The organism is Aeromonas sp. Marseille-Q7275 (assembly GCF_965119515.1).
In genome coordinates this window covers 57672-173014 of record NZ_CBCPLW010000006.1, presented here as the reverse complement: position 1 = coordinate 173014, position 115343 = coordinate 57672, and the positions used below count along the sequence as shown (strand labels likewise).

94 protein-coding genes and 4 pseudogenes (1 of these 98 only partly in view) are annotated in these 115343 nt (G+C 63.7%); 57 read left to right on the top strand and 41 right to left on the bottom strand.

Annotated elements, in window-relative coordinates:
* The first annotated feature begins 331 nt into the window (after positions 1-331).
* The 3 genes from ACWPWQ_RS08080 to ACWPWQ_RS08070 all read left to right on the top strand — a co-directional run bounded on the left by ACWPWQ_RS08080 (position 332) and on the right by ACWPWQ_RS08070 (position 2616).
* On the top strand, positions 332-1618 hold the full coding sequence (locus ACWPWQ_RS08080) for a citrate synthase (RefSeq protein WP_025326733.1): 1287 nt from the start codon (positions 332-334) through the stop codon (positions 1616-1618).
* 95 nt (positions 1619-1713) lie between these two features.
* Positions 1714-2028, top strand: a complete 315-nt coding sequence (locus ACWPWQ_RS08075; protein WP_139435402.1) for a DUF4377 domain-containing protein — start codon at positions 1714-1716, stop codon at positions 2026-2028.
* Positions 2029-2121: 93 nt separating this feature from the next.
* Entirely contained in the window at positions 2122-2616 is a 495-nt protein-coding gene (locus ACWPWQ_RS08070; RefSeq protein ID WP_342058548.1) for a GNAT family N-acetyltransferase, read from the top strand.
* Between the two features lie 62 nt (positions 2617-2678).
* Here the strand turns inward: ACWPWQ_RS08070 and fabB are convergent, their stop codons facing one another.
* Positions 2679-3890, bottom strand: a complete 1212-nt coding sequence (gene fabB, locus ACWPWQ_RS08065) for a beta-ketoacyl-ACP synthase I (RefSeq protein ID WP_202045310.1) — start codon at positions 3888-3890, stop codon at positions 2679-2681.
* 90 nt (positions 3891-3980) lie between these two features.
* Between fabB and mnmC the strand changes: the two genes are divergently transcribed.
* A complete protein-coding gene (gene mnmC, locus ACWPWQ_RS08060; protein WP_454009512.1) occupies positions 3981-6005 on the top strand; it encodes a bifunctional tRNA (5-methylaminomethyl-2-thiouridine)(34)-methyltransferase MnmD/FAD-dependent 5-carboxymethylaminomethyl-2-thiouridine(34) oxidoreductase MnmC in 2025 nt (674 codons plus the stop codon).
* Positions 6006-6077: 72 nt separating this feature from the next.
* On the opposite strand, the gene ACWPWQ_RS08055 is transcribed toward mnmC, so the two are convergent.
* Positions 6078-6683, bottom strand: coding sequence for a DUF922 domain-containing protein (locus tag ACWPWQ_RS08055; protein WP_404838316.1), 606 nt, complete (start codon positions 6681-6683; stop codon positions 6078-6080).
* Positions 6684-7002: 319 nt separating this feature from the next.
* Here ACWPWQ_RS08055 and dcuC point away from each other — a divergent pair, with 319 nt between their 5' ends.
* The 5 genes from dcuC (at position 7003) to ACWPWQ_RS08030 (ending at position 13525) form a co-directional block, all read left to right on the top strand.
* The gene (gene dcuC / locus ACWPWQ_RS08050) at positions 7003-8355 is read left to right on the top strand and encodes an anaerobic C4-dicarboxylate transporter DcuC (protein WP_202045304.1); all 1353 of its coding nucleotides are present in this window, start codon (positions 7003-7005) and stop codon (positions 8353-8355) included.
* A 101-nt stretch (positions 8356-8456) separates the two neighbouring features.
* A complete protein-coding gene (locus ACWPWQ_RS08045; RefSeq protein ID WP_454009511.1) occupies positions 8457-10118 on the top strand; it encodes a bifunctional metallophosphatase/5'-nucleotidase in 1662 nt (553 codons plus the stop codon).
* Between the two features lie 282 nt (positions 10119-10400).
* Positions 10401-12044 carry a hypothetical protein gene (locus ACWPWQ_RS08040; RefSeq protein ID WP_454009510.1) on the top strand — a complete coding sequence of 548 codons (1644 nt, stop codon included), beginning with the start codon at positions 10401-10403 and terminating at the stop codon, positions 12042-12044.
* Positions 12045-12175: 131 nt separating this feature from the next.
* Entirely contained in the window at positions 12176-12679 is a 504-nt protein-coding gene (locus tag ACWPWQ_RS08035) for a M48 family metallopeptidase (protein WP_265436035.1), read from the top strand.
* Between the two features lie 81 nt (positions 12680-12760).
* Complete coding sequence (locus tag ACWPWQ_RS08030) at positions 12761-13525, top strand: DUF2927 domain-containing protein (RefSeq protein WP_454009529.1); 765 nt, start codon at positions 12761-12763, stop codon at positions 13523-13525.
* Between the two features lie 129 nt (positions 13526-13654).
* Here ACWPWQ_RS08030 and ACWPWQ_RS08025 read toward each other — a convergent pair whose 3' ends face one another.
* A complete protein-coding gene (locus tag ACWPWQ_RS08025; RefSeq protein WP_171273977.1) occupies positions 13655-13909 on the bottom strand; it encodes a DinI family protein in 255 nt (84 codons plus the stop codon).
* A 256-nt stretch (positions 13910-14165) separates the two neighbouring features.
* Here ACWPWQ_RS08025 and ACWPWQ_RS08020 point away from each other — a divergent pair, with 256 nt between their 5' ends.
* The 7 genes from ACWPWQ_RS08020 to ACWPWQ_RS07990 all read left to right on the top strand — a co-directional run bounded on the left by ACWPWQ_RS08020 (position 14166) and on the right by ACWPWQ_RS07990 (position 22467).
* Positions 14166-14435: a type B 50S ribosomal protein L31 gene (locus ACWPWQ_RS08020; RefSeq protein WP_429159256.1), complete on the top strand. Its 270-nt coding sequence runs from the start codon at positions 14166-14168 to the stop codon at positions 14433-14435.
* Positions 14432-14557, top strand: a complete 126-nt coding sequence (gene ykgO, locus ACWPWQ_RS08015) for a type B 50S ribosomal protein L36 (RefSeq protein ID WP_025326720.1) — start codon at positions 14432-14434, stop codon at positions 14555-14557. The genes ACWPWQ_RS08020 and ykgO overlap by 4 nt, the downstream gene beginning before the upstream one ends.
* A 442-nt stretch (positions 14558-14999) precedes the next feature.
* The gene (locus ACWPWQ_RS08010) at positions 15000-15707 is read left to right on the top strand and encodes an oligogalacturonate-specific porin KdgM family protein (protein WP_106887010.1); all 708 of its coding nucleotides are present in this window, start codon (positions 15000-15002) and stop codon (positions 15705-15707) included.
* 545 nt (positions 15708-16252) lie between these two features.
* Positions 16253-18715 carry a hypothetical protein gene (locus ACWPWQ_RS08005; protein WP_454009509.1) on the top strand — a complete coding sequence of 821 codons (2463 nt, stop codon included), beginning with the start codon at positions 16253-16255 and terminating at the stop codon, positions 18713-18715.
* Positions 18712-19785 (top strand): beta-galactosidase BglB, encoded by a 1074-nt coding sequence (gene bglB / locus ACWPWQ_RS08000; protein ID WP_454009508.1) that lies wholly within the window; start codon positions 18712-18714, stop codon positions 19783-19785. Before ACWPWQ_RS08005 ends, bglB begins: the two co-directional genes overlap by 4 nt.
* A gap of 35 nt (positions 19786-19820) precedes the next feature.
* Positions 19821-21464 carry an alpha-glucoside-specific PTS transporter subunit IIBC gene (locus ACWPWQ_RS07995; protein ID WP_139435385.1) on the top strand — a complete coding sequence of 548 codons (1644 nt, stop codon included), beginning with the start codon at positions 19821-19823 and terminating at the stop codon, positions 21462-21464.
* A gap of 169 nt (positions 21465-21633) precedes the next feature.
* Positions 21634-22467 carry a sugar phosphate isomerase/epimerase family protein gene (locus ACWPWQ_RS07990; protein ID WP_454009507.1) on the top strand — a complete coding sequence of 278 codons (834 nt, stop codon included), beginning with the start codon at positions 21634-21636 and terminating at the stop codon, positions 22465-22467.
* Between the two features lie 160 nt (positions 22468-22627).
* Here the strand turns inward: ACWPWQ_RS07990 and ACWPWQ_RS07985 are convergent, their stop codons facing one another.
* Positions 22628-22960, bottom strand: coding sequence for a SemiSWEET family sugar transporter (locus ACWPWQ_RS07985; RefSeq protein WP_139435381.1), 333 nt, complete (start codon positions 22958-22960; stop codon positions 22628-22630).
* Positions 22961-23239: 279 nt separating this feature from the next.
* Here ACWPWQ_RS07985 and kduI point away from each other — a divergent pair, with 279 nt between their 5' ends.
* From kduI to ACWPWQ_RS07970, 3 genes are all read left to right on the top strand, one after another.
* Positions 23240-24076 carry a 5-dehydro-4-deoxy-D-glucuronate isomerase gene (kduI, locus tag ACWPWQ_RS07980; protein ID WP_408837866.1) on the top strand — a complete coding sequence of 279 codons (837 nt, stop codon included), beginning with the start codon at positions 23240-23242 and terminating at the stop codon, positions 24074-24076.
* Positions 24077-24158: 82 nt separating this feature from the next.
* Positions 24159-24920, top strand: a complete 762-nt coding sequence (gene kduD / locus ACWPWQ_RS07975) for a 2-dehydro-3-deoxy-D-gluconate 5-dehydrogenase KduD (RefSeq protein WP_454009506.1) — start codon at positions 24159-24161, stop codon at positions 24918-24920.
* A gap of 67 nt (positions 24921-24987) precedes the next feature.
* Entirely contained in the window at positions 24988-25512 is a 525-nt protein-coding gene (locus tag ACWPWQ_RS07970) for a YgjV family protein (protein ID WP_454009505.1), read from the top strand.
* Positions 25513-25638: 126 nt separating this feature from the next.
* On the opposite strand, the gene kdgR is transcribed toward ACWPWQ_RS07970, so the two are convergent.
* Positions 25639-26433 carry a DNA-binding transcriptional regulator KdgR gene (kdgR, locus tag ACWPWQ_RS07965; protein ID WP_454009504.1) on the bottom strand — a complete coding sequence of 265 codons (795 nt, stop codon included), beginning with the start codon at positions 26431-26433 and terminating at the stop codon, positions 25639-25641.
* A gap of 313 nt (positions 26434-26746) precedes the next feature.
* On the opposite strand from kdgR, the gene kdgK reads away from it, so the two are divergent.
* Together kdgK and ACWPWQ_RS07955 are read left to right on the top strand one after the other, a co-directional pair.
* A complete protein-coding gene (gene kdgK / locus ACWPWQ_RS07960) occupies positions 26747-27709 on the top strand; it encodes a 2-dehydro-3-deoxygluconokinase (protein ID WP_454009503.1) in 963 nt (320 codons plus the stop codon).
* Positions 27693-28313, top strand: coding sequence for a bifunctional 4-hydroxy-2-oxoglutarate aldolase/2-dehydro-3-deoxy-phosphogluconate aldolase (locus tag ACWPWQ_RS07955; RefSeq protein ID WP_139435369.1), 621 nt, complete (start codon positions 27693-27695; stop codon positions 28311-28313). The genes kdgK and ACWPWQ_RS07955 overlap by 17 nt, the downstream gene beginning before the upstream one ends.
* Before the next feature lie 60 nt (positions 28314-28373).
* Here ACWPWQ_RS07955 and araC read toward each other — a convergent pair whose 3' ends face one another.
* From araC to ACWPWQ_RS07935, 4 genes are all read right to left on the bottom strand, one after another.
* On the bottom strand, positions 28374-29285 hold the full coding sequence (gene araC, locus ACWPWQ_RS07950; protein WP_454009502.1) for an arabinose operon transcriptional regulator AraC: 912 nt from the start codon (positions 29283-29285) through the stop codon (positions 28374-28376).
* A gap of 131 nt (positions 29286-29416) precedes the next feature.
* Positions 29417-30418 (bottom strand): L-arabinose ABC transporter permease AraH, encoded by a 1002-nt coding sequence (gene araH / locus ACWPWQ_RS07945; protein ID WP_454009501.1) that lies wholly within the window; start codon positions 30416-30418, stop codon positions 29417-29419.
* Between the two features lie 50 nt (positions 30419-30468).
* A complete protein-coding gene (gene araG / locus ACWPWQ_RS07940) occupies positions 30469-31965 on the bottom strand; it encodes an L-arabinose ABC transporter ATP-binding protein AraG (RefSeq protein ID WP_454009500.1) in 1497 nt (498 codons plus the stop codon).
* Positions 31966-32031: 66 nt separating this feature from the next.
* Positions 32032-33015 carry an arabinose ABC transporter substrate-binding protein gene (locus ACWPWQ_RS07935; protein WP_454009499.1) on the bottom strand — a complete coding sequence of 328 codons (984 nt, stop codon included), beginning with the start codon at positions 33013-33015 and terminating at the stop codon, positions 32032-32034.
* A 360-nt stretch (positions 33016-33375) separates the two neighbouring features.
* Between ACWPWQ_RS07935 and ACWPWQ_RS07930 the strand changes: the two genes are divergently transcribed.
* The 3 genes from ACWPWQ_RS07930 to araA are packed head-to-tail and all read left to right on the top strand — an operon-like array spanning position 33376 to position 37276.
* Positions 33376-35067 carry a ribulokinase gene (locus ACWPWQ_RS07930; RefSeq protein WP_454009498.1) on the top strand — a complete coding sequence of 564 codons (1692 nt, stop codon included), beginning with the start codon at positions 33376-33378 and terminating at the stop codon, positions 35065-35067.
* On the top strand, positions 35064-35762 hold the full coding sequence (locus tag ACWPWQ_RS07925; protein WP_454009497.1) for an L-ribulose-5-phosphate 4-epimerase: 699 nt from the start codon (positions 35064-35066) through the stop codon (positions 35760-35762). Before ACWPWQ_RS07930 ends, ACWPWQ_RS07925 begins: the two co-directional genes overlap by 4 nt.
* A 14-nt stretch (positions 35763-35776) precedes the next feature.
* Positions 35777-37276, top strand: a complete 1500-nt coding sequence (araA, locus tag ACWPWQ_RS07920; protein ID WP_454009496.1) for an L-arabinose isomerase — start codon at positions 35777-35779, stop codon at positions 37274-37276.
* A 67-nt stretch (positions 37277-37343) separates the two neighbouring features.
* Here araA and ACWPWQ_RS07915 read toward each other — a convergent pair whose 3' ends face one another.
* Positions 37344-38234: a LysR family transcriptional regulator gene (locus tag ACWPWQ_RS07915; RefSeq protein ID WP_454009495.1), complete on the bottom strand. Its 891-nt coding sequence runs from the start codon at positions 38232-38234 to the stop codon at positions 37344-37346.
* A 114-nt stretch (positions 38235-38348) separates the two neighbouring features.
* Between ACWPWQ_RS07915 and ACWPWQ_RS07910 the strand changes: the two genes are divergently transcribed.
* The 6 genes from ACWPWQ_RS07910 to ACWPWQ_RS07885 all read left to right on the top strand — a co-directional run bounded on the left by ACWPWQ_RS07910 (position 38349) and on the right by ACWPWQ_RS07885 (position 44336).
* Positions 38349-39500 carry a methionine aminotransferase gene (locus ACWPWQ_RS07910; protein ID WP_454009494.1) on the top strand — a complete coding sequence of 384 codons (1152 nt, stop codon included), beginning with the start codon at positions 38349-38351 and terminating at the stop codon, positions 39498-39500.
* Between the two features lie 8 nt (positions 39501-39508).
* The gene (locus tag ACWPWQ_RS07905) at positions 39509-40324 is read left to right on the top strand and encodes a carbon-nitrogen hydrolase family protein (RefSeq protein ID WP_454009493.1); all 816 of its coding nucleotides are present in this window, start codon (positions 39509-39511) and stop codon (positions 40322-40324) included.
* A 53-nt stretch (positions 40325-40377) separates the two neighbouring features.
* Positions 40378-41148, top strand: coding sequence for an ABC transporter substrate-binding protein (locus tag ACWPWQ_RS07900; RefSeq protein ID WP_139435351.1), 771 nt, complete (start codon positions 40378-40380; stop codon positions 41146-41148).
* A 203-nt stretch (positions 41149-41351) separates the two neighbouring features.
* On the top strand, positions 41352-42068 hold the full coding sequence (locus ACWPWQ_RS07895; RefSeq protein WP_454009492.1) for a metallophosphoesterase: 717 nt from the start codon (positions 41352-41354) through the stop codon (positions 42066-42068).
* A 187-nt stretch (positions 42069-42255) separates the two neighbouring features.
* Positions 42256-43683 (top strand): exodeoxyribonuclease I, encoded by a 1428-nt coding sequence (sbcB, locus tag ACWPWQ_RS07890; RefSeq protein ID WP_454009491.1) that lies wholly within the window; start codon positions 42256-42258, stop codon positions 43681-43683.
* Between the two features lie 146 nt (positions 43684-43829).
* Entirely contained in the window at positions 43830-44336 is a 507-nt protein-coding gene (locus ACWPWQ_RS07885) for a hypothetical protein (protein WP_202045264.1), read from the top strand.
* Between the two features lie 58 nt (positions 44337-44394).
* Here the strand turns inward: ACWPWQ_RS07885 and ACWPWQ_RS07880 are convergent, their stop codons facing one another.
* On the bottom strand, positions 44395-46110 hold the full coding sequence (locus ACWPWQ_RS07880; RefSeq protein WP_454009490.1) for a glycoside hydrolase family 36 protein: 1716 nt from the start codon (positions 46108-46110) through the stop codon (positions 44395-44397).
* A gap of 130 nt (positions 46111-46240) precedes the next feature.
* On the opposite strand from ACWPWQ_RS07880, the gene ACWPWQ_RS07875 reads away from it, so the two are divergent.
* The 3 genes from ACWPWQ_RS07875 to cdd all read left to right on the top strand — a co-directional run bounded on the left by ACWPWQ_RS07875 (position 46241) and on the right by cdd (position 48398).
* A complete protein-coding gene (locus ACWPWQ_RS07875; protein WP_139435327.1) occupies positions 46241-46600 on the top strand; it encodes a CidA/LrgA family protein in 360 nt (119 codons plus the stop codon).
* Positions 46597-47283, top strand: a complete 687-nt coding sequence (locus ACWPWQ_RS07870) for an LrgB family protein (RefSeq protein ID WP_429107887.1) — start codon at positions 46597-46599, stop codon at positions 47281-47283. The genes ACWPWQ_RS07875 and ACWPWQ_RS07870 overlap by 4 nt, the downstream gene beginning before the upstream one ends.
* A gap of 233 nt (positions 47284-47516) precedes the next feature.
* A complete protein-coding gene (gene cdd, locus ACWPWQ_RS07865; protein ID WP_454009489.1) occupies positions 47517-48398 on the top strand; it encodes a cytidine deaminase in 882 nt (293 codons plus the stop codon).
* A gap of 128 nt (positions 48399-48526) precedes the next feature.
* Here cdd and ACWPWQ_RS07860 read toward each other — a convergent pair whose 3' ends face one another.
* From ACWPWQ_RS07860 to ACWPWQ_RS07850, 3 genes are all read right to left on the bottom strand, one after another.
* The gene (locus ACWPWQ_RS07860) at positions 48527-50191 is read right to left on the bottom strand and encodes an AMP-binding protein (RefSeq protein WP_454009488.1); all 1665 of its coding nucleotides are present in this window, start codon (positions 50189-50191) and stop codon (positions 48527-48529) included.
* A 99-nt stretch (positions 50192-50290) separates the two neighbouring features.
* Entirely contained in the window at positions 50291-50569 is a 279-nt protein-coding gene (locus tag ACWPWQ_RS07855) for a YfcL family protein (RefSeq protein WP_005332956.1), read from the bottom strand.
* A gap of 108 nt (positions 50570-50677) precedes the next feature.
* Positions 50678-51793 carry an ATP-NAD kinase family protein gene (locus ACWPWQ_RS07850; RefSeq protein WP_454009487.1) on the bottom strand — a complete coding sequence of 372 codons (1116 nt, stop codon included), beginning with the start codon at positions 51791-51793 and terminating at the stop codon, positions 50678-50680.
* 118 nt (positions 51794-51911) lie between these two features.
* On the opposite strand from ACWPWQ_RS07850, the gene ACWPWQ_RS07845 reads away from it, so the two are divergent.
* On the top strand, positions 51912-52634 hold the full coding sequence (locus tag ACWPWQ_RS07845) for a TerC family protein (RefSeq protein WP_404838290.1): 723 nt from the start codon (positions 51912-51914) through the stop codon (positions 52632-52634).
* 81 nt (positions 52635-52715) lie between these two features.
* On the opposite strand, the gene aroG is transcribed toward ACWPWQ_RS07845, so the two are convergent.
* The 5 genes from aroG to ACWPWQ_RS07820 all read right to left on the bottom strand — a co-directional run bounded on the left by aroG (position 52716) and on the right by ACWPWQ_RS07820 (position 58531).
* Positions 52716-53771, bottom strand: coding sequence for a 3-deoxy-7-phosphoheptulonate synthase AroG (gene aroG / locus ACWPWQ_RS07840; protein WP_265437431.1), 1056 nt, complete (start codon positions 53769-53771; stop codon positions 52716-52718).
* Positions 53772-53978: 207 nt separating this feature from the next.
* The gene (gene aroA / locus ACWPWQ_RS07835; protein ID WP_162519157.1) at positions 53979-55259 is read right to left on the bottom strand and encodes a 3-phosphoshikimate 1-carboxyvinyltransferase; all 1281 of its coding nucleotides are present in this window, start codon (positions 55257-55259) and stop codon (positions 53979-53981) included.
* Positions 55260-55431: 172 nt separating this feature from the next.
* Complete coding sequence (gene serC / locus ACWPWQ_RS07830; protein WP_454009486.1) at positions 55432-56520, bottom strand: 3-phosphoserine/phosphohydroxythreonine transaminase; 1089 nt, start codon at positions 56518-56520, stop codon at positions 55432-55434.
* 225 nt (positions 56521-56745) lie between these two features.
* Entirely contained in the window at positions 56746-57675 is a 930-nt protein-coding gene (locus ACWPWQ_RS07825) for an electron transfer flavoprotein subunit alpha/FixB family protein (protein WP_454009485.1), read from the bottom strand.
* Positions 57676-57778: 103 nt separating this feature from the next.
* Positions 57779-58531: an electron transfer flavoprotein subunit beta/FixA family protein gene (locus ACWPWQ_RS07820; protein ID WP_454009484.1), complete on the bottom strand. Its 753-nt coding sequence runs from the start codon at positions 58529-58531 to the stop codon at positions 57779-57781.
* A 126-nt stretch (positions 58532-58657) separates the two neighbouring features.
* On the opposite strand from ACWPWQ_RS07820, the gene ACWPWQ_RS07815 reads away from it, so the two are divergent.
* The 6 genes and pseudogenes from ACWPWQ_RS07815 to ACWPWQ_RS07790 all read left to right on the top strand — a co-directional run bounded on the left by ACWPWQ_RS07815 (position 58658) and on the right by ACWPWQ_RS07790 (position 62456).
* Positions 58658-60313 carry an electron transfer flavoprotein-ubiquinone oxidoreductase gene (locus tag ACWPWQ_RS07815; protein WP_454009483.1) on the top strand — a complete coding sequence of 552 codons (1656 nt, stop codon included), beginning with the start codon at positions 58658-58660 and terminating at the stop codon, positions 60311-60313.
* 18 nt (positions 60314-60331) lie between these two features.
* Positions 60332-60409 carry a hypothetical protein gene (locus ACWPWQ_RS07810; RefSeq protein WP_454009528.1) on the top strand — a complete coding sequence of 26 codons (78 nt, stop codon included), beginning with the start codon at positions 60332-60334 and terminating at the stop codon, positions 60407-60409.
* Between the two features lie 24 nt (positions 60410-60433).
* Positions 60434-60514, top strand: a pseudogene (locus ACWPWQ_RS07805) (4Fe-4S dicluster domain-containing protein); the annotation flags it as partial.
* 28 nt (positions 60515-60542) lie between these two features.
* Positions 60543-60611 (top strand): hypothetical protein, encoded by a 69-nt coding sequence (locus ACWPWQ_RS07800; RefSeq protein ID WP_454009527.1) that lies wholly within the window; start codon positions 60543-60545, stop codon positions 60609-60611.
* A gap of 310 nt (positions 60612-60921) precedes the next feature.
* Positions 60922-61869: a magnesium/cobalt transporter CorA gene (gene corA, locus ACWPWQ_RS07795; RefSeq protein WP_005332981.1), complete on the top strand. Its 948-nt coding sequence runs from the start codon at positions 60922-60924 to the stop codon at positions 61867-61869.
* A 128-nt stretch (positions 61870-61997) separates the two neighbouring features.
* Positions 61998-62456, top strand: a pseudogene (locus tag ACWPWQ_RS07790) (DUF2919 domain-containing protein).
* Between the two features lie 18 nt (positions 62457-62474).
* Here ACWPWQ_RS07790 and ACWPWQ_RS07785 read toward each other — a convergent pair.
* A pseudogene (locus ACWPWQ_RS07785) lies at positions 62475-63219 on the bottom strand (hypothetical protein).
* A gap of 262 nt (positions 63220-63481) precedes the next feature.
* Here ACWPWQ_RS07785 and ACWPWQ_RS07780 point away from each other — a divergent pair.
* The 5 genes from ACWPWQ_RS07780 (at position 63482) to ACWPWQ_RS07760 (ending at position 69773) form a co-directional block, all read left to right on the top strand.
* Entirely contained in the window at positions 63482-64717 is a 1236-nt protein-coding gene (locus tag ACWPWQ_RS07780; protein ID WP_454009482.1) for an MFS transporter, read from the top strand.
* 58 nt (positions 64718-64775) lie between these two features.
* Complete coding sequence (locus ACWPWQ_RS07775; RefSeq protein WP_139435299.1) at positions 64776-66749, top strand: siderophore amonabactin TonB-dependent receptor; 1974 nt, start codon at positions 64776-64778, stop codon at positions 66747-66749.
* 75 nt (positions 66750-66824) lie between these two features.
* Complete coding sequence (locus tag ACWPWQ_RS07770; protein WP_043132296.1) at positions 66825-67841, top strand: amonabactin ABC transporter permease subunit 2; 1017 nt, start codon at positions 66825-66827, stop codon at positions 67839-67841.
* Positions 67842-67852: 11 nt separating this feature from the next.
* Positions 67853-68935, top strand: coding sequence for an amonabactin ABC transporter permease subunit 1 (locus ACWPWQ_RS07765; RefSeq protein ID WP_454009481.1), 1083 nt, complete (start codon positions 67853-67855; stop codon positions 68933-68935).
* 43 nt (positions 68936-68978) lie between these two features.
* Positions 68979-69773 carry an amonabactin ABC transporter ATP-binding protein gene (locus ACWPWQ_RS07760; RefSeq protein WP_454009480.1) on the top strand — a complete coding sequence of 265 codons (795 nt, stop codon included), beginning with the start codon at positions 68979-68981 and terminating at the stop codon, positions 69771-69773.
* Positions 69774-69848: 75 nt separating this feature from the next.
* On the opposite strand, the pseudogene ACWPWQ_RS07755 reads toward ACWPWQ_RS07760, so the two are convergent.
* A pseudogene (locus tag ACWPWQ_RS07755) lies at positions 69849-70572 on the bottom strand (4'-phosphopantetheinyl transferase family protein).
* A gap of 206 nt (positions 70573-70778) precedes the next feature.
* Here ACWPWQ_RS07755 and ACWPWQ_RS07750 point away from each other — a divergent pair.
* Positions 70779-71717: an ABC transporter substrate-binding protein gene (locus tag ACWPWQ_RS07750; RefSeq protein ID WP_454009479.1), complete on the top strand. Its 939-nt coding sequence runs from the start codon at positions 70779-70781 to the stop codon at positions 71715-71717.
* Between the two features lie 75 nt (positions 71718-71792).
* On the opposite strand, the gene ACWPWQ_RS07745 is transcribed toward ACWPWQ_RS07750, so the two are convergent.
* The 7 genes from ACWPWQ_RS07745 to ACWPWQ_RS07715 form a co-directional block, all read right to left on the bottom strand.
* Positions 71793-73340 (bottom strand): amino acid adenylation domain-containing protein, encoded by a 1548-nt coding sequence (locus ACWPWQ_RS07745; protein WP_454009478.1) that lies wholly within the window; start codon positions 73338-73340, stop codon positions 71793-71795.
* The gene (amoG, locus tag ACWPWQ_RS07740; RefSeq protein ID WP_454009477.1) at positions 73337-79597 is read right to left on the bottom strand and encodes an amonabactin biosynthesis non-ribosomal peptide synthetase AmoG; all 6261 of its coding nucleotides are present in this window, start codon (positions 79595-79597) and stop codon (positions 73337-73339) included. Before amoG ends, ACWPWQ_RS07745 begins: the two co-directional genes overlap by 4 nt.
* Before the next feature lie 14 nt (positions 79598-79611).
* Positions 79612-80361, bottom strand: a complete 750-nt coding sequence (amoA, locus tag ACWPWQ_RS07735) for an amonabactin biosynthesis protein AmoA (RefSeq protein WP_268030618.1) — start codon at positions 80359-80361, stop codon at positions 79612-79614.
* Positions 80362-80381: 20 nt separating this feature from the next.
* Complete coding sequence (gene amoF, locus ACWPWQ_RS07730; RefSeq protein WP_454009476.1) at positions 80382-83471, bottom strand: amonabactin biosynthesis non-ribosomal peptide synthetase AmoF; 3090 nt, start codon at positions 83469-83471, stop codon at positions 80382-80384.
* On the bottom strand, positions 83468-84394 hold the full coding sequence (gene amoB, locus ACWPWQ_RS07725; RefSeq protein ID WP_454009475.1) for an amonabactin biosynthesis bifunctional protein AmoB: 927 nt from the start codon (positions 84392-84394) through the stop codon (positions 83468-83470). Before amoB ends, amoF begins: the two co-directional genes overlap by 4 nt.
* A gap of 22 nt (positions 84395-84416) precedes the next feature.
* Positions 84417-86078, bottom strand: coding sequence for an amonabactin biosynthesis (2,3-dihydroxybenzoyl)adenylate synthase AmoE (amoE, locus tag ACWPWQ_RS07720; protein ID WP_454009474.1), 1662 nt, complete (start codon positions 86076-86078; stop codon positions 84417-84419).
* Between the two features lie 76 nt (positions 86079-86154).
* Complete coding sequence (locus ACWPWQ_RS07715; RefSeq protein WP_454009473.1) at positions 86155-87330, bottom strand: isochorismate synthase; 1176 nt, start codon at positions 87328-87330, stop codon at positions 86155-86157.
* Positions 87331-87652: 322 nt separating this feature from the next.
* Between ACWPWQ_RS07715 and ACWPWQ_RS07710 the strand changes: the two genes are divergently transcribed.
* Both ACWPWQ_RS07710 and ACWPWQ_RS07705 read left to right on the top strand, forming a co-directional pair.
* Positions 87653-88204, top strand: coding sequence for a lipoprotein (locus ACWPWQ_RS07710; RefSeq protein WP_247626665.1), 552 nt, complete (start codon positions 87653-87655; stop codon positions 88202-88204).
* A 147-nt stretch (positions 88205-88351) separates the two neighbouring features.
* Positions 88352-90349: a hypothetical protein gene (locus tag ACWPWQ_RS07705; RefSeq protein WP_454009472.1), complete on the top strand. Its 1998-nt coding sequence runs from the start codon at positions 88352-88354 to the stop codon at positions 90347-90349.
* 63 nt (positions 90350-90412) lie between these two features.
* Here ACWPWQ_RS07705 and glgC read toward each other — a convergent pair whose 3' ends face one another.
* The gene (gene glgC, locus ACWPWQ_RS07700) at positions 90413-91687 is read right to left on the bottom strand and encodes a glucose-1-phosphate adenylyltransferase (protein WP_025326674.1); all 1275 of its coding nucleotides are present in this window, start codon (positions 91685-91687) and stop codon (positions 90413-90415) included.
* Positions 91688-91874: 187 nt separating this feature from the next.
* Here glgC and ACWPWQ_RS07695 point away from each other — a divergent pair, with 187 nt between their 5' ends.
* Complete coding sequence (locus ACWPWQ_RS07695) at positions 91875-93515, top strand: EAL domain-containing protein (protein WP_429107907.1); 1641 nt, start codon at positions 91875-91877, stop codon at positions 93513-93515.
* Here ACWPWQ_RS07695 and ACWPWQ_RS07690 read toward each other — a convergent pair.
* The 9 genes from ACWPWQ_RS07690 to recR form a co-directional block, all read right to left on the bottom strand.
* Positions 93478-93972, bottom strand: a complete 495-nt coding sequence (locus ACWPWQ_RS07690; protein ID WP_139439436.1) for a hypothetical protein — start codon at positions 93970-93972, stop codon at positions 93478-93480. The two genes, ACWPWQ_RS07695 and ACWPWQ_RS07690, sit on opposite strands and share 38 nt — an antisense overlap.
* Before the next feature lie 171 nt (positions 93973-94143).
* Positions 94144-94506 carry a DUF2750 domain-containing protein gene (locus tag ACWPWQ_RS07685; protein ID WP_010674427.1) on the bottom strand — a complete coding sequence of 121 codons (363 nt, stop codon included), beginning with the start codon at positions 94504-94506 and terminating at the stop codon, positions 94144-94146.
* 114 nt (positions 94507-94620) lie between these two features.
* On the bottom strand, positions 94621-96249 hold the full coding sequence (locus tag ACWPWQ_RS07680) for a methyl-accepting chemotaxis protein (protein WP_454009471.1): 1629 nt from the start codon (positions 96247-96249) through the stop codon (positions 94621-94623).
* A gap of 163 nt (positions 96250-96412) precedes the next feature.
* A complete protein-coding gene (locus tag ACWPWQ_RS07675; protein WP_139439438.1) occupies positions 96413-97717 on the bottom strand; it encodes an inosine/guanosine kinase in 1305 nt (434 codons plus the stop codon).
* A gap of 185 nt (positions 97718-97902) precedes the next feature.
* Positions 97903-98295, bottom strand: a complete 393-nt coding sequence (locus tag ACWPWQ_RS07670) for an MAPEG family protein (protein WP_139439439.1) — start codon at positions 98293-98295, stop codon at positions 97903-97905.
* Positions 98296-98359: 64 nt separating this feature from the next.
* The gene (gene hemH / locus ACWPWQ_RS07665) at positions 98360-99334 is read right to left on the bottom strand and encodes a ferrochelatase (RefSeq protein ID WP_025326668.1); all 975 of its coding nucleotides are present in this window, start codon (positions 99332-99334) and stop codon (positions 98360-98362) included.
* Positions 99335-99489: 155 nt separating this feature from the next.
* The gene (gene adk / locus ACWPWQ_RS07660) at positions 99490-100134 is read right to left on the bottom strand and encodes an adenylate kinase (RefSeq protein WP_454009470.1); all 645 of its coding nucleotides are present in this window, start codon (positions 100132-100134) and stop codon (positions 99490-99492) included.
* A gap of 253 nt (positions 100135-100387) precedes the next feature.
* Positions 100388-102301 carry a molecular chaperone HtpG gene (htpG, locus tag ACWPWQ_RS07655; protein WP_247626671.1) on the bottom strand — a complete coding sequence of 638 codons (1914 nt, stop codon included), beginning with the start codon at positions 102299-102301 and terminating at the stop codon, positions 100388-100390.
* Between the two features lie 306 nt (positions 102302-102607).
* On the bottom strand, positions 102608-103207 hold the full coding sequence (recR, locus tag ACWPWQ_RS07650) for a recombination mediator RecR (protein WP_025326665.1): 600 nt from the start codon (positions 103205-103207) through the stop codon (positions 102608-102610).
* A 678-nt stretch (positions 103208-103885) separates the two neighbouring features.
* On the opposite strand from recR, the gene ACWPWQ_RS07645 reads away from it, so the two are divergent.
* The 7 genes from ACWPWQ_RS07645 (at position 103886) to hypA (ending at position 113144) form a co-directional block, all read left to right on the top strand.
* Entirely contained in the window at positions 103886-104977 is a 1092-nt protein-coding gene (locus ACWPWQ_RS07645) for a DUF4236 domain-containing protein (protein ID WP_454009469.1), read from the top strand.
* Between the two features lie 587 nt (positions 104978-105564).
* Positions 105565-107433 (top strand): low affinity potassium transporter Kup, encoded by a 1869-nt coding sequence (kup, locus tag ACWPWQ_RS07640; RefSeq protein ID WP_454009468.1) that lies wholly within the window; start codon positions 105565-105567, stop codon positions 107431-107433.
* A gap of 420 nt (positions 107434-107853) precedes the next feature.
* Positions 107854-110259 (top strand): carbamoyltransferase HypF, encoded by a 2406-nt coding sequence (gene hypF, locus ACWPWQ_RS07635; protein ID WP_454009467.1) that lies wholly within the window; start codon positions 107854-107856, stop codon positions 110257-110259.
* A gap of 5 nt (positions 110260-110264) precedes the next feature.
* A complete protein-coding gene (locus ACWPWQ_RS07630) occupies positions 110265-110516 on the top strand; it encodes a HypC/HybG/HupF family hydrogenase formation chaperone (protein WP_040065728.1) in 252 nt (83 codons plus the stop codon).
* A complete protein-coding gene (gene hypD / locus ACWPWQ_RS07625; RefSeq protein WP_454009466.1) occupies positions 110510-111628 on the top strand; it encodes a hydrogenase formation protein HypD in 1119 nt (372 codons plus the stop codon). Before ACWPWQ_RS07630 ends, hypD begins: the two co-directional genes overlap by 7 nt.
* Before the next feature lie 85 nt (positions 111629-111713).
* Positions 111714-112718: a hydrogenase expression/formation protein HypE gene (gene hypE, locus ACWPWQ_RS07620; RefSeq protein WP_454009465.1), complete on the top strand. Its 1005-nt coding sequence runs from the start codon at positions 111714-111716 to the stop codon at positions 112716-112718.
* 84 nt (positions 112719-112802) lie between these two features.
* Entirely contained in the window at positions 112803-113144 is a 342-nt protein-coding gene (gene hypA / locus ACWPWQ_RS07615; RefSeq protein ID WP_454009464.1) for a hydrogenase maturation nickel metallochaperone HypA, read from the top strand.
* On the opposite strand, the gene ACWPWQ_RS07610 is transcribed toward hypA, so the two are convergent.
* Positions 113122-113520, bottom strand: coding sequence for a hypothetical protein (locus ACWPWQ_RS07610; protein WP_454009463.1), 399 nt, complete (start codon positions 113518-113520; stop codon positions 113122-113124). The two genes, hypA and ACWPWQ_RS07610, sit on opposite strands and share 23 nt — an antisense overlap.
* On the opposite strand from ACWPWQ_RS07610, the gene hypB reads away from it, so the two are divergent.
* Positions 113407-114243: a hydrogenase nickel incorporation protein HypB gene (hypB, locus tag ACWPWQ_RS07605; protein ID WP_454009462.1), complete on the top strand. Its 837-nt coding sequence runs from the start codon at positions 113407-113409 to the stop codon at positions 114241-114243. The genes ACWPWQ_RS07610 and hypB overlap by 114 nt on opposite strands.
* 323 nt (positions 114244-114566) lie before the next feature.
* Here the strand turns inward: hypB and ACWPWQ_RS07600 are convergent, their stop codons facing one another.
* Both ACWPWQ_RS07600 and ACWPWQ_RS07595 read right to left on the bottom strand, forming a co-directional pair.
* The gene (locus ACWPWQ_RS07600; protein WP_454009461.1) at positions 114567-115208 is read right to left on the bottom strand and encodes an ATP-binding cassette domain-containing protein; all 642 of its coding nucleotides are present in this window, start codon (positions 115206-115208) and stop codon (positions 114567-114569) included.
* Positions 115208-115343, bottom strand: partial view of an ATP-binding cassette domain-containing protein gene (locus ACWPWQ_RS07595; RefSeq protein WP_454009460.1) — the end only. Its footprint extends 653 nt past the window's final position; 136 of the gene's 789 nt are visible here — the last part of the coding sequence; its start codon lies off the right edge, out of view; the stop codon is at positions 115208-115210. The genes ACWPWQ_RS07600 and ACWPWQ_RS07595 overlap by 1 nt, the downstream gene beginning before the upstream one ends.

Here is a 115343-nt window from a genome sequence, read left to right as displayed (position 1 = left end):
AAAGCCAAAAACAACATTTTAGATATCACATCTGGCTTTGCGAAAGCGTTTCAAACACCGACGGCCATCACCCACGAGGCGCAGTATATCGGCGGCCTTAACCAATGACAATCAATTAGCTACATAGAAAACCCAAAACCGTAAACCAGATCTCACAACCGCTTTAACAAGTCATTAATGATCATTCAGGAAAATTGACAAGAGAGTGGTTCTCTGGTTCAAATAAGGCGCTCCAGCCGCCGTGGTACGGGTAAGAACCTTTGCCAGCGTCATGAAAGTCGTAATAAAGTAGGACTGGAACCAAATTATAAAAGAGCAAAGGAGACGTGCTATGGCTGATAAGATAGCCACCCTACATCTGCCCGGAAAAGAGCCGGTAGAACTACCGATCCTGTCCGGTACTGTTGGACCCGATGTAATCGATGTCAGAAAGCTGGGCTCGCAAGGGTACTTCACCTTCGACCCCGGCTTTATGGCCACCGGTGCTTGCAAATCATCCATTACCTATATCGACGGAGATCAGGGTGTCTTGCTGCACCGTGGTTATCCCATCGCCCAGTTGGCCACCCAGGCCAGTTACCTGGAAGTCTGCTACATACTGCTGTACGGCGAGGCGCCCACCAAGACGCAATACGCGGAATTTGAACGCCTGGTCACCCGCCACACCATGGTGCACGAGCAGATCGCCTTCTTCTTCCGCGGCTTCCGCCGTGACTCCCACCCCATGGCGATCATGTGCGGTGTGGTCAGCGCCCTGTCCGCCTTCTATCACGATGCCCTCGACATCAATAACGAAGAGCATCGCGAGATCTGCGCCTTCCGTCTGCTCTCCAAGATGCCGACCCTGGCCGCCATGTGTTACAAGTACTCCATCGGCCAGCCCTTCATGCAGCCGCGCAATGCCCTCTCCTATGCCGGCAACTTCCTGCACATGATGTTTGGCGTGCCGACCGAAGAGTACAAGGTCAACCCCATCGTCGAGCGCGCCATGGATCGCATCTTCACCCTGCATGCGGACCACGAGCAGAACGCCTCCACCTCCACCGTGCGTCTGGCCGGCTCCTCCGGTGCCAACCCGTTTGCCTGTATCGCTGCGGGGATCGCCTCCCTGTGGGGTCCGGCCCACGGCGGTGCCAACGAAGCCTGCCTCAAGATGCTCGAAGAGATTGGCTCCGTGGATCGCATCCCCGAGTACATTGCCAAGGCCAAGGACAAGAACGACCCCTTCCGTCTGATGGGCTTCGGTCACCGGGTCTACAAGAACCACGACCCCCGTGCCACCGTGATGCGCGAAACCTGTCACGAGGTACTGACCGAGCTGCAGATCAAGGATCCGCTGCTGGACGTGGCCATGGAGCTGGAGCGCATCGCGCTCTCCGACCCCTACTTCATCGAGAAGAAGCTCTACCCGAACGTGGACTTCTACTCCGGCATCATCATGAAGGCCATCGGCATCCCCATGTCCATGTTCACCGTGATCTTCGCCATCTCCCGCACCATCGGCTGGATTGCCCACTGGAACGAAATGCACTCGGATCCGGACCAGAAGATCGGCCGTCCGCGTCAGCTCTATACCGGCCTGGCCCAACGGGATTTCACTCCCCTCGATCAGCGCTGATCCGGCGAGTTGTCATGGTTTGTTACAAAGGCGGTCATTGACCGCCTTTTCATTTGAGGGTTTAATCGCGCCCTTTTACGCCAAGGACACCCATCATGAAAGCGCCCCTGCTCCTCTGCTCCGCCCTGTTGCTCAGCGCCTGCCAGAGCACCCCGACCACCCAGACCCTCTATGTCCAGGACAAGCTGGCCGACTGCGTCGGTGTCGCCCCCATGAAGTGCATGCAGGTGCGCAGCCAGCCGGGCGAGAGCTGGACCCTCTTCTACCAGCAGATCGAGGGCTTCACCTTCGAGCCTGGTTTCCGCTATCAACTGGAAGTGCGTACCGAACAGCTCACCGACGTGCCGGCAGACGCCTCCTCGGTGCGCTATCAGCTGATCAAGGTGGTGAGCAAAGAGGCCGTTCGCTGAACCACGAGGGCTGCGGTTCAATTTGCACGCCCCCTGGGTTATGCTGAGCCCCTTCTTTCAAGGGTTGACCAGGGGCACGTGCCCTCCAGTACGATGATCAAGATCAGAACCATACGGGCCCTCGACTGGCCCGCCATCATGGCCATTCAGAGCGAGTGCTACCACCAGCTGGAGCCCGAGCCCCTCGAGGTGATGAGCAACAAGGCAGAGCTCGCCCCCGCCTGCTGCTGGGTCGCCGAGCGTCAGGGCCGGGTGCTCGGTTACCTGCTCTGTCATCCCTGGCGCGCCCACTGCCCTCCTCCGCTCTCGCAGCCCTTGCAGTCCCTCACCGACCACGAGGAGTTCTACCTGCACGATCTCGCGGTCAGTGGCGAGGCGCGCGGTCTGGGGGTGGGCCAGCGGCTGCTCGCCACCGCCCTCGCCTTTGCCAGCGATGAGGGTTACCAGCATGCCGGGCTGGTGGCGGTGCAGGATGCCCCGGCCTTCTGGCGCAAGCAGGGCTTCGTGCCAGCCAGGACCCCCAAGTCGCTGGAGGAGTACGGCGAGGGCGCCGTCTATATGCGGCTGCCTTTGACCGAACCGGCCTGAGGCCCAGTTCAAGCCCAATAAAAAAGGCGCCTTGCGGCGCCTTTTTTCACTTCATCGGCCCATCAAGCCTTGAACTTGCTGAACACCAGAGAAGCGTTGGTACCGCCAAAGCCGAAGCTGTTGGACATGACGGTATTGAGATCGGCGGCTTCGTACTCGCGCACTATGGGCAGACCCACGGCCTTCTCGTCCAGGTTCTCGATGTTGATGCTGGGGGCAATGAAGCCGTGTTCCATCATCAGCAGGGAGTAGACGGCCTCGTGCACGCCGGCGGCGCCCAGGGCATGACCGGTCATGGCCTTGGTGGCGGAGAGCTTGGGCGCATTGCTGCCAAACAGGGTCTGGATGGCTTCCAGCTCCTTGGTATCACCGACCGGGGTGGAAGTGCCGTGGGTGTTGATGTAATCCACAGAGCCGACACCCTGCATCGCCATCTTCATGCAACGCACCGCGCCTTCACCGCTCGGGGCGACCATGTCGTAGCCGTCGGAGGTGGCACCGTAACCGGTGATTTCGGCGTAGATGTGGGCACCGCGGGCCAGGGCATGTTCCAGCTCCTCGACCACCAGAATGCCGCCGCCACCGGAGATGACGAAACCGTCGCGGTCCGCATCATAGGTACGGGACGCCTTTTCCGGGGTGTCGTTGTACTTGGTGGAGAGGGCACCCATGGCATCGAACTGGATGGTGGAAGACCAGTCCAGCTCCTCGCCGCCGCCGGCGAAGACGATGTCCTGCTTGCCAAGCTGGATCAGCTCCAGTGCGTGACCGATGCAGTGGGCAGAGGTGGCACAGGCGGAGCTGATGGTGTAGTTGACACCCTTGATCTTGAACGGGGTGGCCAGGCAGGCAGAGGTGGTGGAGGACATGGTGCGCGGCACCATGTAGGGACCCACACGCTTGACCCCTTTCTCACGGGCGATGTCCGCAGACTCGGAGGTGTTCTTGCCGGAGGCGCCGCCGGAGCCGACCACTATGCCGGTACGCTCGTTGGAGACCTGATCCTCTGGCAGACCCGCGTCAGCGATGGCCTGCTCCATGGACAGATAGGCATAGGCCGCGGCGTCACCCATGAAACGCATGACTTTACGGTCGATCAGTTCAGACGGATCGAGTTTGATGTTACCCCAGACACGGCTGCGCAGGTTGTACTGTTCAAACTGCTCGGAATAGGTGATGCCGGATTTGCCTGCTTTCAGGGAGGCCAGCACCTCTTCCTTGTTGTTGCCGATACTGGAGATGACGCCGATACCGGTGATCACTGCTCTTCTCATTAATTCATCTCGTCTGGAAAAACTGGCACCGAGTCTACCCGCTTTCGGCTGCCAAACTGGTCTGCTTTCACGTAGAATGCCCGCGAATTTATGACGCGAGCAGAGGAAAACGTGAGTCAAACATCCTTACATCATGCCCGATTGGACTGGAATGAAGCGGGAACTCCAGTCTCCAGTGAGTTCGGGGATGTGTACTTTTCCAATGATAACGGTCTAAGTGAAACCCGCTACGTCTTTTTATTGCAAAATCACCTACCGGCACGATTTTCGCACCACGATAGTGACAGTTTCGTGATTGGCGAAACAGGTTTCGGCACAGGTCTTAACTTTCTGGCGACAATGGCCGCCTTCCTGGAACAGGCCCCCCAATCCGGCAACGGCTCACACCTGCACTTCATCAGCTTCGAGAAATACCCCCTGGCCCAGGCCGATCTCTGCAAGGCCCTGGCGGCCTGGCCCGAGCTTGCGCACCTTAGCCAGCCTCTCATCGACCAGTGGCCGCTGCCGGTCTGCGGCTGCCACCGCCTCATTTTTGCCGGCGGCCGCATCCGCCTCGATCTCTGGCTTGGCGACATCAAGGAGATGCTGCCCCAGGTGCCTCACGGCCCCCAGGGTCTGGTGGATGCCTGGTATCTGGATGGCTTCTCGCCTGCCAAGAATCCCGAGATGTGGACACAAGCGCTGTTCGATGGCCTTGCTCGCCTCGCCCGCCCCAGCGCGACCCTCTCGACCTTTACCTGCGCCGGTTTCGTGCGCCGCGGTCTGATTGACGCCGGTTTTGCCATGAAGAAGGTGAAGGGGCACGGCAGCAAGCGGGAGATGCTGGCAGGGAGGCGGGAGGACAAAGTGCCCGAGCAGAGCATCTCCCCCTGGTATGCCCGCCCCGCCGGCCGGGACGGCGAGGTGCTGATCATCGGCGGCGGCATCGCCTCGGCCATGACGGCGCTCTCCCTGGTGGAGCGGGGTCGCAAGGTGACCCTGCTGTGCGAAGAGGGCGAGCCCGCCACCGGTGCCTCCGGCAACCGGCAGGGGGCGCTCTATCCGCTGCTTAACGGGGAGCACGACGCCCTGTCGCGCTTCTATTCCCTCGCCTTCGGCTATGCCCGCCAGCGGCTGCTGGCCCTGGCCGCACGCCATCCCGTGGCCTTCTCCCTGTGCGGCGTCACCCAGCTCGGCTATGACGACAAGTCCGCCGCCAAGCTCGCCAAGATGGGTCAGGCTCCCTTCCCCCCCGAGCTGATGCACCCACTCTCTGCCTCGGAAGTTGAGCAGGTGGTCGGCCTGCCCTGCGGCCACGGTGGCGTCAGCTACCCCCTGGGGGGCTGGCTCTGCCCGGCGGATCTCACCCGCGCCGCCCTGAAAGAAGCGCAAGCCAGCGGTCTGCTGCGCCTTGAGTACCACACACCGGTGAGCACCCTCAGCGAGCTGGCAGACGGCTGGCAGGTGGAGAGCCTGGATGGCCGCCAGTGGCAGACCCCCAACCTGGTGGTGGCCGCCGGTCACCGGCTGCCCGCCCTGCTCCCCTTCGCGGAGCTGCCGCTCTACCCGGTGCGCGGTCAGGTGAGCCATGTGCCGACCACGGCGCGGTTAAGCCAGCTCAGGACTGTGCTCTGCTACGACGGCTACCTCACCCCGGCCCACGACGGAGCGCACTGCATCGGGGCCAGCTATGGCCGCAATCAGAGCACCCTCGCATTCAGTGCCGAGGAGCAGGCTCAGAACCGGGCGCGGCTGCAAGCCTGCCTGCCGGATCAGAGCTGGCCTGCCGAGGTGGACGTGAGCGGCAACGAGGCGCGGGTGGGCGTTCGCTGCGCCAGCCGGGATCACCTGCCGGTGGCAGGGCCAATCGCCAGATTGGCAAGCCTCGCGGATCAAGACCCTAAGGCCCCCGCTGATCAGCAGCGCGCGCTGCCCCTGCACGCCGGTCTCTATGCGCTGGGCGCCCTCGGCTCCCGGGGTCTGTGCTCGGCGCCGCTCTGCGGTGAGCTGGTGGCGAGCGAGATCTGCGGGGATCCGTTGCCGCTGGCCGCCGATCTGCTGGAGGCGCTGCATCCGGCCCGCTACTGGGTACGCAGGCTGCTCAAGGGCAAGCCCCTGCGCGATCCGGCGTCCTGATCCCAACCCAGATTGGACCTCAAACAAAACGGGCTTCCCCAGGGGAAGCCCGTTTTTTATTGGCGATGACGATCAGCTGCCCTCTGGCCAGCTGACCCCGAGCTTGCGCCCCCGATCGGTCTGCTGCGCCAGGGTGGCGAATCGATCCCGGGTCGCCTCCAGCACCGCCTGCCCCTGTTGCCAGCCCTGGTACTGCAAGGCGGCGCAATCCCGGGCGACGGGCAACTGGGCGAACCGGATGCCGAGCTGGCTGACGCTTTCGAGCAAGATGTCCTTGTGACGGCTCTCGTAGTCGAACATGGCCGCCACCAGCTTGTCCCACTTCTGCCGCTCCGCCGCGGACGCCCTGCCCTTGTCCATCCAGTTCGGCACCCTGACCTGGATGCGGGCCGTCACCTGGGCCTGATCCAGCTCGCAGCGCGCCGGGGTCGCCCTGGTCTGCAACTGCCAGGAGAGCTGATAGCTGGCCCTGCCGATATGGCCGTCCGCCTGGGCAGGCGACAAGGCGGTGATCTGGCGCATCACGGCGGCCACATCGGCTCCTGATACCCGATAGAACTGGAAATCGACCTTGATATCGGGCGCCACCCGAATACCTGCATAATGGGAGGGTGCTGCTCCGATTGAGGCGGCATATATGAGGGCCGCCACCGCCCCTGTCTTGCTGAAGAGTCCCATCGTCGTGCTGCCTTGCTCCTTGTGAGTCCGGCGTAATTTCAATTAATAATCAATGAATTAATAGTCAGTGTGGGAGATTAACCGCGATCAGGGGCGCTGTCACCTGCTCTCGGAGCCGGGGGCGGCAAAGGGGCGGCTTCCACCCGTTCAGAATGGGGATTTGCAAGGGAGATCACAGCCAGCCACCATCCCCATGGCGAATTACTCCTTATGAGGTAATAATCCCGGCGTTTTTGTTGGCACATGTCGAGCTAGCCAGTCCAACCCTCTGCTCAGCCCGTTAGATGCCCGACGTCACTCCATACTCAGGAACCTATTTATGATGGAACTCCTTATTGGCACCCTGGTCACCCTGGCCGTGGGTCGCTACATCTTCAAGGGCTATTCGGCGACCGGGGTGCTGCTCAGCGGCGGCCTCTTGCTGCTGGCGATCACCGCCCTGATGGGCAAGGCGGTGCTGCCAGCCAGCGTCACCTCCACCGGCCACGTGGCCACAGACGTGTTCGAGTACGTGCGCTTCCTGCTGGTAGACAGGGGGGGCGGCCTCGGCATGCTGATCATGGTGCTGTGCGGCTTTGCCGGCTACATGAGCCACATCGGCGCCAACACCATCTTGGTGAAGCTGGCCAGCAAGCCCCTTGGCATCATCAAGTCCCCCTACATATTGCTGGTGGCCGCCTACCTGGTGGCCTGTGCCATGTCGCTGGCGGTGAGCTCAGCCACCGGCCTCGGCGTGCTGCTGATGGCGACCCTGTTCCCGCTGATGGTCAACATGGGGATCTCCCGTGGCGCCGCGGCCGCGGTGTGCGCCTCTCCGGCCGCCATCATACTGGCCCCCACCTCCGGGGACGTGGTGATGGCCGCCCAGGCCGCCAACATGGAGCTCATCGAGTTTGCCTTCAAGCTGACCCTGCCCATCTCCCTGACGGCCATAGCCGCCATGGCGGTGACCCACTTCTTCTGGCAGCGCTATCTGGACAGAAAGTCCGGCGAGCACAACGAGGCGGTCGCCCCGAGCGATCTCATCACAGACGCCCCCGGCTTCTACGCCATACTGCCGTTCACTCCCATCATCGGCGTGCTGCTGTTTGACGGCAAGCTGGGCCCCAAGCTCGACATCGTCACCATCATCGTCATCTGTCTGGTGCTGGCCGCCCTGCTGGAGCTGGTGCGCAAGCGCAACGGCCGCGAGCTGCTGGACGGTCTGCAGGTGTGCTGGCGCAGCATGGCCGACGCCTTCGCCGGCGTGGTCATGCTCTTGGTGGGGGCCGGGGTCTTCGCCCAGGGGCTGATGGGGCTCGGCTTCATCGCAAACCTCTTGGATCTGGCCCAGAGCTTTGGCACAGGCGGCGTCATCATCATGCTGGTGCTGGTGGTCATCACCACCCTGGCCGCCTTCACCACAGGCTCGGGCAACGCCCCCTTCTACGCCTTCGTGGAGCTGATCCCGCACCTGGCCACCAGCCTGGGCGTCAATCCCGCCTACCTGGTCATCCCCATGCTGCAGGCTTCCAACCTGGGTCGCACCATCTCGCCGGTCTCCGGGGTGGTGGTCGCCTGTGCGGGCATGGGCAATCTATCCCCGTTCGAGGTGGTCAAACGCACCTCCATGCCGGTCGCCGTCGGCCTCTTGGTGGTGATCCTCGCCACCCAGATCCTGGTGCCTGCCTGAGTACCGTCTGACGCTTTTCCAGCCCGGCGTCTGCCGGGCTGGCATCCCCCCCACCCCTTGCAGTAGACTCGGTGCTCTTTTTCCCTAAGGAGGACCGAGCCTTGAGTATTACGGTTCAACTTGCCCACTTCAGTGACTGCCACTCCCATTTCGATGGCGCGCCCATGCGCTTCTCCCCAGAGGGTGAGTCCGAGTGGCGCACCCAATGTGGCGGCTACGGCCGCATCCTGACCCGGCTGACCGCCCTGCGCCAGCAGGCCGCCGCCGCGGGCCAGACCTGCCTGCTGCTGCACGGGGGTGACACCTTCCAGGGGTCGCTCTATTTCAACCGCTTCAAGGGGCGGGCCAACGCCGACCTGCTCGGCCTGCTGCGACCGGATGCCATGGTGATCGGCAACCATGAGTTCGATCTCGGCAACGGCCCGCTGGTGGAGTTTCTGCGCCAGCTCGACTATCCGGTGCTGGCCGCCAACCTCGACAGCAGCCAGGAGCCGGCCGATGCCCCGCTGCGGCTGCACGGCTTGCCACAGCTGTATGATGCCAGCCGCCCCTGGCACAGGCGCGTCATCGACGGCGTCCCCTTCGCCCTGCTCGGCATCACCTTGCCGCAGATGGCCGCCATCGCGAGCCCGGATCCCCATACCCGCTTCCACGGCATCGAAGAGACCCTCAGCGCCGCCCTCGGCGAGATCAAGGCCGAAGGAATAGAGCACATCATATTGCTCAGCCACCTTGGGCTGGAGCAGGACAAGCGGCTGGCGGCCCGCTTCCCCGAACTCAGCCTGATTGTCGGCGGCCACACCCACAGCCAGCTGGGGGATCTGGCCCCGCTCGGACTGATGAGCGAGGGGAGCTACCCCTTGATGATCGAGGGGGTCGCCATACTGCATGCGGCCCACAGCGCGCTCTGCCTCGGGGTGTGCGAGCTGGAATTTGATGCGCGCGGGCGCGTTTGCCAAAGCCGCGGCCAGCTGGAGTGGCTGCCCTGGCAGCCATGGCCCTTTGCCTCGCCCCCGCCGGCAGGCCTCCATTTCTGCGAGCCAGCCCCCGAGATCGAGCAGCATCTGGCCAGGCGCTACCGGCCCGAGCTCGAGACCATGACCCGGCGCATCGTGACCCACCTCGCCGGGCCACTGCACCATCAGCGCCTGCCCGATGCCGCCCTGCCCGCCGGCAGTCAGGTCGCCCCCCTGGTGGCGAGCGCCATGCTGGCCGGCGCCCGCGAGCAGGTGGGTCAGGTGGATTTCGCCCTGCACAACGCAGGGGGGGTGCGCTGCTCCCTCGAACCCGGCCCCTTAAGCGAGGCGGACATCGCCGGGCGTCTGCTGCCCTTTGCCATCCCGCTCACCCTCTACCGGGTGCACGGCCATGAGCTGGCAGAAGCGCTGGAGGGGGCCATCGATAACGCCACCAACAACGGCGTGGTCGGCAATGGTAGCGGCAGTTTCCCTTACACCGCCGGGATGCGCTTCAGTTATCAGGCAGACAGGCCCAAGGGGAGCCGGATCACCCGCCTCGAATGGGAGGCGAGTCCGGGTCAGTGGCAGAGCGTCGAGATGGATGCCATCTATCGGGGGGTCTCCAGCGCCTACACCGCCTCCGGCAAGGAGGGCTACACTGCCCTGGCCCGCACCCTGACCCAGCACAATCAGGAGCTCGGCATCACCCTGGCCGACGCCTTTATCCGCTGGGCCCGCCATCTGCCCGAGCTGGCCCCCCTGCCGGCACTGGTGGAATACCAGAGCGCCAGTCCCATGGCCTGAGGCCCCTCGCCGGGCCCTCCCCTGTCAAGGCGCCGCTTTTCTTCGTGAGAGCGGCGCTTGTTACATTTTTCAAGCACAGTCCCCAGCCCCATTGCAGCAGACTGCCGGCCTCGGCAACACCAGCCAACAGCGGGCCCCGCTAATCATTTAGCCCACTGCGGGCACTGAAAACGCTACTTTTATACATTATTTCAAACACATCACCCCAGCCCATTGCATCGGACTGCCGGCCTCGGCAAGATAGGCCCGCTTTTACGTCTTTCCCGCAGGAACAGGTCATCCATGAATCACGCCATCCGTTTTACCCCTCAGCGCTACAACCCCGGGCTCAAGCCGCTGGTTGTCCTGCTCACCGCCCTGATGGCGCTGCTGTTTTGCTTGCGCAACCCGCTGTTCCACGGCATGGCACCCGGCTTTGATGCCTCCCTGTTTGCTGTGATGGGCAAGATGTGGAGCGAGGGGGGCGTGCTCTATCGGGACATGATCGACATCAAGGGCCCCATGATCTTCGCCCTCGATGCCCTCGGCTACTCCCTGGGCGGTTTCTTCGGGATCTGGCTGCTGGAGTGGGTGCTCTGCTGGCTCGGTCTGCTCGCCAGCTGGCAGGCGTTCTCCCAGCTGGGGCTCTCCCTGCGGGCCCGTCTCGGCAGCATGCTGGCGATCCTTGCGCTCTACAGCACCCGCTACTACTACGGCAACATGACCGAGGACTGGACCTTCCACCTGGCCCTCATCGCCCAGTGGGCCTTCATCACCCTGCTGCTGGACAAGCAGTTTCGCTGGGGCCCGGCCCTGGTGGCGGCCCTCACCTTCGCCATCGTGGCCTGGATGCGCACCAACAACGGCGCCTTCTGGGGAGCCTGGTATCTGGTGCTGTTCTGCCACTGGTGTCTGCGTGAGCAGTGGCGCTGCGCCTTCGGCCTGCTCTGCTCCAGCCTGCTGGGGCTGGCCCTGGTCGGCGGCCCGCTGTTTGCCTACTTCCAGCACCACGGGTTGCTGGACGAATTCAAATACTACGCCTTCGGCATCTTCTTCGAGGGGAGCTATGGCAACGGCTTCTCGCCGGAAGTGGGGGCCGTCGGCTTGCTGCGCACCGGCCTCATCATGCTGCTGCCTGCCTTCATGGTGCTGATGCTGGGACGCCGCCAGGAGTGGTATCTGCCCGCCCTCTGCGCCACCCTGTTCGGCGTGCTCTTCACCCTGATCGCCAACTCCGTCTCAGGCCACGTGTTCGATCACTACGACGTGCTCTACCTGCAGCTTGGCCTGCTGCCACTCGCCTGCCTGCTGGATCGCAGCGAGCAGCAGTCCGATGCCCTGGGCCTGCTCTGCATCTCGCTAGTGGTACTGACCGCGAGCTGGCTGCTGGCCCAGCAGCTCGGTTACGGCTGGAGCACCAAGGAGTGGTCGCTGCCGCGGGTGCGCGAAGTGCTCGGCAACAGCCTGCTGTGGGCCCTGCCGGTGCTCATCCTGGTGCCGCTCTGGCGCGCCTGGGATGTGCGCAGCGCCACCCCTTGGCTTGCGTCGCTCGCCATGCTGGCACTGCTGGTCAACAACGCCTGGGAGGGCAACCTCAAGGGCAAGCCGTTCAATCCGCCGGCCCAGGTGCGAGTCGACAGGATCAAGGCCGAGACAGGGCCGACCGACAAGATCTGGGTCGACGGCATACAGCCGCAATACTATCTGTGGACAGATCGCCAGCCCGCCTCCGCCTATCTGTTCTTCGCCAACGTCAATCCGCCCTATGACGTGCGCGAACGGGTGCTGGCCGACATCCGGCGGCAGGATCCCAAGTTCATCATCGCCAAGCCGGAGCGGGTGGCAGAGCAGCTGAAAACGCCGAGCTCTCCCTCCAGCCTCGCCTTCTATCAATATCTGACGGACCGCTACCAAGAGGTGGATCCGGGTCTCTATCGCCGGCGTTGAGACAGATTGACGAAGGTCGGGGCCGTCGCTGGCAACAGCGACGGCCCCTTTCATTGGCGTGCAGACCTGTGTTCAAGGGGGCCCATCATGATTACAATGGCGCTCTTTTTTAGTGTGAAGGGGGAGACATCATGGCGGAACTGACCTATCTGGGGGGCTATCCTGATCCCCTCAAGAACCAGGTACAGCAGTTGATCGCAGCGGGAAAACTCGGCGAGATGCTGGCCAAACGCTACCCCGAGACCCACCTCGTCCAGAGTGACAAGGCGCTGCTTGCCTATACCATGGAGCTGAAAAACCGCTACCTGAAAAGCTCGGCACCGCTCTCCAAGGTGATCTTCGACGGCAAGATCAATGTGATCAAGGATGCCCTCGGCCTGCACACCTATGTCAGCCGGGTACAGGGCAACAAGCTCAAGGCCAAGAACGAGATCCGCATCGCCGCCCTGTTCAAGGAGGCCCATCCCGCCTTCCTGAAGATGATAGTGGTCCACGAGCTGGCCCACTTGCGGGAGAAGGATCACAACAAGGCCTTCTATCAGCTCTGTCAGCACATGGAACCGGACTATCATCAACTGGAGTTCGATCTCAGGCTCTGGCTCACCTGGCGTGACATCGAACGCACCTCGGGCTGAGGCCATCTGTTGCAAGGAGGCAAGATGATCCCAGGGCACACTCGTTCAGGGCGCAGCCCTCGGCATGCCGCGCCAGGCCGGATGCTGGCCCTCTGGCTCGCCATGCTGCTGCCCTGCTCCCTGCTGGCAACCGAGCGCTGGCAGAGCAACGACTATCTGATCCAGAGCTTCATGGAAGTCGCCATGAAGCGGGAATATGGCCATGATGCCCAGGTACGCTTCTCCCGCTGGCAAGGCCCCATCCGCCTCAAGCTCATCAACGAGTTTGGCGACAAGGCGCTGCAGGCCGAGGTGGTCAAGGTGCAGAGCCAGCATCTGGCCAGGATCACCGGCCACCCCATACTGCTCGTCAGCGACAACCCCAATCTCACCCTCATCATGACCAGGCACCAGCAGATGGCCAGCTGGGTCCGCCGCACCATGCGCCAGGATGACTCTGTCGGCATTGCCCTCAAGGAGGGGATCTGCCTGGCCAATTTCGCGACCAACGGCCGCTATGAGATCACCCGTGCCACCATCATCATCCCGGTGGACTACAGCCGGGCCAAGGGCCGTTTTCTGGATTGCGTAGTGGAGGAGCTCACCCAGGTGATGGGGCTGCCCAACGACTCGGACAAGGTGTTTCCCTCCATCTTCAATGACAACAGCATCGACAGCTTCCCCACAGGTCTCGACTATGTGCTGCTCAAGCTCGCCTATCATCCCGCCCTCCAGGCAGGGATGACGGCCGACGAGGTGCACACTGCCCTGCCCATTGCCCTCAAGGCGCTTCGCGCCAATGGCGACATCGCAGAGGCCAACCAGCGGGTACAGAGCGGCAGCCTCAAACGCTGGGCCGGGCTCTGAATCTCCTGATCTGGCTAAGTGCCCGGTCGCCTGCCCACAAACACGAAACGCAGCCTTGAGCTGCGTTTCGTTCAAATCGGGGTGAACGCCAGCCCGATCAGGACAGGCAAATCGACAACCACCCCCTGATCAGGCCTCGGCGCCTTCTGCCTCCGGCATCCAGCTCTCGGCGTTCTCCCACACTTCCTGCACCATGGCTTCGGCCAGTTCCCTGTCCTCCTTGCTGGCGCGGCTGACCGTCAAGGCCATGGCACTGCCCGGGGCGACCCGCACATGCAGATCAGGGAATCGCTCGCCCAGTTGCTTGAGCAACTCCTGGCGCAGCGCCTCCATGGTCGCAGTGGGGATCTGATGTTTTCTGTCGATGATGATTTCCAGGCGCATAGGATACGTCTCCATGATGGTTAACTGTATTTTTATACAGTAAAGACCAAAAGTAAAGACTCAACTTCTCGTTCCCCTTCCATCGCTCAACAATCCATCGCTCTCCCCTGTCATGACCTCATCCGCATTCCCCCTGCTTCCCCTTTCTCAGCGCGTTCCATCCTGCCTGACCATCTCGGGAGAAAAAAATGGTTGATATTGATTCTCATCCGTCGCATCATGATTTCATGTTATAACATAACAAAAAGAGACAATCATGCGCCCCGGCATTCACCCTCAATACCGCAAGGTCCTGTTTCAAGATCTGGCCAGCAACACCTGCTTCCTGATCGGATCCACCTTGCAGACCGATCGCACCAAGCAGTGGGAAGATGGCAACACCTATCCCTATGTGACGCTGGATGTCTCCAGTGCCTCCCACCCCTTCTATACCGGCAAGCAGAAGCAGGTCGGCAAGGAAGGACAAGTCGCCCGCTTCGGCCAGCGATTCGGCCAATTCTTCAACAAAGGAAAAGAGAAGTCATGAAGGTACTCGCCTCCCTGAAATCAGCCAAGTCACGTCACCCGGACTGCCAGGTCGTGCGTCGGCGCGGCAAGCTGTTCGTGATCTGCAAGAGCAATCCCAGATTCAAGGCTCGCCAGGGCTAAACACCCAGACACAATGTCCATCCTCACTGGCCCTCTTTCCGAGGGCCAGATCGTTTCTGGCTCATCGCAAACACCGCCTGCTCGTCTTCGAGCCCCGAACGCTCCCCAGCAAGTTCCAGTCAACCCCCTCCAGCACCCACAAAAGAAACATCGTTTCATTTTATATAGATATAGATCCCATTTTCGTATCTCATCATGGCGCCACCGTTGTAAATGAAACACCAAATGAACTATATTTGAACCGTCGTTTTGAAAATACAAGGTACCCGGTAAGATGAAGCCTGGCCAGCACGTCCTCACAGATGCGCGTGCTGACCTCCACGCGGCCGTGCTCCGCCACCAAATTCGACACCAACGAGTCCAATCCAGATTGAAAGCCACATGCGCTATCTGGCAATGGGACCACTGTCAGTAGCTTTTTTCATAGGATTGATCGAACGTTATGACGCTGAAATTCACGTGTGCAGCCATCGCCGTCTGCTCGGCGCTCACCAGCATGAATGCAAATGCATGGAGCCTCAATTATCGACACGAGTTCCTGGAAAAACAGGATCAACAAAGCGATCGTCTGGTGGTTTCCCACCGCTTCGATAATGGTTGGGGGTTTGGTGTCGAATCCAAATTTACCAACGGAGGTGAGGGTGAAGGTGCTTTCGATGAACTTCACACCACGGGCACTGAATATGACCTGAGCTATCTTGCCAAGCCCAATGACAAATGGTGGTGGGAAGCAGGCTTTAATACCGAGATCACCAATGACGTGCAAGATCTGCGTGTTCATTTCAAACCGACTTACTGGTTCAATCCCAATTTTTATACTGCCGCACGTTTCCGGGTGGGTCAGCGTAACTACGATGATTCGCTCAACAAGGAAAACGGCCATTATTTCCAGTTGAACTATTACCTTGGTTATAACGCAGAGAATTGGTCTGTTGCCTATGACTTCGAATATAAGAAGCTCGATTATCCTGACTTCAATGGCGAAGAGTATTCATATCTGAACAACGTCACCATCCGCGTCCCCATCAACAAGAACTGGCGACCCTTCACCGAGATCGGCTACGTATCATACAACGATCCGGCCGATGACAACCCCTACCCCAATGACTGGCAGTGGCGCTGGCGCGTCGGGATTGAGTACATCTTCTAGACCTGAGTAGGCTATCCCAGGGCAGGGGCCCCAGGCTCACCTCTGCGACATCGAGAGCCATTGGGGTCAGTGAATAACGACAGCACCCTTGAAAGTCAATGCCAACCAGGTCCTATGACAGGATAAATAAAGAGCCGTGAGAGATGAAGTAAAAAGGGAATCCAATGACCCCTGCCATTCATTACGAATGACCATTCATCGCTGAATATGGGCCTTGTGTCACGCAATACAGACTTATCTGAAATTGACATTTCGCTATCACTGAATGAGCAAACATTATGGTTATGCTCCAGTTCAGGAAACATTAACCAGTTGACTGTCGATATATTGTCGCTCAGGTCACAGTTTGCATCATTGCGTTGAATGAGAGATGAAATCAGATGTCCAACGGCCCAATGACTTTCATCAATTGCCGTTAAAACACGCTGCCATCTGTTTTTATATTCATTAAGGTGGCAAGCCCCTTTAATAACATAAAAAGGGGCTCGTATGATTACTCAATATTAATAATCCCTATGGGTCTCAATAGCTTCAAGGAGAGTAGTATGAAGCTTGGAAATTGGGTGCTTGAGCCAAACGCGGCACTCACCCGTTTTAGCGTATCCGCGCCCCGCGAGGAGCGATTCGCCGAGTTTTTTGCCGGTGAAGCCATGGACATGACCATGGATTACCGCTTCCAGAATGGTGCCGGGCCGCAAGAAGATGCCTTCTGCCGGCGTATTTTCCGCCAGCAGATGGCCGAGCGCACCGTCGAACCGGATGACGCCCTGCCGCGCACACAGGTGAGTTTCACCGGCGAGAGCGATACCGTCTCTTTTTCCTCCTTCCTGCGTGTGCCATTCCATGTGCAGCGCTGGCTGGAGGTAGAGTTGCATGCCGACGAGGCGGGCAACTATCCCTTCCAGCTGTCGACTTGTGGGGGAGCTCGCCTGTGGTGCGACGGGGTGGCCATCGCCCGGTTCACCCCCTTCACCCGCAACAAGCTGCAGAGCTGCGAGCTGATGCTGCCCTTGCAGGCGGGCAAGAACACCCTGCTGATTCATCTGGAAGAGCTGTTCGAGCGGGATACTCTGTTTGCGCTGCGGCTCATCTACCGTGGTCACGCGCCTCTTGGGGTCTCGCTGCCCCATGTCGATGCCGACGTGCTCGATGAGCTGTGCCAGTTTGCTGGCGCCATGCGCCCCGAACTCAGCGCCTGGCACAACCAGGCCCGCATCCGGCTCGGCGTGGCCGCACCGACTCACCCCGTGCGCCTGCAAGGCGAGATCCACGGCATGGGCAATGACAACTTCAAGGCGCGTCAGTTGGATTTCGGCACCCTCACGCCGGGCAGCCAGCTGCTGACCCTGGCGCTCCCTGCCGATATCGGTCCGGCGCACTACCAGATTGTGCTGAGCATGCACTGCGCCGGCGTCACCATCAGCCGCAGCATTGGTGTCAACGTCATGCAACCCCTCGGCCAGGCCGAGCAATCAACCAGCCTGAGCGATCGCAAGCAGCAGGCGCTGCGCCACACCGCCCGTCATGGCATGGATCGCACCGCCCGCCTGCTGGCCATGCTGCACTGCGGCGAGCTCACGGCCGAGGCCGATCAACTGCTGCTCGATACCCTGGCGCGGATCAGCGCCCGCGAGGATTGCTCCGATTTTTCCCTGGTCCCTCTGCTCTGGATCTGGCAGCGCCATCAGGGCGAGCACTTCCCCCCCGCCATGTGGCGCCGGGTGCGCAGCGCCATCCTCGGTTACCGCTACTGGATGGATGAGCCGGGCAACGACGTGATGTGGTTCTGGAGCGAGAACCATACCCTCTGCTTCCACACCGCCCAATACCTGGCCGGCCAGCTGTTCCCCCACGAGCGCTTCCTGGCCTCGGGACGCAGCGGCCAGCAGCAACGCGCCATCGCGGCAGAGCGTCTGGCGCAGTGGTTCGATGCCATCGATCGCCACGGCTTCGTCGAATGGAACTCGGCGCCCTACTACCCGGTCGACTACATCGGCCTGTTCGCCCTCTATCAGCTGGCGGGAGATGCCTGGGTGCGCGAGCGCGCCAAGGCGCTCATCGATCGGCTGATGCTGCTCAGCTCCCTGCATTATCAGGCCGGGATCGCCGCCGGCACCATGGGGCGGGTCTACGAGAAAGAGCTGCTGGCCGGCGTGCTCACCGAGCTGTCGGCCTACGGCAACGTCGCCTGGGGCGGCGGCTGGTATAACCGCAAGTGCGCCTCCCTGCCGCTGTTCTGTGCCAGCGACTATCAGCCCCCCCTCGAGGCCGACCTCTACGCGACCCTGCAACAGGGCACGCTGGCGGCCAGCTATCAGGCGGGAGGCGGCAAGATAGTCGTCTGGAAGGAGCCGGGGGTCAGCCTCTCCAGCTGCGTCGACCACCACAGCGGTCAGCGCGGCCATCAGCAGCATCTGGTGGATGTGCAGTTCGCCTCCGGTCATGACGCCAAGTTCTGGGTCAACCACCCCGGCGAAGCCGAACCCGGCGGCGAGCAGCGCCCCTCCTACTGGTCCGGCAACGGCGTGCTGCCGCGGGTGATGCAGGTGGAAAACCGCACCCTGCAGCTCTATCGGCTGGCCGAGGATGCCCCCTTCCCCTGGACCCACCTTTATCTGCCGGCAGAGGCCTTCGATCGGGTGATCACCACGGCCCACGGCTGCCTGATCCGGGCCGGGAATGCCTTCGCCGCCATCGGCTGCTCGGCCCCCCTGTGCGCGGTAACGACCGGGATGACCGCCGGCAACGAATATCGCGCCAAGGCGCACCGGGTGGCCTGGTATATCGAGGTCGGCCATGGCGACGACGCCGCCTTCGCGGCCTTCTGCCAACGCATGGCCAAGCTCGAAGTCCGCCTCGAGGGCGAGGCAGCCATCGCCTGCACTCCGGAGTCTGAGCTCATGCGCCTGAACTGGCAGGGCAACTGCCTGATCGAAGGGGTCTCCCACTCCTTCCCCGCCGAGGCGGGATGCGATCCCGTCATCACCTATCGTGGAGAGGCACAATGAACCAGCAAGCACTCATCCCCACCCTGGAGCGGGTGGTCCGCGGCTTCTGCCAGCTCAAAGGCATGGGCGAGCTGACCGCCAGCCAGGGCCAGGCCATCCAGTTCGAACAGTGGGAGTGGGAGGTCGGGGTCGGGCTCTACGGGTTCTGGCGCTATGCCCGGCACAAGGAGGATGCCGAACTGCAAGCCTCGTTGCTGGCCTGGTATGAGGGGCAGATAGCCAGAGGGCTGCCCGCCATGCAGATCAACACCACGGCTCCCATGATCACCCTGGCGCTGCTGGCAGGCCACAGCGGCCGCGCCGATCTGCGCGAGACGGTCAACGCCTGGGCCGACGATCTGATGGCCAACCTGCCCAGGACCGAGGAGGGCGGCTTCCAGCACGTGGTGAAGGAGCAGCCCAATACCGGCCAGCTCTGGGACGACACCCTCTTCATGACCTGCCTCTTCCTCGGCACCGCCGGGATAGTGCTGGCGCGCCAGGATCTGATCGACGAGGCCGTCTACCAGTTCCTGCTGCACACCCGCTACCTGAGCGAGCCCAGGAGCGGCCTCTGGTACCACGGCTGGACCTTCCTCGACCGGCACCATTACGCCGAGGCCTTCTGGGCCAGAGGCAACGCCTGGATCACGGTAGCCATCCCCGAATTCATCGATCTGATGGGGGATCACCTGGATGCCGGGGTGCGGCGCTACTTCACCCAGGTGGTGGCGCGCCAGGTGCGCTCCCTGTGCGAGCTGCAGGCCGACAACGGCATGTGGCACACGGTGCTCGACGATCCCTATTCCCCCCAGGAGTCCTCGGCCACGGCGGGGATCGCCTACGGCATGTTGCGCTGTGTCCGTCTGGGCCTGCTGGATGAGGCCACGATTGAACCTGCCCTGCGGGCGGCCCGTGCCGTCTGGCAGCGCATCGACGGGGACGGCATCGTCCTCGAGGCCTCCAAAGGCACCATGGTCGGTCATGACCATCAGTACTACTGCGACATTGCCATGGCGCCCGTGCCCTATGCCCAGGCGCTGACGATGTTGCTGCTGCTCGAGCTGGAGCAGGGCCAGTGGCTGGCCTGAACACTTTATTGCTGTAACCATTCGGAGAAAACTTAATGTCCAAACGGAACTTTATGGGGGCCTTCCAGACCTTTGGCGGTGCCATGGCTGTCCCCATTGCCTTTCTACCCTTTACCGGTCTGCTGCTCGCCATCACCGGGCTGCTCACCATGCCCGATATCATGGGGGACCTGGCGCACCCAGACTCCAACTTCTTCAAGGTGATGACCATCATCAAGTCGGGGGGCTGGACCATCTTCCGCAACTTCCCCCTGCTGTTCTGCATGGCGTTGCCGGTGGGTCTCGCCAGGACGGGTCAGGCCCGGGCGGCGCTGGTCGCCTTCTTTGCCTACATGGCCTACAACTACTTCACCAACAGCATGCTCACCTTCTGGGGGCCTGAGTTCGGGGTCAACTTCAATCAGGAAGTGGGCGGCTCCAGCGGCCTGGCGCTGGTGGGGGGCATCAAGACGCTGGATACCAGCATCGTCTTCTCCCTCATCATCGGCGGCGTGGTGACCTGGATCCACAACCGCTTCTTCGAGAAGAAGCTGCCGGATTACCTCACCATCTTCCAGGGCATGAGCCTGGTGTTCATCATCTCCTTCTTCGTCATGTTGCCCATGGCCTGGTTGACCTGCGAGTTCTGGCCCAAGGTTCAGGTGGGGATCAACGCCATGCAGGGCTTCTATGTGGAAGCCGATGCCTTCGGCATGTGGCTGCTCGCCTTCGTGGAGCGGATCCTGGTGCCCACCGGTCTGCACCGCTTCGTCTACTTCCCCTTCTTCTTCGGCCCGGCCGTGGTCGACGGCGGCCTCTATACCCACTGGATCGAGAACGTCTCCACCTATGCGGCGTCCACCGTGCCCCTGGTTGATCAGTTCCCGGCCGCCGGCTACTCCCTGTACGGCAACATCAGCGTGTTCTGCTCCCTGGGGGCCGGCCTCGCCATCTATGCCACCGCCAAGCAGAAGATGAAGCGCAAGATAGCCGCCCTGGTGATCCCGGCCATCATCACCGCCATGGCGGTCGGCATCACCGAACCCATCGAATTCACCTACCTGTTCGTGGCCCCTGTGCTGTATCTGGTCAATGCCATCATAGGCGCGACCCTGTGCGTGGCGCTCTATCTGTCCGGCGTGGTCGGTTTCATGGGGGGCGGTCTGAACGACATCATCCTGTTCAACTGGGTCTTCTACGCCAAGAACCATGCTCACCTCATCTGGATCCACCTCGCCTTGGGCCTCGGCTTCGCCGCCATCAACTTCTTCGTGTTCCGCTACATGATCCTGAAGTTCAACTTCCTCACCCCGGGTCGTGGCGATGAAGAGGAGGAAGACGACGTGCGTCTCTACTCCAAGCAGGACTATCGCGACAAGCAGTCTGGCAAGGCCGTGGCCGGTCAGGAGCCGGATCGCCTCAGAGCCGCCGCCATACTGCGTTGTGTCGGGGGATGTGACAACGTCGAGACCATAGGCAACTGCCAGACCCGACTGCGCCTGGTGGTGAAGGATCAGACCCAGGTACAGGATGACAAGGCCCTCAAACAGGCCGGTGCCCTGGGGGTCATGCGTTCGGGCAAGAACCTGCAGGTGGTGGTCGGTCTGTCGGCCCCCATGGTGCGCGAGTACTTCGAGCAGGAGTACAACAAGGGCCCGCAACCCGCCCCCGATGCCGTCGTCCCGGCCCCTGCCGCCTGATGAAGCACTGACAGTGCCGATGGCAAGCGCCCGCATCTGGCCTCCCGCAGGGGGCCAGTCGCGCCGCCGCTTGCCTCTTGAACTTGCGGGCCCCCTGGGCTCGCAAGCCGTTTCTGATGCCGGCCGCCAAACCGCTGTCAGAGACAGCCATGACCCACTGGAGCATGTCATGAACAGATTGAAGATTGGGGCCCGCGCCCATGATCTCGCGGATCAGTCGCCGGCGGCGCTGATCGCCCAGGCACATGAGCTCGGCCTCGACGGGCTGCAGCTCGCCGTGCACAAGAGCTGGCCCGAGGCCTATCAGGCCCGTGATATCCACGCCCTGACCACCCACATCCAGCAGTTGCAAGAGGCCGACCTCCCCCTCTTCCTGCTGGCGAGCTACTTCAACCCCGCCCACTCCGACGCCGACGTCCTGGCACGGGATCTGGCGCGGGTGCGCCTCAACATCGAGCTCGCCCGGCGCTGCCAGATCGGCGCCGTGGGCAGCGAGACCGGCTCCCTGAACGACGATGAGTGGACCCGGCACCCGGACAACCAGGGCGCCGCCGCCTTTCACAGGGTGGAGCAGACCCTGGCCCAGTTAAGGCCCGATCTGGCGCAGGCCGACTGCGACTTTCTGGTGGAAGCGGTGTGCGATCACATCATTCACGATGCCCGTAGCCTGACGCGGCTGAATGCCCGCCTGGGGGAGCACTTCCTGGTGACCCTGGATCTGGCCAATCTGCTGGATGCCGACAATGTCGCGGACTGGCGCGAGATCCTGGCGGATTTTCTCGACCAGCATGGCGAGCGCATCCGCTTGTTTCATTTCAAGAACTTCATCCTGGCGGGAGCGGACAAGGTATCGGTGGGGCTGGAGCAGGGGCTGATCGACTATGCCGAGGTGCTGCTCATGCTGGCGCAGCGCCAGCTGACCCATGTTCCCATCATCGTCGAGGAGCTGTCTGGCGACCCCTTGCGGGAGAGCGTGGCCTACCTGCGCCGCCTGAGTCGGTAAATCAGATGGGTGGAGGGGATGGGCCCAAGACGACAAACGGCGCCCGGGGCGCCGCCTGGTTCATCAACCAAAGGGAGGGTGCTGAGTGCTGATAAGGAGGGCACAGCTTGGCGCCAGATGGCCATCCCCATGGGTGGATGGCCTCCCTGGCACCCCGGGATCAGGCCCGCTCATTGCTCCACTTCAGCACCATGACGGCGCTGGCCAGCAGCAATGTGATGCCATTGGCCATGATGAGGGGGGTATCGCCGGACTTCAGGCCATAGGTCAGCCAGAGCAGCAGGCCGCTGATGAAGACCAGGTACATCTTGGTGGAGATCGCCTTGGTTTCCCGCGTCTTGAGGATGTCGAACACCTGCAGGGAAAAGGATCCCGTGGTCAGGAAGGCCGCACAGAGCCCGAGGGAGGCGGTATCGAAGGCAAACAGAACCGTGCTCAGGGCAGCCACCCCGGCCAGCATGATGATTCGATTGGATGAAGCACACTTGTTCATTGATAGACCTGTTATTGAATGAGATTGGCAACGAATGTCCTGTCGCCGCCACCCGGAGGGTGACAGCCACTCTTGGCCGCGCGCGTTTTCTGGTGCGGCAAAGGGATTTGTGGCCCGGTTTCACGGGCCCGGCACGGCCATGAGCCACACCGGGCAGGAAGTTTAATCTCAACAAATAAAAATACAAAACAGTGTTTTGATTTTTATTTTTCACTTGTTATCATTATTGACACTACAGACAACGCGACTGCCAACCTGCGGCGCTCATCGAGGTTAACCATGCAAATTCGTCAAAGCATTCACAGCGATCATGCCAGGCAGCTGGACACTCAGGGCCTGCGCCGTGAGTTTCTGGTGGAAGAGATCTTCAGCGCCGATCGGCTGACCATGACCTACAGCCACATCGACCGCATCGTGTTCGGCGGCATCATGCCAATTCAGGGCCCCCTCGCCTTCTCGGACGAGCTGGGCAAGACCTTCGGTGTCAGCTATTTCCTCGAGCGCCGCGAGCTGGGGCTTATCAATATCGGTGGACCGGGCGTGGTGGTGGTGGATGGCACTGCCTATGAAGTAGGCAAGGCCGAGGCGCTCTATGTGGGCCAGGGAGCCCGCGAGCTGAGCTTCGCCAGCGTCGACGCCGCGCAGCCTGCCAAATTTTACTACAACAGCGCCCCGGCCCATGTGAGCTTCCCGACCCGCAAGGTCACCCGGGCAGAAGCCTCACCGGCCACCCTGGGAGACGCGGCCACCAGCAACCGCCGCACCATCTACAAGTACCTGGTGCCGGACGTGCTGCCGACCTGCCAGCTGGTGATGGGCATGACCCAGCTGGAAGAGGGCAGCCTGTGGAACACCATGCCCTGCCACACCCACGAGCGCCGCATGGAGGTCTACTTCTACTTCAACATGCAAGAGGATGCCGCCGTGTTCCACATGATGGGCAAGCCGGACGAGACCCGTCATCTGCTGGTCCACAACGAGCAGGCGGTGATCTCCCCAAGCTGGTCCATCCACTCCGGCGTCGGCACCCAGGCCTACACCTTTATCTGGGGCATGGTCGGCGAAAACCAGGTGTTCGGCGACATGGATCATGTGGCCGTCAGGGATCTGCGCTGATCCCCGTTCTTTGCCGGGCAGTGTGCACTGCCCGTTTTCCCCCATCATGCCTGCCACGTCCGGTGGCAGCAGAGGAAACAAGATGATTCTCAATGCATTCGATTTGAAGGGTAAGGTTGCCATCGTGACCGGTTGTGACACCGGCCTCGGCCAGGGCATGGCGCTCGGTCTGGCCGAAGCCGGCTGTGATATCGTCGGCATCAACATCGTCGAGCCCACGGACACCATCGCCAAGGTGGAGGCGCTCGGGCGCCAGTTCCTGAGCCTCAAGGCCGATGTCAGCAAGGTGGATACCCTGCCCGCCCTGGTGGATCAGGCGGTCTCCCGCTTCGGCCGCGTCGACATCCTGGTCAACAACGCCGGCATCATCCGCCGCGACGACGCCATCACCTTCAGCGAGAAGGACTGGGACGACGTGATGAACATCAACATCAAGAGCGTCTTCTTCATGTCCCAGGCGGTGGCCAGGCAGTTCATGGCCCAGGGCCGGGGCGGCAAGATAGTCAACATCGCCTCCATGCTCTCCTATCAGGGCGGCATTCGTGTCCCCTCCTACACCGCCTCCAAGAGCGGCGTCATGGGGATCACCCGCCTGCTGGCCAACGAGTGGGCCAGCCAGGGCATCAACGTCAACGCCATCGCCCCCGGCTACATGGCCACCAACAACACCACGGCCCTGCGCGCCGATGAGGATCGCAACGCCGCCATCCTGGAGCGGATCCCGGCCGGACGCTGGGGGGTGCCGGATGACATGATGGGCCCCGTGGTCTTCCTGGCCTCCCCCGCCTCCGACTACATCAACGGCTACACCATTGCCGTCGACGGTGGCTGGCTGGCCCGCTAACCCTTAGCCCATACAAAAGGCGCCATCAGGCGCCTTTTTTCGTTCATCTCGTCTCGGAATCCATTCAATGTCGCTCGACCCCCTGGCCCAGCTGCTTGGCCTGCTCGCCTGTGCCATAGGCATCACCGCCTTCCGGCAATCCCAGGACAGTAAACTGCGGCTGCATCTGACCCTCAACGGCGTACTCCTCACAGCCCATTTCATGTTGCTCGGCGCCACGGCCGCCGCCATCAACTGCCTGCTCTGTGCGGTACGGACCTGGGTCTCCGGCTATTATCGCGGCCTGGGTGTGATGCTGTTTTTTCTGGGACTGACCTGGCTATTGGTGATGCCCAGAATCGCACATCCCATCCAGCTGTTGACGCTGCTCGGCACCACCTTGAGCACCTACGCCCTGTTTCGGCTAGAAGGCATGGCGCTGCGGCTGTGCATGTTGCGCAGCACAGTCTGCTGGCTTGTCCACAACATCTGGGCGGGATCATGGGGAGGCATCTTGCTGGAGGGCAGCTTTTTCATCGTCAACGGCCACCTCATCCTCGGCCTCTACAGGGCGCGGCGACAGGGGAGATGCGTGAGCACGCCACAGGGATAAGCCCTGGTGCTGCCCGGGCGAGCACGACAAGGGACAAAAAAGCCGGGGGCGGAACTGCTGTCAGACAGTCCCGCCCCCGGCTTGGTTCGAGCAAGCACGCGGCAGGCCGCCGCGGCTCATCCCCTGTTACCTGGTCCGGAATGGGTAATCGTGAAAACCGAGTTCGGCCGAGATGCGGGCGGCAGCCTCGTGCAGCAAGCCCACCAGCGCCTCCTTGTTCTCTTCACTGAAACGCACCAGGGGCAGCGACAGGGAGAGCCCGGCGATGATGCGCCCCATGCGGCTGTAGATGGGCACGGCGAAGCAGCGCAGGCCCGGCTCCATCTCTTCGTTGTCTTCCGCGTAACCCTGCTCGCGCACCAGGACCAATTGGGCCAGCAAGGCGTCGATGTCGGTCAGGGTGTGCTCGGTAAAGCGCTCAAAGCTCACATTGGCCAGCATGCCGCGCACCTCGTCTTCGGGCAACCAGGCCATCATCACCTTGCCAAGGGCGGTGCTGTAGAGCGGGCGACGGCGACCGATGCGGGAGTACATCCGCAGGTTGTACTCGGAGTCTACCTTGTGCAGATAGACGATGCTGTCCTCGTCGAGGGCCCCCAGGTGCAGGGTCTCCTTGGTCAGCTTGCCCAGACGATGCATCTGGGTATCCGCGATGGGGATCAGCTCCTGGTGCTCCAGGGCCTTGCCGCCGAGTTCGAACAGCTTCAGGCTCAGGGTGTACTTGTCGGACTCCCCCTCCTGATTGACATAACCCAGGGTCTTCATCGTCTGCAAGAAGCGATAGACGGTACTCTTCGACATCATGATCCGCTGGGACAACTCGGTGACGCCAATCTCTTTCTGCTCCCCCAGCGCCTGCAGGATGCCAAAGACCTTCAGGACGGATGAAACGGAATCTGGCGAGGTATCTACCACTGACATAGGGTTCTCCTTATAAGCTCCATCGTTTCAGTGTATTTGAAACGCAAGCCCAATCATAGCCATGGGTGTGTTTCAAAGGGGCAATGCCCAGACTCTGCGTCATTGCCGATGAGGTCACAGACCCGGCTGACCGACGCCACAACCCTTGCAACCGGCGGCACGGCTGCCATGCCATACCCTCCCCCCGACGTCAGGATCGCACCGTCAGCCCCATAGAGGGGCTACACGACATTTTTATGAAATGATGTTTTATTTTATTTGATGCGAATGACACATTAAATATAATGACGGCGTCATCAACACGGGAGGGCATATGCCGACCAAGATTGCCGTCATTGGCGAGTGCATGATCGAACTATCCGAGAGCAAGGCGGGCATAGTGCGTCATTTTGGAGGGGACACCCTCAACACCGCCGTCTACCTGGCCCGTACCAACCCCGAGCTGGCCGTCTTCTATGTCACTGCCCTTGGCACCGACACCATGAGCGACGCCATGCTGACCCAGTGGCAGCAGGAAGGGGTGCACACCGAGCTGGTACAGAGGCTGGAGCACAAACTGCCCGGCCTCTATCTCATCGAGACCGATGCCCGGGGCGAGCGCACCTTCCATTACTGGCGCAATGATGCCGCCGCCCGCTACTGGTTGCAGGGCGAACACGCCGGGTCTATCTGCCAGCAGTTGCAGCACGTTGACTGGCTCTATTTGAGCGGCATCAGCCTCGCCATCCTCCCCCCCGCCGATCGGGCCAGCCTGCTGCAGCATCTGGCCTTGTGCCGGACAGCCGGTGTGAAGATCGCCTTTGACAACAACTACCGCCCCCGGCTGTGGGAAAGCAAGGAGGCAGCGCAACAGGCCTACCGCGCCATACTGGCGCTGACCGACATCGCCTTCCTGACCCTGGACGACGAGTTTTCCCTGTGGGGCGACAGCCAGGAGGCCCAGACCCTGGCACGCACCCTGGGGCTCGGGGTCGGCGAGATCGTCATCAAGCGTGGCGCCGAACCCTGCCTCATAGTGCAAGGCGAGCGGCAGGACGAGGTGCCTGCCATGTCACTGGCGAGGGAGCGGGTGATCGACACCACGGCGGCGGGCGACTCCTTCAGCGCCGGCTACCTCGCCACGCGGCTCGCAGGGCGCGCGGCCAGCGAGGCGGCCCACCATGCCCACCTGCTGGCCGGCACCGTCATCCAGCATCGCGGGGCCATCATCCCCGGCTCGGCGATGCCAACAACCCCCCTTCCCACCTCTGAGGCAACCCATGTCAACCTTGCTTGAAACACTCTCGACCCTGAAGATCATCCCCGTCATCGCCATCCAGAACGCCGACGATGCCGTGGCCCTGGGCCAAGCCCTGATGGACAACGGCATGCCGAGCGCCGAGATCACCTTCCGCACCCCGGCGGCGGCCGAGGCCATCCGCCAGCTGCGTGCCGCTTTCCCCGAGATGATCATCGGGGCCGGCACCGTCCTCACCACGGCCCAGGTGGATCAGGCCATCGACGCCGGGGTGGACTTCATCGTCAGCCCCGGCCTCAACCCGCGCATCGTCCAGTATTGTCAGGCGCGCGGCGTGCTGATGATCCCGGGGGTCAATAACCCCAGCTTGGTCGAGCAGGCAATGGAGCTGGGCCTTCGCGCCCTCAAGTTCTTCCCGGCTGAGCCCTCCGGCGGTCTCCCCATGCTCAAGGCCATGAGCGCCGTCTACCCGGTTCGCTTCATGCCGACCGGGGGCGTCAGCCCCGCCAACGTGAAGGATTATCTGGCGCAAGGATCTGTGTTTGCCTGCGGCGGTACCTGGATGGTCCCGGCGGATCTCATCGAGAAACAGGAGTGGGACAAGATAGGCGCCCTGGTCCGTGAGGCCATGGCGGCGCTCTGAGCCCAGGCCCCCAAATAAACAAGCCCTCATCATGAGGGCTTTGTCATCTCTGGGTTCTTCTCACAACGGGGTGGCGCACTTGCGGTATTCGGTGGGGCTGACCCCGACCCGTTTCCTGAACACCCGCGAGAAGTAGAGCTGATCGTCATAGCCCACCTGCTGGCCTATGGTGGCCACCGACATGGGGGTGGTCTGCAGCAGCAGCTTGGCCCGCATGATCCGCTGATCCTCGCGCCAGCGCACTATGCTCACCCCCACCTGCTCGCGAAACAGGTGGGCGAGGCGCGAGGGGGACAAAAACACCTGCTCCGCCAGCGCCTCCACCGAGATCTCGGCGCAGAGCGACTCGCTCAGGATCTGGCACGCCTGGTGCACCCGGTGATCTATGGTGGGATAGGCACTGAGGGAGGAGGCCTCGTAGCAGCGAATGAGCAGCCGCTCCAAGAGGTTCATGGCGAGCTGTTCCGACATGGGCCTCAGCTGCTGGTGGGTCTCTTCGATGTCGAGGAAGAGGGCGTCGAATTCGGCGAGCAAGCCGGCGTCCGCCAGTTGCAATCGCCCCACCCGCTCCGTCACCTGGGGCCACTTGAGCCAGTCGGCCCAGTAGGCCCGCGGCCGGAAATAGACCCAGCGGTGATACCACTCCCGGGCATCCGGCGCCCGGCCGTAATAGTGCACCGCCGCGGGCGGAAACAGCAGCAGGTCCCCTGGCTCCACGGTGAAGGCCTGATCTCCCTGGAAGATCTGCCCCTTGCCCTTGATGGTCAGATTGACGATGAAGCCCTTCATCCCCTGGGGCCTGTCGATGATGAAGTCGAGGGCGCTCCCCTGCTCTATGGGGGTCATGCCCGAGACCAGGAAGACGTCGAAGGCGTAGCCCGGCAACAGGGGATTGAGTTGTTTCGGCTTCTCTTTTTGCATCGAGGACATGGCGGAAAACAGCGCTTGGGTAAAAAAATCGGCTTGGGCCATTGTAGAGATCCGGCGTTGGAACAACCTATTTTCGCAAGCGGCCTGATGTGAATTTATTGAACTGGCTCACAGCTTGCCTGAAGGAGGCACCAGGCCAGCGCGGCCGGCCTGGTGCCAGAGGGGACAACCGCTCAGATGCGCGCCTTGCGCACCTGCTTGTAGCGGTCGAACAGCACGGCGGCGAGCAGGATGAGGCCGCGCACCACGTACTGGGCGAACGGGGAGATGTTGAGCAGGTTCATGGCGTTCTCCATCAACCCCAAAATCAGCACACCGGCGATGATGTAGGAGATCTTGCCGATGCCCCCCTTCATGGAGACGCCCCCCAGCACGCAGGCGGAGATGACCACCAGCTCGAAGCCGATGGAGGTCATGGGCTGGCCCGAGGTCATGCGCGAGGCGAGTATGATCCCCGCGATGGAGGCAATCAGCCCAGTCATGGTGAAGATGATGATCTTGGTGCGCACCACGTTGACCCCGGCCAGGCGCGCCGCCTCCTCGTTGCCCCCCATGGCCAGGGTGTTGCGGCCGAAGGTGGTCTTGTTGAGCAGCAGGCCAAAGAGCACGAAGCAGAGCGCCGTCAGCCAGACCGGGGTCGGAATGCCGAGCAGGGCGGAGTTGCCGAGCTCGAAGAAGCCCTCCTCCACTATGCCGACCGCCTTGCCGTCGGAGATGATGTAGCCCACCCCGCGCGCCATCTGCATGGTGGCCAGGGTGGTGATGAGGGCGTTGATCTTGAATTTGGCCACGACGATGCCGTTGATGAGGCCAAACAGCACCCCCACCGACATGCCTGCCAGGATGCCGACCGTGATGCTCTCGGTAGCGTTGATGCCGACCGCGCAGGCGACGCCGGAGCAGGCCACCACTGAGCCCACCGACATGTCGAACTCGCCGGAGGCGAGGCAGAACAGCATGCCGCAGGCCACCATGCCCGACATGGAGACGGCAAGCCCGAGCCCGCGCATGTTGATCAGGCTGGCGAAGTTGGGCACCAGCGCGCAGGCCAGCAGGAACAGGATGGCGAAGATCACCAGCATGCCGTATTGATCCCAGACGCGGGCCAGTTGCAGGCGGGAGCCGCTGGCCGCCGAGACGGTCGCGGCCTGACCGGCTGAGGTAGTTGTTGTCATGGTATTTCTCCTGAAGTTTCCGGGTGCTATCGCGTTGTAGTCACGGGGGATTAACGGGCCGGCATGGCCAGATTGAGCGCCTTGACCTCGTCGGCCTCATGGTGGGATAGCTCCCCTGCTATCACCCCCTCCCGCATGACCATGATCCGATCCGCGATGCCCAGCACCTCCGGCAGCTCGCTCGAGACCACCACCACGGCGATGCCCACCTTGGCCAGATCGTAAATCACGTTGTAAATCTCGTTCTTTGCCCCGACGTCGATGCCGCGGGTCGGCTCGTCGAGCAGGATCACCTTCATGTCCTCGGAGAGCCAGCGCCCCAGAATGGCCTTCTGCTGGTTGCCGCCGGAGAGGTTCATGATGGCCTGATGGGGGGACGGGGTCTTGACCCGCATGTCGCGGATCCGCAGCCTCGCGTTCTCGTCCTCCCACTGCTGGTTGATCCAGAAGCCCCCCCACGCCTGGTGGCGGCGGGCGCTGATGTTGATGTTCTCCTGCACCGAGTGGATGGGAATGATGCCGAGCGCCTTGCGGTCTTCGGTGCAGAGCATGATGCCGCTGCGAATGGCGTCGATGGGATTGCGAATGACCACCGGCTTGCCGAACACGGCTATCTCGCCGCCTCGGGGCGTCTCGGCGCCGAAGATAAGCTTCATCAGCTCGCTGCGCCCGGCCCCCACCAGCCCGAAGATGCCGAGGATCTCCCCCCGTTTGACCTCGAACGAAATGGGCGCCTTGAGCCCAGGCCCCATCAGGTTCTCCACCTTGAGGCCCACCTCCCCGAGCGCTCTGGGGCTGTAGCCGTAGATGTCGGTCAGCTCCCGTCCCACCATGGTCTTGACCAGCAGATCCCGGTCCACCTCGGCCATGGAGGCGAAGGTGCGCACGAACTGGCCATCCTTGAACACCGTGATGGCGTCGCACAGGGCGAAGATCTCGTCCATCCGGTGGGAGACATAGAGAATGACCTTGCCCTCGTCCCGCAACTGGCGGATGACCCGAAACAGCTGCTCAATTTCGCGCGATGACAGGCTGCTGGTCGGCTCGTCGAAGGCGATGACGCTGGCATCCCGGGTCAGCGCCTTGGCGATCTCAACCATCTGCCACTGACCCAGGGACAGGTACTTGAGCGGCGTCTCGGGGGAGACATCCATGCCGAGGCGCGCCAGCTGCCTGGCCGCATCCTGATAGAGCTTCTCCCGATCGATGACGCCGCGCCGGGTGGGCAGTTGCCCGAGGTAGATGTTCTCCGCCACGCTCATCTCGGGCACCAGGTGCAGCTCTTGATAGATGATGGCGATCCCGCTCTCCAGGGCGTCGACCGTGTCTTGAAACACCTTCTCCTGGCCCGCCAGCTTCACCACCCCTGTGGTGGGAGCCTGAAAGCCGCTCAGGATCTTGAGCAGGGTGGATTTGCCCGCGCCGTTCTCCCCCATCAGGGCGTGCACCGAGCCCTGCTGGCAGCAGAAGGAGACGTTCTGCAGCGCCTTGACGCCGGGGAACTCCTTGCTGATGCCGCAAAACTCCAGATAAGGAACTTGATTCATGAGATGACTCCAGCCAGCCGGCACGGCGCAGGGCGCCATGCCGGCATGGGTATCAGGGATTGGCGATCACAGACCTTTCTTCTGCAGCTCGACCTTGAAGTTGTCGCGGGTGATGAGCACCACGTCGGTCACCTCGGTGAACTTGGCAGGCTCGGCGCCATTGACCACCCAGTCATGGAGCATCTGGATGCTCTTGTAGCCGTGCACGTCCGGGCTTGGCAGCAATGAGCCGAGGAAGCCGGTGGCGCTGGACTTGGAGAGCTCGTTCACCGCATCCACACCATTGATGCCGATGCCGATGACGTTGTCTGCCTTGAAGCCCTGCCCTTCGGTGGCGCGCACGCCGCCGAGCACAGTGTTGTCATTCATGCCGACGATGAGCCAGTTCTTCACCTCGGGGTGCTGCACCAGCATGGAGTTGGCGGCATCCAGGGCACCCGGAATGTCGTTGGCCTTGGTGGGAGAGCGGTAGATCTGGCCTTCGGGGAAACCGGCGGCCTTGAGCGCACCCAGGGAGCCGTCGACCCGGCGGCGGGCGGTGTCGAGCTCGTCGGCGGTGATGGCGAGCACGGCTGTGCTCTTCAGGTCCCACTGACGTTTTTCCATCTCCTTGTAGAGCTCCTGGCCCTGGCGTTCACCAATCTTGGTGGCGGCCATCATCACCAGGGGCACCTGCTCCATGGGCTGGCCCTTGGCGTTGACGAACTGGTCGTCCACCGTGATGACCTTGAGATCCATGCTGTTGGCCTTGGCCATGATGGCGGCCCCGAGCTTGGGGTCCGGGGTACAGATGACGAAACCCTTGGCGCCGTTGGCCGCCAGGCTGTCGATGGCATTGAGGGTCTTCTCCCCATCGGGCACGGCTATCTTGATCACCTCGAAACCGAGATCCTTGCCCGCCTTGTCGGCGAAGTTCCACTCGGTCTGGAACCAGGGCTCCTCCGGCTGCTTGACCAGGTAGCCCAGCTTCAGTGCCTCGGCCGAGAAAGCAGAATTTGCCATACCCATGGCGAACCCCATCGCGATCATGCCTTTAACGATTTTGTTCATGCGAATGTCTCCAACGGTTCTATCAATCCATGTATCCACGCAGTGCTGCTCCTTGAGTCAGTCAAGTCACAGCCATCTAAATCATGCTTAAACAGGACGTTATTGTTGTTACTAGATGAGCGAACCAAGTTGTAATCGTTTTCACATGGAAAAATGGAGAGCAGGATCACGCCATGAGATTGCAGCCATTTTGTCTATATCTTTAGCAAAATCGTTACATATTGAATTTTCGAGAGCCGTCACCCTCTCGCACTGACAGCGTTAAAATCCATATTTCCAGCAGCCAATGGCTAACCGCCCCTCCTGCCCATCTCCTATGGTTCCTCCCCAGTCACCCCTCATTGATGGTCAGGAGCACTTATGTCTGAGCACCCCAGGTCCGAGCACATCGTCATCGGACTCGATTTCGGCAGCGACTCGGTCAGGGCACTCGCCGTGCGCTGTCAGGACGGCGCCGAGCTGGCGACCCAGGTCGTCTATTACCCGCGCTGGCAGGCAGGCCACTACTGCCAACCGGTCACCAACCAGTTTCGCCACCACCCCCTCGACTATCTGGAGTCCATGGAGCAGGCGGTGGTGGCTGTGGTGAGCCAGCTCACCCCGGCCCAGCGCACCGCCGTGCGCGGCATCGGAGTGGACAGCACAGGCTCCACCCCCGCCCCCATCGACAGAGAGGGGCGCGTGCTGGCCCTGCGCCCGGAGTTTGCCGACAACCCCAACGCCATGTTCGTGCTGTGGAAGGATCACACCGCCATCGAGGAGGCGGAGGCCATCACCGCCCTGTGCCACGGCGGCCAGTTCCCCGACTACAGCCGCTACATCGGCGGCATCTACTCCTCCGAGTGGTTCTGGGCCAAGATACTGCACGTCTCCCGAGCCGATGCGGCGGTGCGCGCCGCCGCCTGCAACTGGGTCGAGCTGTGCGACTGGGTGCCCGCCATCCTGAGTGGCACCCAGGCCCCGGCCACCCTCAAGCGCGGACGCTGCGCCGCCGGCCACAAGTCCCTCTGGCACCCGAGCTGGGGCGGCCTGCCCCCCGCCGACTTCCTCAATGCCCTGGATCCCCTGTTGACCCAGGATCTCGACCACCCCCTCTTTACCGACAGCTGGACCGCCGATCTGCCGGTCGGCACCCTGACCCCGGAGTGGGCGGAGCGGCTGCACCTCTCCTGCGAGGTGGTGATCGCGGGCGGCGCCTTCGACTGCCACATGGGGGCGGTGGGGGCCGGGGCCGGCAACAATGCCCTGGTCAAGGTGATAGGCACCTCCACCTGCGACATCCTGATCGCCGACGAGGCCACCATAGGCGATCGCGCCATTGCCGGGATCTGCGGCCAGGTGGACGGCAGCGTGGTGCCGGGCATGGTGGGGCTGGAGGCGGGACAATCGGCGTTCGGCGACATCTATGCCTGGTATCAGCGCCAGCTCGGCTGGCCCCTGGAGAGCCTCGCCGCCCAGTATCCGGAGCTGCGCACCGCCATCGAGGCCCACAAGCGGGAGCTGCTGCCAAGCCTTGCCGCCGCCTGGGAGCAGCAGCGGGACCTCGCCCACCTGCCTGTGGTGCTCGACTGGTTCAACGGTCGCCGCACCCCTTACGCCAACCAGCGCCTGCAGGGCACCGTCACCGGGCTCAACCTCGGCACCGATGCCCCCGACTTGTTCGGCGCCCTGGTGGCCTCCACCGCCTTCGGGGCCCGCAGCATCATGGAGTGCATGACCAGTCAACAGGTGCCGGTGGAGCAGGTGATCGCCCTCGGTGGCATCGCCCGCAAGTCGGCCACCGTGATGCAAACCTGCAGCGACGTGATGAATCGCCCCATTCAGGTGGTGGCCTCGGATCAGTGCTGCGCCCTGGGGGCGGCCATCTTTGCCGCCGTGGCGGCCGGGATCCATCCTGATGTGGCCAAGGCCCAGCACCACATGGCGAGCGCAGTGGAGCGCACCCACCAGCCGGACCCTGAGCGGGTCGCCGAATACGAGCGCCTCTACCAGCGCTACCTCGCCTGGGGCGCCGCCGCCGAGCCGCTCTACAACCGGGGGGTACCGGCATGAACCTCAAGATGCTCAAGGAGCAGGTGCTCGTCGCCAACCTGGATCTGCCGCGCCACGCGCTGGTGACCTTCACCTGGGGCAACGTGAGCGGCATCGACAGAGAGCGCAATCTGGTGGTGATAAAGCCGAGCGGCGTCAGTTACGAGCGGATGCTGGCTGAGGATATGGTGGTGCTGGATCTCGCGGGCAACCAGGTGGAAGGCGCCTTGCGCCCCTCCTCCGACACCGCCACCCACCTGGTGCTCTATCGCGCCTATCCGGAGCTTGGCGGCGTGGTGCACACCCACTCCACCCATGCCACCGCCTGGGCCCAGGCGGGGCGCGCCATCCCGATCTTCGGCACCACCCAGGCCGACTACTTCCATGGCGAGATCCCCTGCTCGCGCCTGCTCACCCCGGGCGAGGTCGAGGAGGATTACGAGGGGCTGACCGGCCACCTCATCGTCGAGACCCTCAAGCAGACTCCCATCCTCACCATGCCGGGGGTGCTGGTGGCCAACCACGGCCCCTTCAGCTGGGGCAAGAGCGCCGAGGATGCGGTACACAACGCCGTGGTGCTGGAGGAGGTGGCGCGCATGGCCTGGCTCACCGGCCAGATCAACCCGGGGGCCCGCCCCCTGCCCGATTACCTGCTGGAGAAGCACTACCAGCGCAAGCACGGCAAACACGCCTATTACGGCCAGACAAAATCCTAAAAGAGGACAAACTCATGGAATTGATGAAACAGCTGGAAGTGTGGTTCCTGGTCGGCAGCCAGCACCTGTATGGCGCCACCACATTGAAGCAGGTGGCCGATCACGCCCACACCATCACCAGCCAGCTCAACGAGGGGGCAAACCTGCCCCTCAAGATAGTGCTCAAACCCACCGGTACCACCCTGGATGAAATCAGCGCGGTCGCCCGCGATGCCAACCACGACCAGCGCTGCGCCGGGCTCATGGTGTGGATGCACACCTTCTCCCCCGCCAAGATGTGGATCCCGGCCCTGAGCCAGTTGCAAAAACCCCTGCTGCAGTTCCACACCCAGTTCAACCGGGATCTCCCCTGGAGCGAGATCGACATGGACTTCATGAACCTGAACCAGACCGCCCATGGCGGGCGCGAGTTCGGCTTCATGGGGGCCCGCCTGCGCCTGCCCCGCACCGTGGTGGTGGGTCACTGGCAGGATGAAGAGGCCAGACAGAAGATCGGCAACTGGATGCGGGTCGCCGCCGCCATTCACGACAGCCGCCACCTGAAGATCGCCCGCTTTGGCGACAACATGCGCAACGTGGCGGTCACCGAGGGCGACAAGATTGAAGCCCAGATCCAGTTCGGTTATCAGGTGAACTACCACCCGGTCGGCGATCTGGTCAAGGTGATCGACGCCGTGCCCGCAAGCGACATCGAGGCGCTGCTGGCCGAATATGAGGCGACCTACACCCTGACCGAGGCGGTGCAGGCGGGCGGACCCCTTCGCGCCTCTTTGTATGAGGCGGCGCGCCAGGAGCTGGGGATGAAGAAGTTCCTCACCGACGGCGGTTTTGGCGCCTTCACCACCACCTTCGAGGATCTCCACGGCCTGCACCAGCTGCCGGGCCTCGCCTGTCAGCGCCTGATGCAGCAAGGCTTCGGCTTTGGCGCGGAAGGGGACTGGAAGACGGCCGCCCTCTTGCGCACCCTGAAAGTGATGGGCTCAGGCCTTGCGGGGGGCACCTCCTTCATGGAGGACTACACCTACCACCTGGAGGCGGGCAACAACCTGGTGCTGGGGGCCCACATGCTGGAGGTCTGCCCCTCCATCGCCGCAGCCAAACCCGTGCTGGATGCCCAGCACCTGGGGATAGGCAAGAAGGCCGACCCGGCCCGCCTGCTGTTTGCGGCCCCCGCCGGCAAGGCGGTCAACGCCAGCCTCATCGATCTGGGCAACCGCTTCCGGCTGGTGGTCAATCAGCTGGAGGTGGTGGACCTGCCAGAGGCCATGCCGAAACTCCCGGTGGCCAGCGCCCTGTGGAAACCCCTGCCGGACCTGCAGACCAGCGCCGAAGCCTGGATCCTGGCGGGGGCCGCCCACCACTCGGTGTTCACCCAATCGGTGGATATCGAGCAGCTGCGCACCTTCGCCGACATCCTGGGTATAGAGTTCGTGGTGATCGACGAGCACACCCGCATCCCCGAACTCAAGGAGCAGCTGCGCTGGAACGAGGTCTACTACAAGATCTGCCACTGATCCCTTCCTGGGCCAGCAGCCCCATGATCACAGCCCCGCCCGCGGGGCTGTTTCATTTCGCGTCCCCTCAGGGATGACCATCCCCCTCCAGCAGCCAGTGACAGACCCGCTGCACCCCGTGGCGCCGGCTGTCGGGGCGGGCGAGCAGGGCGTATTCGTGATCCGTCTCCAGCACGGGGGCAAAGGGGGCGACCAAGGCGCCGCTCTCCAGCTCCTCGGCCACTATGGTCGGGTCCCCGAGGGAGAGGCCGAACCCCTGCAGGGCGGCATTCATCGCCAGGTCCAGGGTATCGAACAGCTGCCCTCCCTGGGGCTGCCAGGGGGCGTCGAGGAAGGCGGCAAACCAGTTGCGCCAGTCCCGCCGATCGGCGCTGGCATGAATGAGGGGCAGCAGGGGCAGCTCGCTCAGGCCGCGCTCGAACAGGCGATGCTTGGCGGCAAACGCCGGGGCGCAGACCGGGGTCAGCCGCTCCCGAAACAGGGGCTGGCTGTGGGGATAGCGCCCCAGGCAGGGTTGATAGACGATGGCGAGATCGAAGGGCTCCCGGGAGAAGTCGATGCCGTGGCTGTGGCTGCCGCGCACCTCCACCGCCTCCCCCTCGAACGCCTGCAACCGCCGCAGCAACCAGCGGCTGGCGCAGGAGGGCACCTTGATGCTGATCGCCTGCTCGTGGGGCAGGGTCTGCAGGGCACTGAGCCCCTCCCCCATGCGGGCCAGCCCCTCGCGAACGAAGGGCAGCAGCCGCTCGGCGGCCGGGGTCAAGGTGAGGCAACGGGTGCCGCGCACGAACAGCAGGTGCCCCAGGCGCGCCTCCAGCTGGGCGATCTGCTTGCTCACCGCCCCCTGGCTCACGCACAGCTCGTCGGCGGCCAGGGTGAAACTCAGATGGCGGGCAGAACACTCGAAAACCTGCAGGCCATAGAGGGGCAACTGGCTGCGGGGTTGGGCGGACAACATACAAGCCTCCATGCTTGAGAAAAACTCATGCATAACATGCCGAATAATCCGTTGTCCGGCAACCCTTGCGGGGGCTAAAAAGGGACCTCTTTCACACACTCAGGTGACGGCGCCATGTCTTCCCCCCGCATTGTCAGCAAACTGCCCCAGGTGGGCACCACCATCTTCAGCGTGATCGGGGATCTGGCCGCCCGCCATCCCAGCATCAACCTCTCCCAGGGGGCGCCGAGCTTCCCCTGCGATCCCGAGCTCATCCGGGTGACCCACGAGGCCATGCTGGCGGGGGAGAACCAGTATGCCCCCATGACGGGGCTGCCCGCCCTGCGCGAGCAGCTGGCGGCCAAGATAGCGACCAGCTACGGCCACCACTATGACGCGGGCGAGGAGGTCACCATCACCGCCAGCGCCAGCGAGGCCCTGTTCTGCGCCATCACCGCCCTGGTTCACCCCGGCGACGAGGTGATCATGTTCGAGCCGGCGTTCGACAGCTACCGCCCCATGATCCAGCTGCAGGGGGCCACCCCTGTGGTGATCGCCCTCAAGGCGCCGGACTTTGCCATCCCCTGGGAGGAGGTGGCCGCCCGCATCACCCCGCGCACCCGCATGATAGTGCTCAACACCCCCCACAACCCCACAGGCACCGTCTGGCAGGCGGGGGATCAGGAGCGCCTCGCCCGCCTGGTGCGCGGCACCGACATTCTCATTCTCTCGGACGAGGTGTACGAGCACGTGGTGTTCGACGGCGCCCTGCACCAGAGCGTCATTCGCTATCCGGAGCTGGTGGAGCGCTCCGTCGCCGTCTTCTCCTTCGGCAAGACCTTCCACGTCACCGGCTGGCGGGTGGGTTACTGCGTGGCCCCCCGCCCCCTGATGGAGGAGATCCGCAAGGTGCACCAGTTCGCCATGTTCGCCGCCGACACCCCCATGCAGTACGGCTTCGCCCACCTGTTGCAGCAACCGGCCCACTATCAGGGGCTGGCGGCCTTCTACCAGCGCAAGCGCGACCTGCTGACCTCGGCCCTGGCGGATTCGCGCCTGACCCTGCTCCCCTCGGTGGGCAGCTTCTTCATGCTGGCGAGCTACGAGCGCATCAGCGACGAGCCGGACAGCCTCTTCGTGCAGCGGCTCATCCGCGATCACGGGGTCGCCACCATTCCGGTCTCCGCCTTCTATCACGACGGCACGGATCAGCGGGTCATCCGTCTCTCCTTCTCCAAGGATGACGACACCCTGCTGGCGGGCGCCGAGCGCCTGTGCGGCGTCTAGGAGGCACCATGGATTCAGTGCGCGTTGCCGTTATCCAGATGGTCTCCGGGGACAGTCTCGACCACAACCTGGCCCAGGCCGAGGCCCTGCTGCGCCAGGCGGCGGCCGAGGGGGCCGAGCTGGCCCTGCTGCCCGAATACTTCTACCTGATGCCCGTTGACGAGCGGGCGCGGGTGGCCCTGGCCGCCCCCGTGAGCAGTCACCCCCTGCTGGCCTGGGCCCGGAAGCTGGCCCGGGAGCTCGGAGTCTGGCTGCTGGCGGGCACATTGCCGCTCGTAAGCGACGAGCCCGGCAAGATGCACAACAGCAGCCTGCTCATCGACCCGCAAGGGGCGCTCGCGAGCCGCTACGACAAGCTGCACCTGTTTGGCTTTTGCACCGGGCAGGAGCAGTATGACGAGGCCGCGACCATGAGCCCGGGCCGGGAGGTGGTGAGCCATCCCCTCCCCTGGGGCATGCTGCGCTTCGGGATCTGCTACGACCTGCGCTTCCCGGAGCTGTTTCGCCTGGGGCCTGCCCCCGACTTCATCGCCCTGCCCGCCGCCTTCACCCACACCACGGGGCTCGCGCACTGGGAGCTGCTGCTGCGGGCCCGGGCGGTGGAGAACCTGGCCTTCGTGCTGGCCAGCGCCCAGGGTGGTGAGCACCCCGGCGGGCGGCGCACCTTCGGCCACAGCATGATCATCGATCCCTGGGGCCGGGTGCTGGCCCAGGTAGAGGAGGGTCAGGGACTGGCCATCGCCACCCTGGATCTGGCAGCCCAGCGCAGGGTGCGCAGCCAGCTGCCGGCCCTCGCCCATCGCAAGATAGCCGTCGGCCCTTGAGGCCGGCACCCTTTAGCACGCTAGGAATGACACCACACTTCAAGGGACTGACCATGAAACTCAACACACTGATGATGCTGGTGGCCCTGGCCACCACCGGCCAGGCCGCCGCCAAACCCCTGGTGATCGCCACCGACGCCACCTATCCCCCGTTCGAGATGGTCGACAGCAGCGGCAAGCTCGGCGGCTTCGAGGTCGATCTCGCCTACGCCCTGTGCGCGGCCATGAAGACCGAGTGCGAGGTGATCAACCAGCCCTGGGATGCCCTGCTGCCCGGTCTGCAGGTGCGCAAGTACGACGCCATCATGTCCTCCATGAACATCACCGACGAGCGGCGCCAGAAGGTCGCCTTCAGCCAGGTCTACTACATGATGCAGAACCGCTTCGTGGGGCGCAGCGACAAGGCGGGCGACTTTGCCGACACCCCTGAGCACTTCAAGGGCAAGGTGATCGCGGTGCAGGAGGGCACCCCCCAGGACAACTTCATCACCGCCCGCTACGGCGAGGTGGCCAAGATCAAGCGCTACGTCAACGCCCAGTCCCCCATGCTGGATCTGCAGTCCAGCCGCGCCGACTACACCTTCGGCAACATGGTGCAGTTGAAGGTGGGCTTCCTCGACAAGGAGATGGGCAAGCAGTTCGCCTTCGTCGGTCCCCAGTTCAACGGCACCCAGGACAAGATCCTGGGAGAAGGGGTGGCGGTGGCCCTGCGCAAGAACGATGACAAGCTCAAGGCCCGCTTCGATGCCGCCATCGAGAGCGTCAAGGCCGACGGCACCTTCGACACCCTGCTCAAGAAGTACCAGCTCGAAGATCTGCTCTGATCCCGACGACGGACCGCCATCACACCATGCCAGTCGACACCGACTGGCATTTTTTATCCCGGTGAGGCGGCGCGTCCGGGCACGCCGGCGTTTACCTCTTCAAGGTCGAGGCCAAGCGTGCCATGCTGCAGCTATCCATGGGCCATTAACGGGTCATCGCGCAACCGCCGTTGTCGCGCACCGACCAGGCAAGGAGGCTAGCCATGAACCCGTCCCCGCTGATCAGACGCTTCTCCCGCAATCCTCTGGGGCGGGATCTTGCCGTCGGCGATATCCACGGCTACTTTTCGCGGCTGGAACAGACCCTCAACCAGGCGGGATTCGACTCCGCTCGGGATCGCCTCTTCTCCGTGGGGGATCTGACGGATCGCGGCCCCGACTGCACAGCCGTGCTCGAGTGGCTGGCCAGGCCCTGGTTTCACCCTGTCTGCGGCAATCACGACGACTACGTCTGCCGCTACGAGAGCTGCGATCGGGAGAACTGGATCCAGAACGGCGGCGGCTGGTTTCAGCAGCTGACCCCGGACGAGCAGGAGGCGTTCGCCGCCCACTACCGCACCCTGCCCCTTGCCATCGAGGTGGCCACCCCGGCCGGCCCGGTCGGGCTGCTCCACGCCGATTGCCCCTTCCCCTCCTGGCAGGGGCTGCTGGACCAACTGGATGCGGGGGTGAGCGGCGGTAGGCTGCGCGCCATCAAGAACGTCTGCCTCTGGTCAAGGCGCCGCATCGAGCGGCTGGACGAGAGCGGTGTCGAGGATCTCGTCGCCCTGGTGGTGGGCCACACCCCGGTGGGCCGCCCGGCCCGTCTTGGCAATGTGTACTACATAGACACCGGCGGCTGGTACCCCGACGAAGGCGGCTACTTCACCCTGCTCGACCTCCACACCCTGATGCCGCTGCCCCCGGGTATGGCCCGATAAGCCCCCATCCAGCCGCAATCCTGCACAGCCCCCTGAGCCGACGCCCTGAGCGTTCAATAAACCGGCAGCCAGGGCGCCCGGGCTTCGCTCTGCCTGCGCTATGGTTTACCATGCTGGCAACTGCGGTGCATGGCACCGCCCACCCAGGCGCCATGGCGCCGCCATCGGACACCTCACCTCGAGCAACATGAGCAAAACAGCACAGCCCGGCAGCGAGCCCACCTTCTACTTCCACGATTACGAGACCTTCGGCATCAGCCCCGCCAGGGACAGGCCGTCGCAGTTTGCGGGCATTCGCACCGACGCCGATTTCAACCTCATCGGCGAGCCGCTGGTGATCTATTGCAAGCCGCCCGCGGACTACCTGCCGGAGCCGGAGGCCTGCCTCATCACCGGCATCACGCCGCAGAAGGCGATGAAGGATGGCCTGTGCGAGGCGGATTTCATTCGTCAGATCCACGAGCAGTTCGCCACCCCGAACACCTGCGTGCTGGGCTACAACAGCATCCGCTTCGATGATGAGGTGACCCGCTACACCCTGTATCGCAACTTCTATGACCCCTATGCCTACAGCTGGCAGAACGGCAACTCCCGCTGGGACATCCTCGACATGCTGCGGGCCTGCTACGCCCTGCGCCCTGAGGGGATAGAGTGGGCCCTCGACGACGAAGGCAAGCCGAGCTTCAAGCTGGAGAGGCTGACGGTGGCCAACGGGGTGGCCCACGCCAACGCCCACGATGCGCTCTCGGACGTGCTGGCCACCATAGAGATGGCCAGGCTGGTGAAAAAGGCCCAGCCCAAGCTGTTTGACTACCTGTTTGCCCTGCGCAACAAGAACAAGGTGAAGGCCCTCATCGACGTGGTGACCATGAAGCCCCTGGTCCACGTCTCCGGCATGTTCTCCCCCTGGCAGGGGTGCGCAAGCTGGGTGTCACCGCTCGCCTGGCACCCCAGCAACCAGAACGCGGTGATCATGGTGGATCTGACCCGTGACCCCACCCCCCTCATCGAGCTCACGAGCGAGGAGATCCGCGAACGCCTCTACACCAGGAAAGAGGAGCTGGGGGATCTGGCGGCCATTCCGGTGAAGCTGGTGCACATCAACAAGTGCCCGGTGCTGGCGCCGGCCGCCACCCTGACCCCGGAGCGGGCCGATCAGCTTGGCATCGACCGGGAGCAGTGCCGCAAGAGCCTGGATCTGCTGCGGGCCCACCCCGAGGTGCGGGAAAAACTGGTGGAGGTGTTCAATCAGGAGTTTGCCGGCAGCAACGACGGCGATCCCGATACCCAGCTCTACGCCGGTTTCTTCGGTCACGGCGACAAGTCCACCATGGATCTGGTGCGCGCCACCCCGGCGGAGCTGCTGGGTGAGCGGGAGTTTGCCTTCAGCGACCCGCGCCTGCCCCAGATGCTGTTCCGCTACCGCGCCCGCAACTGGCCCCACACCCTGAGCGAGGCGGAGCAGAAGCGCTGGCGCCTGCACTGCAGCGACTACTTCAGCCGCCGTCTGCCGGACTATGTGCCCCGTTTAGAAGCGCTGGCGGAGCAGAATCAGGGTAACGAACGGAACTTTGCGATCCTGAAGAGTCTCTATCGCTATCTGGAAGATCTATGAGATGTGAGGCGTTTCACACATAAAACCCTGTCGGCTCCCCGCGCTCGCGACATAATGAGCAGGGGAGCCAAGCTCCTGATAGTTTGATAATTACATGCGCTGCCGGCATGGATGCCGCGCCTCGACTGTTGGGGATCTCACGTTTTATGCGTTCAGCACTGCCTGCTCTCACCCTTGTCGCCTGTGCCTTGCTGCCCCAGAGCACCCTGGCCGGGGTACGTTTCGAAGTGCCGGACTATCTGCTGCGTCTGCCGGAGCAGACCTATCGGCTCATCGAGCGCAACTTCAATACCCTCTATCAGCAGACCGACTTCACCCCCCAGATCACCAACAGCTATTTCAACCACTCGGATCTCTATCGCTTCGCCGGCATTCCCCTGGCCATCACGCCCCAGAACGGCTTCCAGATGGAGATCTTCGGTCAGCTCTACAACAAGTCGTCCCAGATCTATGCCCAGATGAGCCAGGATCTCTCCCTCTACCGCACCCTGCGGGTGGACATGATGGGGGATCAGAGCGACGAGGTCGCCATCGGCATGGGTCTCGGCATTCCCCTCAGCGCCCGCCTGACCCTCAAGGCGCTCGCCTCCAGCAACGAGATCCCGGGCTATGGCTCCGCCAACTACGCCATCGGGATGGAGTGGCACTTCTAGGGGTCAACCCCACCCGATAAAAAGGCTCCCGAGGGAGCCTTTTTGCTGATTGCGGCATTCAGGAGTAGCGGATCACCCGCCCCTGGCCCCCCGCCAGTTCCAGCGTCTCCCCCAGGGGGGTGTCGTCCCAGAAGTCCCTGCCCCCCGCCGGCAGCGCCATCTTTGTGGCTTGCTCGTCCCAGTTGAACAGGCAGAGCAGCTCGCCGCCCCCGGGCAGGGCCACCCGAGCGCGGCCAAACCCCATGTCATCGAAGCGGGCCGCCGGGGTGCGCGCCGCGCACAGGGCCAGCAGCTTGCCAAGGTGCGCCCCCTGCCCCTCGTCCAGATCCTGCAGCCTGTCACCCGCCAGCACCATGCCACCGCTCGCCACCAGGGCGGCCAGGTGGAAGTCGTACTCGGCGCGGTTGGCGTGCTGGCCCGGGATATCCCGCAGGCAGACGCAGTCGGGATCCAGCGCCCAGAGCCTGTCGTTTTGCCAGGCGCGACAGAAGGCTTCCCGCGCTATCTGGCGAAAACGCCGGCCCTGGCGCTCCACGTCATCGCTCACCCGCATGCCGTGCACCAGGCCGAGGCTTGGCCAGATAGGGGCGTTGCAGCCGAGCAGGAAGGCGCCCTCCCCCGCCCCGCGCAGGATGGCGGCCATGCCGCGTCTATAGGCCTCGACCCGGGTGGCGGCGGGGTCGTGGAAGCGGCCGCCGTGGATGGCGCCCCAGAAGTTCGCATCCAGCTTGAAGTAGTGGATGCCCCACTGCTCGCGCAGGGTGCGAAACACCTGCTCGAGGTGGGCCTGCACCTCGGGATGGGTGCCGTCCAGCACATACCAGGGGGTGCAGCGCCAGCCGCCGTAGGTGACCCGCTCCGAGGGGAGCGGCAGGCCATCCTCCCCCTTCACGAACCACTCAGGGTGCTGCTGGAACACTTGCGAACCGGGCTCGGCGATAAAGGGGGCGACCCAGAGCGCGGGCTCGCAGCCGGCGGCGCGGATCTCCCCGGCCAGGGTTGCCACCCCCTGCTCGAACTTGGGGGAAGGGGTGAGCCAGTCCCCCATTTTGGCCTGATAGCCGTCATCTATCTGCACGTAGCGCAGGGCCGGGAAACGCTCGGCCCGCACCGCCAGGTTCTCGCGAATGTCGGCGGCGCTCACGTCCGCATAGTAGTGATACCAGGAGCACCAGCCACTCGGGCGCGCGGGCACCTCGTTCACCAGCGAAGGGTGCTCGGCCTCGATATAGTCCGCCAGCGACCCCAGCAGGGCCTCCCTGTCCGGCCCCTCCTGGCAGATCAGCGCCTCGCTCTGCCAGTGCTGGCCGGGTGCGAGGGTGCGCCCTTCGGCGTTCATCACTATCTCGAGGCGCCCGTCCGGGTAGAGGCGAAACTCCCCGCCGAAGCGCTGGCAGCTCGCGAACGCCAGCAGCAGCCAGCCCCCCTCCTGCGCCACCAGCAGCAGGTTGTGCACCGTGTGATAGCCGTCGTCGTCGGTGATGCGATAGACGCCGGCGTCGGGGCAGCGGCCCACCGGCTCGGGGGCCTGCCAGCTGCCCATGGTCTGGGCCAGCATCTGGAACCCCTCCCCGTAGATGGCTGCGTCGGGAGAGAGGCCAAGATCCCCCTCAAACAGCCGCCAGTGGCGAACGGCCTCGGGGCTGTCCCCCCTGTTGTCCAGCCTCACCCGGCACAGGGGGCCGTCCCACTGACGGGTTTGCAGCAGCTGGGGAGGCAGGGCGGGATCGGCGGGCAACTGGCGCAACCTGGCCAGGAGAGAGGTGTACGACATGGGAACTCCTTCCGGTGAATGGGGATGATGCCGGGGCCATTGTATCCCCTGCGGGTCAGTTGACCCTGTTCCATGCCCCCCGTGCCTGTTAAACTGCGACCTCGCTCACAGTTGCCAAGATGAGGCCCCCGTGTTGTTGCAACGCGCCTTGCGCTACCTCCGTGATTTTCTGGTCATCATCGCCTGCCTGCTGGCGGGCAAGGCCCTGGCCGCCCTGCTGCCCTTCGTCTTCCCCGGCAGCATCCTCGGCATGCTGCTGCTGTTCGTGCTGCTCTCCCTGCAGCTCATCCGCTTCTCCTGGGTCGAGCAGGGGGGCGGCCTGCTGCTGCGTCACATGGGGGTCCTGTTCGTGCCGGTCGCCGTCGGTCTGGTGGCCTGGCTCGAGCCCCTGCGCCAGTCGTTTGGCCTCATCATGCTCTGCGTCGTGCTCGGCATAGTGCTGATCCTGGGCGCCGTCGGCCACCTCTACCAGAGGATGAACAGAGAATGATGTTCTGGTTCGCCATTCCCCTCACCCTGGCCCTCTATTTCATGACCCGGGCCCTCTACCGCCGCCTGCCCTGGCCCGTCATCAATCCGGTGCTGATCCCCACCGCCGCCATCATAGGCCTGCTGCTCTGGCTGGATCTGCCGCTGGATCAGTACCAGCGCGGCACCGCCCCCATCACGGCCCTGCTGGAGCCCGCCGTGGTGGCGCTGGCGCTGCCCCTCTACCAGCAGGCCCGCCAGATCCGGGACAAGCTCAAGCCCATCGTCCTCTGCACCCTCACCTCTGTGCTCATCTCGGTCTGCACTACTCTGGGGATTGGCCACCTGATGGGGGCGGATCCGGCGCTGCTCGCCTCCATCGCCACCAAGTCCATCACCACGCCGCTCGCCATGAGCGTCAGCCAGTCCCTCGGCGGCATTCCCGCCATCGCCGCCGCCGTGGTGGTGGTGGTGGGGATACTGGGGGCCCTGATAGGCTATCCCCTGCTCAGGCTGATGCGAGTGACCGACCCCGAGGCCCAGGGACTCGCCATGGGGGCCTGCGCCCACGCCATCGGCACCGCAGCCTCCGCCGAGCAGGGGGTCACCCAGGGGGCCTTCTCGTCGCTGGCCATGGTGGTGTGCGGCGTGCTGACCGCCGCCGTCGCCCCCCTGCTGTTTGCCCTCTATCACTGGCTGATCTGAGCCCGGCGCCCCCCTGCCATGGCCGCCCCTGCGGCCATGGCCTCCTTGCCCTGCAATCACAGCCATAGGGCACAGCCACTCTCCTGATGCTGCGAGCAAGCGCACAGATTGCGAAAGACAAACGTTTCCTTTACCATCCCCGCCCCTTTGCCCATCAAGGCGTGAGCGCGCTCACACATTTCGCCGCGCTTGCTCCCTACAATGGCCCCCCAATTGGCCTTTGAGGACACTGTATGCATCCCCGCTTTGCCAAGCCATTCGAGACCCTTTCCGCCCCGCTCCAGGCCGCCCTGCTGCCCATGCTGGGGGACGATTTCCAGGCCCGTTTCACCCCTGAGCAAGTGGCGACCCTGAAAGCCGCCACCGGGCTCGACGATCGGGCCCTGCGCCTGGCCCTGCTGCCACTGGCGGCCGCCTGCTCGGTGGCTCCCATCTCCAGGTTCTTCGTCGGCGCCGTCGCCTGCGGCCTGAGCGGCGCCTGGTATTTTGGCGCCAACATGGAGTTTGCGGGCCAGGGGCTGTTCCACTCGGTGCACGCCGAGCAGTCCGCCATCTCCAACGCCTGGCTCGGCGGCGAGACCGGGATCAGTGAGATCACCGTCAACTACACCCCTTGCGGTCACTGCCGCCAGTTCATGAACGAGCTGAGCACCGCCAAGACCCTCAAAGTCTCCCTGCCGGATGACTTGAGCGAGCTGCAATCCTTCCTGCCCCACTCCTTCGGCCCCGCCGATCTGGAGATCACCGATGCCCTGATGAGCCCCCAGGCTCACGACGAGCTCAAGCTCGAGAGCGACGACCCCCTGTGGCAGGCTGCGCTCGCCGCCGCCCGCCAGAGCTATGCCCCCTACAGCCAGGGCTATGCCGCGGTGGCGCTGCAGTTCGAGGACGGACGTATCTTCTGCGGCCGCTACGCCGAGAACGCCGCCTTCAACCCAAGCCTCCCCCCCATGCAGATGGCCTGCGCCCACGCTGTGCTCAATGGCGAGGAGCTCACCACAGTGCGCCGCGCCGTGCTGCTGGAGAGCAAGGATGGCCAGATCAGCCAGCGGGATTCGGCCCAGTCGACCCTCAAGGCCCTGGGACTGGTGGAGCTGGAGTACCAGGCCGTCTAGACCGATTCGTTGAGTGCTAAAAGGGGAGCCACTGGCTCCCCTTTGTCATTTGATTTTTTAATGATGTGGCGCTTTGCATTGATTTGCCAAATGCCCAGAGGGGCCCGGGAGGCCCCTCGTCGGCCCTGTCAGGACTCCCAGATGATGGTCCTGACACCGGACCAGCGTTCCCCGATATCCGCGTATTGTTGCTCCAGCAGGTGGCGGCGGATCTTCATGGTGGGGGTCAGCACCCCGTTCTCGATATTCCAGGGGCTCTTGACCACCAGGATGCCGCGCAGGCGGGCATGGGACTCGAGCTGGCCGTTGACCCGGGTCAGGGCGGCCTCCAGCTGGGCGTCGACCGCTCCCCTGTCCCCCTTCATGGCGCTCTCGGCCAGCTGCACCAGGGCGACCGGCTGCGGCATGCCGTAACCGATGACGCACAGCTGCTCTATGATGGGCTCCTGCCCCAGCAGCCCCTCGATGGGCACGGGGGCCACGTACTTGCCCTTGGCGGTCTTGAACACGTCCTTCATCCGGCCCGTGATGGTGAGGTAGCCCTCCCGGTCCAGCTTGCCCATGTCGCCGGTGTGGAGCCAGCCGTCGTCATCGATGGCCTCGCGGCTGTGCTCGGGATCCTTGTAGTAGCCCAGCATCATGCCGTCGCAGCGGCAGAGGATCTCCCCCTCGTCGGAGATCTTGATGGTCACCCCGGGCCCGGCCTTGCCGACGGTGCCTATCTTGTCGGCCCGGAACGGGAAGTTGAGGGTGGAGTAGGCGTGGTTCTCGGTCATGCCCCAGGCCTCGGTGATCTCGAGCCCTATGCTGTGATACCACTCCAGCAGGGCCGGGGCCACCGGGGCCGAGCCGCAGCCCAGCACCCGCGCCTGATCCAGCCCCAGCCCCTTCTGCAGCTTGCTCTTGATGAGGCTGGAGACGAGGGGGATCTTGAGCAGCAGCGCCAGCTTTTTCTGGGGCAGCTTCTCGTGGATCTTGATGCGGAACATGGCCCACAGCCGCGGCACCGAGATGAAGACGGTGGGACGGCAGCGCTTGACGTCCTCGATGAAGGTGTCGAGGGATTCGGGGAAGGCGATGGTGGCGCCGCTGAACAGGCTGCCACCGTAGATGTAGACCCGCTCCGTGATGTGGGCGAGCGGCAGGTAGGAGAAGCCGCGATCCGCCGCCGTCAGGGAGACCGCCTCCACCAGCTTCTCGCAGGACCAGGCGTAGCGCTCCACGCTCAGCATGGCGCCCTTGGGCTTGCCGGTGCTGCCGGAGGTGTAGACCAGGCTCAGCAGGGCGTCCGGCGCCTGCACCGGGCTGTCCGGGATGGGCTCATGGGCATCGAGCAGCGCGTCCCACTGGTGGGCGGCCGGCATGGTGTCGTACGGCAGGGCGATGCGCAGCAGATCCGCGGGCACCCCCGCCTCCTGGCTCTTCCAGTCGTCCAGCTTGCCGACGAAGATCGCCTTGGCCTCGCTGTGGCGCAGCACGTATTCGATGGTGTCGACGTTGGCGGTCGGATAGATGGGCACGCTCACGTAGCCCCCCATCTGCATCGCCAGATCGGCGATGAACCACTCTGCACAATTCTTGGAGAGCAGGGCCACCTTGTCCCCCGGCACCAGCCCCAGATGACGCAGTGCCGTCACCATGCGGCGCGCCTCGTCGGCGACCTCACCCCAGGTGAAGTCGACGTATTCGCGGTGGATGGTCTGGCGAAGATAGATCCGGTCGGGACACTGCCGCTCCCAGTGATAGAGCATCTCGAGCGGCAGTTTGGTGGCAATGCGTGAGGTGGAGGCCATAGTTTAATCCCTGAAACAAAAGGCGAGTCTCATTATTAACCTTTTGATAACACTCAGGGAAGCAGATTACTTAAACTTCTGTTTGAATTGCGAATGGGATCAAGCTTCCGCCTGCTGCTGCAGCCGCTTCCACATCTCCTGCACCAGCACCTCGTCCTGCTCGGAGAGCTCCCCCTGCAGGATGGCCTCGTTCAGGCTGCGCAGCACATAGCTCTTTACGTCCCGCACTAGCGTCTTGCCCTCCAGCTCGGCGCGCGCCACCGCCAGCGAGATATGACCCCGCAGGTAGCCGCCCGCAAACAGCTCGTCCTCGCTGGCCGTGGCGACCATGGCGTCGATCAGTCCCAACAACTTGTGTTCAAAATCGTGAATCGTCATTTAACGCAGCCTCATTTCCGGGATTGCCGGCAAAAAATTCGGGGGAGTGGAACCGCGATCCGGTTGATCGCGGCTCTCTGGCGCCAGGCCAGCCGCATCCTTGATGTCCTATTCCGGGTTGGCCACCGGGTAGATGACCTGATCCTTGTATCCCGTGGTGATGCGCAGATAACCACGTAACGACCGGTTCAGTGCCGGATCGTCGGTATCCACCAGCAGCGGACGGCCCTCGAGAGCCGCCAGCTTGGACTTGGTGGCGAGCACCTGGATATGGTCTCGCCCGACGGCCCGGATCACGTCTGGACTCAATTGCTGATTTCCGCGCCCGAACAGATGTCCCTGGCCACCGATCAGGGTGATGATCAGGCGGCAGCGACGGCCGCGGATCCGGGTCAGGATCTCGGCGGCGGAGAGATCCTGCCCGATAAGCCGGCCATTTTCCACCAGATCCACACCGAGCAAGGTATTTTCGAGACCGAGCTCCCCCATGCAGGCGGCCACCGTGCTCCCCGACCCCATCAGGTAGAGGGTATCGGGCTCCATCTGCTCCACCACCCCGGCGGCAAGATCGGCGAGCACCAGCTCCTCGGACTCCCGCCCGCCTTGCTTGACCGCCTGGACGTAGCGCAGATCCCCGGGCACCAGCAGCTGGCCGTAGTGGCGGGCACGCACCTTGCCGGCGCGAAACGCCTCCTCGTCGATGTCCATCACCTCCGCATCCACCAGACTCAGGAGCTCACCCGCTATCATCCGCGCCGCCACCCGGCCGCTCGCCGCCGGGGTCACGCCGTAGACCCCGGAGTGGATCTTGCACCCCGCCGGGATGCCGAGCACGTGGCAGGACTCCCCCACAGCCGCGCAGATGTCCCGGGCTGTGCCGTCGCCACCGGCGAAGAGCAGCAGATCCACCCCCGCCTCCCGCAGGGCCAGGGCGGCGGCGCGGGTGTCCTCGGCGCAGGTCTGTGCCCCGGCTGGCTGGTAGAGGATGCGATGAGGCAGATGCAGCTCGGCGGCGAGCGTCTCCCCCATCTCCCCCGCCACCGTCAGCAGCTCGAACGGCGTGGTCAGCTCGCACAGGGGCAGCAGGGCCTGGCGGGCCCGCTCCCGGGCCTTGGGGACGGCGCCCCGCGCCAGCGCCTCGGCCACCATGCCGTCACTGCCCTTGAGACCGACGGCCCCGCCGATGCCGGCGATGGGGTTGATGATGAGCCCTAATCGAAACATGTTTTCCTCCCGTTGGATGGCAGCCATTTTTATCTTTTCCCGCCACTGGGACAAGCCATAACCCCCTGCTAGAATGCGCGACTTCACCCCTCAATCAAAGTTCAACCAAGGTTCTATCATGCTGGAATGGATTGCTGACCCCTCCGCCTGGGTCGCGCTCGCCACCCTGACCCTGCTCGAGATCGTGCTGGGCATCGACAACATCATCTTTATCTCCATCCTGGTGGGGCGCCTGCCGGAAGCCCAGCGCCAGAAGGCGCGCATTCTGGGACTCGGACTCGCCATGGGCACCCGCATCCTGCTGCTGCTCTCCCTCGCCTGGGTGATGCGCCTCACCGAGCCGCTGTTCAGCGTGCTGAATGAAGCCATCTCCGGCCGGGATCTGATCCTGCTGGTGGGGGGCCTGTTCCTCATCGCCAAGAGCACCCACGAGATCCACCAGAGCCTGGAGGGCGCCGCCGAGGAGCCCGGCATGGTGAGCAAGACCGCCGGTTTCATGTCGACACTGGTGCAGATCGCCATCCTCGACATCATCTTCAGCCTGGACTCCGTCATCACGGCCGTCGGCATGGCGGACCACGTGCCTGTCATGGTGCTGGCCATCGTCATCGCCGTCGGCGTCATGATGTTTGCCGCCAAGGCCATCGGCGACTTCGTCGACACCCACCCCACCATCAAGATGCTGGCCCTCTCCTTCCTGATCCTGGTCGGGGTCGCCCTGATGGCCGAAGGGCTGGATCTGCACATTCCGAAGGGTTACATCTACTTCGCCATGGCCTTCTCGCTGGTGGTGGAGATGATCAACATCCGCCTGCGTGGCCACCAGGAGCGGGCCAAGTAAGCCCTCTTCCCGAGCCAACAAAAAGCGCGACCGAAGTCGCGCTTTTTTTATTGCCGTGAGCGGGGCATCCCCGCCCCGGCTTCAGAGTGCGTTGCGGGTGGCGACCGCATCGGCCAGATTGCGCAGCAGCACCTCGGTATCGGCCCAGCCGATGCAGGCATCGGTGATGCTCTGGCCGAAGGTGAGCTCGCACCCTTCCACCAGATCCTGACGCCCTTCCACCAGGTGGCTCTCCACCATGACACCGAACACCGCCTTGCTGCCGGCGCGCAGCTGACCGGCCACGTCCTCGGCCACCAGCATCTGGTTCTTGAACTGCTTGCTGCTGTTGGCGTGGCTGAAGTCGATCATCACCTTCTGCGGCAGACCCGCCTTGTCCAGCCCCTTCACCACCTCATCCACGTGGGCGGCGCTGTAGTTCGGCTCGCGGCCGCCGCGCAATATGATGTGACAATCCGGGTTGCCGGCGGTCGAGACGATGGCGGAGTGGCCGTACTTGGTCACCGACAGGAAGTGGTGCGGGGCGCTGGCGGCGCCGATGGCATCGATGGCCACCTTGATGGTGCCGTCGGTGCCGTTCTTGAAGCCCACCGGGCAGGAGAGACCGGAGGCCAGCTCGCGGTGCACCTGGGACTCGGTGGTGCGGGCACCGATGGCGCCCCAGCTCATCAGATCCGCCACGTATTGCGGGGTGATCATGTCGAGGAACTCGGAGGCGGTCGGCAGCCCCATGTCGTTGAGATCCAGCAGCAGCTTGCGACCCAGGCGCAGGCCGTCATTGATCTGGCAGCTGTTGTCGAGGTAGGGGTCGTTGATCAGCCCCTTCCAGCCCACCGTGGTGCGCGGCTTCTCGAAGTAGACCCGCATCACGATCTCCAGCTGATCTTTCAGCTCGTCGCGCAGGGTCTTGAGGCGCTTGCCGTATTCCAGGGCGGCCACCGGATCGTGGATGGAGCAGGGACCTATCACCACCAGCAGGCGCTGATCGTCACCGGCCAGGATGTTGTGGATGGCCTGACGGGATTCAAACACGGTGGACGAGGCGGTCTCGGTCGCCGGAAACTTCTCAAGCACCGCAACCGGGGGCAATAACTCTTTGATTTCACTGATACGAACGTCGTCGGTTTGATGCTGCATGACCAAGTTTCCTGCTAAATGACTGCGATGAAGAAACTTCAATCTAGCCCGCGACCGGGACGGTGTAAATAGAAAATTACATTCTTGGACAAGGAATTTTATCAGCACACCTTGCAAGTTTGGATAATGCTGCTAGGGGCGCTGGCAAACCGGGGAGAAGACGGGAGGCATAAACGAACGGGCCCGCACAAGGCGGGCCCGACGGACTCAGGCCTGGCTGATGCTGGCCAGCTTGGTGAAGTAGTCCGGGAAGGTCTTGGAGGTACAACCCGGATCATTGATGGTCACCGCGGTATCGGAGAGCGCCACCAGGGAGAAGCACATGGCGATGCGGTGATCGTTGTAGGTGTCGATGGCCGCGTGCTTGAGCTGCTCCGGCGGAGTGACGGCGATGAAGTCGTGCCCCTCCTCCACGTCCACCCCCAGCTTGCGCAGCTCGGTCGCCATGGCGTGCAGGCGATCCGTCTCCTTCACCCGCCAGTTGTAAATGTTGCGAATGGCGGTGGGCCCCTTCGCAAACAGCGCCGCCACGGCGATGGTCATGGCCGCATCCGGGATGTGGTTCATGTCCATGTCGACGCCGTGCAGGGGGGCCTGCTCGGCCTCGATGAAGTCGTCACCCCAGGTGATGCGGGCGCCCATCTTCTCCAGCACGTCGGCGAAGTGGATGTCTCCCTGGATGCTGTGCTTGCCGATGCCGGTGACCCGCACCTTGCCCTTGATGGCACCCGCCGCGAGGAAGTAGGAGGCGCTGGAGGCATCCCCTTCCACCAGGAAGTCACCGGGGCTGACATAGGTCTGGTTGCCCTTGATGTAGAACACCTTGTAGTCATCGTGCTCGATGACCACCCCGAACTGCTTCATGATGTGCAGGGTGATGTCGATGTAGGGCTTGGAGACCAGCTCCCCCTTGATGTGGATGCGGGTGTCACCCGCCGCCATGGGGGCCGCCATCAGGAAGGCGGTCAGGAACTGGCTGGAGACGGAGCCGTCGACGTGCACGTCACCGCCCCACAGCCCCTTGGCGTCCACCACCAGGGGCGGATAGCCATCTTTTTTCAGATACTGGATATGGGCACCCGCTTCGCGCAGGGCATCCACCAGATGGCCGATGGGACGCTCCTCCATGCGCGGCTCGCCTCCCAGCATGTACTCACCGGAGCCCAGACAGAGCGCCGCACAGAGCGGGCGCATGGCGGTGCCGGCGTTGCCGAGGAAGAGGTTGACCGGTGCCGATACCGCAAAGCTGCGACCCAGGCCATGCACTGTGCACTCCGTCTTGTCGGCGGAGAGCTTGTACTTGACCCCGAGCTGGGTCAGCGCCGCCAGCATGTGGCGGATGTCATCGCTGTCGAGCAGGTTGGTCAGCCGGGTAGTGCCTCGTGCCAGGGCTGCCAGCAGCAGGGCACGGTTAGAGACACTTTTGGAGCCAGGCAGATTGACCACCCCGGCCACGCTAGAAATGGGTTCCAAACGCAACGAATTCATAGACTTCCTGTACAATCTCAAGTAAATCACCTGACCGGACGTTAACAGCCCGCGCCCCGCGCGGCAAGACCGTCTGTGGCACAAAACCGGGGCAACCGGGCTGGCGGTCAGGATCTTCTGGAAAAACAGACGCCGGGGAGTCCCCGGCGCCTTGCTATCGGGGGAACAGGCCTCAGCCGTGGCGCTTGGCAAAGCCATCCATGAAGCTGACCAGGGCCTTGACCCCTTCCAGCGGCATGGCGTTGTAGAGGCTGGCGCGCATGCCGCCGACGATGCGGTGCCCCTTGAGCGCCAGCAGACCGGCCGCTTCCGACTCCGCCAGGAACTGCTTGTCCAGGGCCTCGTTCTTCAGCTGGAAGGGCACGTTCATGCGGGAGCGGCAGGCCGCGTCCACCTTGTTGCCGTAGAAGCTGGAGTCGTCGAGGTAGCCGTAGAGGAAATCGGCCTTCGCCTTGTTGCGCGCCTCCATCGCCTCCAGCCCGCCCTGTTCTTTCAGCCACTCGAACACCAGACCGGCCAGATACCAGGCGTAGGTGGGGGGGGTGTTGAACATGGAGTCGTTCTTGGCGGTGAGCTGGTAGTCGAAGATAGAGGGCACATCGGCACGGGCCTGATTCAGCAGGTCGTCCCGTACGATGGCGATGGCCAGCCCAGAGGGGCCTATGTTCTTCTGGGCACCGGCGTAGAGGATGCCGAAGCGGCTCACGTCGATGGGACGGGAGAGGATGGTGGAGGAGAGATCCGCCACCAGGGGGACATCGCCGGTGGCCGGGATGTCGAACATCTCGATGCCATCTATGGTTTCGTTCGGGCAGTAGTGCACATAGGCCGCGTCGGCACGAAACGCCGGGGTCGGCAACAGGTGGCTTATCCCCTGCTCGTTCTTCGCCACCCCCTGGAAGGTCTGGATCTCCCCGTATTTCTGGGCCTCATCCACGGCGCTCTGGGCCCAGACGCCGGTCAGCAGGTAATCGGCTCGTCTGTTGGCGCCGCCAAGCAGGTTCATGGGCACGGCAGAGAACTGGCCGCGACCGCCGCCGTGCATGAAGAGCACCTTGTAGTTGTCCGGCACCGCCAGCAGATCCCGCAGATCCGCTTCGGCCTTCTCGGCGACCGCCATATAGGGCTTGCCGCGATGGGACAGCTCCATGACCGAGGCTCCCAGCCCCTGGAAATTACAAAATTCGCGCTGGGCGCGCTCCATGACTTCAACCGGCAACATGGCGGGGCCGGCGCAGAAGTTGTAAATCTGTTTGCTCATGACGCTTTCCGTGAATGGATGAGTGTGATCGATGACTTGAATGTTTTTACACGACAGGCCCCCGTGGGGGCAAAGGCTTTTTGGGATCCAGCGCAACCTTTTGCCTCACCTGGCCGATGTCGCCGCCATGGAAAAAGCCCTGAACGGGCCAGGGCTTGCAGAGAACATGCATGGAAACGGGGGCGAGACAGCACAGACGGCTTTCTGCGCCCCCTTTTGGCACATTTACAGCTTGGCGGTGAGCTCAGGCAGTAGAGTGAAGAGATCCCCCACCAGGCCGTAGTCCGCCACCTGGAAGATGGGGGCCTCGGCATCCTTGTTGATGGCGACGATCACCTTGGACTCCTTCATCCCCGCCAGATGCTGGATGGCCCCGGAGATGCCGATGGCGATGTAGAGCTCGGGGGCCACCACCTTGCCGGTCTGTCCCACCTGCAGATCGTTGGCCACGAAGCCTGCGTCCACCGCGGCCCGTGAGGCACCCACAGCCCCGCCGAGCTTGTCGGCCAGCGCCTCGATGAGGGCAAACTGCGCCTTGGAGCCGAGCGCCCGTCCGCCTGAGACCACCACTCGCGCCGCGCCGAGCTCGGGCCGTGCGGATCGCACCGCGCGCCGCTCGATGAGCCGGGTCCGGCAGGCCAGCTCGGGGACGGGAAGGTGCTCTACCCTGGCCTCAGCCCCCCCGCTCTCGGCGCCTGGGAAGGCCGATGCCCGTATGCCGAGCACCTTGACGGGCGCCGTACTCGCCACCCGGGCAATGGCGTTGCCCGCATAGAGGGGGCGCAGGAAGGTATCCGGCCCCTCGATGCCCGTCACCTCGGAGATCATCTCCACCCCCAGCCTGGCCGCCACCCGCGGCAGCAGATCCTTGCCGTGACTGCTCGCCGCCATCAGGCAGTGCTGGTAATCCCGCACCACGGGGGCCAGCAGTCGATCGAGCCCGTCATTGAGCCCTTCCGCCAGCATGGGGTGCTCGGCCAGCAGCACCCGGTTAACCCCCTGCAAGGAGGCCGCCTGCTCCCCCGCCTCCGCCAGACCCTGACCCAGCAGCAGCAGGTGAACCTCGGCGCCCAGCTGAGTCGCCGCCGTGACCAGACGGGCGGCGCTGTCCGCCAGCTGGCCCTGATGATGTTCGGCAATGATGAGTACGCTCATGGCAGCACCTTGATGTCGTCCGTTGATCTTCCTGTCCGTTCGCCAACGCGCTCGCTGGCGGCAACCAGTTGGCCCGCGGGATAGGCCGTGCCCCTCAATGCGCTCATGGGATCACCTTGGCTTCGTTCTTGAGCTTGTCCAGCAGCTCGTCCACCGAGCCCACCCTGACGCCGGCGCGCCGGGGGGCAGGTGCCATTACCCCGAGCAACCGAGTCTGACCGGCGGGCTCGACCCCCAGGGCCGCAAAGGGGGCGCTCTCGAGCGGTTTGCGCTTGGCCTTCATGATGTTGGGCAGCGAGGCGAAGCGGGGTTCGTTGAGGCGCAGATCCACGGTCACCACGGCAGGCAGCCCCATGCCGAGGGTCTCGAGACCGCCGTCTATCTCGCGGGTCACCTGCAGCTCCCCCTCCACCAGACTGACGGCGGAGGCGAAGGTGGCGAGCGGCCAGTCGCACAGGGCCGAGAGCATCTGGCCCACCTGGTTGTTGTCAGAGTCGATGGACTGCTTGCCGAGCAGCACCAGATCTGGCTGCTCCTGCTCGCACACCTGTTGCAGGGCACGGGCCACGGTGAGTGGAGTGAGCGTCTCGTCGGTGACATAATGGCGGGCCCGATCCGCCCCCAGCGCCAGGGCATGGCGCAGCTGTTCGGCCGCCGCCTCCGGGCCCAAGGTCACCACCACCAGCTCGGTGGCCACCCCGGCTTCGCGCAGCCTCACCCCCTCCTCCACCGCGATCTCACAAAACGGGTTGATGCCCATCTTCACATTGGCGAGCTCCACATCGGAGCCATCGCTCTTGACCCGGATCCTGACGTTGAAATCAACGACCCGTTTGACAGCGACCAGCAGCTTCATGGCGGTCATCCCTCGTATCGGTTGAGTGAATCCATTTTGCACTCTCACACTTTTATGCTGACAAAATGGTTTACGTTTACGTAAACTACCAGCACTACCCTAGGCCAAGTCGAGCGCAGAGGCAAGATGGAACGCGAAGCAATGGAATTTGATGTCGTCATCGTCGGTGGCGGCCCGGCTGGCCTCAGCGCCGCCATCGCATTGAAGCAGCAGGCCCCGGCTCTCTCGGTCTGCCTGCTGGAGAAGGGGGCGGAAGTGGGCGCCCATCTGCTCTCCGGCGCCCTGCTCGATCCCGTCGCCCTCAAGGAGCTGCTGCCGGCGCGCTGGCAAGAGGCCCCCCTCGGCGTACCGGTCACGGATGACCAGGTCCATCTGCTGCAAAGCGCGTCCAGCGCCCTACGACTGCCCCGCTGGGCGGTACCGCCGCGCATGCACAACGACGGCTGCCACATCATCAGCCTCGGCAACCTCTGCCGCTGGCTCGCCCGGGAGGCCGAGGCGCTCGGGGTCGAGATCTACCCCGGCTTCGCGGCGAGCGAGCTCATAGTGGAAGAGAACAGGATAAGAGGGGTGCTGACGGGGGATCTGGGTCTCGACAAAGAGGGCAACCCAAAGCCGGATCACGTGCCCGGCATGGCACTCTATGGCCGCTACACCCTGTTCGCCGAAGGAGCCCGCGGCCACCTTGGCAAGCAGCTTGGCGCCCTGTTCACGCTGGAAAAAACCGCCCAGCCCCGGCACCAACCGCAGCACTATGCCATCGGCTTCAAGGAGCTGTGGCAGGTGCCCGCCGGTCAGTCCCATCCCGGCCGCGTGCTGCACGGCAGCGGCTGGCCGCTCGGGGAGCAGCGGGGCAGCAAGAGTCAGGGGGGCTTCTATCTCTATCATCTGGCGGATAACCAGGTGGCGGTCGGCCTCATCGTCGATCTCAACTACCAGAATCCCTGGCTCAGTCCGTTCGACGAGTTCCAGCGCCTCAAGCACCACCCTCTTATCGCCCAGACCCTGCAGGGGGGGGAGCGCATCAGCTACGGCGCCAGGGCCATCACCAAGGGGGGCTGGCACTCCCTGCCCCGCATGCACTTTCCCGGCGGCCTGCTCATCGGCTGCGATGCGGGCACCCTGGATTTCTCCCGCATCAAGGGCATTCACACCGCCATGAAGTCCGGCATGCTGGCGGCCGCCACGGTCGCCATGAGCCTGCGCGGCGGCGATGAGGGCGGGCGGGATCTCGCCGAGTATAGCGATGCGCTGCAACAGAGCTGGCTGGCCCGGGAGTTGATCGCGGCCCGCAACTTTGGCGCCGCCCTGCACCGTTTCGGCCCCTGGCTCGGCGGCGCCTTCAACTGGCTGGAGCAGCGGCTGTTCCCCCGCGCCTCTCCTTTTACCCTGCTGGACAAGGTGCCGGACTATCGCCAACTGCGCCTGGCCAGCCGCTGCCAGCCCATCGACTACCCCAAGCCGGACGGGCGGCTCAGCTTTGACAAGCTCTCTTCGGTGTACCTGGCCAACACCAGCCACGACGAGGATCAGCCCTGCCACCTCAAGTTGCAGGACGAGCGCATCCCGGTGGCGGTCAACCTGCCCACCTGGGCCGAACCCGCCCAGCGTTACTGCCCGGCCGGGGTGTTCGAGATCCTGAATGGGGATACCCAGCCAAGGCTGCAGATCAACGCCGCCAACTGCATTCACTGCAAGACCTGCGACATCAAGGATCCCAGCCAGAACATCGTCTGGACACCGCCCCAGGGAGGATCCGGCCCGAACTATCCCAATATGTGATGGGCAAGGACCTGCAACATCAAGGATGTGCAGCCCCAGAACATCGTCTGGACCCCGCCCCAGGGAGGCTCGGGGCCGAACTATCCCAATATGTGACCGGCGCGGTTCGGGCTGAGGCCTGACATCAAGGATGCGCAGCCCCAGAACATCGTCTGGACCCCACCTCAGGGAGGATCTGGCCCGAACTATCCCAATATGTGATGGTGCAAGGACCTGCAACATCAAGGATGTGCAGCCCCAGAACATCGTCTGGACCCCGCCTCAGGGGGGATCGGGGGCGAACTCCCCCAATATCTGACCGGTGCGCTCCAGACCTGAGTCTGAAAACGCCAAAGATGCCCAGTCCCGGGGAGGCAGAGCAGCGCATTCTTTGAAGCGGTAACGGGATGTCAGTAGCTGCTCCGACCTCGCCGTTTTTTTGAGCAAACAGGCTGAAGCCCCGATGAATAGCCCCTGACAAGCGGGGCCCGCCCCTGTATAGTTCGCCGCATTCAGGTTGTCCATCGGCCTCGTTATGCTATTTCATGGGATCGCTTTCTGTGCGATCTAAGGCCGCATGAACCTGTGCAACCATCCCTGATTACCCATGACTTCTTAAGGGGGGACAGATGATCACCGCCTACATTCTCAACAACAAGGTGCTGGACATAGTCACGCTCGGGCCGGACGACATAGTCCCCGACAACACCGTCTGGCTGGATGCCTACAAGCCGGATACGGCGGAGCGAGAATGGTTGACGGGCCTGTTTCTGGAAGAGGTCCCCGACAAGGAAGAGCTGGACGACATAGAGGCGTCCGCCCGTTTCTACTGGGACACAGATGGTCTGCACATCCACTCCCTGTTCCCCCAGCGCATCGGCCGCGACACCAAGGGTGTCCACGTCTCCTTTACCCTGCGCAACAACCTGCTGATCAGCATTCGCGAGGATGACATCGGCCTGGTGCGCCTGCTGCGCCACTACATGCGTCAGGACCGGCTGGAGGTGGAGAACGCCCTCGACATCCTGCTGGAGGTGCAGAACCTCAAGGTGGAGTACCTCTCGGATCTCATCGAGGATGGCTACAAGACCCTGGAAAACACCGCCGATCAGATCTTCGAGCCGGATCAGATCAACTCCATGCTCAAGGAACTGATGGCCCAGGAAGAGGCCAACGGCCAGATCCGTCTCTCCCTGCACGATACCCGCCGTGCCCTGCGCTTCCTCAAACGCAGCCTGCGCCAGCGCATGACAGGGGAGCAGAACAAGTGGATCGACGAGATGCTGCACGACGTGGAGTCCCTCTTGCCCCACACCCAGTTCCTGTTCGACAAGATCAACTTCCAGCTGGAGGCCTCCATGGGGGTGACCAATCTGGAGCAGAACAAGGTGATCAAGATCTTCTCGGTGGCCGCGGTGATCTTCCTGCCGCCGACGCTTATCGCCAGCATCTACGGCATGAACTTCGGCCGCATGCCGGAGCTCGCCTGGGAGTACGGCTATCAGATGTCGCTGGTGCTGATGGTAATGTCGTCGCTCGGCACCGGCCTCTTCTTCAAACGCAAGGGCTGGCTGTAACGCCATCCAGCGTCAGACAGGCTGCACAGAGATTGGGGGCATGGCCCCCGATTCATTGCCCCGCTTGCAAAGCGCCGCTCCCCGCCCCATATCCCCTGCATCAATAGTTCAACCCCGGAACGGGCCTTATGACCCTCTACCCCGAACATCGCTACGACGATCATGGCCAGCTGCGCCCGCCACTCTGGTTCTGGCCCATCGCCCTCTTGCTGACCCGCTCGGTCTGGCTGTTTCTGATGGCGGCGTCACCTGGGAGAGCGGCAGCGCCATCCTGACCCTCTTCTACCCGACAAGATGAGCCTCTATCTCGGCCTGTTGACGGACGTGCCCGCCATGCTGGCGCTGCTCGCCTGCGGCGGCACCTATCAGCAGACCCAGGGCATTCGCGCCAGACTCAGGCGCCACAGCCGGGGCCTGCTGCTCTGCTCCACCGCGAGCGGTCTGGTGATGCAGCTGCACAGCCTCAATCTGCAGGCGTGGTCGTTCAGCTGGCCCACCGCCCTGGTGCTGGTCGCCAGCCTCTGGGCGCTCTGGTATCTGCTCGAAGAGCCCAGCTGCGGGATTACACCCGGGATCAACCCCATTAACAGGCGCCGTCGGCCGCCTCATTGACGGGTGACCCGGATCTGCAGGGTCTGGCGTTCGCTGCCGCTCGCCACCCCGACCTGTGACGGATTGGATAGCGCGCCCCCTGACCCTCCTGGCTGGTGGAGAGCTCCCCCACCGTCAGCCACTGACCCGGGGCGCCGCTCACCTCGGTGGCGCTCTGGCCGGTCTTGATGTCGCCCTGCCTAGCCTGGCCTGCTCGCTGCTGAGCGCTATCTGTACCCTGTCCCCTATCAGGGTGGCGGTGGCGTAGAGACCGCTTATCAGCGGCATCATGGCCACCACCCGGCCTCCCTGCCAGCGATAGAAGGTGACCGGCTGATAGGAGCCCATCTGCAGCAGCACGGGCCGCCCCGAGAGGCCGCGCACCTGCCTTTGGTCCTGCGGGGGGCGTGGGTACCCCCCGCCCCCCCCCCCCCCCCGCCGGCGCCGTTTGGCTTTTTCTTTGCCCACCCCTCCCCCCCCCGGCCGGCTGCCGGACGCCCCCGCCCCCCGCCACTCGATGAGCAGGCTCTGGGGCGGCTGGTTGAGCTTATCCAGCACCCTCTCGGCCTCCTGCAACTGGGCGGGCGTCCCGCTCAGCACCAGCTGGTTGCCCATGGCACTGACCCCAAGCTCGGGGTAGAGCTCCTTGAGGGTCTGCACCGTCCCCTCGGCCTCAAACACCGGGATGACCTTCACCTCGGCCTGCAGGGGCAAGGCCCAGAGTCCGCAACACCCGAGCACCCAACACCAAGCTCTCATCCTCGTCTCCCTCTTGCCGTCTCTCATGGCGTCTCTCTCATCACTCCTTGCGATCATGGGCCATGGCGCCCCGATTGCAATGGCAAGGGGCAAGCTGCCTGGCCCAGGACGATATCATGAAGGTCCTTTTCCGGCTCGCTTTAGAGCCCAAACCAAAGACTCATTGAGAGACCACTCAATACAAATAAAAATGGTTATCATTTGTTGTCACGACAATATCCCTCGGATACAATTCGGACTCATTTTTTCGAGTCAGCCTCTGATGAAGCCAGAACCTGTCGTCTCCTCCCCTGCTGCCATCCATCTGGCCCTGCTGATCAACATGCTCTCCATGGGTAGCATGATGATGGTGATGCCGCTCGGGCCCGATCTGGTGACCAGCCTCGGCATGGCCCCGGAGCAGACAGGTTACTTCAGCGGCGGCGCCACCCTGGGAGCCGCCCTGATGGGACTCCTTGCCGCCCCCTGGCTCGATCGGGTCAATCGCAAACCCGCCCTGCTGGTGCTGCTCACCTTGCGTTTTCTGCTGCTGATGGCCTGTGCCCTGGTGCAAGACAGCCAGCAACTGCTGCTGCTCTTCATCCTGTCCGGCTGCGTGGCCGGGCCCCTTGCCGCCATCCTGATGGCCGCCGTGCTGGACCTGGTGCCACCGGCCGAGCGTGGACGCCGCCTCGCCTACGTGGGCATGGCGTTTTCACTTGCCGCCATCCTGGTGGTGCCCGTCGCCCTGGTGTTGGCCCAGTGGCTCGGCTGGCAGAGCCCCTTCCTGCTGTTTGGCGCGAGCGGCCTACTGCTGGCCCTGCTCTGCGCCCGCCTGCTGCCTTCGTTGCCGGTCAGCCGCGCCCCGCAGGGCCAGGGGCTGCGCCAGTTGCTGGGATCGCCGCTCTGTCAGGGAGCCCTGTGCATCCTCTGTCTGCAGATGTTCGGCCACTTCCTGCTGATCCCGCACTTTGCGAACTACTTCCAGTTCAACCTCGGTTTCCCGCGCCAGCAGATCGCCGCCCTCTATCTGTGCGGCGGCCTCGCCAGCATGGCCACCATGCGCCTGTGCGGCGGCTGGATAGACCAGGGCCGCGCCCAGGGCGCCATCTTGCTCACCAGCCTGCTGCTGGCCCTGGTCACCCTGCTCGGCTTCGCCCTGCCCGTCTACCTGCCCGTCTACCTGCTGTTCACCCTCTTCATGGCCCTGAGCTCGGCCCGCGCCAGCACCACCCTCGCGGTCACCGCCGCCATTCCGGCCCCCCATCAGCGCGCCGCCTTCATGTCCTTCCAGGGCACGGTCACCAATGTGGCGGCGGGCCTCGGCAGCCTGATCTCCGCCAGATATCTGGTCTCAGACGAGGGAGGCGCATTGCACGGTTTCTCCACCCTGGCCTGGATCAACATAGGCTGCGGCCTCTTGGCCTGCACCGGCGTCTGGTTCCTCATCCGGGGACTGGAGCGGACAAGAGATAACAATAATCCTGCCTCTGGTACTGCCAGACAAGGAAGTCAGTGAGCATTTGGGCCCACCGTGCCCAACCCCATAACCTCTGTTTATTCATGGAGTTTTGACAATGCAGTTGCAGCATGGCGTATTTCGTTTGAACCCGATTTTGCTCTCTCTCGGCCTGCTGGCCGTACCGGGCCTGGCCCAGGCAGAGTCGGTCAAGGCCAACGAGACCATGGTGGTCACCGCCACCCAGACCAAGCACACCGAGCTGTCCGCCCCGGCCAGCGTCTCGGTGGTGACCCGTGCCGATCTGGACAAGATGAACGTCAACAACATCGGCGATGCCCTCAAGCACGTGCCGGGCGTCAACATCGTCTCCACCAACCCCACCGGCCGCAACGAGATCAAGATCCGCGGCATGGGGGGTGACTACACCCTGCTGCTGATCAACGGCAAGCGGGTCAACGCCCGCGAGACCCTGGGCAGCGCCTACGGCAACGACTTCGACTTGAGCTCCATCCCCATGGCCGCCATCGAGCGCATCGAGGTGATCCGTGGTCCCGTCTCCTCCCTGTACGGGGCCGATGCCCTGGGGGGCGTGGTCAACGTGATCCTGCGCCAGGCCAAGGAGAAGACAGAGGCAGCCGTCGGTTACACCCACAGCATGCCCACCGAGGGTGATGGCGGCGATGCCAATCAGGCCAGCGCCTATGTCTCCGGCGCCCTGATCGACAACAAGCTGCTGGGCAGCGTGGTGGTGGAAGGCTATCAGCGCGACAACTGGAAGAGCGATCAGTCCAACAACCCGGACGCCGATGCCCTGGAGAAGCGTGAAGTGGTCAACGTGCTGACCAGCCTGAAGTGGCTGGTGGCGGACAACCAGGACATCGACTTCGATCTGGGTTACAACCAGAACGACATGGACAGCTACTTCAACAACGTGCCCCGTGCCCCGACCGCACCGGCCACCCCCCACAACGTGCAGAACCTGGATCGCCTGAGCCTGGGGCTGACCCACAACGGCCGTTGGGAGCACTTCGACAGCCGCGCTCGTTACTACTTCGAGCAGATCGATCTGATGGATGACTCCCAGCTCAATGGCGGCGCCGCCGACATCACCCAGACCAACAACACGGTGGACGGTCAGGTCAGCGGTTACCTGGGTGATCACCTGCTCACCTCAGGCGCCGAGCTGCGCAAGACCGAGCTGGAGCACAGCCGCAACATCGCCAATGGCAGCGTGGATGCGACCCAGAGCGCCGTCTACCTGCAAGACGAGTTCGGCTTCGGCGATCTGGCCCTGACCCTCTCCGGTCGTCTGGATCACCACGAGACCTATGGCACCGAGTTCAGCCCGCGCGCCTACGCCCTCTACACCCTGACCGACGAGTGGGTGATCAAGGGTGGCGCCGGCAAGGCGTTCAAGGCCCCGACCCTGGCCCAGTCCAGCGAAGGCTTCTCCACCACCGCCTGCCGCGGCGCCTGCCAGGTCATCGGCAACCCGAACCTGAAGCCGGAAACCGCCGTCAGCTACGAGCTGGGCACCGCCTACGAGGCCGCGCGCTTCGGCGCCGGGGTGACCGGCTTCCACAACGAGATCGAGGATCTGATCCAGAGCGATCAGTGGGGCCCGGGCTACCGTCCGACCGTGATGACCTACCTCAACGTCAAGGAGGCCCGTATCAAGGGTCTGGAGCTGACCGGCTGGGTCGACGTGCTGGACAACGTCAAGCTGACCGGCAACTTCACCCTGCTGGACTCCGAGGACAGGAGCACAGGGGACGATCTGGCCAAGACCCCGGATCACACCGGCAACCTCGGCCTGGACTGGCAGGCGAGCGAGCTCGTCAGCGCCAACCTGGCCTGGCAATATGTCGGCAGCCAGGTGATCAAGGTGCCGGCCCGCAACTCCCAGGCGTTCACCTCCAAGCACTACCAGACCCTGGACGTGAACACCAACTGGACCGTCACCCCGGCGCTGGACTTCAAGCTCGGCATCACCAACCTCACCAACACCAAGCGTGACGAGGTGGCCACCGACGCCGACTTCATCCTGGAAGGACGCACCGTCTACGCCGGTGTCGATTACAAGCTGTAAGCTCTCCCTGCGGGAGCCCCGAGATCGGGGCTCCCTTTTTGCGTTTCTACTGCCCCGTATCAAAGGAGTTGTTGCGTGCTCAGATACCAAGCACAGCTGTTCTGGCTCGGAGTGCTGCTCCTCTTACTGCTGATTTCTCTGTCACTGGCCACAGGTGCCGGTGTCTATGGTGGCCGCGAGGTCGCCGGTTTCCTGATGGGCGATCCCGCCTTCCTGGCCGATGAAAAACTCGCCATGATAGTCAATACCCTGCGCCTGCCCCGCACCCTGGCGGCCCTGGTGGTGGGGGTCTGTCTCGCGCTCGCCGCCTCCATGCTGCAGAGCGCCACCCGCAACCCCCTGGCCGAGCCCGGCCTGCTCGGGGTCAACGCTGGCGCCGTCTTCGCCCTGGTGATCGGCCTCACCTGGTTTGGCGTCGAATCCGCCTACGGTTACCTGCTCTGGTCCGGTATGGGGGCCCTGCTTGGCAACCTCATCGTGCTCGGCCTCGGCCTCATGGTGGGGCGCTCCAACCCCCTCAAGCTCATCCTGGTGGGGGTTGCCCTCTCCGCCACCTTCGGCGGCCTCTCCAACTTCCTGCTGCTCTCCAACCGGGTGGTGCTGGAGCAGTTCCGCTTCTGGAACTTAGGATCCCTTGCCGCCTCCAGCCTGGAGTCCGTGCTGACGGTCACCCCCTTCGCGCTGGCCGCCCTGCTGCTGACCCTGGCGCTCTGCCGCCAGCTCACCCTGATGCAGATGGGGGACAACCAGGCCCAGGCCCTCGGCATCCGGCCGACCCGGGTGCGCATCGGCGTGCTGCTCGCCGCCACCCTGTTCACCGCCTGCGCCATCGCCATCGCCGGGCCCATCGGCTTCGTCGGCTTCCTGGCCGCCTACTGCGCCCGCCTGGTGGAGCCGGTGCGCCTGGCCATCCAGGTGCGCTTCTCCGCCCTGTTCGGGGTGCTGTTCCTGCTCGGTGCCGACATACTGGCGCGCTGGCTGCTGCAGCCGTTCGAGCTGCCCAACGGCGTCATTCTGGCGCTGATCGGCGCCCCCGTGCTCATCCTGGTGGTGCGCAGCGGCGGCTTTCGCTCCCTGCTGGCCGTCAAATAAGGTGCCCTCCCATGAACAATCCCATGAATGACACCCTGCCGGGCTCCCTGCCCGGGACCCCACTCCCCACCGGCACCCTGCTCTTGCGCCTCGGCCGCCGCACCCTGCTGCTGGAGCGCCGCGCCTGGCTCGTCACCCTGGCGCTGGTGCTCGCCCTCACCCTGCTCTCCCTGCTGGCCCTGACCCTGGGCTCAGGCAAGATCACCATGCCGGGGGTGATCCAGACACTGCTTGGAGAGGGGAGTCGGCTCGACCAGGTGACAGTGTTCAAGATCCGGCTGCCGCGCATCGTCGCCGTGCTGGTGGCCGGCGCCGCCATGGGCCTCTCCGGCTGCCTGGTGCAGACCCTGGTCCGCAACCGCCTCGCCACCCCGGACATGATAGGGGTCAACGAGGGGGCGTCCCTTGCCATCATCATCTTCTCCCTCTACCTGACCCTCGGCAGCTGGCCCTGGTGGGCCGCCCCCTTCGGCGCCCTGTTTGCCGCCGCCGTGCTCTACGCCCTGTGCAACAAGCCGGGGGAGCAGGGCTACCTGTTCGTGGTGATCGGCATCGGCGTCTCCGAGCTGATGAACGCCATCGGCCAGTTCGCCATGTCCACCCAGTCCCTGGTGCACCTCACCAGCCTTTATCTCTGGAACATGGGCAACTTCGTCGGCCAGGGCTACGGCACGGTGCTGCCGGTGGGGATACTGATCCTGCTGGTCTGCCCCTGGGTCGTCTATCTCTCCCGCGCCCTCGGCGTGCTGCGCCTCGGCCCCGTCACCGCCAAAACCCTGGGGGTGAACGTGAACCGGGTGCAGCTCGGGGTACTGGCCCAGGCCATCATAGTCGCGGCCCTTGGCACCGCCATCGGCGGCCCCGTGGTCTTCATCGCCATGGCGGCCCCCATACTCGCCTCCTGGCTCTCCCGGGATCGCATAGTGCCGCTCTGGATTGCGGCCCTGTGCGGCGCCCTGATGCTGCTCGCCAGCGACACCCTGGTTCGGGTGCTGGCCAGCCCCCACGAGGTGGCCACCGGCATCATGACCCGCATTCTCGGCGGCCTGCTGCTGCTGTTCATCCTGATCAAAGACAGACAACGGGCGGACTGACCATGCCCTTCATCCATTTCCAAGACAGACCGAGGGCCGCCTGATGACGCTCACCGTGAATCGACTCCATTTCAGCTATCAGCACAAGGCCATCTTCAAGGAGATCTCCCTCTCCATCCCCCAGGGCAAGCTGGTGGGTATCGTCGGCCCCAACGGGGGCGGCAAGTCCACCCTGCTCAAACTGCTGGCGGGCCAGGAGCAGCCCCAGTCCGGGGAGATACTGCTCAAGGGCAAGCCCCTGGGGAGCTATGGCATGAAGGCCCTGGCCCGGGAGCTGGCCTACCTGCCCCAACGCCCCCTGGTGCCGCCCGGCATCCGGGTCGAGCAGCTGGTGCAGTATGGCCGCCATCCCCATCAGGGCTGGTTCACCCAGTGGAGCGAGGAGGACGCCCGCATGGTGGGCTGGGCCAGGGAGCGGATGCAGCTCGATGCCATCTGGCAGCAGAGCGCCAGCTCCCTCTCCGGCGGCCAGGCCCAGCGGGTCTGGCTCGCCATGGTGCTGGCCCAGGATGCGGATCTCATCTTGCTGGACGAGCCCACCAGCGCCCTGGACATAGGCCACCAGACCGAGGTGATGGAGGCCATCCACAGGGTCGCCGCCGAGGGCAAGACGGTGCTCATCGTCATCCATGATCTCGCCACCGCCGCCCGCTACTGCGACGAGCTGATTGCCCTGGGGGACGGCGGCATCCAGGCCATGGGCCCGGCCCGGGAGGTGGTGACCAAGTCCCTCATCGATCGGCTCTACCAGACCGACGTGGACATACTGCACGCCCCCGGCGACGGAGCCCCCGTCATAGTGCCCCGCAGGCGCGTCGACCATGCACAGTCGGCCTGAGCCGGATAGCAAGAAACCGCCTGATGGCGGTTTCTTTGTCTGGGCAGTGGCGTGGCGCGAGAGCCCGGGCGCCGCTCACAGCAGCAGGGTGGTGAGCACGCCCCCTGGCAGCGGCTGCCAGCGCAGGGTGCAGCGCCAGCCGGCCGGCAGGGTCGGCGTCAGCGGGACCTTCAGCTCCAGGGTGAGGCTCTGGGCCGTCATCCCCAGCCAGCGGGCATCGAGAAAGTCGAAGTAGCGCCCCACCCTGGGATGGAGCGCCTTGAACAGGCTCTCCTTGGCGGAAAACACCAGGGTCAGCCCTCCGGCCCTGTCCAGCCCGAGCGCGCGGGCCCCGCCCTCCAGTCGCCCCCACTCATCCTCATCGACTATGCCGGGCCAGAGCTGACTCCCCTGCTCCGGCCCCAGCCAGGCCTCCAGATCCAGCCCCATCCCCCTCTGCGGGGCGCACCCCGCACAGCGCCACCCCCTGCCCCGCCAGCTGGCTGTGGCTGATGCTCCCCTCCATTCCCGCAGGCCAGAGGGGCTCCCGGGCGCTCCCGATGGCCACCCCATTCCCCGCAAGGCCAAAGGGGCGCAGGGCCTCGCGGGCCGCCAGCCTACCGGCCAGAAACTCCCCCAGCCGCTTGGGGGCCGCACGCTCCAGGCTGGCGGGCAGCGCCATGTCGTGGGCCGCGAAGCAGGCGGGGGTAAAGGCGGCGGCATCGAAGCAGATGCGATGCAGGGTCAAGGGGGGCGTTCCCGGCAGCAACAGGTGATCCCGTTGCAAAAGGAAGGCGGTGAGAGGGGATAAGGGGGGCATCTGGGCTCCTCGCAATGGCGCCTCATGGTAACAAAACCCCAAGGGCAGACACCACAAATACAAATGACAATGTTTCTCACTTGCGCTTCTGTGATAGCATGTCCCCGCCCATTTGGACCCCGGTTTCAGGCTGGCAGGCACGACCAACAGGGGCCGCCCTGCATGGGCCAAGCGTGCCGCCGATTTCACCCATTAAGGATGTAACCATGAAGATCTTCTCCCCCCTGGCCGCCGCGCTCATGCTGGCCAGTCTGGTCGGCTTTCAGGCCCAGGCAGGCACCCGCCAGGTGCTCGATGCCAACGGCCAGACCCACACTGTCCCCGATGCGCCCCGGCGGGTCGTGGTGCTGAGCGAGCTCGATCTCGACAGCGCCCTCACCCTGGGGGTGCAACCGGTCGGTACAGTCAACGGCCGCGGCCAGTCCACCCTGCCCCGCTATCTGCTGGACATGGCGGGCAAGGAGATCCAGGTGGTCGGGGATCTGGACAACCCCAATCTGGAGAAACTCATCGATCTGGAGCCCGACCTCATCCTCACCGGCCAGACCAAGCCCGAACTCCTGGCCCTGCTCAAGGAGATAGCCCCCACAGTCGTCACCGGCAACTGGGGCGAGCCCTGGAAAACCGTGTTCAACCGCAGCGCCAATGTGATGAACAAGGAGGCCGAGGCCAAGGCCTTCCTCGCCCGGTATGACGCCCGCCTGACAGAGGCCCGCAGCAAGCTCGCCAAGCACCAGGGGGAGCAGGTGAGCATAGTGCGCTGGAACCCCAAGGGGCCTAGCTACATGCACGGCGGTACCTTCGCCAGCAGCGTGGTCACCGAGATGGGGCTGGCTCGCCCTGCCCACCAGATCGGCGACAAGAGCCCCCACTCCCCGGCGCTGAGCCTCGAATCCCTCAACCTGCTGGACGGTGACTGGCTGGTGGTCGGCACCCTGAGCACCAGCGGCGATGCGGTGGATGCCATGAAGCAGGCCGAGCAGACCCCGGCCTTCCAGCAGCTTGGCGCCATCAAGGGCAAGCGCTTCGGTGCCGTGGACGGGTCGCTCTGGACCTCCACCGGCGGCCCCCAGGCGGCCCTCAAGGTGATCGACGACGTCGAGCAGCTGCTCACCAAGCCGGACGCGGCCCCCATCGCGCACTGATCCCCATCTCGGTTGACTGCCAACAAGAAGCCCGCTTGATGCGGGCTTCTTGTTATCCATGGCTCGGCAGTACGCCTACTCCGGCAGGGGCAGCGCCTTTCTATCCAGTTTTCCGCTGCCGGTCTTGGGCAGGGCATCCAGCAGGATAAGTCGCGCCGGGACCATGTAGTGAGGGAGCGTGGCCTGCAGCCCCTTGCGCAGGGCCAGGCGATGGAGGGTCACCCCGCTTTTCGCCTCCACATAGCCCACCAGCATGGCCTCGTCCCCCTCGCCCACCAGACGCACCGCCGCCTCCTGCACCCCGGGTTGACGGCGCAGGCCCGCCTCCACCTCCCCGAGTTCGATGCGAAAGCCCCGCAGCTTGACTTGATCGTCCCGCCGCCCCAGATAGAGGAAGCTGTCCGCCCCAAGCAGTCGCACCCTATCGCCGGTGCGATAGAGGCGATGGCTCCCCAGGCGCAGGAAGGCGGTCGCCGTCAGAGCGGGCTTGCGCCAGTACCCCTCGCACAGGGCCGGGCTCTCGATGCAGAGCTCACCGACCTCCCCTTCCTGCACCTGCCGCCCCATCTCGTCCAGCACCCAGTGGCGATAGCCGGGCAGGCTGTGGCCTATGGTGATCTGCCCCCCTGCCGGTGGCCAGCGCACCTCACTCACCAGGGACCAGACGGTGGCCTCGGTGGGCCCGTAACAGTTCCACAACCGCCGGGTGCGAGCGCAAAGCTGCTCGGCCAGCCCCATATCCAGCGCCTCGCCGCCGCACAGGGCGGTGAGGGTATCGCCCCCCTGCCAGCCGGCCTTGAGCAGCATGCGCCAGCAGGCCGGGGTCGCCTGCAGGACGTTGATGGAAGGATCTGCCGCCAGCAGCGCCAGCATCCCCAGGGGATCCTTGTTGTGCTCGCCCCCCGCCACCGTCAGCCTGCCACCGCCCCAGAGCGGCCCCAGCATCTCCAGCAAGGAGATGTCGAAGGCCGGGGTGGTGATAAAGAGCCAGTGGCAGTTGGGTGATAATCCGAGCCGCTCGCGGATCCCGTCGAGGAAACAGAGCAGGGCCCGGCGGCTGATGACCACCCCCTTGGGCTCGCCGGTGGAGCCCGAGGTGAACATCATGTAGGCCGCCAGGGCGTCGTCCACCCTGGGCCAGGAGAGAGCCCCGCCGGGGGCCGGCCCCTTGAGGGGCCGCAGGGGGCAACCGAAATCCGGGGTCCCCGCCTCCTCATCGCAGATCACCGCCGAGAGCCTGGCCTGGCGGGCTATCCCCTGCAGCCGCTCCAGGGGAAAGTCAGGTTCGAGCGGCACGAAGCAGAGGCCGAGCCGCAGGCAGGCCAGCAGGCTGGCTACCAGATCCGGGCTGCGGGAGAGATAGAGGCCGACCCGCTCTCCCACCGCCAGCCCCTGCAGGCGGGCGGCGACGTGCTCGACCCGCCCATTGAGCGCCCCGTAGCTGAGCCACTGCCCTGCGGTTGCACCGTCACGGGTCTCTGCCATTTCCACACTCATGCCCACGCCCAGGCGAAGGGCGGGGGCCAGCGGGGTGGCGGTGAGGCAAGCCGCCAGCCGAGAGCCGAGGGAGTGCTCCCTGGCCCCGGCGCCCGCCCCCTTGCCTGAGCCTATCGCCATCGTCATAGCACCTCCTCGGGCTGGCGCACCAGCCAATGGTTGAACAGCCGGCTGGGGGAGCAATATGTCTTGAGATCCCCCAGGGTGAGGGGGACCCGCCCATCGGCAAAGACCTCATTGAGGGCCGCCAGCAGGGCGAGCTGCTGCACCGAGTCCACCCCAAGATCCTGCAGGCTCTGCTGCCAGACCCCTGGCACACCGCAATGACGCTGCCACAGTTCCACCAGGGAGCGGGCCGCCACAGGGATGTCAGCCAGGCAGGGCTCAGCCCCTGCGGCGGGCGCGGTCACCTCTGTCGTCAGACTCGGCGCCTCAGGTCTGGCCGATTGCGCCAGACTCGCCTGAGCCAGCCATTCCAGCTCTCTGATCCAGTCGGCCAGCACGGCCTCGGCCTTCGCCATGGGGATCTGATCCCCGTCGAACTCGAGGCGCAGGTTGAGCTGGCCGCCACGGGCATTGACCACCAGGGAGAGCGGCAGCTCCACCTTCTCCACCACGGCGCCAAAGCGCGGCACCAGCTGGTGGGGTTCGGGGGCGGCAGGGGCCGCCGGCATGGGGTAGTTCTCGAACACGAACAGGCTCTGGAAGAGACGCGCCCGCCCTTTCGTCAGCGCCGCCAGCGACTGGGTGCCGTGCTCGTTGAGGGCCATCAGGTCCATCTGCAGCCGGGCGATATGCTCGGCCAGGCTCAGCTCGGTGCACCACGCCAGGGCCAGGGGCAGGCTGTTGATGTAGAGACCGACGCTCTGGGTGATCCCCTCGATGGGGTAGTCCCGGCCCGGGGTCACGTTCCCCACCAGGGTGACGGCATCGCCAGAGCGGCGTGCCAGCAGGCGATGCCAGGCATATTGGGCCAACAGGCCCGCTGTCACGCCAAGATCGCGGGCACGGCTCTCCAGCTGGCGCGACAGCGCCGGTGCCAGGGGCTGGCCGCACACCGCAGGCCGATGCTGGGTATGGCGCCGGGTCAGCTGGGGATCCAGCGCCACCCCGAACAGGGCGGACAGATCGTTGGGCCTGGCCAGCAGCTCGCCACGCCCCTGCCAGTAGGCGTCGGCGCTGCGGGTCTGGCTCGCGATATGGCGGCCAAATTCGAGCCAGGCGGTATCCGGATCGCGCTGCGGCAACAGGCCGTTCATCAACGCCTGATAGCCGCGATGCAGCGCCCCCAGCAACACCGGGCCGCTCCAGCCATCCAGCACGCCGTGATGGGCGCTGAAGACAACCTTGTGGTGATCGGGGGCCAGTTTGAAGCAGGCAAGGCGCAGCAGAGGGGCCTGCTCGAGCGGGATCGGGCGGGCCAGATCCTGCTGGCGATAGGCCTGGATCCGTGCCTCTGCATTTTCCACCTCAGACAAGTCCTCATAGTGGAATGGCAGCTCGGCGCGCTTCATGATGCGCTGCAGCGCGACCCCGTCCGCCAGCACCAGTTCGCTGCGAAGGGCCGGCCAGCGGGCGATCTGCCCCTGCCAGGCCTGACGGTAGACCGCCACGTCCAGCGGCTGGTGATAGTCGATCTCGGTCTGCAGGTGATAGGCCGTGTCACCGGGCAGCAGCGCCCTGTGATGGAACATGCTCTGCTGAAGCGACGTCATGGGCAGCAGGGTCTCCACCTCGCGCCCGGCCAGCACCTGGTCCAGCGCAGCTTGGGAGAGTCCCAGCCCCGGGAAGTCGCTCGGGGTGTGGCGCGGGGCCGCCCGGGTGCAGCAGTGCTCCACCAGCGCCGTCAGGTTCTCCGCCAGCCGCGCCATCAGGGCGTCGCTCCCTTGCTGGTTGAGGGCGCCCACCTGGCGCAGGGTGAGGCGGCCATCAAACACGCCCCCGTGCAGGCTGATGAGCTCGCGCGGCAGGTTGTCCGGCGAAGAGGGAGCCCCCGGCGCCACGGGCAGGGGCTGCCAGGGCTGAGCGGCCTCCCCCTGATGGCTGACCCCCAGGTAGTTGAAGACCACCAGGGCCTGGGGCAGTGCCCAGCCACGAGGGTGGTGCAGCCGCAGGGCGTTGAAGCCCACCCCCTTGTCCGGCACGGCGCGCAGCCGCTCCTTGGTGGCGCAGACCAGCGCCTCCCACTCCCTGGCATCTGCCAGCGCCAGCGGGTAGGTGCTGGTGAACCAGCCCAGGGTACGGCTCACGTCGAGTTCGGCATCGATGGCCTCACGGCCGTGTCCTTCCAGCATCACGCAGTGACGGCTGCCGTAACCCTGCTCGCTCAGGGTACGGGTCAGGGCCGCCAGCAGCAGGTCGGGCACCCGAGTGAAGTAGGCCTGGTTGGCGGTGTCGATGAGGCGGGCCGTGGTCTCCTGACTCAGTTGCAGCAGGCTGGCGGCGGCGCGGCCATCGGCGGCACGTTGCGCCGAGAGCAAGCCTGAGTCGCAGCCCTCCCCCTGAGCCAGCCAGAAGCCCATCTGCTCCTCTTCCCGTTTGGCGTAGGCCGCGAGCCCCTCGCCCCACTGGCGATAGCTACTGCCCTTGGCGGGCAGCGGCTCGCCCCTGCTCACCCGAGCGAGATCCTCGGCCAGAATGCGCCAGGAAACCGCATCGATGACCAGATGATGGAAGGCGAGGAAGATCCCCTCCACTGTCTCCCCGTCCACCGTCAAATTGCGCAGGCGAGCCCAGGCCAGGGTGTGGCCGCTGGCGGGGTCGAGATCCCCCTGCAGCTCGGTCAGGCGGGCCTGCAGCCCGGCCTCATCCAGGCTGCCGGCATCCAGGATCGGCAGCGGCGGCAATGGCAGTTCGGCCAGATAGCGCTGGCCGGTCGGAGTCACCGCCAGGCGCAGGGCATCGTGGTGCTGGCGCAAGGCATCCAGCCAGCCGCGCAGGGCCTCGTCTTCCACCCCGGCTGGCAGGCGCAGGATCACCCCCTGGTTCCAGTGACCTGGCCTGGCAAAGCCCTGCTCGAAGAACCAGTGCTGGATGGGGTGGAGCGGGAACTCGCCGGTCAGGCTGCCCTGCTCGCTCCTGTGGCTGACCACCTGCTGCTGGCCGAGCTGGCGGCAGAGGCGGCGCACCGTCTTGGCTTCGAACACGTCCTTCACGCTGCAGTGCAGTCCCGCATCCCGCAGCCTGGTGGTGAGCTGGATGCTGAGGATGGAGTCACCGCCTAAGCGGAAGAAGTCATCCTCCACCCCGAGGGGCTGCTTGAGCACCCCTTGCCAGATGGCGAGCACGGTCTGCTCCAGTTCGTTTTGCGGCTCGCCCTTGCTCTGCTGCCAGACGATGGCGGGCAGGCGGCGCAAGTCCAGCTTGCCGTTGGGGGTGAGCGGCATCTCGGGCAGCCAGCAGAGGCGCGCAGGCACCATGTATTCGGGCAGGCACTCGCCAGCCCGCTGCAGCAGGGCATCGCCGTCGGGCTCGTTTTCCCCGGCCTGCAGACAGGCGTACGCGAGCAGACGACCCTCCTGCACCACCACCTTGATCTGACGGATGGCCGGACACAATTCGGCAAGCCGGGTCTCTATCTCCCCCGGCTCGATGCGATAGCCGCGCAGCTTGATCTGTTCGTCAATCCGGCCCAGATACTGGATGTTGCCATCGCGGCGCAGCAGGGCCCGATCGCCGGTGCGATAGAGGCGATGGGTACGATCAGCCAGCGCCAGCTCGACGAAGGCCTCCTGGGTACGCTCCGGCAGATTGAGGTAGCCGCGGGCCAGCCCCAGCCCCGCCAGGCAGAGCTCGCCGGGGACCCCCACCGGACAGAGGTTGCCCGCCTCGTCCAGGATCAGCGCCTTCAGGTTGTTGACGGGTCGACCTATGGTGATGGGCGCCCCCGGGGTGAGCCGCGCGCAGAGCGCGGTGACGGTGCACTCGGTCGGGCCGTACATGTTGAACAGTGCCACCCGCTCTCCCCAACGCTCCACCAGGCTGCTCGGGCACGCCTCGCCGCCAAAGCCGATGGCCTTGAGGGAGCCGAGATCCGCCGGTGGCAGCAGGTTCGCGAGCAGGGCGGTCGGCAAAATCATATGGCTGGCACCGCAAGCGATGGCGGCGTCGATCACCCCCTCGCCCGGCTCGCCGAAGTGCAGGGCCGCGCCGCAGTACAGGGGCAGCAAGCTGGTCATGTTGCCCGCATCAAAGGAGAGGGACATGCAGTTGAACATGGCACCATTCTGATCAAGGGCGATGCGATCGCCGTGATCCGCCATCAGGTTGACCAGGCTGCCCTGCTCCACCATGACCCCCTTGGGCAAACCGGTGCTGCCGGAGGTGTAGATGATCTGGGCCAGCATGGCGGCGTCCCGAGGCAGTGCAGGCGTGCTGGTTGGCATCTTGTCCAACGCAAGCCCGTGCAGATCGTGATACGCGGCCGTCGTGCCCGCCAGCGCCTCGCCAAGGCGCCCATCCGGCACGCCACCCAGCACCAGGCTGATGGATGCATCGCCGAGGATATGGGCCAGCCGCTCGGCGGGATAGGCAGGGTCGAGCGGCACATAGGCCGCCCCCGCCTTCCAGCAGGCGAGCAGGGCGATGACGAAGGCCACATCGCGTCTGGCCTGGATGCCGATGGCGGCGCCCGGGGTGACCCCCTGAGCCAGCAGCCAGTGGGCCAGCCAGTTGGCACGTACCTCCAGCTCGCCATAGGTCAACGATTGCGCGCCGTCGCTGACCGCCAGCGCGCCTGGGCACTGCGTTGCCCGCCGCTCGATATGACAGAGCAGGGTGTCGCGGCTCGGGTAGTCCTGCGGCAGCTCGGCAAGTTCGGCGGCGAGCGCGGCCTGGTCGGTGCCCGCCTCCAGCGGTAGCTGCCAGATGTCGGTCTCGGGGGCCGCCACCACGGCGCGCATCAGGTGCAGCAGGCGATCGGCAAGAGCCTGGATGGTCTCTCGCTCGAACAGGGCGGTGGCAAACAGCCAGTCCACCCTGACGGAGTCCATCAGCTCGGTCACCTTGACCGAGATGTCGGTCTTGGCCGGCAGCACAGGCGAGGTCTCCTCCACCAGCTGGCAGCCGGGGATGAGATCGTTGAAGTCCACCTTGGCCTGATAGACCAGCATGATCTGGAAGATGGGGTTGATGGCGGTGGTGCGATCGGCGCCGATGGCCTCGGCCAGCGCCTCGAAGCGGTAGAGCTGGTGATCGAAGGCCGCCAGATCCTCCTCCCGGCACTGCTGCAGGTAGTCGAAAAAGCTGGGCCGCCCTTCCAGCTGGGTTCTCAGCACCAGGGTGTTGACGAAAAAGCCCACCAGGGACTCGATCTCGTGGCGCTCGCGATAGGCGAGCGGGGTGCCGATCACCACCTCCTTCTCGCCGCTCTGGCGCACCATCAGCAAGGCAAACAGGGCGTGCAGACCGATGAAATTGGAGGTGCTGTGGCGCTGGCACAGACGCTTGAAGCTATCCCACAACTCGTTGTCGATGGTGGAGAAGACCAGCTCGCCGCCGCTGGCCTGATGGGCCGGGCGCGGCTTGTCGAGCGGCAGACCGTGCACCTCGGGGCTGCCACCGAGCCGGTCGACCCAGAACGGCTTGAACTCGGCGTGATAATCGAGAAAACGTGGTGAGTTGAACCAGCGGGCATAGTCGATGTAGGTGAGCGGTAGCTCGCTCAGCTGCAGGGGCTCGCGGTTCTGATGCGCAAGAAAGGCGCGTTTGAGATCCGCGAACATGTTCTTGACCGACCAGCCGTCGGAGATGATGTGGTGCTGGGTGATCAGCAGCACGTGCTCGCGGCTGCCCAGCCGGATCAGGTGCACCCGGCTCAGATCCCCCCGGGTCAGGGAGAAGGGGCGGCCGATCTCTTCCCGCACCCGGCGGGCCACATAGGCCTCCCGCTCGGCAGCGGGCTCTGCGCTCACGTCCTCGATATGCAGCTTGAAGGGGGCGTGGGGTAGGATCTCCTGGGCCCCCCTGCCCGCCTCGTCCTTGATGAAGCGGGTGCGCATGCTGGGATGGCGGGCAAACAGGTGATCGAAGGCAAACTCCAGCGCCGCCGTGTCCAGCTCTCCCTTGACGCGAAAATAGACCGGCATGTTGTAGAGGTGGGAGGCTTCCTCGTACTGCTCGATAAACCAGAGCCCGCTCTGGGACGAGGAGAGCGGCCCCTGCCGGGCGCCCTCGGCATCACGTTGCGCAAGAATGGGCGCCTCGAAGGCGGCCCGGGCCGCCAGGCAGCGCACCAGCTCATCCTTGTGGGCCTTGATGGTGGCGCCGATGGCCGGTGTCACCGCCTCCTTGCTCGACTGGGAGATAAGCTGGCCCTTGTCGTTCAGCGCCAGCTTGACGCCCTGCCGTTCCAGCTGTTTCAACAGCAAAATCATATTGTTCATCTGTTTCTCAAGCCTCAGGCACTCAGGGTGGCGCCGCCGTCGACGACCAGATCCTGCAGCGTGATGTGGCTGGCCAGATCCGAGGCCAGGAAGAGGACGGTATGGGCGATCTCCGCCGGGGTGGCGACCTTGCGCAGGGGGATGCCGAGCTTGAACTGCTCCGGCAGCCCGGCAATGGTGCGGGCCATGGCCTCCTCGCTTGGCAGCATGCCCCGCAGCATGGGGGTATCCGTCGAGCCCGGCGACACCAGGTTGGCGCGCACGCCGAAGGGGGCCAGCTCCAGCCCCACCGTCTGGGTCAGGCTGGTAACCGCCGCCTTGGAGGCGCAATAGGCCGCCATCTGCATGCGCGGCACATGGGCGGCGTTGGAGCCTATGGTGACGATGGCGCCGCGCCGCTGCCCCTTGAAGTGGGGCACCAGGGCCCGCAGCAGGTAGAAGACGCCGCTGGCGTTGACCGTCATGCAGTCGTGCCAGTCGTCATCGCTCAGGGCGTCGGTGGGGCCGAGGCGCAGCACCCCGGCCCCGTTCACCAGCACATCGAGCCCGCCGTCCGCCAGCAGCGCTGCGCAGCAGGCGTTGACCGCCTTCGAGTCGCCAATATCGAGCAGCCGGGTGGCATAGGGGTAGTCGGCTTCGGGAAACGCCAGATCCAGCCCCACCACACAGGCGCCGGCCGCCACGAACTGCGTTGCCACCTCGCGGCCGATGCCGCGCCCGGCTCCGGTCACCCAGACCCGCTTGCCAGTGAAATCAAAGGCCATTGCTTGTTGCTCCTTGCTCATCACCACACCATCTCCACGCTCTCTTCGTCCTCGGCAAGCAGGCCGTCGAGGAAACAGCAGAAATCATCCAGCCGCGGGTGATCGAACACGTCGGAGACCTTGACCTGCACCCCGAACTCGGCGCCGAGCCGGTTGACTATCTGGATGGTCTGCAGGGACTGGCCCCCCAGTTCGAAGAAGTTGTCGGCGGGCGCCATGGTGGCGAGCCCCAGGATCTGCTGCCAGATGGTGCCGACCCGGTTCTCGGTCTCGCTGCCCAGGGTCAGGGCTTCGCCGCCCGCCTGGTAGGCGGCCAGCAGGGCCTTGCGATCCAGCTTGTTGGAGCCGGTGCGGGGCAGCTGGTCATAGTGGCGATAATCGGTGGGGATCATGGCGGCAGGCAGCACCCTGGCGAGCTGCGCCTTGATGACCCGGCTGTCGCGCTCCGGCCCCGCCACGAAGGCCACCAGCCGGCGCACGCTGCCGATGCTCACCCCCTGCACACAGGCCTCGTCCACCCCGGGCAGGGCCAGCAGCTGGGCCTCCACCTCGCCGGGCTGGATGCGATAGCCACTTATCTTGAATTCGTTGTCGCGCCGGCCGAGGTAGACCAGCCGGCCGGCCACCAAACGCACCCGATCGCCGGTGCGATAGACGGGCACATTCTCCTCACCGATCCGCAGGGTGCCAAAGCTCCCTTGTACGCCCCCCACATAACCGTTGGCCAGCTGCGGGCCGAGCAGCACCAGCTCCCCCTCGCTGGCGGGTTGCTCCCCCGCCCCCAGGATAAGCGCCTGCATGCCGGGCAGCGGCAGGCCGATGGGCAACTGGGCCTGGCTCGGATCTTCCTGCTGCAGCTCCTGGGTGGTCACCACCACGGTCGTTTCGGTGGGGCCGTAGGTGTTGAAGAGGCGCACATCGGAGCGGCCCTGGCGCTGCCACTGGGCCAGCTGCTCGGGGTAGACCGCCTCGCCGCCGATGATAACGGTGGCCAGCCCGGAAGGTATCTGGGCCTGACCCGCCGTCAGCGCCACTACCCACTCGTTCCAGAACGCGGTGGGCAGGTCGAGGTGGGTGATCCCCATCTGCTCCACCCCGGCCGCAAAGGCGGGCATGGATTCGAGCAGGGCGTCGGTGCGCAGCACCAGGGTCGCACCGGCGCTCAGGGTGGCGAACACCTCCTCGATGCTGGCGTCGAAGTTGAAGGGGGCGAATTGCAGCATCCGCGCCTCTTCATCTAGGCGATAACGGCAGCGGGCGGCGGCGGCGAAGTGATCCAGCGCGCCGTGGCTCACTGCCACCCCCTTGGGCAGGCCGGTCGAACCCGAGGTGAACATCAGGTAGGCGACGGCGCGGCCGGCGGCCGGTTGGTTCAAGCGGTTATCGCTCACCAGATCCCCCGCCAGCAGGGTGCGCCCCTCAAACAGGCTGGCCAGCTTGTGACGGTACTCGGCCTGGGTGATCAGGGTCTTGACCTCCCCCAGCCGCAGAATATGGCCCTGGCGCTCCAGCGGCTGCTCGGGGTCGAGCGGCACGTAGACGGCGCCCGTCAGCAGCACCGCCAGCTGGGCGAAGATGGCCTGGGGGGTGCGGGCCAGCATGACCCCCACCTTGTCGCCGGGGGCGACGCCTGCGGCTTGCAGGGCCGCCGCCATCTGCTCGGATCTGGCCAGCAGCGCCTCGTAGCTGAAGCGGGCCTCTCCCTGCTCCAGCGCAACCTTGTCCGGGGTCTGGGCGGCGAAGTGGCAGAGCGCCTCCAGCACCGGCCGTGCCTTGATCACTTCATGGGTGGGGCCGGCGATCAGGGCGCTGGCTCGCTGCTCGGCCAGCCAGTCGGCCTTGAGCGCACCCAGGGTCTGGGCGGGCTCGGCCAGCCAGTGTTCCAGCAGGGCAAACAGGGTATCGGCGATGGCGGCCAGATCCCCCTGCTGGTAGCAGCCGGGGTTGGCGTCCAGATCCAGCCTGGGCTGGCCATCGACGCCGACCTGCACTTCGATGGTGAGATCCTCCACCGGGCCGGCACTGATGTTGAGAATATGGGCAGATAGCGGCCCGAAGCGGCGAGCGTGATCGAACGGCATGATGTTGACCAGGGGGCCGAACAGGCGCTTGTCGCCCCCCACCAGGCCGAGGTCGCGGCGCAGCAGCTCGTAGCGGTAGTGCTGGTGCTTGCGCACCCCGCGCTTGGCCTTGGCCACGGCGCCGGCGGCTCCCGCCAGATCCAACCCCTCTTCGAGCTCCAGAGCAAGGGGGGTGATGTTCATCTGCATGCAGGGCACGGTCAGGGAGGCCGAGCCGATGCGGTTCATCATCATCAGGCCGAGCAGGGTCTGACTCTGGCCGCTCGAAAGCGACAGCTGTGCCGAGAGGCCGGCCAGCAGCAGATCGGGCCAGCCCAGCTTGTGCTCGTCGGCAAAGCCGGTCAGGGATTGCCAGAGCGCCGCCGGCAGCGGGCGGCTCTCGCGGATAAATTCGGCGGCAATGGGGGCGCGGGTCTCGCCAAAGGACTTCACCTCTGGCCAGCCTTGCAGCTGCTCCTGCCAGAAGGCGCGGGCGGCGGCGTTCTTGCCGCTCTGCTCGCGGCTCGCCTCTTCCGCCAGCACCTCAGCCAGAGAGCCGAAGGGGGATGGGGAGTCCATCTCACCGGCCAGTCCCTCTGCATAGAGCTCGGCGATGCGCTGGAACAGCAGGGTGGTGCCAAAGCCGTCGAGGGCGATGTGGTGCACGCAGCTGTAGAGATAATCGCGGCCGGGGCCGCGCAGCAGGGCGAAGCGGCAGGGCGCCTCTTTGGTCAGCTCGAACGGGCGGCGCAGATCGGCCCAGGCCCAGGCGCGGGCCAGCGTCTCGTCGTCGCGCTCGAGGGAGACCTCTTCATAGGCCAGGGGCAGCTCGTGCGAGACGAAGCAGACCGTCTCCTTATCGTCTTCGAAGTGACCCTTGAGCGCCTCGCACTCCCCCACCGCCTTGGCGAGGGCTGCGGCCAGCATGGCCGCCTCGACCTTGCCGTCGAAGGCGATGCACTCGGCGGTGTTGAACATCGCCTTGTCGTCGTTCAGCAGATGACCGGACCATAGCCCCTGCTGGGGGATGGTCAAGGGGAAGCGGTTCATGGGGTCACCTCCAGCGTTTTTTGCTCGGCCAGCTTCTTCTCGATCAGGCGCCACCAACCGTTGAGGGTCGGCAGCTTGGCCAAGTCCACGAAGCCGAGCTCCACCCCGGCGGCGCGCCACTCGGTGAGCAGGGCCATGATCCGCACCGAATCCAGACCGTAGTCGATGAGGTTCTCGTCGGGGTCAAACTTCCCTTCCTCCTCGTCGATATGGCTCAGCAGCCGCGCCTTGAGCCCCTCGTACGTCAGCAGCGGATGGGTGGACAACGGATTGCTCTGGGCTGCAGAAGCGGAAGCCGGAGCAAGGGCCAGCACCTCCTCGCAGGGGATCACCTTGCCGCAGCGGGTCGCCACGTAGTCGAGCGCCATCTGGTGGTCGGCCAGGGAGAAGTCTGCCACCCCGTCCGCCAGGAAGAAGGGCTGGATGTCGCGCATGAAGGCGTCGCAGGCGGTCATCATGCAGCCGATATGGCCGTAGATGCCGCCGATGATCAGCTGATCCCGTCCCAGCTCCTTGAGCATCTGCTCGAGCTCGGAGCGCTGGAAGGCGCTGTAGCGCCACTTGACCAGCACGGTGTCGTCCCGCTCTGGGCAGAGTGCTGCCACCACCTGCTGCTGTTCGGGCCGCTTGTTGAGACCCGGGCCCCACATGTCGTTGAGCAGGGCGCGATCTTCGGGGGATTGATCCTTGGGCTGGGCGGTGTAGAAGACCGGAATGCCGAGGGCCTTGCACTGCTTGCGCACGGCGGCCAGGCGCTCGGTGAGCGCCGCGATCAGCGGGCTGTTCTCGCCGTAGAAGGCGGTGAAGTACTCCTGCATGTCGTGGATCAGCAGGGCGGCGCGTTTGGGATCCAGGGTCCAGTCGACCTTGTTGGCCTTCCACTGGCTTGGCATGGCGTAGTTGTTCAGGGTTGGGATAGCCATAACGTCATGATTCCTTTTAGTTTTATGCTGTTGTCAGGGGATTGCTGGCAGCGATGAGATGAGCGATACGCGCCCGCAGCCCCTGCTTGTCAATCTTGCCCACCGCCGTCATGGGCAGGGCGTCCAGGGTTTCGAAACGGTCGGGCAGCTTGAAGTCCGCCACTCCGCGCTCGCGCAGAAACTTGCGCAAGGCCAGCGCCTTGAGACCCGGCTCTGTGGTGACGATAAAGGCGCAGCTCTTCTCACCCATGGCGCTGTCGGGCATGGAGACCAGGGCCGCATGAGTGATGGCCGGGTGGTGCAGCAGCTGGTTTTCCACCTCTTCCGCCGCGATCTTCTCGCCGCCTCTGTTGATCTGATCCTTCTGCCGCCCCACCACGGTGAGGTAGCCCTCGGCATCCTGTACCACCAGATCGCCGGAGCAGTAGAAGCCCTCGGCATCGAACACCCGGACGTTGTGGGCCGGGCTCTGGTAGTAGCCGCGGAAGGTGTAGGGGCCGCGGGTGTGCAGGGCGCCAGGCTGGCCGGGGGCAACCGGGTTGCCCGCCTCATCGAGGATGCGCACCTCGTCGTCCGGGCTCATGGGGCGGCCCTGGGTGTGAATGACCTTCTCGTCGGGGTCGTCCAGCCGGGTGTAGTTGACCAGCCCCTCCGCCATGCCGAACACCTGCTGCAGCCGGCAGCCGAGCAGCGGCCCAATCTTGCTGGCTACCGCCTCTCCCAGCTTGGCGCCGCCCACCTGCAGCAAGTCGAGACTCTCGAGCCGAGTGCGCGCAGTGGGATCCGCTTCCGCGGCCTGCAGCCAGAGGGAGACCGCCGGCGGCACCAGCGAGGTGAGGTTGACCCGGTGGCGGGCGATCAGCGGGAAACAGCTGATGGGGCTGGGATCGGGGGCGAGCACCACGGCGCCGCCCGCCTCGAACACCCCGAGCGCCCCGGGGGAGCTCAGGGGGAAGTTGTGGGGCGCCGGCAGGGCGCACAGATAGCGGGTGTGGGGGCCGAGGCCGCAGAGATCAACGCTGCGACGCACGCTGTAGAGATAGTCATCGTGAGTGCGCGGGATGAGCTTGGGAGTGCCTGTGCTGCCGCCGGAGAGCTGGAAGAAGGCCACCTCGTCCGCCGGGGTCGGGGCAAATGTCACCGGCTCACTCTCATCCTGCTTCGCCAACCAGCGGGTCAGCCCCAGCTCCCCCCCATCACCATCCAGCAGCACCAGTTCGGCGCCGATGGCTGTCAGCAGCTCGCTCTCGCGACCCTTGCTCGCAAACAGCGGATGAGCCAGCGAGCCGATAAAGAGGCGCGGTGTGATCTGCTCGGCATAAGAGAGGAGCTCCAGCCGGTTGTGGCTAAAGAGCGCGTTGACCGGCGCGATGCCGGCCTTGAGCAGGGCGAAGAACACCAGATAGAACTCGGCCACGTTGGGGAGCTGCACCAAGGCGGTATCCCCCACCTCCAGGCCGTGGCGGGCCAGATTTGCGGCCAGCCGGCTCGAGGCGGCGTCCAGCTCGCCATAGCTGAAGCGACGATCGCCGCAGAGAATGGCCTCGGCATCGGGGGCCAGCTCGCACTGACGCGCCAGCATGGCGGTCAGGGGCTCGCCGCGCCAGTAACCCTTGGCTCGGTAGTGCTGGGCCAGCTCTTCGGGCCAGCGGGTATAGGGCAGGAAGCGGTTGGATCGAGTCATTGCGCCACCTCCGGACTCAGGCCCAGGGCTTTCAGATTCGGCTGCCCGCTCGGCCAGCCCAGGTATTGACGTTGGCTCATTGCGCCACCTCCAAATCCAGGCCAAGGGCCTTGAGCATGGTGCCCAGCTTGGTGCCGGTCTCGGCCCACTCCATGGCGGGATCCGAGCCCGCGACGATGCCGGCGCCGGCGAACAGCTCCACCTGGTGGCCATCGAGCACGCCGCAGCGGATCACCACGGCCCACTCGCCGTTGCCCTGGCTGTCACACCAGCCGACGATGCCGCTGAACAGGGCGCGCCGGAAGGGCTCCTGCTCGCGGATGAACTCGCGGGCCAGATCCGTGGGATAACCGCACAGGGCCGGGGTGGGATGGAGCTGGCAGGCAAGCGACAGCACTGAAGCATCGCTGCCGTGCAGCTGTCCCGCTATGGGGGTGCCCAGATGCCAGAGGGTGTCCGTGCTCATCAAGGAAGGGTGGGAGGGGATCGCCAGCTCGCGGCAGTGGGGCGTCAGCACCCGGCGGATCTCGTCGATCACCAACTTGTGTTCATGCTGATCCTTGCGAGAGGCCAGCAGCTCCCGGGCCACCGCCTCGTCCTGCGCCGGTTCGCTCGCCCGTCTGGCGGAGCCCGCCAGCGGGTGGGTGAACACCTCTCCCCCGCTGACCCGCAGCAGCAGCTCGGGGCTGGCGCCGAGCAGGCGGCGGCCCTGACCGAGCGGCAGGGAGAAGTGGAAGGCGTGGGGATTCTGGGCCATCAGGCGGGCCAGCACCCGCTTAGGGTCGGCGGGCTGATGCAGGGTGAGCGTCAACTTGCGTGACAACACCACCTTGGCGAGCTTGCCTTGGGCGAACGCATCCAGCGCAGCACTCACCGAGGCCTGGAATTCGCCAGACGCCGGGGTGCTCTGCACCGAGATGACACTGTTGGTCTCGGCGGCCTGCTCTGCCGCCTGTGCCAACGGGACAGGACGATCGCCCCGCTCATAGCGGCCGGGCACATAGAGACAGGAGGCTTCCGCCGGGTCGAAGGCGAAGGCGCCGATCAGCAAGGGATTGGCCTGGCCGGCGGCCCTGGCGGCAACCAGCGCGTCGGCAATCTGCTGTTCTAGCAAAGGCCATTCACAGGCGGGGGTGGTGATGGGCTGGCCCAGGTCAGTGGCACTGATCGTGCCCTGACCCGAGGTAAACAAGAAATCAGGCGACATCTTCGCCTCGGCAGGTGCGCCATTTTCCATTACTCGAGTATTCACGTTACACCCTCAAAGAAGATTCAAAATGATAATGATTATCAGTTTGACTTTGTGCGGCGGTAAAATACTCGCTTTGAAATCACGGGGTCAATGGGATTTTGAGTCGATAAAACAGGGGCTTTTCTGTGGATATTGGTGCCATGGCGCCGTGGCGGGCCTGCTGGCGCAGGGGATGACAACGCTACTCGAATGAACACGAATTGCCATCCCCATATGGGGGATGCGACAGAAACGGGACGAGGGAGCCCCCACTGGCGGCCGACCCGCTTTGCCCCTAAGATGGCGCCATCCGTTGTTGCCACCCATTTGATGGAACCTTCCCATGTTAAAGCACCTGCTTCTGCTCCCCTTCGCCCTGCTGCTGGCGGCCTGCTCCCTCACCCAGTACAGCGTCAGCGAGGGCGAGATCAACCAGTACCTCAAGGAGCGAGTCGCCTTCGAGAAACAGCTGGGGATCCCCGGCATCATGTCGAGCAAGATCCGCCTGGACGACATGGAGAGTCGCATCGGTCGCAACCAGACCGACAGGGTCGAGCTTGATGCCGCCGGCGATCTGCAGGTGGCGAGCCCCCTTGGCAGCCAGCAGATGAAGATCCGCCTCTCCCTCAGCGCCCGCCCGGACTATGTGGCGGAGCAGGGCGCCATCTACCTGCGTGACCTCGAACTCATCTCGGTCAAGACAGAGCCGGCCGACGTGGGCGCCGCCCTCACCCCGCTGCTGCCCACCTTCAACCAGTCCCTCTCCCTCTTCCTCTCCCAGACCCCCGTCTATCGGCTCGATGGCAGCCGCAAGAACGAGGCGCGTATCAAGGAGAAGGTCGAGGCCCTCAAGGTGGAGCCGGGTCGCCTGGTGATCCCCTTCAAGCTGATGTAACCCCTGCCGCCGCGCCCCTCCTCTTCCCGGGACCCGGGCGCGGTTTTTCGCTTCTAAAGTCCCCTCCCTTGCCTCATAATGCACACCATTCTCATTTAGATTCATGAGAAGCGTCATAATAAAATCAAACATATGGGTGAAAAGGACATGAGAAAGACCGTACTGGTGCAGGCGATCGCCTGTGCACTGCTCAGCAGCGCCGCGCACGCTGCCGTCAAGGTGGAAGACAAGACCTTCAACACCGCCGCCAGCATGCTGGCCTATACCGAATTCGAACTCTCCGGCGAGCCGCTGGCCGAGGCCCTGGGGCTGGATCTGGACGTGCTGGACGCCAACCGCGCCGATGAGCCGACCCCCTTCGACTTCGCCGCCGGCATCGAATCCTACGAGTATTCCGAAGAGGCGATGTACGCCCTCAACTACCAGTCCGGCATGGGTCCGCACCTGGTGAACGGGCCGCAGAACCTGGCCCGTGGCGGCACCCTGGCCGACCTTGGCAAGCGGGTGCTGGCCATGGCCGACGCCGTCGGCTTCCCGGCCGATGAAGTGCCCCAGGGCATGTATCCCCTCTCCCTGCCCTACGCCTCCGCCAATCCGGAGTTCGCCCAGGCGGTGAACGCCGCCCCGGTCAACGGCGATCAGCTCACCATCAAGACCGCCAAGGGCACGGAAAAAGCGGTCAAGACCCAGGTGCCGGCCTACTTCCGCGACTACGCCACCCTGCGCTGGAGCGGCAGTGACAACCTGCTGGTGCCGGCGGCCGTGGGCGGCATCCTGCTCAAGGAAGTGATGTGGTCCCAGGACTTCCTCGGCGGCATGCACGTGGCCGAGAGCGATGAAGAGGTGGAAGCCGCGTCCGCCACCATGGATCAGGATGGCAAGCACAAGCTCGGCGTCTCCGCCGCCGACGGCTTCAACGGCATGATGCTGACCGAGCAGTCCATCGACAAGCTGGCCATCATGCAGAACCAGCTCGGCTTCGACGGCAAGCAGCTCGGCGCCAAGATCAGCCCCCAGTACGATCCGGCCAAGGGGGTTGTCTACTTCCCCCATCAGGTGAAAGTGACCGAGACCAGCAAGAATGAGGTCGGCGCCATCGGCAAGCTGGAGGTGGTGGACGGCTCCGCCCAGCTGCGCGACGCCTGGATGCTGCTGTGGCCCCTCTCCGAGTTCTACGCCTTCAGCGATCAGCGCACGGCCAACACCAACCAGAACCCGGCCTTCCACGCCGTGTTTGACGGCGCCCCCTTCGCCGCCGCGCCGGCCGCCAACAAGGCCAATGATCTGGGCAAGGCGGTGGCGGGCAGCGATGCCTTCTCCCTGGCGCTGAATCTCTCCAACCTGACCTTCAAGAACCTGGCCGCCCTGCACTTCGAGCCCAAGGCCGGTACCCTGGTGGACAGCTGGCAAGGGGGCAAGCAGGGCACTCACGTCACCACCTTCGACGCCGCCTACGCCCTGGTCGCCCTGCAGATCTTCCAGCGCGCCCAGGATGCCCTGCCGGTCGGCTACGCCGCCGGTGACAATGGCGAGCTGAACCTCAAGACCAAGCAGGGTCAACAGGCGCTCGAGCTGGTACGCAAGCAGGCTGACTTCATCCTCGGCAAGCTGGTGGGCAAGAACGGCCTGGTCCACGACGGCCTGACCCTGGGCGGGGCGCTGGACGCCGGTCAATCCATGGAGGCGCAGTTTGCTGCCATCCGTGGCCTGACCGCCGCCTTCCTAGCCACCTCGGATGCCAAGTACCGCACTGCCGCACGGGATCTCCTCATCGCCACCGACAAGGCCTACTTCAATGCCAAGGCGGGCACATGGCTGGCGGGCAAGCAGGGTGAATACACCCCCTGGACCCAGGCCGCCATCTCCGGCGCCCTGCGCTCTGCCATGCTGAACCTGCGCAACGAAGGGGCCGAGAAGGCACCCGAGCTGGAGCTGGCCAAGCTGACCGGCCAGTACGTCAGCTGGTTCCGTGGCACCGTCAACGGCGGCATGCAGATGGCCGAGTGGGTGGGCGACTCCGGCGAGAACGTCATCGACGGCGCCGGTGGTGACACCGACGAAGACGGCGTGCCCCAGGTGACCGCCGCCGGTGGCAAGCACGGCACCGCCATGGTGATGGCCGGCAAGGCCATCGTCAGCGAATAAGTCTGCGATGACCGCATGAAAAAGGGAGCCTTCAAGGCTCCCTTTTTGTTGGTCTCGATCTCATCAGGCGAGCTTGGCCAGCATCTCCTTGGTCACCAGCACTATGCCCTGCTCGGAGCGGTAGAAGCGACGGGCATCCTCGTCCGCGTTCTCCCCCACCACCAGGCCATCGGGCAGCTTGCAGCCCTTGTCCACCACCACCCGGCGCAGGCGGCAGCCCGCCCCCACTTCGACCCCGGGGAAGATCACCGCCTGATCCAGGGTGCAGAAGGAGTGCACCCGCACATTGGTGAAGAGCACCGAGTTCAGCACGAAGGAGCCGCTGACGATGGAGCCGCCCGCGAACATGGAGTTGATGGTCATGCCGTGCTGGCCGTTTCTGTCCTGCACGAACTTGGCGGGGGGCGACATGTTCTGGCTGGTCCAGATGGGCCAGTTCTCGTCATAGATGTCGAGCTCGGGCACCACGGAGGCGAGATCCATGTTCGCCTCCCAGAAGGAGTCCAGGGTTCCCACGTCGCGCCAGTAGGGCTTTTGCCCCTCCTTGGCTCCGACGCAGGAGATGGTGAAGGGGTGGGCAAAGGCCTTGCCCTCTCCCACGATACGCGGGATCACGTCCATGCCGAAGTCGTGCTTGGACTCCTGGTTGTGGATGTCCTCCTCCAGCAGCTGATAGAGGTATTCCGCATCGAAGATGTAGATCCCCATGGAGGCCAGGGAGACCTGGTCATTGCCCGGCATGGCGGGCGGATTGGCCGGCTTCTCCACGAAGGCGCGGATCTTGCGCTGCTCGTCGATGTCCATGACCCCGAAGGCGGACGCCTCCGCACGCGGTACCTCGATGCAGGCCACCGTCACCTTGGCGCCGAGGCGCACGTGATCGAGCAACATGGCGGCGTAGTCCATCTTGTAGATGTGATCCCCCGCCAGCACCACTATGTATTTGGGGCCGTAGTCACGAATGATGTCGACGTTCTGGTAGATGGCATCGGCGGTTCCGCGATACCAGTGCACCTCGTCCACCCGCTGCTGGGCGGGCAGCAGATCGATGAACTCGTTCATCTGATAGCGCAGGAAGGACCAGCCGGATTGCAGGTGGCGCAGCAGGCTGTGGGACTTGTACTGGGTGACCACACCCACCCGGCGAATGCCGGAGTTGATGCAGTTGGAAAGCACGAAATCGATGATGCGGAACTTGCCGCCGAAATGGACGGCAGGCTTGGCGCGATTGTCGGTCAACTGCTTCAGGCGACTACCGCGTCCCCCTGCGAGCACCAAGGCCATACTCTGATTCAATAGTTGCCGTGCTTTGGCTGTGTCTACGGGTTCTAGCAACATATCTACCTCTGCTCTGTTGGGGCTGTTTTCAACCCATCTTCGCTTTTTTTGCGAACTGTGAAAGTGTTTTCACTCACATTTAGTCGCTTTCCGACGGCCCTTTTCATGGAGTTGCGTGAGTACTCAAGCGTTGTGCCGGCGGCTTGGTTAGAATTTCTACATCACGAGCATCATCAAGGATGAAACGATGTTGAATAAACACGAGGGAAATCTGCTGCTGGTCAGTGCCCTGGTCTGCATTCCCATGCTGTTGCTGCAGGGGCTCTGGCTTGCGCCTCCGGCCTCCCCTCTCACCCTGCTGCTGGTCCTGATGACCACCCTCATCGGTTTTGCCCTGCTGCTCTTTCTCACCCACAGCGTGCGCAAGGGGGAGCGGGAGAGGCAGGAGCAGCGCTGGCTGCTGGCGCTGCAACAACGGGATCCCGCCATGCTGGAGAGTCCGCAGGCACAAACGGCGCTACGCCAGCTGCTTGCCTCCTTCAGTGAAGCCGAACTCGATGCACATCGCCAGATAAGCGAGCTGCAGCAGCAGGCGACTCAGGACGAGATGACGGGCCTGCGCAACCGCCATGCGTTCAGGCGCGATCTCACCGAGCTGCTGCTGCAGGAGACGACCCAGACCGCCATCCTGGTGCTGATCCGCGCCACCGAGCTTGCCCGCCTCAACACCCAGCGCGGCTTCCAGTCCGGGGATGCCTACATCCGGGATATTTCCAACCTCATCAATCTGGTGGTCAACCGCTTTCCCGGGCACCAGGTCTATCGCATCTCGGGCTCTGATTTTGCGGTGCTGCTCCCCTCTGACATCAACATTCCGCCCCATTTGCTGGGGCAGGAGTTCAAGCGGGCCTTCGATCACTATCATCGGGAGCGGGAACTGGAAAATGTGGCCTACACAGGGCTGACCCAGCTCTCCCGCGCGCAGAATATCGAGGCTATCCTGGCCCGCGCCGATCTCGCCCTGGCACGGGCCCAGACTGAAACCATCAACGGCTGGGCCATCCAGCAGCATGATCACTCCAGCAACCTCCATGGCCAGCAGCACTGGAAGAGAGTGCTGGAGGATCTGCTGTCGCAGCCGGATTGCATCACGCTCTACAGCCAGCCGGTGCAGTCGTTCAATCGGGACATGGTGCCCTACCAGGACATCTCTGCCCGCTTCAGCAATCGAGAGGGCATACAGCTCCCCACAGACACGCTCTTTGCCATGGCACAGCGACTGGAAATGCTGATGCGGCTGGAGCAGATGCTGATCACCCATGTCATGCGCCAGTATCGCGCCTTCGACCAGCAGACCCACCGCTGGGGGCTCAACCTCTCCAGCTGCCTGCTGCAGAACAGCGCCTTTTTGATCTGGTTTGATCACCAGCTGCAAAAGGATGCGAACATCAGCGCCAATCTGGTCTTCGCCCTGGATGAAGAGCACCTGAAACACAACATGGTCGGTGGAAAGCGGCTGTTTGAACTGCTCAGGCGCCATGGCAGTCGCTCCACCATTCGCAACTTTGGCAAGGGGATGGACTCCTTCACCCTGCTTCATGAGCTGAGGCCGGATTATGTGAAGCTGGATCCGCTGCTGCTTGGCACCCTGGAACGGGACATCGCCAACCAGCAGTTCGTGCGGATGATAGTCGACGTCTCCCATCGCATGGGCTGTCTAGTGATAGCGGAAGGGGTGGAGGAGCTCGGTCAGAAGCAGTTGTTGGAAGGCATGTATGTGGACGGATTGCAGGGGTATCTGATCGCACGGCCCCAGGAACTGAGGCCCGACATTCCCCATCCGGGGGTCTTCACTGGGGACGTTTCAACTTCAGCAGGGTCAGAATGATGTCATTGAGCTGGCGATAGCGCTCCAGCTCCTTCTGATCGTAACGGGTCGCCAGCATGGTCGGGTTGTGGCGGTTCTTGAGGTAACGGTTGATCTGCAGGCGATTGAAGCCGGCCACCTTGTAGACCTGTCCCAGCAGAGCATTGAGCTCTTCGTCATCCAGCCCGGCCCGGGCCAGATAGTCCTCCTGGGACGGGCTCTCCAGCTGGCAGCTCTGCTTGTCGAGATGGCCGCTCTCCTGCAGGTAGGCGAGCCACTGCTCCACATAGAGCGGCTTGCAACCGGCCAGCAGATCGAAATAACCCACCGCATCGCAGCGGCAGCCGGTCAGCAGCACCAGGGCCAGGGCGTCGCTGTCGCACTGGAAGGTCACGGGACCGCTCTGGCCCCAGTCCAGCGCCTGCACCCGGATCCGGGCCCGCGCGCCCGCCGCTGTGGTCACGTCAAAGACAAACATGGCACCTCCCGATCGGCAAAGGGTTGATGATGACCCATCTCGGCGACGGGTGCAAAGCCAAATCGCCCGCTCACGCTGGCGACCAGCCGGGAACAAAAAAACCGACGGCCTCGCAGCCGTCGGTTCTGGTCTCGGCGATGGCGCGCATCGGGGCCATCAGTGCAGCACGGTTCAGGCGTCCAGCTCAACCAGCGCCTTGGCCAGCTCGATGGGCTCGAGCTCCTGGCCTTCCAGATCGGCGTTCCAGTTCGGGCCGACCAGCACATCGTCTTCGTCCAGATCGTTGATCCAGATGTCGAGGAACTCTTCCAGCTCGATCACTTCCGGCTCGTAGTCCGCCCACTCGTCCACGCAGTGCAGACGGGCATCGCCCTCGGCAGACCAGAGCGGCATGACGTCGGCATCTTCGAACTCGGCGGAGCGGCACACCACCCAGTCTTCACCGTAACGCAGACCCCACACCTGACCCGACTCGCGGACTTCTTCGATGAACAGCTGGAAATTGGCGTCAAGATTGTCAGTTAGTTTGCTCATGGGGGTCTCTCTCTTGCAGGCGGTCGGCCAACGCTGGCCAATAATGGGGCTGATGGTGTCCCAAAAGCCCCCCAGACTCAAGCCTTATCCCCAAAAAGGCGGGGATAAGCGCCATCAGGTACGATATTGGGCGACCAGTGCCCCCAACTCATCACAGGAGAGCGTCAGCTGGCTTGCCGCCTGCTCGGTCAACCGGTTCTGGGCCAGGGCATCCGCCGCCAGCTCGGTGATGGCCACCAGCCGCTGGTTGATCTCCTCGGCCGCCCTGCTCTGCTCGGCGGCGGCGGTGGCGATCTGGCTGTTCATCGCATTGATGGTGTGCACAGATCCATCGATGGCATGAATGGCGCCGTCGGCGTCACCGGCCCGGTCCGCGGTCGAGCGGGAGAGTTGCTGCAACTGGGTGATGCCGCTGACCACCCGGCCCGCCCCCTCCTGCAGCCGCTGGATCATCTGCCGGATCTCGTCGGTGGAGCTGTGGGTGCGGGTCGCCAGAGTGCGCACCTCGTCGGCCACCACCGCAAAGCCGCGCCCCTGCTCCCCGGCCCGGGCCGCCTCGATGGCGGCGTTGAGGGCCAGCAGGTTGGTCTGCTCCGCCACCCCCCGGATCACGTCGAGCACCGAGCCAATCTGCTGGGTCTCCTGCTCGAGCCGGCTCACCGCCTGCACCGTCTCCACCATCTCGTCCGCCAGCTGGCTGATGGTCTCCCGGGTCTGGGCCACCACCTGGCGCCCGTGCCGGGCGAGGTTGAGCGCGGAGTCCGCCGCCTCGGCGGCCTGGGCCGCGTGCTGGCCCACCTCCCGGCTGCTCACCGTCATCTGTTCCATGGCGCTGGCCACCCGCAGGGTGTCCTGCTCCTGGCCGGTGACGATGGCGCCTGTCCGATCGACGACCTGGGCCAGCTGGTGCGCCTGCTCCCGGTTCTGGGCCGTGATCTGCTGGCTGCGCCCCACCAGCTGCGCCATCTGGCCGGCGAAGAGGTTGAAGTTGACCGAGAGCTGGCTCAGCTCGTCCCGGCCCGACTCCGGCAGCCGAAAACGCAGATCCCCCTCCCCCCTGGCGATGTTGCCGAGGGCCGATACCGACTGGGAGAGGGGCACCACTATGCTGCGCACTATGAGTCCGACCACGGCAAACAGCAGGAGGGCCAGCACCAGGCCGACCCCGAGCAGGGTGCGCAGCACCTCCTGATACTGGGCTTCGACGTCGTCCACATAGACGCCGGTGCCGATGATCCAGTCCCAGGGGGCGAAGCGCTTGATGTAGGAGATCTTGCGCACCGGCTCCTCCACCCCGGGCTTGGGCCAGTAGTAGGCCACCTCCCCGGCCCCCTGCGCCCGCGCCAGATCGGCGAAGGCCACGAACAGCCTGAGCCCCTGCTTGTCCTCCACCCCGGAGAGATCCTTGCCGTCCAGCTCGGGTTTCATGGGGTGCATAACCATGGTGGGGTGGCTGTCATTGATCCAGAAGTAGTCATCGGCGCCATAGCGCAGCCCCTTGATCAGCGCGAGGGCCTCGGCCTTGGCGCTCGCCTCGTCGAGCTCTCCCTTGCGCACCCTGGCCTCCAGCCCCGCCACCAGGCTGTAGGCGGTGTCCACCTGGGCCCGGGTCTGACGGCTCTTCTCCCCCATCAGCCCCTGATGATAGATCTGCAGGCAGAAGAACAGCAGCAGTCCCAGCAGCGCCAGCACCATCAGGGTCACCAGCGACAGGCGCCGACCGATACTCCATTGTCTCAACATACCCCAGCCCCGCAGCAGCTACATATCCTTAACACAAGGTATGCCGCCACGGCGCGCCCTGTCCACGATGTCAGCAAAAGCAGTGCCAAAAACATGATCCAGCCCCAAAAACAAGAAAGGGTGCCCAGTGGCACCCTTTCTTGTTGTCGACCGGATGACGGGATCACCGCTCCCAGTACACCTCTTCCAGGCTGTCTTCCTTCTCCGGCAGGCCGCGGGAGAGACGCGGGCTGCTCTGGGCCAGCACCTCGTAGCTCACCCGGTTGGCGTACTTGCACACCTGGGCCAGGGAGGAGTAGGTGAGGAACTCGGAGAGGTGCTTGGCGGAGTTCGGCACATTCATGCGGTGATAGGCGTTGGCCACCATGTCGTGCAGCACGGCGGACAGGGCACCGTCCCCGGCGCCATTGGTGTTCTTGATCTTCTCCGGGCCGCCCATGTAGGGGGATATATGGGAGTAGATCCGCGCCGGCTTGCGGCACTTCTCGCGGGCCATGGGGCGGCTGAACTCATACATGTTGAACTCGGGGATGACACCGGGCAGCAGGGTATGGGTGGTCTCGCGCTTGTAATCCTCGTCGGTGTAGCTCGCCATGTAGAGGCCGATGGGACCGGCGGTGCAGAGCACCATGTCGGCCCAGTCCAGCGCCTTGTCGGCGGCGCCGAGCGGATCTTTTATCCCGGTCAGGGCCTCGGCTTCGTCCTCGTTCATGGCGAGCACGGTCACGTTCTCGCTGATGAAGTCACGCCACCACTGGGGGTTCTCGTCGATGACGAAACGGGTGCCCAGGGTCAGCACCACGGGCACACCGGCCTCGCGGGCATAACGGACGGCAGCCATGGCGGCCTCCTTCATGGGGGTGCCGTCGGCGCCGCGCACCAGGTAGGCGGTGATCACCAGGGCGGAGGAGTCCTTGATGATGGCCTCCGGGATGTGCGCCACGTCCAGGTGGTCCATCTTGCCGGCGTTGATGCCGAAGCTGCGCTCGCCCCCTTCGGTGATGAAGGTGAAGCAGCGACCGACCGGGCCGTCCACCGGCTGCAGGTAGTCGAGGTTGACCCGGGAGGAGGTGTTGCACAGATAGCGGTAGGCGTAGCTGCCGATGCGGATGTCCTGGCTCATCACCCCGAGCAGGATGGAGTGGGAATCCGCCAGCACAGAGTAGTTGTGCATGGTGTTGCCTATGGTGCCGCCGGCAAATTCGCTCACCACCATGTTGTTGGCCTTGAGCTCTTCATAGACCCGCTCGGCCACGTCGTCGGAGATGAGCATGGAGTGGCCCTTGCTCAGGCCGTACCGGTTCAGAAAGTCCTCGTCCACATGGGCTTCGATATCCACCAGAGTCTGATCTATGCCCACCACATAGGCCTTGCCCAGTTCGGTGAGCTGGGGATTTTGCGGGATCAGGGGATCACGCCTGTCGACCGGGAAGTAGTGTTTGGACTTGCGCTGACCGGGAAATTTCATGGCAATCTTCTGTGCTCTGGGGGAAAGAGGGGCGGGATTTTAACACAATCCACCCCGCCGAAAAGTCGCACGATTAAATTTTGAGGTCAGTATAGGCAAGGGTTTGCGAGGAAAACGTTTGATCTTTCCCCATCAAAAAACCACCTCGCGCTGAGGTGGTTTTTCGCACTCAAGTGGCCCGGGCCTCAGCCGAATGACAGCCCCTGCACCAGCGCCAGCACCGAGAAGAGCCCCAGGGCCAGCCAGAAGAACAGGGTGCCGAAGAGCCGTGGCTTGTTCGGCGCCTTTGGGATCTGGATGCCGATGGCGTGCAGGATGCGCCCCACCAGCAGCAGCAACCCACCCAGATGCAGCCAGAGCGCCCCCACCCCGGCCAGTTCGCACAGGGCCATCAGCAAGAGGGTGAGCGGCACATACTCGGCGAAGTTGCCGTGGGCACGGATGGCGGAGAGCATCTCGGGCGCCTCCCCTTCCCCTATCATCACCTTGAACTGGGCGCGGCGCTTGACCACCCAGAACGAGAGCAGCAGGAACAGGAGCCCCAAGAGGCCTGCGTAGATCAGCGTGATATGCATCATCAAGACACTCCTTTATCGTTGAACCCAAACACCAGGCGCGCATAGTCGCGGCCGTGAAGACCCTTCACGCCAGCTCGCGGCAGATCAGCGACACCATCATGCGGATGTGGGCCTGATCGCTGTTGAGGGCCGGTATGTAGTGGAACTGCTCTCCCCCCGCGTCCATGAAGACGGCGCGGTTCTCGACCTGGATCTCCTCCAGGGTCTCGAGGCAATCCGCCGAGAAGGCCGGGCAGATCACATCGAGCCGCTTGACCCCTTGTTCCGCCAACTGGGCTATGGTGACGTCGGTATAGGGCTTGAGCCACTCCTGCTTGCCAAAGCGGGACTGGAAGCTGGCACTCCACTGCTCGGGGGACAGACCCAGCGCCTCCGCCAGCAGGGCGGCGGTGCGGCGACACTGGTGACCGTAAGGATCCCCCTCGTCCTCGCTGCGCTGGGGAATGCCGTGGAAGGACATCAGCAGGTGCTCACCCTGGCCCTGCTGCTCCCACTGGCGACGCACGCTCATGGCCAGCGCCTGAATGTACTCAGGGTGGTTGTGGTAGTCGCGGATGAGGCGCATCACCGGCAGGTGGCGCTCCTTCTTCATCACCCGGGCCCAGCCGTCGAACACGGCGGCCGTGGTGCTGGCGGCATACTGCGGATAGAGCGGCAGCAGTATCACCCGGTTGACCCCCTGGGCCTTGAGCGCCTGCCAGCCCTCGTCGAGGGAGGGCGAGCCATAGGTCATGGCCAGCACCACGGGCACATCGACCCCTTCCCGCTTGAGCTCCTGCTCCAGCGCCGCCCGCTGCCGCTGGCTGATGGCCATCAGGGGCGATCCCTGCTCGGTCCAGACCTGCTGATAGAGCTTGGCGACTCTGGGGGCCCGAAACGGCAGTATGGCGAAGGTCAGCAGCGGGGCCCACAGCAGGCGAGGTATCTCGACCACCCTGGGGTCCTGCAGGAACTGACTGAGAAAGGCCTTGACGGCCGCCGAGGTTGGCGCCGCTGGGGTCCCAAGATTGACGAGCAAGATCCCGGTTTTCGTGGTCACGTTAGCGTCCTGTCGTGGGGTGTTTGTCGTGCTTGTGATAATGCAAGAAAGGGCCCTGTATGGACCCTTGTCTCAATGTCGTTGCCCCGCGAGTGCCCCATGGCGTGGCAAGAGGATTGCCAGCACGCCGGGCAATGCCGGTGGCAAGACCAGATTTAGCCGAGGATCGCCGCCAGCTGCTGGCTGACCAGATCCACCGGCTGGGTGCCGTCGATCTTGACGTAACGGGTGTTGCCCGCTTCCGCTTCCTTGCCGTAGAAGCCGATGAGCGGCGCAGTCTGCTGATGGTAGACATCCAGACGCTTGCGCACCGTGGTCTCTTCGTCGTCGGCACGGATCACCAGATCCTCGCCGGTCACGTCATCCTTGCCTTCCACTTTCGGCGGGTTGAACACCACGTGGTAGGTACGGCCGGAGCCGGAGTGCACGCGGCGGCCGCTCATGCGCTTGACGATCTCTTCGTCCGGCACGTCGAACTCCAGCACGAAGTCCACCACCACACCGGCATCCTTCATGGCTTGCGCCTGGGGAATGGTGCGGGGGAAGCCGTCCAGCAGGAAGCCGTTGGCGCAATCCGGTTGCGCAATACGTTCTTTGACCAGGCCGATGATGATGTCGTCGGAGACGAGCTGACCTGCGTCCATCACGGCCTTGGCCTTGAGGCCCAGCTCGGTGCCCGCCTTGATCGCCGCACGCAGCATGTCGCCGGTGGAGATCTGCGGAATACCGTGTTTTTCCATGATGAACTGAGCCTGGGTACCCTTGCCGGCACCCGGTGCTCCCAACAGAACAATGCGCATACACGCTCCTAATTGATTGGTTATTCAATTCTTGAGAAGGCAAAAAACTACACGTTTTCGCCCATATTAACAAGCTCGCCCCGTGTGAGTGGCCAGATTATCACCACTCCCTGGCGCCGTCTCTGCGACCAAAGACGCAGGCCCCTGCCACCAAAAATGATTGAAAATGCAGCAACCACCAGGGCGACCGACGCCGCCCCGGGGGCGGCGTCGACCAAAAAAAAGCCCACTGCCTTGCAGTGGGCCAATCACATCACGCCTGGAGTAGCAGACGGTTGATACGGGAGACGAAGCTCGCCGGATCATTGAGCCCGCCCTGCTCCGCCAGCTGGGCCTGCTCGTGCAAGAGGGCGACCCACTCGCCGAACAGCGCCTCGTCTTCGATGGCGCCCAACTTCTTCACCAGGGCGTGGTCGGGGTTGAGCTCCAGGATGTACTTCTGCTCCGGCACCGGCTGACCGGCGGCGCGCATCAGCTTGATCATCTGGGTGCTCATGCCGTGGTCGTCGGTGACGATGCAGGAGGGGGAGTCGGTCAGGCGGTGGGTGACACGCACCTCTTTCACCGCATCGGCCAGGCTCTGCTTGACCCGTGCCACCAGACCGGCGTTGGCCTTTTCAGCCTCCTCCTGGGCCTGCTTGGACGCCTCGTCCTCCAGCTCGCCGAGATCCAGCTCGCCACGGGTGACGGAGACCAGCTGCTTGCCGTCGAACTCGGTGAGGTGGCTCATCAGCCACTCGTCGACCCGCTCCCACATCAGCAGCACTTCGACCCCCTTCTTGCGGAAGATCTCCAGATGCGGGCTGTTCTTGGCCGCGGCATAGGAGTCGGCGGTGATGTAGTAAATCTTCTGCTGGCCTTCCTTCATGCGGCCAACGTAGTCCTCGAGCGACACTGTCTGGGCCTCGCCCTCGCCGGCGGTGCTGGCAAAGCGCAACAGCTTGGCGATCTCTTCGCGGTTGGCGTAATCCTCGGCCGGGCCCTCTTTGAGCACATTGCCGAACTCGCTCCAGAACTTGGCGTACTTCTCGCCGTCCTCTTTCGCCAGCTTGTTCAGCATGGTCAGCACCCGCTTGGAGCAGGCCTTGCGCAGGGAGGCGGTCACCTTGTTGTCCTGCAAAATTTCACGACTGACGTTGAGCGGCAGATCGTTGGAGTCCAGCACCCCTTTGACGAAGCGCAGGTAGGTCGGCATAAACTGCTCGGCGTCGTCCATGATGAAGACGCGCTGCACGTAGAGCTTGAGACCGTGCTTCTGCTCGCGGTTGTAGAGGTCGAACGGTGCGCGGGCCGGGATGTAGAGCAGGCTGGTGTACTCCTGAGCCCCTTCAACCCGGTTGTGGCCCCACAGCAGGGGATCTTCGAAGTCGTGGGCGACGTGCTTGTAGAACTCCTGATACTCCTCGTCCTTGATGTCTTTGGGGTTGCGGGTCCAGAGCGCGGTGGCGCGGTTGACCTGCTCCCACTCCCCCGGGGTCCCGACTATGGTTTCACCGTCCTCTTCGCGATCCGGAGTACCCTCCTTGAACATCTCCACCGGCACGCTGATGTGGTCGGAGTATTTGGCAACCACGGAGCGCAGGCGCCAGTCGTCCAGGAACTCCTCTTCATCGCTGCGCAGGTGCAGGATGACGTCGGTGCCGCGACCCTCTTTGGTCACGTCAGCCACGGTGAAGGAGCCTTCCCCTTCGGATTCCCACTGCACGCCCTGGCCCGGCTCTGTGCCGGCGGCGCGGGAGATGACGGTCACCTTGTCGGCGACGATGAAGGCGGAGTAGAAGCCCACCCCGAACTGACCGATCAGCTGGGAGTCCTTGCCTTGATCACCGGAGAGGTGCTTGAAGAACTCGGCGGTACCGGACTTGGCGATGGTACCCAGGTGCTCGATCACCTGGTCCCGGGTCATGCCGATACCGTTGTCCGAGATGGTCAGGGTCTTGTTCTCTTTGTCCACCACCAGGCGCACGCGCAGCTGGCCGTCGTTTTCGAACAAAGAGGCATCGGAAAGCGCCTTGAAGCGCAGCTTGTCCGCCGCATCGGATGCGTTGGAGATAAGCTCGCGCAGGAATACTTCTTTGTTGGAGTAGAGGCTGTGAGCCATCAGGCTCAGCAGTTGTTTGACTTCAGTCTGAAAGCCGTGGGTTTCGGCGTGAACACTTTGGGTCATCGACCAGTCCTCAAAACGTCGGGTTGAACAGATTCACAACCTAGATGGGGCTGGCCCACCAAATATCAAGGGGCCAGAGTGCAAACTTGAGAGCAAACTTGCACACTGGCCCCTTGTTGCGGGCTCGGATGGCCACATTTTGTACTACCCGGCCAAACCTGTTGATGGGCCGTCGCGAGAAGCCGTCAGCAAGGTGTCGATCCGCGCAGGAAGCGGAACGTATAGGCATACATGAGCCCCTGGTTTCACATAAGCGAGCAGCACATGAGCCTTGATCACGGTTTAGCAGCAGGCACATAAGCAGGTTTAGATGCGCTGACGCCCCATCAGGGAGTGGGAGAGCGTAGTGCCATCCACCAGCTCCAGCTCGCCCCCCACCGGCACCCCGTGGGCGATGCGGCTCACCTCCACCCCGGCGGCGCGGGCCATGTCGGCGATATACCAGGCGGTGGCATCCCCCTCTATGGTGGGATTGGTGGCGAGGATCAGCTCCTTGATGTGCTCATCCTTCAGGCGCCGCTCCAGGATCTCCAGCCCCAGCTCCTCCGGGCCTATGCCGTCCAGCGGCGACAGGTGACCCATCAGCACGAAGTAGCGGCCGGAGAACTGGCCGGTCTGCTCGATGGCCGCCACGTCTGCCGGGCTCTCCACCACGCAGAGCAGACCATTCTCCTCGCGCTTGGGATTGGCGCAGATCTCGCAGCGATCGTTCTCGGTGAAGGTGCGGCAGTGGCTGCAGTGACCGATTTCGGTCAGCGCCCGATTGAGCAGGGAGGCCAGACGCAGGCCGCCGCTGCGCTCGCGCTCCAGCAGGGTGAACGCCATGCGCTGGGCCGACTTGGGGCCCACGCCCGGCAAGACCTGCAGCGCCTTCATCATCTCATCGAGCAGGGGACTGAATTTCATGGGGATATCCTTTAAAGCCGCGCCGAAGGGAGGCGTCGGCCCGCTTGCCTGACGCAGCGCCGACTCCTCCATCCGAACCTATCTTGTTGGCGCAGGACTATACCCGAGCCGGCCCCGAGCGCCAATGGCCGGATCCCCGTCGGGTGGAGCAAGGCTGCCTTGCACTCAGGTTAGCAAGTGACCCATCGTAGCCACCAACAAGTACGGCACCCGATGCAGAAATCGGGATCCGCAGTCACAATGCCGTTATTAGGGAGAGAGCCAAGAGGGTTCTATATCACCGGCCGGTCACAACTCTTGACGCGACAAGGTGATGAATTCGACATCCGGGTGACAACCCCTGCCCCATCGGATGGGCCGACCTCTCGACGACATACCGACGACCCATTGATAAAATGGCTGCAACAGGGCGCAAGGCAGTGTTAGCAGGCCTGGAGAGAGCAGAACGGCGGCTAAAATGTTTAGTTTTGCTATTTGAAAGGTGTTGGTCGTAAAGAAAAAAAAAAGAACAAAAAGGCCCCTATATTGACCCATATGTTGAGCAAGATCCGGTTTCTAACGCCTCCCTCTTCTGTTTTTTAATCGACCAGATAGCATGTCCCAGATGGCAACCAGCTTTGCAACAAACATTTCCTCGCACGAATCTTTTAGCAGGGCGCTTTTTACATCGGAGTAAACATGGGGATTTATATAAGGAAGAGCATTGCTGTTGGCCCTTTTCGTTTCAATCTATCAAAATCTGGGCTAGGTGTTTCTGCTGGTCTTAAAGGCCTAAGAATTGGAACAGGTCCAAGGGGAAACTATGTCAGAATTGGTACGAAAAATATTTACTACCGTTCCACTATTGCTAGTTCTCCATCTGAAAGATCTTCGATTCAAGATATAAACCAGTACGTCACAAGTAATCCCCATGATCTCACTCACGAACCGCTAAAGGAAATTGATTCCGCACATATCACACAGATCGTTGATTCATCTTCATCAGAGTTACTCAACGAGCTAAATGATAAACGAAAAAAATCTAGGATATGGCCAATTGTTTTCATTGCGTCCTTAGGGTTTACATATTTATTGAATAACATGGAGCTACCAGGATGGGTTGTGCTTTCTACGTTAGTATTGGGTTTGTTTTTCACTTGGATATCTCATACACGAGATATGCTAGCTAAGACCACTGTGTTGTTCTATGACTTTGAACCAGAAATAGAGACTACATATAATAAACTGCTCCAAGCAACTGAGCGCTTGGAGAAATGTAGAAAAGCTTGGCACATATCGGCCTCTGGGAAGGTCCTTGATAAAAAATACCATGCGGGTGCCAGTAATCTAGTAGACCGCAAAGCAACAACAATTCAGATCTCTGAGCCTCCATATTTACAAACGAATGTAAAAACTGTCTCACTTGCCGTTGGTCGTCAGACTTTGCATTTCTTCCCTGACCGAGTTCTGGTTTACGATGCTGCAGGGGTCGGAGCAGTAAGCTATCAAACACTCCTTGTGACGGTACATGATAGGCGGTTTATTGAAGATGAAACCGTTCCAAGCGATGCATTGATTGTTGATAAGACATGGAAATATGTAAATAAATCTGGTGGGCCTGACCGCAGATTCAAAAACAATCACGAGCTACCAATCTGTTTATATCAAGAAATGACGTTTACCAGTTCTACAGGCCTTAATGAATTAGTCCAATTATCTAAACGTGGTCCTGCTGAGGACTTTAAAAATTCTCTTTCTGCTCTAGCAGCCAGCCTGCCAAAGGAAACATAAAAATATTGATTTGTGAGATTCATTGGTCATAGAGCATCGTATTTATTTTATCGATTAGTGCCATAGGGTGCAATAAGCGCAGCGTATTGCACCTCTTGCCTCTTTTAATACTTGGTGCAACTCACTGCGTTCATTGCCTCTACACTTTCCCTTCCCGCAAATAAAGACTCTATTGCCACCCAATCCTAGCCTCTTTACACACCTAGCTATTAATTTATTGACCAGCATTTTATCGTTTATTTTTCAGCCAGCTTGACGCAAAACGCTGGCAAAAATGGATAACCAGTTAAAACAATCACTTGCCAAGGTCTGGCTGGGGTATTTCAATCAGTGGCCAATTAATAATTTCGTTACCCCCCCCTTTTTGATTATTTATACCTGAGCATAAACCCGCTCACTCTGTGCCATTATTCACCGAATGGCAGATAAACAGACTGTGTTCCATGATGAGTCTCCTATTTATATCCAGCTAACCCCGCTCCCATCGCAATCCTGAAGATCCTCCCGAACGACTATCCGTGAACTCCCGGTAGTGCGGGGCCCCTGTGTTGGCAGCCATGCCACCGGCAATCTGACAAGATAATTTCATGAACTGTACTAACAAACCCGCCCTGTCCGGCGTCATGCTGGCGGCGATCGGCGTGGTCTATGGCGATATCGGCACCAGTCCACTCTATACCCTGCGCGAGTGCCTCTCCGGCCAATTCGGTTTCGGGGTAGAGCCCGCCTCCATCCTGGGCTTTCTCTCCCTGATCTTCTGGCTGCTGATCCTGGTGGTCTCGGTCAAGTACCTCTCCTTCGTGATGCGGGCGGACAACGCGGGCGAAGGGGGCATACTCACCCTGATGTCGCTCGCAACCCGCAACACCCCGCAGACGTGGACGCCGGTGCTGATCATTCTGGGGCTCGTCGGCGGCAGCTTCTTCTATGGCGAGGTGGTGATCACCCCGGCCATGTCGGTGATGTCGGCCATCGAGGGCTTGAAGATAGCGGCCCCCTCCCTGGATCCCTATATAGTGCCGCTCTCGGTGCTGGTGCTGACCCTGCTGTTCGCCATCCAGAAACATGGCACCGCCACCGTGGGCAAGCTGTTTGCCCCCATCATGCTGATCTGGTTCCTGACCCTGGCGGTGCTGGGCCTGAACAGCATCCTCCAGCACCCCGAGGTGCTGGGGGCGCTCAACCCGGTCTGGGCGCTGCGCTTCTTCATGACCTACCAGAGCGCCTCCTTCTTTGCCCTGGGCGCCGTGGTGCTGGCCATCACGGGGGTGGAGGCGCTCTATGCGGACATGGGGCATTTTGGCAAGAGCCCCATTCGCCGCGCCTGGTTCATGGTGGTGCTGCCATCGCTAGTGCTCAACTACTTCGGCCAGGGGGCCCTGCTGCTCGGCAATCCCGAAGCCATCGCCAACCCCTTCTTCCTGCTCGCGCCACAATGGGCCCTGCTGCCCCTGCTGCTGCTGGCGACGCTCGCGACTGTGATCGCCTCCCAGGCGGTCATCTCCGGGGTCTTCTCCCTCACCCGACAGGCGGTGCGGCTCGGCTATCTCTCCCCCATCCGCATCGTGCACACCTCGGAGCAGGAGTCCGGCCAGATCTATATTCCGGTCATCAACTGGCTGCTCTATCTCTCCGTGGTGATCGTCATCATGAGCTTCGAGCACTCCAGCAACCTGGCGGCGGCCTATGGCATCGCCGTGACCGGCACCATGGTGCTCACCTCCATCCTCTCCTGCTCGGTGGCCCGCCACAGCTGGCACTGGCGCAAGCCGCTGGTGGCCACCCTCTTCGCCCTGCTGCTCGCCATCGACGTGCCGCTCTTTGCCGCGAACCTCGCCAAGGTCTTCTCCGGCGGCTGGCTGCCGCTCACCCTGGGGGCCGTCATGTTCACCCTGATGACCAGCTGGAAGAGCGAGCGCTTCCAGCTCATTCGCCGCCTGAACGAGCACGGCAACTCGCTGGAGCCCATGATCGCTTCCCTGGAAAAATCCCCGCCGACCCGGGTGGCGGGCACCGCCGTCTATCTGTCGCGGGTGGTCAACGTCATTCCCCATGCGCTCTTGCACAACCTCAAGCACAACAAGGTGCTGCACGAGCGCGTCATCCTGCTCACCCTGAAGGTGGAGGATGTGCCCTATGTCCACAACGTGCGCCGGGTCTGCATCGAGCAGCTCTCCCCCACCTTCTGGCGGGTGGTGGCGAGCTACGGCTGGCGCGAGACCCCCAACGTGGAGGAGATCTTCCACCGCTGCAACGCCGAGGGGCTGAGCTGCCGGATGATGGAGACCTCGTTCTTCATGGCCCACGAGTCCCTCATCATGAAGGAGCGCCCCTGGTACCTCTATCTGCGCGGCAAGCTCTTCATGCTGCTGCAACGCAACGCCCTGCGGGCGCCGGATCAGTTCGAGATCCCGCCCAACCGGGTGATCGAGCTGGGATCCCAGGTGGATATCTGATGGCATAGGGGCATCATGCTCGTGGCCATGACACACAAAAGGGAGGCTTCGCCTCCCTTCTTCATTTCCCCTAACGGGTGACTTCTCCCGTCAACGGGCGTGGCCACCCTCACAGGATCGCAAAGAAGCGTCGCGTCTGGCACTCAAACCGGTGCGAGATCAAGGTAATGGGAGGCACTGACCCGATAAACTTGGCCCCCGCGGCAGGATGAGAGGCCCCCTCCCCTGCCCAGGCTACGCCCCCGCTATCGAGACGCAGCCCGTTGCAACCCTGCGCATTGCATTCCTGTCCTGCCCCTGTCCGTTGTACCCAATGTCCGGCGCCGTGGTGGCAGGCCTGCAGATGGGAGTTCGATATCACATGACACCCCTCAAGATGATCGCCATCTGGCCCAGCCTGACCTCCTTCAGGATGGCGCCATGACGGCCAGGACCCCGATACGTTCCCGGCTGCGCCGCGAATTTCATCTGGACGGCATAGTGCAGGGGGTGGGCTTTCGCCCCTTCGTCTATGGGCTGGCGCTGCGCCACGGCCTTGCCGGTTATGTGTTGAACGATGCCAACGGCGTCACCATCGGCGCCGAAGGATCGCCTGAGCAGCTCGCCAGCTTTGCCCGCGAACTGCGAGAACTGGCGCCGCCACTTAGCCGCATCGATCATTTCAGCGAGCGGGAACTGCCCCTTGCTCATGCTCCCGACTTCGATGGCCAATTTCGAATTAAAGCCAGCCAGCAGCAAAGCGCCGCCACGGTTGCCATCTCGCCGGATCAGGGAATGTGCGAGGCGTGCGCCAACGATGTGGCCAACCCTGCGGATCGCCACCACCACTACCCCTTTACCAACTGCACCCACTGCGGCCCGCGCTACACCCTCATCCGCCGCCTCCCCTACGACAGACCCCACACCGCCATGGCGGGCTTTGCCATGTGCCGGCGCTGCGCGGCGGCCTATGAAAACCCGCTGGACAGACGCTACCACGCCCAGCCGGTGAGTTGCCCCGAGTGCGGACCCCACCTCACCTGGCGCACAGGTAGTGGTGATGTACTGGCCGAGCGCGATCATGCCCTGCACGCCGCCGCCCGCGCCCTGCAAGCGGGCAAGCTTATCGCGGTCAAGGGGATGGGGGGCTATCACCTGATATGTGATGCGCGAAGCGAGTCTGCCGTGGCACGGCTTCGCCAGCTCAAGCGGCGCGCACGCAAGCCGCTGGCGGTGATGGTGGGCTCCCTTGAAGAGGCCCAATTGCATGTCACCGGCTGCGAGGCAGAGTGGAGCCTGCTCGCCTCTCAAGCCAGGCCCATCACCCTGCTGCGCAAGCGCACCAAGGATGATCGGCTCTCAGAAACCCGGCAGCCAGCGGCGCCGCTGGCGGAGGGGATAGCCCCCGGCATCCCCTACCTCGGCGTCATGCTCCCCTATACCCCGCTCCATCAGCTGCTGCTGGATGCCTGCGCCATGCCGCTGGTGGCGACCAGCGCCAATGGTCGCGGCAGCCCAATCCTTATCGAGTGCGATGCTGTGGTCAGGGAACTCGGCAGCGAGATTGACGGCATCCTGGATCACAACCGCCCCATACTGCACCCCTGCGACGACAGTCTGGTGCAGTGGGCTGGCGGGCGGCGCCAGACGTTGCGCCTCGCCCGGGGTTATGCCCCCTGCACCCCCAGCCTGCCAGAGGCGGTCAGGGCGCCGCTGCTGGCAGTCGGGGCGCAGCAGAAGAACCAGCTGGCGCTGGCCTTCGGCCGCCAGCGCATCTACAGCCCCTATATCGGCGATCTGCACAGCCTGCCGATGCAGGGCCACTTCGAGCAGACCCTGGCGACCTTTCGCGACCTCTACGATCTCAAACCCGAACTTCTGGTTTCGGATCGCCACCCCGGCTACCTCAGCCATCAGTGGGCCAAAAGCTATTGCCGCGATCATGGTGCAACCCATCTCGAGGTGCAGCACCATCACGCCCACCTGCTGGGGGTGATGGCAGAGCACGGCATCAAGGGCCCTGTGCTGGGGGTGGCCTTCGACGGCACCGGCCTTGGGGATGACGGCACCCTCTGGGGCGGCGAGCTGCTGCTGGCCGACGTGAAGGGCTTCGAGCGCGTTGCCCACCTCAACCCCTTCAAGCTTATTGGCGGCGAAGCGGCCATTCGCGAGCCGGTGCGCCAACTGCTGGGGCTACTGTTCGAATCCTATGGCGTGGAAGAGATCGGCGCCCTCGATATTCCGTTGATCAACAAGTTGCCCCTTGAGCGGATCAGCAACCTGCACCAGCTCTGGCATCTTGGCCGCAACGCTCCTTACACCAGCTCCCTCGGTCGGCTGTTCGATGCCGTGGCGGCGCTCTTGGGGGTGATCGATACCCCGGATTACGAGGGTGAAGCGGGGCTCTTGCTGGAGGCGGCCGCCTTGCAGCTTCTCCCAGATGAACAGCCCTTCCCCCTCGCCTTTGGCCTCAGCCAACCAGCGGAGGGGCCGCTGCAGATCGAGTGGGCCGAGCTGATCCATACCCTTATCAGCGAGCAGAGAAAAGGCACCTCCACCGCCCGCCTGGCCGCCGGTTTTATCCGCGCCATCAGCGATCTGGTCGTTGCCCTGGCCGAGCGCTTCCCCGGTTATCCGGTGGCGCTCGGGGGCGGCGTCTTTCAAAACCGGGTGCTGATGGACCAGCTGGTTCCCGGTCTCGAAGCCGCCGGTCGGCAGGTATTGACCAGCGAAACCCTGCCGCTCAATGACGGTGGCATCGCCGCCGGTCAGCTCTGGTTTGCCATCCACCATATTGCCACGCACCAGCCTGTCACAACCGGTTGTGCCACCTTGTCGGAGTCCTGAAATTCATGTGTCTATCCATCCCCTCTCAGGTGGTGCAGCTGCACCCCGAAGATAACTGCGTCACCGTCGACACCCTGGGAGTGCAGCGGCGCGTCAGCTGCATGCTGCTCGAAGAGCCCCTCCAGGTGGGCGACTATGTGCTGCTCCACATCGGCTTTGTGATGAGCAAGATTGACGAAGAGGAGGCGCAGGCCAGCCTCGAGAGCTTCCGCCAGATGGTGGCCCTGATGCCCAAACAGGATATCTTGCCATGCTGACCTTGAATGACCTGTTCCAGGGCTTTCGCCAGCCCGAGGTGATCCGCGCCCTCGCAGCCCAAATTACCGAACTCGCCAAAGATCTGCCCGAGCCACTGCGGGTGATGGAGGTGTGCGGCGGCCATACCCACACCATCATGAAGTACGGCCTGCACCAGTTGCTGCCGGCCAGCATAGAGTTCGTTCACGGCCCCGGCTGCCCGGTCTGCATCATGCCCAAAGAGCGCATCGATCAGGCCATAGAGCTGGCGAGTCAGCCCAGCGTCATTCTGGTCACCCTGGGGGACATGATCCGGGTGCCGGGCTCCAGGGGCACGCTGGCCCAGCAGCGCGCCAAGGGGAGCGATATCCGCCCAGTCTATGACCCCCTCGACGCCCTGCGCATCGCCCGTGAGAACCCGGACAAAACCGTGGTCTTCTTCGCCATCGGTTTCGAGACCTCCACCCCCATGACAGCCGCGCTGCTGGCAGCAGCCGACGCTGCGGGGGTGGAGAACCTGCTGTTTCATATCAACCATGTGCTGGTGCCCCCCGCCATTCATGCGGTGATGGCCGACGGGGTGGCCAAGGTCAACGCCTTTATCGGCCCCTCCCACGTCAGCGTCATCACAGGTGCCGATATCTACCTGCCCATCGTCGATCGCTATCAGGTGCCTGTGGTGGTGAGCGGCTTCGAGCCGGTGGACGTGATGGAAGCCCTGCTGATGATGGTGCGCCAGAAGGTGGAGGGGCGCTACGCGCTGGAGGTGCAGTACAGCCGCGCCGTCACCGCCAGCGGCAACCGGGCCGCCCAGCGGCTGGTCGACCAATATTTTGAGACCCGCGAGCACTTTCGCTGGCGAGGTCTCGGGGACATCAATGCCTCCGCCCTGCGCCTGCGGGATGCCTTCGCCAGGCGCGATGCGGAGCGCCACTTTCAACTCAGTGAGACCCCCATCGATGACCACAAGGCATGCCAGTGCGCCGACATTCTGCGCGGGCTGGCCAAGCCGAACCAGTGCAAGGTCTTTGGCCGGGGCTGCACCCCGACCCAGCCCATGGGCAGCTGCATGGTCAGCTCCGAGGGGGCCTGCAATGCCTACTACCGCTATATGGGGATCCAGCAGCGATGAGAGAAATTCAGTTAAGCCATGGTGGTCGGGTGATGAGGAGAGATGAACCAGCCTGTTTCGGCAATCTTGTGGAGAACCAGACCCGATGAGAGAAATTCAGTTAAGCCATGGGGGCGGTGGCGTCGAGATGAACCAGCTGATCAACCAGCTCTTCTTCCACCATTTCGGCAACGAGATCCTGCTGCGCGGTGAAGACGCCGCCCTGCTGCAGGTAGAGGGCCCCGTCGCCTTCACCACCGACAGCTTCACCGTCTCGCCGCTCTTCTTCGAGGGGGGGGATATCGGCAAGCTGGCCATCGCCGGCACGGTCAACGATCTCGCCATGATGGGGGCCAAACCCGAGTATCTGAGCGCCAGCTTTATCATCGAGGAGGGGTTCCCCTACGCCGATCTCGCCCGCATCGTCGAGTCGATGGCAGCTGAGCTTGCCAAGAGCGGTGCCCGCATCGTCTGCGGCGACACCAAGGTGGTGCCCAAGGGGGCGGCCGACAAGATCTTTATCAACACCAGCGGGGTCGGCACCTTCCCGCTGCCCGAACAGAGCCGGGGCATCTCGGTGCGAAACCTCAAGGCCGGTGACGCCATTCTGGTGTCGCGGGATATCGGCAGCCACGGCGCCTGCATCCTGATGGCCCGTGACGCCCTGCAACTGGGGTCTGATCTGAAAAGCGACTGCACCACCCTCTGGCCGCAGGTAGAGGCGCTGCTGCAGGCGGGACTTACCCCTCACGCCCTGCGCGATGCCACCCGCGGTGGCCTTGCGGCCGTGCTCAACGAATGGAGCAGCGCCTCCGGTGTTGCCATCGAGTTGGAGGAGTCCGCCATTCCGGTGTGCGATCCGGTACGCGGCCTGTGCGAACTCTACGGTTTCGAGCCCCATGATCTCGCCAACGAGGGGACCATGGTACTGGCCCTGCCTGCCGAACAGGCGCAGGACGCGCTGGGCATCTTGCGGCAATTCAACCCCGCCGCCAGCCAGATCGGCGTGGTGCAGGCAAGCGATCGCCACAAGGTGATCCTCAATAACCCCTGGGGCAGCCGCCGTTATCTGGAGCTGCCGCAAGGGGAACTGCTGCCGCGGATCTGTTGAACAGCCATGCCGTTCACCCATATGCCGTTTTCCCAATTAGGGGGAGGAGTCACTGCTCCTCCCCATATCGGTTAAGGAGCCACCATGCACGAAATGTCTCTGGCCATGGCCGCCATCGATCTGGCGGCCGAGCAGGCCATCCAGCGGGGCTTTAACAAGGTGACCGCCCTCTGGCTAGAGGTCGGCAGCTTCTCCTGCGTTGACCCGGACACCATTGCCTTCTGCTTCGAGGCGGCCGCCAAGGGTACCGCCGTCGAAGGGGCCCAACTTCACTTTCAGCACCAGGCGGCAGAAGCCTGGTGTTACGACTGCAACCAGACGGTCACCCTCATCGAGCGCGGGCAGGCCTGCCCCGAGTGTGGCGGATACAAATTACGAGTCGCGCAGGGTGACAGCCTGCGCATCACCGACATCGAGGTAAGTTGATATGTGTAGCGTATGCGGATGCGGCCAGGCGCGGATCGCCGGCCATGAGCACGATCATGAGCATCATCACGAACATGCTCATGAACATGAACATGAACATGAACATCACCATGAACATGGTCATGAGCACGACCATCATCATGCTCATGACGCACATCACCATCATGACCACGAGCAGAGCGCGCCGCGCACTCTGATCATTCACCACCACTACCACCATCAGGGGGATGTCCATCACCACTACCACGGGGTGCGGGCTCCCATGAGCCATGAGGGGCATGATCAGCCCCATGAGCACAACCATGAGCACCCCCACGGCCATCATCATGTTCATGCCCACTCTCATGACCACGGCCATTCCCACGCGCATCCCCATGATCACAGCCATGACCATCAGCAGGGTGATCTGCACTATGGCAAGGGGGAAGCGGGATTGTCGGTGCCCGGCATGGGGCAGCGCCAGCTGATCGCCATCGAGATGGACGTGCTGGCCAAAAACAACGCGCTGGCCGCCCACAACCGCGAGCACTTCGAGGCCGCCAGCCAGCTGGTACTGAATCTGGTATCGAGCCCGGGCTCGGGCAAGACCACCCTGCTGTGCGAAACCCTGCGCCAGCTGGCCGACAAACGCCCCTGCGTGGTGATCGAAGGGGATCAGCAGACCAGCGCCGATGCGGATCGCATCCGTGCCACTGGCGTCCCTGCCGTGCAGATCAACACCGGCAAGGGCTGCCATCTGGACGCCAAAATGGTCCACGATGCCTGCCACCAGCTGCCTGCCAATGAGGGGGGCATCCTCTTTATCGAGAACGTGGGCAATCTGGTCTGCCCCGCCAGCTTCGATCTCGGCGAGAAGTACAAGGTGGCGATCCTCTCCGTCACCGAGGGGGAAGAGAAGCCGCTGAAATATCCGGACATGTTTGCCGCCGCCCAGCTGATGGTGATCAACAAGATTGATCTGCTGCCCTATGTCAGCTTCGATGTCGCCCGCTGCATCGAGAACGCCAAACGGGTCAACCCCTATATCCAGGTGATCCAGGTCAGCGCCACCACGGGCGAAGGGATGGATGCCTGGCTCAACTGGCTGGCCACGGCCTGAACCTGAATCGGTTAAACGCCGTTGCCAACGGAGGATAAAAAGAGAGGGAGGCTGATGCCTCCCTCTCTTTTTATCTGTGGACCTTGTCGGCCGTACTATCTGTCTAGAATGGCCAGCGTCCCACATCGCGTCCCCTCGCCCTCTCCCCAGGGAGAGGGCGCCGGTTTGTGGATGCTCGCGAGATGCTCGAAGTACGCCCCCCCAGAAAGTCTGTGGGCATAACAACCCGCCCAGTTTCCCAAACCCCGAGCCTGGCGAAATGGCACCTTCCGCCCCCTTCTCCCCTTGCGGGAGAAGGGCTGGGGATGAGGGGGAACCAACTATCAAGCCGCGCTTTCGGTCAGCTCCCCAGATTCGGGCTGCACCTCGCCAAAACGCAGCACCCGATGGCAGATCTGGCGCAATAATGCCTGCTGGTGACTGAAGACAAGCATGGCGAGCCCCCGCTGCTCGCACTCCATCATCAACTCCCGCCAGATATGACGCTGAATTTGCGGATCCAGCTGGGCGGTCACCTCGTCGGCAATCAGCAGTCGGGTGCGGGGATCGAGGGCGCGCAGCAGTGCGATTCGGGCCAGCTCGCCACCTGAGAGCTGACCGGGTTTACGGCCGAGCCACGCAGGCTTGACCATAAAGCGGGCCAGCATGGCGTCATCGGGGCGCCATACATCCCACAGCGCCAGCCTGGTGGTGCGATAGGGATTGAAGGTGAGTTCCGGGTGCTGGGGCACCAGCTGTATGGGGTTATAACCTTTTACCTGTGCAGGCACCGGCTGCCCATCCAGCACTATTTCCCCGCTTCCCCGAACCGGTTGCCAACCCGCCAATACCCGTCCCAGGGTGGTCTTGCCATAACCGCTGGGGGCAGAAATACCGAGCCGCTCCCCCGCTTTCACCGTCAGCGATAACCCCTGCCAGAGGGGGCGTTCCCCCTGAGCGATGGTGAGATTTCGTACTTCCAGCATCAGGAAACCTCCGGCACAAAGAAGAGCGCATTGAACTCCGGCAGCGCCTGCCAGTGGGCTCTGAGCATCTCGCTCCCCAGCCCCTGGCGCAGATGGTGGCTGCTCAAGGTATCGCTCACTTGGCCCTGATGGAGC

Coding starts and splice junctions, on each gene's coding strand:
- ACWPWQ_RS07765 (WP_454009481.1), top strand. CDS start 67,853: ATGAACAATCCCATGAATGACACCCTGCCGGGCTCCCTGCCCGGGACC.
- adk (WP_454009470.1), bottom strand. CDS start 100,134: ATGCGCATTGTTCTGTTGGGAGCACCGGGTGCCGGCAAGGGTACCCAG.
- ACWPWQ_RS08020 (WP_429159256.1), top strand. CDS start 14,166: ATGCGCCCCGGCATTCACCCTCAATACCGCAAGGTCCTGTTTCAAGAT.
- ACWPWQ_RS07745 (WP_454009478.1), bottom strand. CDS start 73,340: ATGACGATGGCGATAGGCTCAGGCAAGGGGGCGGGCGCCGGGGCCAGG.
- ACWPWQ_RS07850 (WP_454009487.1), bottom strand. CDS start 51,793: ATGTTTCGATTAGGGCTCATCATCAACCCCATCGCCGGCATCGGCGGG.
- fabB (WP_202045310.1), bottom strand. CDS start 3,890: ATGAGAAGAGCAGTGATCACCGGTATCGGCGTCATCTCCAGTATCGGC.
- kdgR (WP_454009504.1), bottom strand. CDS start 26,433: ATGTCAGTGGTAGATACCTCGCCAGATTCCGTTTCATCCGTCCTGAAG.
- ACWPWQ_RS07685 (WP_010674427.1), bottom strand. CDS start 94,506: ATGAGCAAACTAACTGACAATCTTGACGCCAATTTCCAGCTGTTCATC.
- ACWPWQ_RS07905 (WP_454009493.1), top strand. CDS start 39,509: ATGGATTCAGTGCGCGTTGCCGTTATCCAGATGGTCTCCGGGGACAGT.
- cdd (WP_454009489.1), top strand. CDS start 47,517: ATGCATCCCCGCTTTGCCAAGCCATTCGAGACCCTTTCCGCCCCGCTC.
- glgC (WP_025326674.1), bottom strand. CDS start 91,687: ATGTTGCTAGAACCCGTAGACACAGCCAAAGCACGGCAACTATTGAAT.
- bglB (WP_454009508.1), top strand. CDS start 18,712: ATGAACCAGCAAGCACTCATCCCCACCCTGGAGCGGGTGGTCCGCGGC.
- dcuC (WP_202045304.1), top strand. CDS start 7,003: ATGATGGAACTCCTTATTGGCACCCTGGTCACCCTGGCCGTGGGTCGC.
- ACWPWQ_RS07695 (WP_429107907.1), top strand. CDS start 91,875: ATGTTGAATAAACACGAGGGAAATCTGCTGCTGGTCAGTGCCCTGGTC.
- araC (WP_454009502.1), bottom strand. CDS start 29,285: ATGGCCCAAGCCGATTTTTTTACCCAAGCGCTGTTTTCCGCCATGTCC.
- amoG (WP_454009477.1), bottom strand. CDS start 79,597: ATGAACAATATGATTTTGCTGTTGAAACAGCTGGAACGGCAGGGCGTC.
- kdgK (WP_454009503.1), top strand. CDS start 26,747: ATGCCGACCAAGATTGCCGTCATTGGCGAGTGCATGATCGAACTATCC.
- ACWPWQ_RS07855 (WP_005332956.1), bottom strand. CDS start 50,569: ATGACGATTCACGATTTTGAACACAAGTTGTTGGGACTGATCGACGCC.
- ACWPWQ_RS07645 (WP_454009469.1), top strand. CDS start 103,886: ATGGGGATTTATATAAGGAAGAGCATTGCTGTTGGCCCTTTTCGTTTC.
- ACWPWQ_RS07600 (WP_454009461.1), bottom strand. CDS start 115,208: ATGCTGGAAGTACGAAATCTCACCATCGCTCAGGGGGAACGCCCCCTC.
- hypF (WP_454009467.1), top strand. CDS start 107,854: ATGACGGCCAGGACCCCGATACGTTCCCGGCTGCGCCGCGAATTTCAT.
- ACWPWQ_RS07985 (WP_139435381.1), bottom strand. CDS start 22,960: ATGAACAAGTGTGCTTCATCCAATCGAATCATCATGCTGGCCGGGGTG.
- recR (WP_025326665.1), bottom strand. CDS start 103,207: ATGAAATTCAGTCCCCTGCTCGATGAGATGATGAAGGCGCTGCAGGTC.
- kduD (WP_454009506.1), top strand. CDS start 24,159: ATGATTCTCAATGCATTCGATTTGAAGGGTAAGGTTGCCATCGTGACC.
- ACWPWQ_RS08080 (WP_025326733.1), top strand. CDS start 332: ATGGCTGATAAGATAGCCACCCTACATCTGCCCGGAAAAGAGCCGGTA.
- hypD (WP_454009466.1), top strand. CDS start 110,510: ATGCTGACCTTGAATGACCTGTTCCAGGGCTTTCGCCAGCCCGAGGTG.
- ACWPWQ_RS08025 (WP_171273977.1), bottom strand. CDS start 13,909: ATGCGCCTGGAAATCATCATCGACAGAAAACATCAGATCCCCACTGCG.
- ACWPWQ_RS08075 (WP_139435402.1), top strand. CDS start 1,714: ATGAAAGCGCCCCTGCTCCTCTGCTCCGCCCTGTTGCTCAGCGCCTGC.
- ACWPWQ_RS07710 (WP_247626665.1), top strand. CDS start 87,653: ATGTTAAAGCACCTGCTTCTGCTCCCCTTCGCCCTGCTGCTGGCGGCC.
- ACWPWQ_RS07760 (WP_454009480.1), top strand. CDS start 68,979: ATGACGCTCACCGTGAATCGACTCCATTTCAGCTATCAGCACAAGGCC.
- amoF (WP_454009476.1), bottom strand. CDS start 83,471: ATGAACCGCTTCCCCTTGACCATCCCCCAGCAGGGGCTATGGTCCGGT.
- ACWPWQ_RS07775 (WP_139435299.1), top strand. CDS start 64,776: ATGCAGTTGCAGCATGGCGTATTTCGTTTGAACCCGATTTTGCTCTCT.
- ACWPWQ_RS07970 (WP_454009505.1), top strand. CDS start 24,988: ATGTCGCTCGACCCCCTGGCCCAGCTGCTTGGCCTGCTCGCCTGTGCC.
- ACWPWQ_RS07910 (WP_454009494.1), top strand. CDS start 38,349: ATGTCTTCCCCCCGCATTGTCAGCAAACTGCCCCAGGTGGGCACCACC.
- ACWPWQ_RS07820 (WP_454009484.1), bottom strand. CDS start 58,531: ATGAAGCTGCTGGTCGCTGTCAAACGGGTCGTTGATTTCAACGTCAGG.
- ACWPWQ_RS07610 (WP_454009463.1), bottom strand. CDS start 113,520: ATGGGGATGCGCGTGGGAATGGCCGTGGTCATGAGAGTGGGCATGAAC.
- araG (WP_454009500.1), bottom strand. CDS start 31,965: ATGAATCAAGTTCCTTATCTGGAGTTTTGCGGCATCAGCAAGGAGTTC.
- ACWPWQ_RS08005 (WP_454009509.1), top strand. CDS start 16,253: ATGAAGCTTGGAAATTGGGTGCTTGAGCCAAACGCGGCACTCACCCGT.
- aroA (WP_162519157.1), bottom strand. CDS start 55,259: ATGAATTCGTTGCGTTTGGAACCCATTTCTAGCGTGGCCGGGGTGGTC.
- ACWPWQ_RS07900 (WP_139435351.1), top strand. CDS start 40,378: ATGAAACTCAACACACTGATGATGCTGGTGGCCCTGGCCACCACCGGC.
- htpG (WP_247626671.1), bottom strand. CDS start 102,301: ATGACCCAAAGTGTTCACGCCGAAACCCACGGCTTTCAGACTGAAGTC.
- amoE (WP_454009474.1), bottom strand. CDS start 86,078: ATGACTCGATCCAACCGCTTCCTGCCCTATACCCGCTGGCCCGAAGAG.
- ACWPWQ_RS07750 (WP_454009479.1), top strand. CDS start 70,779: ATGAAGATCTTCTCCCCCCTGGCCGCCGCGCTCATGCTGGCCAGTCTG.
- serC (WP_454009486.1), bottom strand. CDS start 56,520: ATGAGCAAACAGATTTACAACTTCTGCGCCGGCCCCGCCATGTTGCCG.
- hypE (WP_454009465.1), top strand. CDS start 111,714: ATGAGAGAAATTCAGTTAAGCCATGGGGGCGGTGGCGTCGAGATGAAC.
- ACWPWQ_RS07995 (WP_139435385.1), top strand. CDS start 19,821: ATGTCCAAACGGAACTTTATGGGGGCCTTCCAGACCTTTGGCGGTGCC.
- ACWPWQ_RS07680 (WP_454009471.1), bottom strand. CDS start 96,249: ATGTTGAGACAATGGAGTATCGGTCGGCGCCTGTCGCTGGTGACCCTG.
- ACWPWQ_RS07915 (WP_454009495.1), bottom strand. CDS start 38,234: ATGTTGTCCGCCCAACCCCGCAGCCAGTTGCCCCTCTATGGCCTGCAG.
- ACWPWQ_RS07935 (WP_454009499.1), bottom strand. CDS start 33,015: ATGAACAAAATCGTTAAAGGCATGATCGCGATGGGGTTCGCCATGGGT.
- ACWPWQ_RS07870 (WP_429107887.1), top strand. CDS start 46,597: ATGATGTTCTGGTTCGCCATTCCCCTCACCCTGGCCCTCTATTTCATG.
- ACWPWQ_RS08070 (WP_342058548.1), top strand. CDS start 2,122: ATGATCAAGATCAGAACCATACGGGCCCTCGACTGGCCCGCCATCATG.
- hypA (WP_454009464.1), top strand. CDS start 112,803: ATGCACGAAATGTCTCTGGCCATGGCCGCCATCGATCTGGCGGCCGAG.
- ACWPWQ_RS07860 (WP_454009488.1), bottom strand. CDS start 50,191: ATGGCCTCCACCTCACGCATTGCCACCAAACTGCCGCTCGAGATGCTC.
- ACWPWQ_RS07925 (WP_454009497.1), top strand. CDS start 35,064: ATGAACCTCAAGATGCTCAAGGAGCAGGTGCTCGTCGCCAACCTGGAT.
- kduI (WP_408837866.1), top strand. CDS start 23,240: ATGCAAATTCGTCAAAGCATTCACAGCGATCATGCCAGGCAGCTGGAC.
- araH (WP_454009501.1), bottom strand. CDS start 30,418: ATGACAACAACTACCTCAGCCGGTCAGGCCGCGACCGTCTCGGCGGCC.
- corA (WP_005332981.1), top strand. CDS start 60,922: ATGATCACCGCCTACATTCTCAACAACAAGGTGCTGGACATAGTCACG.
- ACWPWQ_RS07815 (WP_454009483.1), top strand. CDS start 58,658: ATGGAACGCGAAGCAATGGAATTTGATGTCGTCATCGTCGGTGGCGGC.
- ACWPWQ_RS07780 (WP_454009482.1), top strand. CDS start 63,482: ATGAAGCCAGAACCTGTCGTCTCCTCCCCTGCTGCCATCCATCTGGCC.
- ACWPWQ_RS07990 (WP_454009507.1), top strand. CDS start 21,634: ATGAACAGATTGAAGATTGGGGCCCGCGCCCATGATCTCGCGGATCAG.
- kup (WP_454009468.1), top strand. CDS start 105,565: ATGAACTGTACTAACAAACCCGCCCTGTCCGGCGTCATGCTGGCGGCG.
- ACWPWQ_RS07930 (WP_454009498.1), top strand. CDS start 33,376: ATGTCTGAGCACCCCAGGTCCGAGCACATCGTCATCGGACTCGATTTC.
- ACWPWQ_RS07675 (WP_139439438.1), bottom strand. CDS start 97,717: ATGAAATTTCCCGGTCAGCGCAAGTCCAAACACTACTTCCCGGTCGAC.
- sbcB (WP_454009491.1), top strand. CDS start 42,256: ATGAGCAAAACAGCACAGCCCGGCAGCGAGCCCACCTTCTACTTCCAC.
- ACWPWQ_RS07670 (WP_139439439.1), bottom strand. CDS start 98,295: ATGATGCATATCACGCTGATCTACGCAGGCCTCTTGGGGCTCCTGTTC.
- hypB (WP_454009462.1), top strand. CDS start 113,407: ATGAGCCATGAGGGGCATGATCAGCCCCATGAGCACAACCATGAGCAC.
- ACWPWQ_RS08035 (WP_265436035.1), top strand. CDS start 12,176: ATGGCGGAACTGACCTATCTGGGGGGCTATCCTGATCCCCTCAAGAAC.
- ACWPWQ_RS08055 (WP_404838316.1), bottom strand. CDS start 6,683: ATGGGACTCTTCAGCAAGACAGGGGCGGTGGCGGCCCTCATATATGCC.
- amoA (WP_268030618.1), bottom strand. CDS start 80,361: ATGGCCTTTGATTTCACTGGCAAGCGGGTCTGGGTGACCGGAGCCGGG.
- ACWPWQ_RS08030 (WP_454009529.1), top strand. CDS start 12,761: ATGCTGGCCCTCTGGCTCGCCATGCTGCTGCCCTGCTCCCTGCTGGCA.
- ACWPWQ_RS07880 (WP_454009490.1), bottom strand. CDS start 46,110: ATGTCGTACACCTCTCTCCTGGCCAGGTTGCGCCAGTTGCCCGCCGAT.
- ykgO (WP_025326720.1), top strand. CDS start 14,432: ATGAAGGTACTCGCCTCCCTGAAATCAGCCAAGTCACGTCACCCGGAC.
- ACWPWQ_RS08010 (WP_106887010.1), top strand. CDS start 15,000: ATGACGCTGAAATTCACGTGTGCAGCCATCGCCGTCTGCTCGGCGCTC.
- ACWPWQ_RS07705 (WP_454009472.1), top strand. CDS start 88,352: ATGAGAAAGACCGTACTGGTGCAGGCGATCGCCTGTGCACTGCTCAGC.
- aroG (WP_265437431.1), bottom strand. CDS start 53,771: ATGCAGCATCAAACCGACGACGTTCGTATCAGTGAAATCAAAGAGTTA.
- ACWPWQ_RS08040 (WP_454009510.1), top strand. CDS start 10,401: ATGAATCACGCCATCCGTTTTACCCCTCAGCGCTACAACCCCGGGCTC.
- mnmC (WP_454009512.1), top strand. CDS start 3,981: ATGACGCGAGCAGAGGAAAACGTGAGTCAAACATCCTTACATCATGCC.
- ACWPWQ_RS07895 (WP_454009492.1), top strand. CDS start 41,352: ATGAACCCGTCCCCGCTGATCAGACGCTTCTCCCGCAATCCTCTGGGG.
- ACWPWQ_RS07630 (WP_040065728.1), top strand. CDS start 110,265: ATGTGTCTATCCATCCCCTCTCAGGTGGTGCAGCTGCACCCCGAAGAT.
- araA (WP_454009496.1), top strand. CDS start 35,777: ATGGAATTGATGAAACAGCTGGAAGTGTGGTTCCTGGTCGGCAGCCAG.
- amoB (WP_454009475.1), bottom strand. CDS start 84,394: ATGGCTATCCCAACCCTGAACAACTACGCCATGCCAAGCCAGTGGAAG.
- ACWPWQ_RS07885 (WP_202045264.1), top strand. CDS start 43,830: ATGCGTTCAGCACTGCCTGCTCTCACCCTTGTCGCCTGTGCCTTGCTG.
- ACWPWQ_RS07955 (WP_139435369.1), top strand. CDS start 27,693: ATGTCAACCTTGCTTGAAACACTCTCGACCCTGAAGATCATCCCCGTC.
- ACWPWQ_RS07825 (WP_454009485.1), bottom strand. CDS start 57,675: ATGAGCGTACTCATCATTGCCGAACATCATCAGGGCCAGCTGGCGGAC.
- ACWPWQ_RS07845 (WP_404838290.1), top strand. CDS start 51,912: ATGCTGGAATGGATTGCTGACCCCTCCGCCTGGGTCGCGCTCGCCACC.
- ACWPWQ_RS07690 (WP_139439436.1), bottom strand. CDS start 93,972: ATGTTTGTCTTTGACGTGACCACAGCGGCGGGCGCGCGGGCCCGGATC.